Here is a 114,813-nt window from a genome sequence, read left to right as displayed (position 1 = left end):
ACCTGGAACGATAATGCCGCAGCGGCCAGCAACGACAGCAGCAGCGACTGGCTGGTAAGCGACCCTGTGTCCGATAACCTTGTGGATACAGCGGACGGCCTGCAGTTGGGTGGTGAGGAGACGGTAGCCGCTGAACAGAACGACGAGCCCCAGGGCGTCAGCCTGTTCGCACCGGAAAACGAATTTGATCTGCCGCTGAGCCCGGAAGAGCGTCACGCCCCACTGCGCACCCATGCCACTTTTGAGGATCTGTCTGCGCCTCAGGACAGTGGCAGCACCGAGTTGTTTGATAGCGTCAGCGACGATGGTTTGCTGGACACCGGCCTTGATGCGGGCGGTGTTGCAGCTGTGGAGAACGACGACAGCACTGTGCCGGAATTTACGGACGGTTTCCTGGTAGAGGCGGTGGACGCCGCGGGCGACAGCTTTACCGGCAACGACGACACTTCCGGCCAGTCGCTGTATGGCGATGACAATTCCCCGGTTGACGACGTTGTACTGGAGAACGACTTTGCCCCGGTTGATGAACTTGCGTCGGATGACAGTTTCGCCACTTCGGTCTACGGCAGCGACAGCCCTGCGGCCTTTGGCAGCGATGCCGCCCCGCAAGAGGCGTTTGACAGCAGCGATATCGACCCGGAAATTATCGAAATTTTCCTGGAAGAAGCGCAGGAACTGGTGGAGGAAGTGGAGCAGTCGGTACACGACTGGTCCGAGAACTGGGGCCTCACCAGCGCCAGTGAAGAGCTCAAGCGTGCCCTGCACACCCTGAAAGGTGGCGCCCGCCTCGCCGGTATGGTGGGCGTGGGTAATCTCGCCCACGATTTCGAAACCGACGTTATTCGCGGCGCCGACAACAACCAGATCGATCACGCCTTTTTTGCCCGCCTCAACCAGTATCAGGACCACATCCTGCGCGGTGTCGAGGCGGTGAAGTCGGCCATGGCCGGCGACGGTGACCTGGTTGCCGCATTGTTGCTGCAACCAGCTGCTCTCGATGCAGAGTCGCAGCCGGTAACAGACGAGCCGTCTGCCGGAGCGGACGAAGCAATAGTCGTGGCGGAGCCGGAAATGCCGACTCCACCCGCGGACACTGCGGCGGCAGGCGATACCAGTGGCGCCGAGATACTGCCTTTCACCCCGCGGGATAACATCCCCGTAGTCAGCAGCGGCGACGATTTCAGTGTGCCGGCGCGGCGCAGCGGTTCGTCCCCTGCCGGCGGCGGTACCAACGCCGTGGCCTCACCCCTGCAGGCACGCCGCTCGGCACCGCAGGAAGTGGTCAAGGTATCCGCCGAACTGCTGGAGGACCTGGTCAACCTGGCGGGTGAGACCTCCATCAGCCGGGGCCGGATGGAAGAACAGATGAGCGAACTGGGTTTCGCCATCGAAGAAATGGATGCCACCATCGGCCGTTTGCAGGAACAGTTGCGACGCCTGGATATCGAAACCGAAGCACAGATTCTGTTCCGTCAGGAGCAGATGGCAGAGCTGGAGGATTTCGATCCGCTGGAGATGGACCGCTACTCACAACTGCAGCAGCTGTCGCGCTCCCTGATTGAGTCGGCGTCCGACCTTATGGACCTGAAGACGACGCTGTCGGATAAAACCCGCGACACCGAGACCCTGTTGCTGCAGCAGTCGCGCATTAACACCGAACTGCAGGAAGGCCTGATGCGCTCGCGCATGGTGCCTTTCTCGCGCATGGTACCGCGCCTGCGCCGCATCGTGCGGCAGGTAGCCAGCGAACTGAACAAGCGCGTCAACTTCGAGCTCGACAATATCGAAGGCGAAATGGATCGTACCGTACTGGAGCGCATGGTGGCGCCGCTGGAACACATGCTGCGTAACGCGGTCGACCACGGTATTGAAGCCCCGGGCGAGCGTATGGCTGCCGGCAAGGCCGAGACCGGTCGTGTCATCCTGAGCCTTGGTCGTGAGGGCGGCGATGTGGTCTTGCGGCTGATCGATGATGGTCGTGGTATCGACCTCGAGCGGGTGCGGGCCAAGGCCATTGAGCGGGGCCTGATGAGCGCCGAGGCGCGACTCAGTGATAGCGATGTCATGCAGTTTATTCTGCACGCCGGTTTCAGTACTGCCGAAAACGTCACCCAGATTTCAGGCCGCGGGGTCGGCATGGATGTGGTGAACTCGGAAATCAAGCAGCTCGGCGGCTCCATGACCATCAACTCGCGTTTTGGCGAGGGTTCGGAATTCGTTGTACGCCTGCCGTTTACCGTTTCGGTCAACCGCGCCCTGATGGTTCGTATCGGCGAGGACCGCTACGCCGTACCACTCAACACCATTGAAGGTATTGTGCGGGTCAGCCCGTTTGAACTGGAGCACTACTACAACAATCCTGACGCGCGCTTTGAGTATGCCGGCGAACAGTATCAGGTGCGTTACCTGGGGACGTTGCTGAACAGCCACGCGCGGCCCAAGCTGGAAGGCCAGGCGATGCCGCTGCCGGTAGTGCTGGTGCGCACGGCACAAAACGCGGTGGCGTTGCAGGTGGACCTGCTGATGGGCAGCCGCGAAATTGTGGTGAAGAGCCTCGGTAGCCAGTTCGCCACGGTGACTGGTGTTTCCGGTGCTACCGTAATGGGTGATGGTAGCGTGGTGGTGATTCTCGATCCTTACGCCATGATCCGTCAGGTGGCGGCATTGGCACAGATGCCGGAGACCCTGTTGGGTGAAGCGACCGAAGCGAGTGTCGAAACCGTTCGCAAGGTGCTGGTGGTGGATGACTCGGTAACCGTGCGCAAGGTGACGTCGCGCTTCCTGGAACGTGAAGGCTACGAAGTCTTCACCGCCAAGGACGGTGCCGATGCCATGGTGGTACTGCAGGATCTGGTGCCGGACGCGATGTTGCTGGATATCGAAATGCCGCGCATGGACGGCTTCGAAGTGGCGAAAAATGTCCGTTCCAGCAGCCGCCTGAAAGATATTCCGATCATTATGATCACCTCCCGTACCGGTGCCAAACACCGTGACCGGGCGCTGGGCCTGGGGGTAAATATCTACATGGGTAAACCCTACCAGGAAGACAAACTGCTGGAGAACATCCGCAGCGTGCTCGGCGAAACCGTGTCCGGGACGGGCTTGCAGGACTAATACCCCATGCCGGCATTGCGTATCGGCGTACTGGCAGGCAGTGCCCTGCAGGGTGGGCGTCTCAGGCAATTGATTGTCGGGGCCGGCCACTCTGTGACGGCCATGCTGCAGGCGGATGAGGGTGGTGCCGCGGCGCTGTTGGCAGAGGATGGACAGGTGGATGCCTGGCTCGTTTCCCTACCGCAGGAACTGACTCTGGCTAAGGCCCTTACCCACTCCCTGGCGCAACTGCAAAGTCCGCTGATTGTGGATGATGACCCGGGCAGTGCGGACTTGCAGCCACAGTGGTCGCGGCGCATAACGGACAAGCTGAGTGGGCTGTCCGGTGAGCTGGATACGGCGGCGGCCGGCGTAGCAGAGGCGGTTTGGGTGCTGGCGGCCTCCACCGGTGGTCCGGAAGCGGTGCGGGAATTTTTTGCGCGACTGCCGGCCGATCTGCCGGTGGCATTTGTCTATGTGCAGCACATCAACCCGGGCTTTGAAACGTCGCTGGTGGAGATGTTGAATCGCCACAGTGAATATCCGGCACAGCTGGGTGTGCCGGGGAGCCGGCTCCGTCGTGGCACCACGACCGTGGTAACCGCTGACTGCCAGCTGGAATGGCTGGGCAACGGAGTTGCGCAAGGGGGACCCGGTCCCTGGCCTGGCCCCTACCAGCCCTCCGTCAATCAGGTGGTTGCCAATCTGGGCAGCCGGTTTGGTCGCCGTTGCGGGGTGATGGTGTTCTCCGGTATGGGGGATGATGGGGCCCTGGCGGCACGGCTGCTGGCGCAGCGCGGCGGCCATGTGTGGGTGCAACAACCGCAAACCAGTGCCGTGGATGCCATGCCGCAGGCCGCACTGGAGACAGGGGTGGTGACCGAATGCGCGAGTCCCGCCGAACTTGCAATGCTCCTGGCGACTCGCCTGCAACAGCCGCAGGCGAGCGATACAGGGCGTTGATCATTACAGGTATTGTGAATGGATAGTGCAACGCAACTTATTGAAAGGCAGACGATGGAGTCCATCGCCAGCCTGCAGATTCCCATGCAAAACCAGATGCTGCTGGTACCCACCGTAACCGTCGCGGAAATGGTGCCCTACAGCCAGCCGCAAGCGGTGGCGGGTGCGCCTGAGTGGCTGTTGGGATCTTTTACCTGGCGTAACACCGAAGTGCCACTGCTGGCGTTTGAGGTGCTCAACGGTGCGCCGGCACCGGTGCCGGGAGAGACATCGCGAATTGCTGTATTCAATAACACCGGTGTCAGTGACGAGCTGCCGTTTATTGCGCTGCTGACTTCCGGTATTCCCCGCCTGTTGCGTATTGTTGAGGGCGACCTGCAATTGCTGGCAGAGGGTGAGCCGGGTTCCGTCGCCCGCGTGCTGGTGGGCTTTGAGGATAACCCGATGATCATTCCCGATCTCACTGTGCTGGAGCAACGCTACATCGACTGGCGCAACGGCTACTGAGTCAGGGGACACCGGCGAGAAGACGTAACCGCTGGCAGGGGAGTGAGCCAGCGGCCACGTGGACAACAATAAAACGGTAGACAAGGCAGTGACCCGCATCGCTAAGGCTGCAAAGGGGGCAGCATTAAATATCCCTGTAATCCCGCAAGGGGTATTGGACGTTTCCCGCGTTCTCCCTGCAGCTGTCAGCGCGCTGCTGGCACTGTGCCTCTGCTTTTCCCACCGACCCTTGGCCGCCGACCTGTACCTGCACGGGTTTGGCACTCTGGGGATCAGTCATTCCGACAGCGAGCAGTACGGCTGGCGCCCGACCATGGATCTGGACGGCTCTTACGATGGCCAGTGGGAAGTGGCTAATAACTCGATTCTCGGCCTGCAACTGGATGGGGTGTTCAACCCTCGCCTGAAGGGCAGCCTGCAAGTGGTCGCCAGGCAGCGACAGCATAACGGTCTGGAAGATGTGCTGGAGTGGGCCTACCTCGGCTACGACCTGAGCCCGGGTCTTGAGTTGCGGCTGGGTCGTATGGGCCTCTCCAATTACCTGCTCTCCGATTATCGCAACGTGCGTTTTGCCCAGCTCTGGACACACCCCCCGACCGAGTACTATGGCCAGCTGCCCCAGCATCACAGTGACGGCGTGGATATCACCTACAGCCATCACGATGGTGACGGGCTGTGGCGCTGGCGAACTGGCATGGGCACTACCGATCTGGCGTTCTACGTTGGCGATGCTTTCCCGGGCTCCGGGGGCGAGGTCGACAGTGTGGATATGATTCCGGGTTACCTGTCGGCCCTCAGTTACGAGACCCAAAACTGGCGCGCCCAGATATCGGTTACGGCGGCGCGCATGGAAGAGGACTACGCATCCGGGCAGCCGCTGCGGGATGCTTACGCCTATCTGGAGTCATTGGGTTTTGAGGGAGCCGCCGACTACGCCGGTCGCTGGGAGACCCGGGGTAAATGGGTCTATTACGGGGCTGCCGGTGTCGCCTACGACAATGGTCAGTTGTTGGTGCAGGCGGAACTCAACCAGATCGACTCCGAAGCGGAAACCATCAATAGCTCCGTCAACGGCTACCTGTCTGTGGGGCGGCGCATGGCGGCGCTGACCTTGTACGGGGTCTATGGTTACGCCCACTCCAATGGCGATGCTTCCCGTGCGCCCCGCTACCCCGTGCCTGGCGGTGCAGAGCTGGCGGTGGTTTCCGACCTGGTGAGTGTGACAACCCGAGCTAACCAGCAGACGCTGGCACTGGGCCTGCGCTGGGACCTGCACCCGCAACTGGCATTGAAGGGCCAGTGGGACAGAAGCTGGGTGGAGCGGGATGGGATCATGCTGTTCAGCCTTGCTGACCTGCAGCAGCCCCTGACGGATGAGCGGGTGGATACTTTCTCCCTGCAGCTGGATTTTATTTTCTGATGAACCGCTGCCGTCTGCTCCTCATTGCCTTGTTGCTCGGCTCTCCACTGTGCTGGGGAGGAGGGGACATTGTGGTTGTGGTCAATCCGCACAACCCGGTGCCGGCGCTGAGTCGTGGCGAGGTGATTGACCTGTATATGGGACGCCTGCGGCAGTTCCCCGATGGCCAGGGGGTGGCGCCGGTAGACTATGTGGCGGAGCTGCCGATCAAGACCGCGTTTTACTACCAGCTGACCCGCAGAAGTCTGGCGCAGATCAACGCTTACTGGGCCAGACTGTTGTTTAATGGCAGCGCCAGGCCACCGCTGCAAGCGGAGAGTGCCCGCGACGTGATCAAGGCTGTGGCGACCGATCGGGCTGCCATTGGCTACATCTATGCAAACGAGGTTACGGACTCTGTCAAAGTCGTCGCGCGTCTTACAGCGGATCCCTAGATCACTGCCATTACGATTGACGTTGTCGATGTTGGTAACGTCAGCGCTGGTGGCCTGTCTGATTGGTTTTATCACCTTTCAGCGGATCTATCACGATGAAGTGCAGGCCTCCACCCAGGCCGTGCGCCAGCTGGCCGCGACTGTCAAAAATACCGTTTCCATTGCCGCCTACCTGCAGGACCAGCAGCTTGCCCGCGAAGTGGCCGATGGTCTGCTGGGCAACGATATTGTGCAGGGTGTGGCAGTACACAGTGACAACCGCCTGCTGGTTGACGCCGGCGTCACCGAATGGGATGCCGACTATCAGGCTGAATGCCTCTCCCTCTCTTCGCCGTTTGTAGTGGAGGAGCGGGTCGGCAGCCTCTGTCTCTACCCCAGCCGCAGCTATTTTGAGCAGCGAGCGACGCAGCGGGCGCGCAGCCAGATCAGTGTCATGCTGGAATTCGGGGTGGTATTGATGCTGTTGTTGATGACCGTGATGCATAGGCTGTTTTCGCAGCCGATCAAGCTGCTGTCCCGGCATCTCCACAGCTTTACCCTCAACAACCCGCAGCCGTTGGTGGTGCCGAAGTTTCACCAGGGCGATGAGATCGGCGCCCTGTTCGAAGACAGTAACAAACTGCTGGGATCGGTGGCGGAGGCGTTCAAGCGCGAACGTGCCCTGCGTCAGGAGATGGAGCAGCTGGAGAATCAGTTCCGCCACATATTCGAACAGGCCAGCAGTGGCATCGCCATTCTCGATCTGCAGGGGGCGCCCAAGGTGCTCAATCCCTCTTTTGAATCCATGATTGGCGCCGAGGCAGTGGCAGGTATCTGCGCCGGCACCATGGCATTTGAGGAGCTGGCGGTAAATCGTGATGAGCTGGCGCGGGCAGTTGTGCACGCTGCCCACACCCGCGATGTGGTGAATACCGATATTGAGCTGGCGCTGGGACCACGGCAGGGTGCCTGGGTGCACCTGGCCATGTCGCGGGTGGATGAGGCTGATGGCGATTGCTATCTGGAGGTTCTCAGCTATGACGTCTCCGAGCGTCGTGAACGGGAGGCGCAGTTCCGCCTGGAGGCCGAACACGATCCCCTTACCGGTGTGCTTAACCGGCGGGCCGGTGTACGTCGTATTGAAACCCTGCTGCAGGATATTCAGGCGACCGGACGGCAGTGTGCGATCTTTATGCTCGACCTGGACCGCTTTAAACCACTGAATGACGCCTTTGGTCACGATGCCGGTGACCACGCGCTGGTGTGGGTGGTGGAGCGTCTGCGTAAGGTGACCCGCGGCGGCGATATCATTGTGCGCTGGGGCGGTGATGAATTCCTGCTGGCGGTAGAGCTGCCACATGGCATGGAGGATGCGGATCAACTGGCAGGTCGTATCCTGCAATCGTTTGAACAGCCGCTGACGCTGGCGGATGGCCAGCGCGCCAGTCTGGGTGCCAGTATCGGTATTGCCATGTCGCCCCAACATGGCAGCGAATTACCCATGTTGATTCAGTATGCGGATCAGGCCATGTATGCGGCCAAGATTGCCCAGGGTAATCAGCGCTGCTTTTTTCAGTTGGTCGCCGACAACTGAGTTTCCCCTGCAGCACTGCAGTCGGTGAGCTGGTCTGGCAGCACAATCTGTCATAAGCTGGGCAGGTGACAACGCCGCCGGGGGTATAAGCGGGTGCAGGATAGAGAAGCAGCAGGTAAAGCCGGTAGCCGGATCGATCGCTACCGCTCTGTGTTTAACCGTTACCGTAATGTCCTGCTGCCACTGGCCATCACCCTGCTGCTGGATCTGTTGTTACTGGCCACCAACACCGTACTTACCCACCGACTTGAACTCTATGCCTCCGAGATCAATCTTGCCGGACGCCAGCGTATGTTGTCGCAGCGCATCAGCAAGTCCGCAGCACTGATCTATTACCAGCAGGTTGATGGTGCAGATACCGCTGCTCTGCGGCAGGAATTGGAGACTGCGGCGGCGCTGTTTGATCGCACACTGCGGGCGTTTGCCGACGGTGGCGATACCGAAGATGCCAGTGGCAAGCCGTTGCAGGTGCGGCCACTGATGCTGCCCGCTTCCCGTGCGACCCTCGCCGAGGCCCAGGCGGTGTGGCAACCGGTACGCCTCCAGTTGCAGGTAGCGCAGCAGTATGAGTATCGGCGGGAAGCCCTGCGCCATCTTCTGCAGTTTCTGTCACAACGCAACCTGCACCTGCTGACCCTGATGAACGATCTCACCGTGCAGCTGGAACAGGAGGCGGCTCATCAGGCGCAGGTACTGCGCTACTTCCAGACCCTGGTGGTGATTACCATCTTCCTGTTGTTCCTGTGGGTGCTGCGGCGCCTGCAGCGCTCCGACCAGTATTTCACCAACCTGATGGAGGCCGACAGCGATATTGTTCTGAGCCTGGATATTGCCGGCCGTAACATCACCTTTATCAGTCGCAACACCGGCCGCCTGTTGGGGTACCCGGATCATTACTACCTGCAGCGGCCCATGGACCGGTTGTTCACCCGCAAAACGGCCCGCCATATTCACGAGCTCACCCAGGCGCTGCGCCGGGGTGAGCAGATCTCCGAACAGCGCATGGAGGGTGAGGTCATCCAGAGCAGTGGTTCCGTGCTGGAGGTGGACTGCATCATCAAGGTGTCCAGTGACGCCGCCGGCAAGCCACAGGAGTTGCTGATAGATGTGCGGGATATCAGCGAACGTAAAAAATACGAACGTGAACTGGAGACGCTGGCCCACCGGGACGCGCTCACCGGGCTTAAAAACCGCAATCGCTTCTTTGAGTTTGCCAGCCAGGCGCTGCTGCGTGCCCAGCGTCAGCCGGACGGCATCGCCGTGCTGTTTATCGACCTGGATGGTTTTAAAAGCGTCAACGACAGTCACGGGCACGATACTGGTGACCGTTTATTAAAGAGCCTGGCTGGCCGTCTGGTGAGCTGTTTCCGTCGCTCGGACACCGTATGCCGGTTAGGTGGCGATGAGTTCGTGGTGCTGCTGGAGCCGGTCGGTGGCCGGGAATCCGTAGCGGTCCTCTGCGAGAAGGTGATTGCCACTCTGTCGCAGGATGTACAGATTGACGACATCAGCTGCAAGGTGGGCGCCAGTATCGGGGTGGCATTCTACCCGCAGGACGGCAGCTCGATTGACGACCTGGTAACCCGTGCGGACGAGGCCATGTACCGGGCCAAAGCCGGCGGTCGCGGCGGCTTCAGTTTTGCCGCTGAGGTGGAACCCTGCGCTGCCGACTGAACTCAACCTGCCAGGTCACCCCAGAGATATTGCAGCACACTGATGGCGGTCAGCGGAGCGGTCTCGGTGCGCAGTACCCGCGGGCCCAGCGTCAGTGGGGAGAAATGATGTTGCAGGCAGTCGTTAATTTCCGCGTCTGACAAGCCGCCCTCCGGACCAATCACCAGCGCCGCCGATTGCGGTTGTGATCGCTCCTGCAGTCGGCCTTCCGAGCGGTGATGCAACACCAGTCGCAGGTGATCATCACTGGCCTCGGGCAGTGAACCGATCCAGCTGTCCAGTTTCATGGGCTGGTGCAGTTGCGGCAGGCGATTGCGCTGGCACTGCTCACAGGCGGAAGTCAGTATCTGCTGCCAGTGCTGTACTTTCTTCTCCAGTCGCGGCCCGGTCAGCTTCACTTCGCAGCGTTCGGTGAACAGCGGCGTGATGGCACTGACCCCAAGCTCGGTGGCCTTTTGCAGCACCCAGTCCATGCGCTCGCCGCGGGAGACGCCAATGCCGAGGTGAATATGCAGTGGAGACTCGCGCTCGTCGGCAATAAAGCGACCCACATCGACAAGCACTTCGCGCTTGTCGACGTTGCTAATCACTGCTTCAAACTCGCCGCCTTCGCCGTTAAACAGGATTAACGGCCGGCCGCCCTGCATGCGCAATACCCGTCCCACATAGTGGCTGGCCTGCTCGTCCAGCGCGACGCTGGTGTCTGCAGACAGTGGTTGTGGGGTGTAGATTCGCGGGATGCGCATGCACGGTTACCTGTCTGCCAACGCTCAGTCAGTGAGGCCGAGATTCTTGACGATAGTGGCGGTGGGCTCTACCTGGTTCATGGTGTAGAAGTGCAGGCCCGGTGCGCCGTTATCCAGCAGGGTCTCACACAGCTCACTCACCAGGTCCAGACCGAAGGCTTTTACGCTCTCCTGGTCATCGCCAAAGGCTTCCAGGCGCTTGCGGATCCAGCGTGGAATATCGGCACCGCAGTTATCGCTGAAGCGAATCAGGTTCCTGTAGTTGAGGATCGGCATGATACCCGGGTAGATGGGCTTGTCGATACCGGCCTTGTCGCACTGGTCGATAAAATAGAAGTACGCATCGGGGCTGTAGAAGTACTGGGTCAGCGCGCTGTTGGCGCCGGCGTCGAACTTCGCTTTCAGGAAACCCACGTCGCTGTCGTAGCTGGTGGCTTCCGGGTGGATCTCCGGATAGGCCGCCACTTCCAGCTGCAGTTGATCGCCAAAATGTTCACGGATAAACGCCACCAGCTGATTGGCGTACACCATCTGGTAAGCGCCACCCATACCGGAGGGCATGTCACCGCGCAGGGCCACGATGCGGTCTACACCGGCGTCGATGTATTCCTGGATCAGGGCTTTCATGGTGGCTTCGTCATCACCACCAAAGGAGAGGTGGGGGGCGACGGCAATGCCATCCTGTTTGAAGGTTTTGACGATGCCTTTGGTGTTGTCGCGGGTGGAACCGCCGGCACCGTAGGTAACGGAAAAGAATTCCGGTTGCAGTTTTTGCAGTTCATCGCGCACCGCCAGCAATTTGGTTCTGCCTTCATCGCTCTTGGGCGGGAAGAACTCAAAGCTGAGGCGCAGGTTGTCGGTGCTGCTCATGACGTTTCTCTCTGTCTTTCACTCGCTGTCAGTCACACACTGCGGCGCGCGGCTGAGCACCGGCGCCTGCAGTTACTGATTAATACTTGTAGCTCTCGGGCTTGTAAGGACCTTCGGCGTGCACGCCAATGTAATCTGCCTGGGCCGGGGTCATGCGGGTAATCACACCGCCGAAACCTTCCACCATGTCCTTGGCCACTTCCTCATCCAGCTTCTTTGGCAGGACCTTGACGTACACTTCCGCAGACTTTTCCTCTTCCATCAGGTTGGCGAACTTGCGCTCGTACAGATAGATCTGGGCCAGTACCTGGTTGGCAAAGGAGCCGTCCATGATGCGTGACGGGTGACCGGTGGCGTTGCCCAGGTTAACCAGGCGACCTTCGGAGAGCAGGATCAGGTGATCGTTGCTGGCGCGGTCACGGTAGACCTTGTGCACCTGTGGCTTCACTTCATCCCATTCGTAGTTCTTGCGCATGAAGGCGGTGTCGATCTCGTTGTCGAAGTGACCGATGTTGCATACGACGGCGCCGTTCTTCAGCGTCTGCAACATCGCGGAATCACACACGTTGATGTTACCGGTGGTGGTGACTACCAGGTCGGTGGTGCTCAGCACGGCGATGTTAATATCTTCCACCTTGCCGGTGTTGATGCCGTTGTTGTAGGGCGATACCACTTCGAAGCCGTCCATACAGGCCTGCATGGCACAGATGGGATCGATCTCGGTAATCTTCACAATCATGCCTTCCTGGCGCAGGGAAGCGGCAGAGCCTTTACCCACATCGCCGTAACCGATGACCAGTGCTTTTTTACCGGACAGCAGGTGGTCGGTGCCGCGCTTGATGGCGTCGTTGAGTGAGTGACGGCAGCCGTACTTGTTGTCGTTCTTGGACTTGGTGACGGAGTCGTTGACGTTGATCGCCGGTACCTTCAGCTCGCCTTTTTTCAGCATGTCCTGCAGACGGTGCACGCCGGTGGTGGTCTCCTCACTGATGCCGTGGATCTGCTCCAGCAGTTGCGGGTACTTTTCGTGTACCAACTGGGTCAGGTCACCGCCGTCATCCAGAATCATGTTGGCATCCCACGCTTCGCTGCCATCTTTCTGCGCCAGGATAGTCTGTTCGATACACCACCAGAACTCCTCCTCGGTTTCGCCTTTCCAGGCGAAGACCGGAATACCGGCGGCCGCAATGGCTGCAGCGGCGTGATCCTGGGTGGAGAAGATGTTGCACGAAGACCAGCGCACTTCCGCGCCCAGTTCCACCAGGGTTTCGATCAGCACGGCGGTCTGGATGGTCATGTGGATACAGCCCATGATGCGGGCGCCTTCCAGTGGCCTGGAGTCGCTGTACTTGCGACGCAGTGCCATCAGCGCCGGCATTTCACCTTCGGCGATGTCAATTTCCTTGCGCCCCCAGTTGGCGTCGCGCTGGAACTGTTCGAGGGAGGTGGCGGCGACTTTAAAGTCGGAAAAACCGTTGATGTTGTAACTCATAGTCGTGTCTCTTGAAATTCATTGCCAGGCAGGAGCCATAGCGCCTGCCGGTGTGTTGTCTGCTTGGGGGCCGTCTTTTGCAGGCCCGTTACTGGCTTGCTTAAAGGCCCAATACGGCCTTCAGCGCGTCGACCTTGTCGGTCTTCTCCCAGGTAAAGGCGGTGAAGGTTTCGGACTTCTCTTCGCCGTTCTCTTTCCAGCGGTAGGTGGCTTCAAACGGCTCGCGGCCGAAGTGACCGTAGGCCGCGGTGAGCTGGTACATGGGGTGCAGCAGGTCCAGCGCCTTGGTGATGCCGTAGGGACGCAGGTCAAATACTTCACGGATGGCCGCTACCAGTTGCTCGTCGCTCACCTTGCCGGTACCAAAGGTGTTGACGGAGATGGAGGTAGGCTCGGCCACACCGATGGCGTAGGAAACCTGAATCTCGCAGCGGTCGGCGAGACCGGCAGCAACCACGTTCTTGGCCACATAGCGACCGGCGTAAGCGGCAGAGCGATCCACCTTGGAAGGATCCTTGCCGGAGAAAGCGCCGCCACCGTGGCGTGCCATGCCGCCGTAGGTATCGACGATAATCTTGCGACCGGTAACGCCGGCATCACCCACGGGGCCGCCGATAACAAAGTTGCCGGTGGGGTTGATGTGGAAGAGGGTACCCTCGTGCAGCAGCTCGGCGGGCAACACGTGCTGGACAATGTTCTCCATCACCGCAATGCGCAGGTCTTCCTGGCTGATGTCCGGGTTGTGCTGGGTAGAGAGCACAACGGCATCGATGGCCACCGGTTTGCCGTTTTCGTAGCGCATGGTGACCTGGCTCTTGGCGTCCGGACGCAGCCATGGCAGTACGCCCTCTTTGCGCAGCTGGGCCTGACGCTCCACCAGACGGTGGGAGTAGTAGACCGGCGCCGGCATAAGGCTGTCGGTTTCATTGGTGGCGTAACCGAACATCAGGCCTTGGTCGCCGGCACCCTGGTCTTCCGGCCTGGCGCGGTCCACACCCTGGTTGATGTCCACAGACTGTTTGCCGATGGCGTTGAGCACGGCACAGGTGGCACCGTCGTAACCCACATCGGAGCTGTCGTAGCCAATACCGGTGATCACGTCGCGGATAATGTCTTCCAGGTCGACGTAGCAGGAGGTGGTCACCTCACCGGCCACAATCGCCATACCGGTTTTGACCAGTGTCTCGACCGCTACCCGGGCGTGTTTGTCGCGGGCGATAATGGCGTCCAGCACGGCGTCAGAGATCTGATCTGCCATTTTATCGGGGTGACCCTCAGAGACCGACTCGGAGGTAAATACGGAATACTCAGACATGCATGTCTCCTCTTAAACCTGCCGCGTCGGCGACAGAAAAAACTGACGAACCTGAATTTGAAAACCATTACGCAGGGCGATGTACTGGCTCTGCCCCGGAGTGAGCCCGGCCTGGGCCGCCCAGTGGGAGAGATCCTCCGGCTCAAAGCCCAGCCACTGGTCGCCGCAGGCTTCCCGCGCCCACTGTTGCTGGTGGTGGCAGAGCTCCGACACCAGCAGGGCACCGCCGGCGCGCAACAATTGGCGCACATGGTCGAATATGTGTGCCGGTGACGGTACGTGGTGCAGCACCATGTTGATCACCACGCAGTCGGCCTGCAGTCCGCGCTCGACGGCGTCGGCGGTATCACCGTGCACGAATTCGATATTACCCAGCCCCTGGGTCACCGCCATGACACGGGCCTTGTCCAGCATGGAGGCGGCGTTGTCCAGGGCTATCACCTCGCTGAAGGCGCTGCTCAGCACCTGCAGGAACTCCCCCTCGCCGGGCCCGATCTCCAGAGCCGTGCGGCGTGCGGCCAGCGGCGTGTTGGCCAGCAGTTCTGCCACTGCTTCGGCGTAGACCTGATGGCTGGCAATCAGGTCCTGCTGGGCTCGGAACTTGGTGGCGTTATCGCTGAAGAACGCCTGCGACGCCTGGGCTCGTTCCTGCTGTACCCCTTTGAGCTGCTGCTGGTAGCTCTCATCCAGAGGCGCCTGGTCGACCGTGGCAAACAGGCTGGTGAGCAGGGCGCAGGCAGGGGAGTCGGTGGCGGGCAGCGCGCGGCGGTAGAAGATCGAGTTGCCCTCGCGGCGGCTGGCCACCAGCCCCGCATTGGACAGTACCTTCAGGTGGTGGCTCATGCCCGACTGCTTGATGTCAAAAATCCGGCTCAGCTCCATAACGCCAAAGGAATCCCGCGCCAGCAGGCGTAAAATCTCCAGTCGCAAGGGATCGCCAGCGGCCTTTAGCAGGGCCGCCAGGTCGCTGCTGGCAAAGGGTTGCCCGGTCGGGAGCGGGGCAGTTCGGGGCTGTAACATGGATCGCAGTGTAGCAGCGATGCCTATCTATATCAAAATATATTGATATAGATGGAGGGGTTACCCTGGTTCCGGCGTAGGAAGGCGGCGGTGAATGTGACAAAATTGCCCTCTTGTAACGGCCCGGGTGCCAGGTGATGGCGTAGCGATTGCGCTGCATCAACAGCCTCCACGGCGGGCGGGGCTACTCTGGCCCCGTTGGCAGGCTCCACCGGGAGCACCCCTGATGATAAAGAGAGAGATGTCATGTCCGAATTCAAAACCCCCTACCAGCTGCTGGGCGCAGAGGGCATCAAACAGTTGGCCCACGCCTTCTACGATGTGATGGATGAGCTGCCCGAGGCGCGACGGATCCGCGACATGCACGGCAAAGACCTGGGTGATATCAAAGGCAAGCTGACCGACTACCTGACCGGTTGGATGGGCGGCCCCCCCGTCTATCACTCCAAGCACGGTACTGTCTGTCTTACCGACCCCCACGCCGGCTATCCCATCGGTCCGGAAGAGCGCGACCAATGGGTGATGTGCTTCGAAAAGGCGCTGGAGCGCATTGATGCCAGTGATGAGGTGAAAGAGATGCTGCGCGGTCCGATCCGTCAGATCGCCGGCGCGGTGCAGAACCGCGATGAGTCCATCAAGCCCAACGACGACCCCAATATTATTGCCATTGGCTGATATTGGCAGTTACCGGATTCTGAAGAGCCCGCACTCGCGGGCTTTTTTGTGCGACATCATTAATTGCGGGGATCAGTGCCGGGGATCAGAGCAGGAGAGCCGCGGCCGGGCTGTGTCTGCAGCAGGTGCTCCAATCGCCTTTTCAAAAATAGTTTATAAAAGCATTACAAATCCATCGTGGATTTGTCACAGAGCCATACCAGCATTGGGATCACCTTAATTTACGGAAATTTCCCGACAGGAGGTTGGCAAAATGCGTTGCAGTTTATCAGCACGATTTCTGGCCGCGATGGCGTTCGCGGTGACTTTATTGACGGCTGCCTGTGTCCAGGCCGGGCGCGACAACACCCCGGGGCAGGGATCGCAGTGGCATGGTCAGAAGCCCGACGCCAGTGTGCAGTTGGGCCCCCGGCCTTTCTATCTGCTGCACAATATGGACAGCGCACCGTTGCAGGAGAAGCTGGCAGCCTGCGAAAATCGGCATGCCCACACCGGGGCCCCGGGTACAGGTGAATTCCGTAAAACCGACTTCTCCATAGGCCATCGCGGTGCCGCCATGCAGTTCCCGGAGCATACGCGGGAGTCCTATGAAGCGGCGGCGAAAATGGGCGCCGGCATCATTGAGTGTGACGTCACCTTTACCAAAGACCGTGAGCTGGTGTGTCGCCACTCCCAGTGTGACCTGCACACCACCACCAACATCCTGGCCACGCCGCTGGCGGCCAAGTGCTCCCAGGGCTTTACGCCGGCGGTGTATGACGCTGAGGGTAATCTGGTTTACCCGGCGCAGGCTCGCTGCTGTACCAGCGATATCACCCTGGAAGAGTTCAAAACCCTGAAGGGCAAGATGGATGCTTACGATCCGGGCGCCACAACCGTGGAAGCGTTTATGCAGGGTACCCCGGACTGGCGCACCGACCTCTATGCGGATAACGGCACGCTGATGACTCACAGGGAGAGCATTGCCTTGTTCAAACAGCTGGGCGTGAAGATGACGCCGGAGCTGAAGAGCGCCAGCGTCGATATGCCCTATGAGGGTGACTATACCCAGCAGGATTACGCCCGGCAGATGATCGACGAGTACAAGTCGATGGGCGTGCATCCCCGTGATGTCTTCCCGCAATCGTTCAACCTGGACGATGTGCGTTACTGGATCGCGCAGGAGTCGCGCTTTGGCCAGCAGGCAGTCTATCTGGATGGTCGCTACGACGATCCCGGCTTTGATTACAACAACCCCGCCACCTGGTCGCCGTCTATGGCGGAGCTGGTGCAGGAGGGTGTGGAAATCATCGCCCCACCCATCTGGATGTTGCTGGCGGTGAGTCCGCAGGGCGAGATTGTGCCTTCTCTCTACGCCGAAGCGGCGCAGCAGGCGGGGTTAAAAATCATCACCTGGACCCTGGAGCGGGATGGGCCCCTGGCCAATGGGGGTGGCTGGTATCACCAGTCGGTGGCCGAGGTGATCGACAACGACGGCGATACTTTTAAGGTGCTGGATGTGCTGGCGCAGCAGGTGGGTGTGATCGGTGTCTTTTCCGACTGGCCTGCCACCACCAGTTACTACGCCAACTGCATGGGTCTGAAGTGACGGGTTTGGCGCGGATTGCGGGCCGGGAGCGTCAGCGGTGCTGCCGCACGCTGCCGGTAACCACCCCTTCGATACGCAGGTCGGCGCTGTCGTGCAGTGACAGCGGCTCGGCGCTGCTGTCGGCGGCCAGCAGGCGACTGTTGCGCAGGTCCAGCCGGCGGCACAGCAGCTCGCCGTCCAGCGCGGCTACCACGATGTCGCCATGGGCGGGGTAGAGGCTGCGGTCCACAATCAGCAGATCGCCGTCAAACAGGCCGTCATCGCGCATCAGTTCGCCCCGCACCCGCGCGCAAAAGGTGGTGGCGGCGCGGCGCACCAGCAGGTCATTGAGGTCCACCCCCGGCTCATCCTCGTCGGCTGGGCTGTCAAAACCGGCCTGGGCGCTGTGCAGGTAGAGGGGCAGGGTGAGCTGGGTCTGGATGGCGGTCGGCAAGGTTTCGGCGATATTCATATATCCACACCTATACTGTATTTATATCCAGTATAGGTGTGGTGGCCGGCGCCCGTCAACGGGGCTGGCCAGGTCAGGGGGCCGGCGTGAAGCGCTCGAGCAGGGTGAGATGTTGGGGAAACTGTTGCAGCAGCGGTTCACGCTCGCCCAGGGTCATATCGGCAAAGTCAAAACCGGGCGAGACCGCTTCACTGAGTAGGCCGAAGTCTCCTCCGGCCAGTTCCGTTGCCTTCCAGACGCCGCCGGGTACCAGCATCTGCAACTGCTGGCCGGCGCCCAGGTCCGGGCCCAGGTCCACGGTTTGCAGCTGGCCATCCGGGTGCAGCAGGTGGTAGCGCAGCGGTCCGCCGAGGTGCCAGAAGTGCAGGATATCGGAGCGGTTGCAGTGCCAGCGTCCAAGCGGCTGTTCGCGGGTGAGCAGATAATAGATGCTGGTCAGCGCCGGTCTTGGCCCCTGTTCCGTGGACACTGATATCTCTGACTCATAGGTACGGCGGAAGTAGCCGCCCTCCACATGGGGCTGCAGTTGCAGTTGCTCGATAACCTGTTGCCGGGTACTCATAGCCATTGCCTCAATACCAGTCAGTGAGAATGACGCCAATGCCAATACGCTGGGTGCGGTGGTTGTAGTCGATCAGCGTTTCGCCGTAGCCGTTGACGTATTCGAGGTAGCCGTTGAGGCGACCCGGCAGGGGAAAGCTGAGGCCCAGGGTGACGGAGTTGCGGTTCTCCTCACTCTGCATGTTGTTGCGGAAGGTGGCGGAGAGCATCCAGTCGTCATTCCACTTATACGCCGCTTTCAGGTCGGCGTAACCCAGGTAATCCTCGATATCCGGGTTGTCATCGTCGTCGGCATCTTCCGGTATCCGGTACCAGGGTTTGAGGGAGAAGGCCCAGCGGTTGCGGGCCAGCACAAATTCGGCGTAGATACGGTTCCAGCTGCGGGACAGGGGTTCGCCGCGGCCATTGGACTGGTGCACGAAGCCCAGGTTAAACAGCTCCACATCGGCACCCAGAACCGACAGGCCGGTGGGGATGCTCCAGGCCACTTCCGGTGAATAGTTGGTCTCGCGGAACGGGGCGGAAGCGTCGGTATTGTACATCTGCCACAGGGAGAGCTGGGTGTAGCCAAACCAGAGGGTAGAGTCCTGCAGCAGGAAGTCCTCGACCAGCGGTATCTTGAGGCTGATCTGGAACTTCACCTCTTCGTTATCCAGCGGCTCGTCCTGGTCCGGTCCCAGGGCCAATCCCCGGTAGGAGCGCTGGTTGGGACTTTTCATATAGGTGTAGGGCAGGATGTAGGTTTTATCGTGGGGCAGGATGGCAAACTTGTGGCCGAACAGCAGGTCCTCCCTTTGCAGGTGCTTTTTGACTTCGGATTCCTGCTCTGATTCCAGTGCTGCCACCAGCTCCTCCGCTTCTGCCGCCTCTACAGGACTCTCCTCAAGCACCAGTGGCCGGCCGAACAGGGCGTCGTAGCATTCCAGGCGCAGCTGGTCATCGGCGATGGTATTGCAGTCAGCGGCCAGGCCGGACGGGGCGAAGGCCAGCAGTGGCAGGGCCAGCAGCAGTGGCCGGTTAGCGGGCAGGGGCATGGGGTTTCTCTGGTATGGGTAGTGGCGTGTCTGACGTGTTGTCAGGCGGCCACAGTGTACTCATCTGCGTCCGCCGATGCATGGGTAGTGGCCGGGTTTAACGCTTGAGCTGGATCGGGGTTTGCCGCAGACTGCCGCGACAACAACCACAATCAGTCAATCTGACGCGAATTATAAGGATACTGTTATGACAATCACTGTTGGCGATCGCATTCCGGACGTTAGCCTGAAAATCATGGGCGCTGAAGGCCCGCAAGCTGTGTCCACCAGCGAGCTGCTGGCGGGCAAGCGGGTAGTGCTGTTTGCTGTGCCCGGCGCCTTTACCCCCGGCTGTTCCCGCGCCCACCTGCCAGGCTATGTGGTGCATGTGGACGACATCAAGGCCAAGGGTATCGATGAGGTGATCTGTACCTCCGTCAATGACGCCTTTGTGATGAGCGCCTGGGGTACTGCCCAGAACGCCGAACACATCACCATGCTGGCCGACGGTAATGGTGAACTGGCACAGGCGCTGGGGCTGACCATGGACGGCAGCGGTTTCGGCCTGGGCCAGCGCAGCAAGCGCTACGCCATGGTGGTGAACGATGGCGTGGTGGAACTGCTCAATGTGGATGACAGCGGTGCGATAGAGAAGAGCAGCGCCGAGACCATTCTGGCAGCGCTGTAAGCAGCGTTGTCACCAGCGGCGGTCACCGGATCGTCGCTGTGCCAGGCACTCAGAATAGGCCATCAGCCGGCAGCGCCGGATTGGCAATCAGCTCCCGGTCGGTGACCACCGCCTGCAGCGGTACATCCCAGCTCTCCAGGGGCAGCTGCTCCACTCGCTGGCACTCGTGCGCCAGTCCCACCAGCGCCGGCCCCCTGCCGGGTTCGGCAATCCTGAAGGCGAAAGTACGGTCGTAAAAACCGCCCCCCATCCCCAGTCGTCCGCAATTGCTGTCAAACCCCACCAGTGGCATCAGCACCAGTTGCAGCTGCTCGGGCTCGAGGTGTTGATCGTAGTCCGGGTGGGGTTCGTCAATGCCGTAGCGATTGGTGATCATGGGGGTGTCGGGGGTATAGCGCACAAACTTCAGTCGCTGGCCGGGGGTCAGAACCGGCAGGTAGCTGAACTTGCCCCGGTGCCACAGTTCCTGCAGCAGGGGGGTTGGGTCTATCTCACCGTCATTGGGCAGGTAGAGGGCTATGTGGTGGCTGTCGTGCAGTAGAGGCATGGAGAGCAGGTGTTGGCAGACGCGGCGGGAAGCGTGTTGCTGTTGCTCTGCTGACAGGGCGCGGCGACGGCTGCGCAGGGTCTGGCGCAATTGTGTGCGCTTCTCATCCATAAACACTGATTCCATCGCTGGCTGCAGAACGGGTGCGGGGCGAGGGGGGGTAATAGGAGCCCCGAGGGTGCCGCTGTCAACTTGGCCTTGAACCGTAAGGTTCAAGGTGGGGGTCTCTGCAGTACCTAAGGCTTTCCGTAGACCGGACCTGCACACGGGTACTGACTAGCTACCCCCGGGGTATAGATTATCGGCTCGAGGACTTGTTGACTGGCAAACACCTCAGGGTGGGCACCATTATAGCGCAACGGGATGCCGGCCAACACCCGCAGAAGCAAATCGGCGGGCCGGAAAGGGAAATCAGCTGAGTTTGTTGAGGGCCTGTTCCAGCTTTTCGTTCAGCCGGGTCAGCGCACTGTCACTGATGTTGGGGGCGCCACCCCGGCCGCTGGCCAGCAGCAGTTCGTGACTCAGGTTGAGTGCCGCCATGACGGCGATACGCTCCAGGCCAATCACGCTGCCGTGGTTGCGGATTGCGCGCATGCGCTCATCGAGGTTGCGGGCAGCTTCAGTCAGCGCGTATTTCTCACCGGCGGGGCATGCCACCTGATAATCCTTGTCGAGGATTTTCACAAATACTGTTTCGCTGCTCATGGGGAGTTCCTTCAACCGCAAGCGGTTGCATCAATTGTGCTCTTCGAGGCTCTTCAGTCGCGAGATCATCGCCTCGACCCGATTTTTTGCCAGCTCATTCTTTTCAATCAGACGCTTGCGCTCACCGAGCCACTCATCCTCTTTGGCGCGCGCCCGGGCCAGTTGCTGACGCAGTTCGTCATTCTCTCGATTGAGCTGATCACAGGCACCGATCAAGCGATCCAGTTTGCTTTCGAAGGCTGCGAGGAGCTGATCGGTCATGTGACAGGCCTGTGGTCGGGTTTCGGGCTACTATATTGCGCCCTATCAAAGGGGTCAACCAGCCGCCACCCGTTTACAGATGCAGTCTGCAGAATGCCAGTGAGTGACTTCGGCGGGTCCGGAAAAGTTCCCCCCAACCCGGCTTCTGACGACCCGGAAAGCCATTTCTGCTAGCATGTTGGCGTTAAGCGAAGGGAGCCTTATGAGTAACGTTGAACCCCTGATCTCCTTCGAGGAGATGAACCACCTGTTGATTCCACTGGGCGCACTGAACAGCCCCGCCGAACTGCACGGCATGCTGTGCGGCAAACTGAGTGGCGGGCAGCGCCTGCCCGCCGATGAGTGGCTGCAACAGGCCCTGATCTTTATGGACATTATTACCAGTGAAGAGGAGGGTGTCGTCGGCGATGCGGAAGGCCGGGGACAGGCCGCCATGGCGCGTCTCTATCCGGTAACCCTGGCGCAGCTGCAGGATGACCAGCTGGGTTTCCAGCTGCTGCTGCCCGATGACGATGCTGACCTGGAGCGGCGCAGCCAGGCGCTGGGTGAATGGTGCCACGGTTTTCTCACCGGCTTTGGCAGCGCCGGCCTGGCGGAGGGGACCAAATTCTCCGAAGAGTCCGCCGATTGCCTGCGTGACCTGGCGGCCATCGCCCAGATCGGTGACGGTACCGACGAGGATGAGGACGAAGCCGAAGGCCATCTGGTGCAGATTGAAGAGTATGTGCGCATGGCGGTGCTGACACTCTATATGGAGTTTGGCAACAAGCCCGCCGGCGACAGTGAACAACCGCTATTGCATTGACGTTTTGCCGCCCGGGACGGGCGGCTGTTGAGGATCGGCATGACTATCACCAAGCAGGAATTCACCCGTCGTCGCAAACAGCTGATGGCGATGATGGAACCCAACAGTATCGCCATCCTGCCGTCGGCGGCAGAGAAGACCCGCTCCCGGGACACGGAATACAACTTTCGCCAGGATAGCGACTTCCTCTACCTGACCGGATTCAATGAGCCGGAAGCGGTACTGGTGTTGCTGCCCGGTCGCGAACACGGTGAGTACGTGCTTTTTTGCCGCGAGCGCGATCGTGACAAGGAGATCTGGAACGGCTATCGCGCGGGTCCCGAGGGGGCCTGTGACAAGTTCGGTGCCGACGATGCTTTTCCCATCGACGACATCGACGATATTTTGCCGGGCCTGATTGAGGGGCGTGAGCGGGTCTACTACGCCATGGGCAAGGACCAGGACTTTGACCATCAGGTGATGGTATGGATCAACGCCATCCGCGCCAGAGTGCGTACCGGCGCTATTCCCCCCGGCGAGTTTCTTGATCTGGATCACCTGCTGCACGACATGCGCCTGTATAAAAGTGCTGCTGAAATCCGCTTGATGCAACGCGCCGGTGACATCTCGGCCGCGGCCCATGCCCGGGCCATGAAAATCTGTAAGCCGGGCTTGTATGAATATCAGCTGGAAGCGGAGATCCACCATGAGTTCTCTTTTAATGGTGCCCGTTTCCCCGCCTACAACACCATTGTGGGTGGCGGTGCCAATGGCTGCATCCTGCACTATGTGGAGAACAGCGATGCACTGCGTGACGGCGACCTGGTACTGATTGACGCCGGATGCGAACTGGACGGTTACGCGGCAGACATTACCCGTACCTTTCCGATCAACGGTCGTTTCAGCGACGAGCAAAAGGCGCTCTATGAATTGACCCTGCGGGCCCAGGAAGCGGCGCTGGCGGTGATTGCCCCGGGCCGTCACTGGAACGAGCCCCACGAGGCATCGGTGCGTTGCATTACCGAAGGGCTGCTGGAGCTGGGCTTGCTGCGCGGTGAGCTGGAGCAGCTGATTGCCGACGAGGCCTATAAAGAGTTTTACATGCACCGCATCGGCCACTGGCTGGGACTGGATGTGCACGATGTAGGCGACTACCGTGTCGGCGGTGAGTGGCGGGTACTGGAGCCGGGTATGGTGATGACCGTGGAGCCGGGTATCTACGTATCCCCGGATAACGCCTCTGTGGAGGCCAAGTGGCGGGGCATCGGTATTCGCATTGAAGACGATGTGCTGATCACCAAAGAGGGCTATGAAATCCTCACCGGCGCGGTACCCAAGAGTGTGGATGAGATTGAAGCACTGATGGCTGGTGCGGCCTGATGCCGTCAGTCAGGTTATATAAGGCATATAGATAGATATGAGTGAGCGGGATATCGTCATTATTGGCGGCGGTATGGTGGGCGCCTCGCTGGCAGTGTTGCTGGCGGTGGCACTGCCACAGAGGCGCATTGCGCTGGTGGAAAGTTTTCCTATGCCCGCGGCCGGCGAGCCGGTCTACCAACCCAGCTACGACGATCGCTCCACCGCCATCGCCCAGGGCAGTGTCTACCTGCTGCAACAGGCCGGCGTGTGGCCCCAGCTGCAGCGTTACGCCACGGTGATTGAGCAGGTACACGTCTCCGATCGCGGCCATATCGGCGGCACCCTGATTGATCGTCGGGAGGTGGGTGCAGAAGCGCTGGGTTACGTGATCCCCAATGCCTGGATCGGTCGTGTGCTGCTCAGTCACCTGCAACAGTGTGCCAATATCGAATTGATTGCGCCGGCGTCAGTGACCCGGTTGCGGCCGGTAGCCGGTGGTGCCGAACTGCTGGTTGCGCCGCGCGACGGCGAGCCCTACACGCTGACAACGGCGCTGGCGGTGATTGCCGATGGTGCCGACTCGCCATTGCGGCAGGCACTGGGCATCGAGTGCCGGGTGCAGGAGTATGACCAGACCGCCATCATTGCCAACGTCGGCCTGGATCGCTCCCACCACCATGTGGCCTATGAGCGTTTTACCGATGAGGGTCCCATGGCGCTGTTGCCTCTGGCGGGTGACAGTGACTGCCGCAGCGCAGCACTGGTCTGGACCCAGCCGGCGGCGCAGGCCGACGAGATATTGAGCCTGCCTGACGAGCAGTTCCTGGCGCGCCTGCAGGACAGGTTTGGTCATCGGCTGGGGCGGTTTGTCTCCGTCGGCAAGCGCGACGCCTATCCGCTGGCGCTGATGCTGGCGGCGGAGCAGGTGCGCTCTTCCATTGTGGTGTTGGGCAACGCCGCTCACTTTATGCACCCGGTGGCGGGACAGGGCTTTAACCTGGCGCTGCGGGATGCGGCGGTGCTGGTGGAAACCCTGATGCAGGCAGCGGCTGACGAATCGCCCGGCAGCCTGAAGTTGTTGCAGCGTTACCTGCAGAGGCAGCAGCATGACCAGGACACCACCGTGTTTGTCAGTGACCAGCTCAGCAAATGGTTCTCCAGCAATCGCCTGCCGCCGGCGGCACTGCGGGGGCTTGGGTTGCTGGGGCTGGAACTGCTGCCCCCGGCTAAAGACTGGTTTACCCGCCAGACCATGGGCTCGGCGGGTAAATTTGTACAACTGCCTTTACGTTAACCACCACTATTTCCCGCGACCACTATCATGACTACTGAACGCCAGACCCTCACCTATGACATCGTTGTTGTCGGCGCCGGCATGGTGGGCAGCGCCATCGCCTGTGCCCTGGCCGCGGATCCCCGTGGTGCCGATTTGCGCATCGCCGTGGTGGAGGCGGGCGCGGACCCGGCACAGTTCAGTGGTACCGATTTTGATCCAAGGGTTGTGGCCCTGACCCACGCCTCCCGGGACCTGTTGGACAGCGTCGGTGCCTGGTCATTGATTGAGGCCGAGCGTGCCTGTCCCTATCGCCATATGGTGGTGTGGGATGCTGAGGGCACCGGCAGCATCGACTTCCACGCCGCCGAGGTGCAGCAGGCTAACCTCGGCCACATCGTCGAGAACAGCGTGGTCACCCGCGCCCTGCTGGGTTGCCTGCGGGCGCTGCCACAAATTGAGTTGCTGCAACCGGCACGGGTGGAAACCCTGTTGCGGGATGAGGAGAATGGACAGCCGCAGGTGTTGCTGGCGGACGGTCGCGTGCTCACATCGTCGTTGCTGTTGGCCGCGGACGGTGCCAACTCCCGAGTGCGCCAGCTGGCCAATATGGCGACGCGGGAATGGAGCTACGGACAGCAGGCCATTGTCACCACCGTGCGCACAGAGCGCTCCCACGACGACACCGCCTGGCAGCGTTTCCTCGCCAGTGGTCCGCTGGCATTCCTGCCCATGCAGACTGCCACCGCGGAAGGGGTGGACAGCCACCACTGCTCCATCGTCTGGTCCCTCAATGATGACTGTGTGGAGTCGTTAATGGCGCTGGACGACGAGGCGTTTGCGGCGCAGCTGGGAGAGGCATTCGAAATGAAGCTGGGTGCGATCACTCAGGTGGACCGTCGCTTCTGCTTCCCGCTGCGTCAGCGTCACGCGGTTGATTATGTACAGCGTGGCATCGCCTTGATGGGCGACGCAGCCCACACCATTCACCCGTTGGCAGGTCAGGGCGTAAACCTGGGTTTCCTCGATGTCTGTGCCATGCGTGATGAGATATTGCGCGCCTGTGAGCGTGGTGTCCCCCTCAGCGATCCCTCGGTACTCAACCGCTACCAGCGGTCGCGCAAGTCCCACAACCTCAGCATGATGGGGTTGATGGAGGGCTTCCAGCGCCTGTTTGGTGCCGATAACCTCGGAGTGCGCTGGCTGCGCAACGCCGGTATGCGCCAGGTCAATCGTCTCGGGCCACTGAAGAACCGGCTGGTGCGCCAGGCCATGGGGCTCTGAAGCCCAGCCCGTCGGTTCGGGTATTGAAGCTCCCTGCGCAAAAAACTGGCACCGCATTTTTCTTGTCATTGAACCCTCATCCCGTCACCGGCGTACCCTGATGCAGAGCACGAATCGTCGTGACTGAGGAGGGAACACACCTATGGCACTGACGCTGTTTTATGATGGCCGCTGCCCCCTGTGCGTGGCCGAGATGGAGTCCCTCCGTCGCCACGACCACCACCAGCGTTTGCAGCTGGAAGACATATTTCAGCCCGGCTTGCAGCAGCGCTACCCGCAACTGGATCTCTGGCGTGCCCTGCAGGTACTGCATGCGGTCGACGAAAAAGGCCGTTGGTGGTTTGGGCTGGATGTGACGGCGCGGGCCTGGTCACTGGTGGGGGTGAAGCGCTACAACTGGCTGCGCTGGCCCTTCATCCGGCCGCTTGCGGACATCTGCTATAGAGCCTTTGCCCGCCATCGCTATACCCTCTCCCTCTGGCTCACCGGTCGTGCGCGAATCTGCGATAGCAACCGTTGTAACCCGGGTGCCGGTAAACCTGGAGGTGGCTGGTGAACAGCGGCAATAACAACACCGCGTTGGTGGTGGGGGCCGGCGGTGGCATTGGCCGGGCGGTGGCAGAGCGGTTACTGCATGGCGGTTGGCAGGTGCTGGGGGTGAGCCGCCAGCCGCAGTCCATTAACCACCCGCAACTCAGCTGGTATAACGGTGCCAGTGATGAAACCGAAATCGAGCAGCTGGTTGCGCAGCTGGAAGACTTTCGCGGTCGTATCCAGCGGGTGGTGGTTTGCAGCGGTGTCCTGCACAGCGACGCCCAGGCGCTGGCGCCGGAGAAGCGGCTGGAGGAGTTAACCGCTCACGGCCTGATGTCCACAATGGCGGTGAACACCTTGCTGCCCGGGTTGTGGTTGGCGCGACTGCTGCCGCTGCTGAAGGATTCACCCCACTGTGTCTATGCCACCCTCAGCGCCCGCGTTGGCAGTATTGGCGACAATCGCCTCGGCGGCTGGTACAGCTATCGCGCCAGCAAGGCGGCTTTGAATATGTTGCTGCAGACAGCGGCAGTGGAGTACTCCCGGCGCGCGCGAAGGGTGAAGTTACTGGCATTTCATCCCGGCACTACCGATACCCAACTGTCCCGCCCGTTCCAGGGCAACGTACCCCATGGCAAGCTGTTTACGCCGGAATTTGTAGCCACGCAGATGGATCGCATCATGTCCGGTCTGCAGGCGGACGGTGAACTCAGTTATCTCGATTGGCAGGGCAAGGCGATTCCCTGGTAGTCCATTCCCTGATGACCAATTCCCCGATAGTCAGGGGATTCAGTTTGCCGCCCAGTTGCGCATCAGGTTGTGGTAAAGCGCGCTCAGTGATCGTACCTGCTGGTCATCCGCTCCACGCTCAACGGTCAGGGTCTGCACCACCTGGTCCAGGTCAAACAGTTGCTCCCGCTGTTGCGCGCTGCGCACCAGACTCTGTATCCAGAAAAAGGAGCAGACCCGGGCGCCGCGTGTCACCGGTCGCACTTCGTGCAGGCTGCTGGAGGGATAAACGATCATGTCGCCGGCATTAAGCTTGACGCTCTGGGCACCGTATTGGGTTTCGATAACCAGCTCGCCACCGTCGTAGCTGTCGGGCTCGCACAGGAATATGGTCGCCGAGACGTCGGTGCGCAGGCTCTCACCGCCGGCCAGGTACATGATGGCGCTGTCCACATGGAGTCCGTAGCTGCCGCCGTCGGCGTAGCGGTTGAATTTGGGCGGATGGATTTTTTCCGGCAGGGCGGCGCTGACAGACAAGGGGTGACGGGAAATTTTCTGCAGCAGGAATTGTTGCAGCTGCTGAATTTGTGGCTGCTGCTCGTCCGCCTGCTGATTGAATTTCACCGTGCGGGCAATGCCACCTGCAGTGTCACTGCCATCGAGCCAGCCGTGTTGGTCCAGATGCAGGCGCATCTGTTTCACTTCCTCTTTGCTCAGCAGGTTTTCAATCGGTAACAGCATGGATATTCCCCGTGTCAGAAAGTTTTTATCAGTCGTTCCGCGCTGATTTCTTCGAGTGTCGGGCAACCGGCCAGCGCCATGGTCATCTCCAGCTCTTCCAGCAACAGCTTGAGTGTGTGCGCCACACCCAGTGCCCCGGCAATGGCAAGGCCGTACATCAACGGTCGTCCGATAAGCACGCCGTTGGCGCCCAGCGCCAATGCCTTGAAGACATCGGTGCCGCGACGCACACCGCTGTCCACCAGCAGCAACATCTCTTCACCACACTGCTGGCGAATGGCGGCCAGCATCTGCATGGGCGAGGCGACGCCGTCCAGTGAGCGACCGCCGTGGTTGGAGACAATCAAGCCGTCTATGCCGATGTCCCGTGCCCGCGCTGCATCCTGTGGGTTGAGTACACCTTTCAGTAATAGCGGCAGTTTTGTCTGCTGCCGCAACCAGCGAATATCTTCCCAGTCGGGCGCGGCCGGCATAATGCCGTGCAGTATCACACTCTGGCCGGGATCCAGGGCTTGTGCCCCGGGTGTAGCAATAGTATCGAGATTCACGGCGCGCACACCTGCAGGTAACTGAAAGCCGGCGCGTTGTGGTCGTTGGCGCAAACCATTCACCGGCACGTCCACCGTCACCATAATGGCCTGATAGCCGCTGGCCTCGGCGCGGCGCACCAGTTGCAATGACTGTTCACGATTGCCTTGCCAGTAGAGTTGGAACCAACGCTGCTGTACCTGTGGTGCAATCTCTTCCAGCGTTACGGAACTGAGTGTGCTGGTGCAGTAGAGCGCACCCAATGCGTCGGCGGCCTGGGCACTGGCCAGTTCGCCCTGCGGGTGTACCAGTTTCTGATAGGCCACCGGGGCCAGCGCAATGGGATGTGGCAGCGCTTGCCCGAACCAGCGGGTGGCGGTGGTAGCCCGGGAAAAATTCTGCAAGGACTGCGGCAGGATCTGCCAGCGATCGAAGGCGCTGCTGTTGCTGTTGCGTGTCAGGTCGTCACCGCAGCCGCCGTCGATGTATTCGAATATCGGGTGGGGCATAAACTCCGGTGCCCGGCGTTCATAATCCGCCAGCGTGAGCATGTCCGGGGGCAGCTGTGTCAGCTTGGGGCGGTACAGGTTGCTCATGGTTTATGCCTGGTTGGGTCCCATTCGTCAGAGGGAGTGATCATAGCAAAGCCGGGCAGATTTCTCTGCCCGGCTGCGCCCGGGTCGCCAGGGACCCTGTTATGCAAGTTGGCACGTCCCTGTGCCCGGGTTCATCAGAACTCGTAGGAAACGGTCAGCTGTGCGTTACGACGGTCACCGATGTAGGTGAAGGCACCGCTGCGGTAAGCAGTCAGGTAATAGTCCTTGTCGGTGACATTGCCCACGTTCAGACGCACGTTAAGTTGCGGGGAGAACTCATAAGTGGCGAACAGGTCGTAAACAGTGTAGCTGGGTACGCCGAGATCTTCGTTGGCTGCAGTATCCGGCTGGCCGGTGAAGACTTCGCTGGAGTAGGTGGCGTTGGCACCAAAGGAGAAGTCATCGGTCAGCTGGTAGCGAGCCTGTACAAAGGCACTCTTGTCAGCAAAGTTTGCCAGGGTTTTTCCGGCATCGTCGCTGGTGAGCTGCGGGATACCGGCATTGGGGCCGCGAGTTGGTATCGTGGTATTGATGCCGTTATTAAAGGACTCAAGCACTTCGGCGTTCATGATGGCGGCACCGGCCTGTACGCTGAGTTTGTCGGTGATGTTACCGGCGACGGAGAATTCAAAACCTTCGACGCGGTTTTTACCGGTGTTGAGGGTGCCGAGGGTGGCGTAGCTGTCACCCACACTTTCCATGACGTCGTCCTTGGTGATCCGGAATACGGCGGCGGTCAGCAGCAGTTTCTCATTGAGGATGTTCCACTTGGTACCCAGTTCGATGTTCTCGGTCTGTTCCGGTTTGCTGTCGCCCACCTGGGTCGGGTCACCACAGAGACCGCCGTAGCCGCAGCTGCCACCCACATCGGACTCACCACCGTTGATGTTGGAGGAAGTACTGTAGGTCAGGTACACGTTACCGTTCTCGGTAAGGTCGTAGACGGTACCGATATGACCGTTCCAGAGGGTATCGGAGTACTTGTATTCGGTAACGCTGCCAGGGCGGCCCACCTTGTTGTCGTATTCGAAGTAATCGGCACGCACACCGAGGAAGACAGACCAGGCATCGGTCAGGTCAATGGTGTCCATGACGGCCAGTGACCAGGTGTCGATGTTGTAATCGGAATCCTTTACACCCTTGGAGATCTGGCGCTGCATCAGGTCGTTGAGGTCATCGTAATAGTTGCCGGCGCCATCGGAGAAGCAGTAGCTGGTGCCGCAGTTAGGTGTACCTGTGTTGGTTATGTCGTAGACGCCGTTGATAACCTTATGGCTCGAGTACTCAAGAGTCGTCACAAACTGGTTTTTCAGACCGCCGATCTCAGTGTCAAAAAAGAGGTTGGTCATGTTGGCGAAGTACTCTACTTCCTGCCAGCCTTGGTGGGTACTGAGGCTGGTGCTACCGCGGGTACCGGTGGCTACATAGCCGTTGTCGGTGGTGCCGTAACGGGTGGCGTTGATCAGGCGCAGGTTGTCGGTGAAGTCATACTCGGCACGGAAGGTGGCGGTGTTTACTTCCGACTCCAGGAAATCCTCGTCCTGCATATAGACGGGAATATCCTTCACCGGCTTGCCGCTGGTGCGGTCAATGTAGGAACCCAGGTCGGGCTTGTCTTCCGCTTTCAGGTAATAGTAGTCGGCCACCAGTTTCAGTTTGTCGGTAGCCTGCAGGGAGCCGGACACGGCGGCACCGTTACGTTCGCGATCAGCGGGTTCGCGGTCCGGTACTTCCTGATAGGCGTGCAGCAGGTTGACGCGCACGGCGGCGTCATCGGTCACACTGACGTTGCTGTCCAGGGTCAGGCGACGGAAGTCGTCGGTGCCGATGCCGCCCTGTACCTTGTTGAAGTTGTATTCGGTGCTGGCCTGCTTGGTGATGCTGTTAACGGCACCGCCGGTGGAGCCGCGGCCGGCGAAGGTGGAACTTGGACCCTTGGTGATTTCCACCTGTTCAACGGCGAAGCTTTCACGGATGGTCATGCCGGGATCGCGCAGGCCGTCAACGAATACATCGGAGCGGGCTTCGTGACCGCGGATAACGTAGCGGTCGCCGAAGGCGTTGCCGTTTTCACCGGTACCCAGGGTAATACCTGGCTGGTTGGCGAGGATGGCGCGCAGGTCGGTGTCACCGGATTCCTGAATCGCAGTCTGGGTCAGTACGGTGATGGTCTGCGGGGTCTCTGCCAGCGGTTTGACGTGGCGGCTATCACCGGAAATTTTTGCCTTGTAAGGCGCGCCGGGTTCCGCGTAGGGGTTGGTGTCGACCGTGCGCTCTTCAATCTGCATGGTGTCGAGCACAATCGGCTCGTCGTCCTGGGCCAGCAGCGGGGTGGCCATCAGCAGGGAAGGCAGACCGATAGCCAGGGCTGCAGACGGGCTGAATTTCGGTTTACGCAGTGTGAGCAGGGGTTGCATGGTATTGTCCGTTTTCATGGCTAGTCTCTAAACTCTCTATTGGTAATAAGTGAATATTCAATCGGGATGACCAAGGTCACCTTGTCTCGCTTCAGGCTTTCCGGGAACGGTGGCAGCGGTTGCGCCAGTTCCAGCATGTCCAGTGCTGACTGATCCAGAAGTGGATAGCCGCTACTTGTTTTTATGGATTTATTCAGTACCTGGCCGTCGCGGTTCATGGTGAACTGCAGTTGCACGACCCCTTCCTGTTTCTGTTTCTTCGCCTCTTTCGGATAGCTGCGATAGCTGTTGAGCCACGCCATCAGGTGGGCGAAATAATCCTTGGTGCTGCCCTTGCGGCCACCGCGTTGCTGGTCACTGGTGGTGCCGGAGGCGCGTTGCTGGGAGATGCTGGCGGCAGGCCTGGGGGCCGGCGGTGCCGGTGCGGTTTCCGGCTTTGCTGCAGCGGCCGTTGTCTGCTGTTGCAGGACGCCATCGGCGCTGCTGAATTCGCTGGTCACCGCTGTTTTGGCTGGTGCCTCGGCCTGTCTGGGTTCCGGCTTGGGGGCAACGGGCACGGGCTTTGGCTCGGCACGCTTCAGCGGCTCGGGGGCTGGCTCCTTTGGTGCCGGAGCCCTGATAACCGGCTCCGGTTCCCGTGGGGGCGGCGGGGTCTCCTCCGCGGCGGCAGTATCGGTATCGCTCTTGCTGTCGACACTGTCGACGTAGGAGCCCGCCAGTCCCAGTCCCACTTCCAGTCCACCGTCGCCATCTCCATCGGCGCCGGAGGCGATGGTTTGGGGTTGGGCACCCAGAGCCCACAGCAGCAGGCTGTGGCACAGCAGCGAAATCAACAGGGCGATCAGCCAGTAGCGACGTTGCATGATCAACCACCTGACTCGCTGACGAGGGTAACGTTGGTGATCTGCTGGCTGCGCAACAGCGTCAGCAGCGGCTGGATCTGTTGTGCGGTGAGCTGGCGGTGCAGGAATACCCGTACGTCGGCGCTGTCCACATGCTGTGCCAGCGCTTCACTGAGCTGTGCCTCGGTTACCGCGGCACTGTTGAGGAACAGCTGTTGTTGCGCGTTCATCTCCACCCGCAGCTCGGAGGCTTCGCTTTTGATGCCGGCGTCATTGAGGGGCAGCTGCAGGTCCGCGGCCAGTTGCTGGTGCATCTGGCCGGCCACCATAAAAAAGATCAACAGCAGGAAGACAATGTTGATCAGCGGGATCAGGTTGTCGTCGCTGGTGGGTTTCACTTTGCTCCAGAGGTTGTCCATGGCTGTTCGCTGCCTGCAGGTTGGTGTTCTGTGTATCGGAGCTCAGGGCTCCAGCGCGTCGCCGAGATTGACTTTGGCAAAGCCCATCTGTTGCAGTTCATGCATCTGGCTGACGATGGTCTGTACCTGGGTCGCGGCCTGGGGGTAGACGAGTATGGCGCTGTCGCCGGGCTGGCCCTGCAGCCATTGGCTGTCGGCAGTCTCCAGTCCGGGCAGTCGCAGCCACTCGCCGGCCGGACTTAACGCCAGCAGCAATGGTTCAGCTGGCGTGCTGTCACCGGCGGCGGCTGTAGCGGTGTGCAAACGGGTTTCATGACGGGTGGTAAAGCTGGAGGTCAGCATGAAGAACATCAGCAGGATAAACACCACATCAATCAGCGCCGTCAGGCTGATGGGTTTGCGTGGCCGAGCGGCCAGCAGCGCCGTCACAGCGCCTGACCGGCAGCGGCAGCAGGGCTGCCGGCACGTTCGGTTTCCGTGAAAGTGGCCTCCATGTGATCCTGTACCGCCACCACTTCCAGCTCCGCGCGGCGCTCCAGCCAGCTGTGGATCATGGAGGTGGGAATGGCCACCGCCAGACCCACGGCGGTTGTCAGCAAGGCCTGCCAGATGCCGCCGGAGAGCACGGCAGGGTTGACCTGGGTGCCGGCAGCCTCCATCGCCTGAAAGGCCTCGATCATGCCCAGCACGGTGCCGAACAGACCCAGCAGCGGGGCGATAGTGGCAATGACTTCGAGAGGGCGCAGGTGGCTGGTGAGCAGTTGGGCGTGACGCCTCGCCAGACGCAGGGCCTCTTCCCGCTGTTGTGGCTGTGGCAGCGGGGAGGCGGTCAGGCCCAGAACCTGGGCGATGATGGCGGCGCGGGGAGTGGTGCTGCCTTTAGTCAGCAACAGGGCCTGCTTTTGTTGGCCCTGACGCAGGAATTCCAGTGCCTGCTCGCCGTTGCTGCGATGAACTTTCAGCAACAGGTAGAGTTGAATCAGTTTGCCGGCGGCCAGGGTGATGGCCACCATTGAGCAGACCAGAAGAATCCACACCACAGGGCCACCGTTCAGCGTCCACAACACCACTGCGTCCATAGCATTACACCTTGCTTATATAGGGCCCGCTGATGCAGGCCGTCCCCAAAAAGTCGGTTTTCGATAGAAACCGTAACCTATAGTAACATCTTAATAATAATAATTCTCAGAAGCGTTATCAATAGGATTTGTGGAAATTATCGGATCAGCTCGGCAGGGGTGGTGGGAGAGGGGAGGCGAAAGGTAGAGGCAGGACAGGGGGCTGGCGGCGCCCCTGCAGGTGCGGGGGCGCCGGAAGAGTCAGTGTTGCTTGCGGTGCAGGACGTAGTGATTAACCGAATACTTCATGCGGCGGAAGTTGGAGTAGAAGCTGCCATCGCCGGTATTAATGCTGTAGCCCAGATCACGGAACACCTTGCGGCGGTCGCGACCGGCCCAGTGCTTGGAGAGAATTACCCGGGTCAGCAGGCGGTAGCAGGAGTAGAGGTGGAAGCGGATCTGCTGCTTTTCGATGTCGCTGAGCTTATGTGACTGAAACAGACCAGAGCTGCGCATCTGGGTGAACTCCCGGCGCACCAGTGCTTTCTCGTCCCTCAGGCTCATGATGCTCGGCCCGCTGAGACCGGAACGAAACTGCTGTTTCAATAGTTTGTGCAGGTGCTCGATCTCGGACAGTTGATCCCCCTCATGCTCCGCCTGGGACATCAGGGTTTCAATAATGGCGTCCTCCTGATGGGAGGGCAGGGGCGGGAAGAACAGGTGGCGCTGGAACAGGTAGCGTATATAGCTGGCCAGGGTTGCGCTGAGAGGTGCGAACTGGGCAACAATCAGTACCGCCAGTACCAGCCACGCCGCCCACTTGCTGTCCCACACCAGGCGTACCCCGCAGACACAGACGTAGAACAGGCTGAGGGCAAACACCAGATAGAGCCCGCTCATCACGAGCAGCCGCAGCGGCGTGGCAGTGTGATGAATGCTCAGTGGCCATTCCACACCGATGGCTTCGTTCTTCAGCAGTTCCGGCAATTCCTGCCAGTGGAACAGGGTCCACACCGCAAAGACAAGAAAGATGATGGTCGGCAGCAGCATTTCCTGACTCCTTGGTTATCAGTGCACAACTTCCAGCAGTTTTTCAGGGCTCGAATAGGTGAGGAAGTCGGTAATCATCGGCGCCACCTCTTTCATTTTGGTCATCAGCAGCAGGTGCCCGCAGTCGATCTCGATCAACTGGCTGAAGGGGATGCGGCTGTGCAGGATCCGGGCGTTCACGATCGGCACCAGAGGGTCGTCGGTACCGGCGAGAATAAGCGTCTGTTGTTTCAGTTTGTGCAGCCAATGGATGCTGGTCCAGTAAGACGCTGCGTAGAGCTGGTAGAGGTAACCCTGTGGCGACTTGGGTGCGCGTACCCGGTCGGTGTACTCGTTCATCAGCTGGGGGTCGTTGCGCAGTTCACCGCCGTAAATGTGCTGGGCGATATCCTTGAGGTAGTTCTTGTCGAAGTAGCGTTTCGGGTTGGAGAGCTTCATAAACACCGAAGGCTTGCCCGGCACCATGATGGCGCCGGCGGTGGTGGCGGCCAGGATCAGGTTCTGGCAGCGCTTGGGGTAGCGGTGGGCAAATTCCTGGGCCATGGCACCACCCCAGGAGACACCCAGCACGTCCACCTTGCCGTAACCAAAGTGATCCAGAACTTCCGCTGACATCTTGGCCAGGCCCTTGAAGCGCTGGGGCATACGGGGCACTTCCGAAAGCCCGATACCAGGCATATCAAAACTGATGCATTCAATGCCTTCCAGTGCTTCCATCAGGGGGGTCAGGAGCTCCACATTTGCTCCAATGCCGTTGAACAACAGCAGAGGCCTTTCGCTGCGATCCAGTTTGCGAGCCACATGGATCTGCAATCCGGCTGCTTCAACAAAGCACTCTTCAATTTCCAAGATGGGAATTCCCTGATGGTGATTGGGGTGATGACTGGGCTGTCGTTTTCAGTATCCTCAAGTGTGGTTAATAAGCAAGACCCAGTAAATTATTTTTTTGTTATATATCCAGGCCCCTTCCGGATGGCGCATTATTCATTTTTTTCTGCACTATGTTTCAGCATCGTGACGGTCTCATTGCACCCTTGTAATGCAATAATTTCAGGCTAAAAAAATTAATCATTTTTTAAACAAAATGACATTGACACTGCCACCGTGTGTTCTTATTTTGCAAGTGAACCAACACGAGTTGGGACGCAGTCTGGCCAATAATTTCCGCAACGGAAATTGTCGTTTGGTAGTGAATGTTTCCTTGTTCTCAAAGTCAGTCACACACGGGCCCGACGGGTCCGTCCAACGAAACGCACGAGGTTAGATATGTCAGAGTTAGTCGCAGAGGCAGAAGAGATCCTGGAAACTGCCGAAACCAAAGCCAAGATGCTTTCCAAGAAGGTAACCGGTGCCATCACCAAAGTGGGTGGCGCGTACAAGTACGCCTGGTTTACCTGCCTTGGGACTGCCATGACCATGGAAGAGAAGCTGACTGGCCTTGGCAAGGATGTGGAAGGGAAGCTGGTGGATTTCAGCAAGAAGATGGCAGACAAGGGTGCCAAGGCCAAGATGGCTTCGCCCAGTGCCATGCTGGTTAAAAAGCTGGATGCCCCCAAAGCCAAACTGGAAAGCAAGCTGGAGAGTGCCAAGGCTGAAATCAAAACCAAGGCGCAAACCAAAATCACTGATGTGGAAGAAGTATTCGACAAGGGTGTCAATAAATCCCTCCACTTTATCGGCGTTCCCAGTCGCAAGGACATGGATCAGATGACCATGCTGATGAAGGACATGGCCGAGTCGATAGCCGAACTCTCCACCCAGCTGGCGGATCAGAAGCCCGCTAAAAGCACCGCCAAGAAGACGACTGCCAAGTCGGCTGACAGCCAAACCAGCGCTGCCTGACAGGAGTGTCGCAATGACCTCCATTTGGCGCTCCGGTGAAGAAAGTACGGAGCGCCTGTCAAAACAGGCAAGCTTATTGCTTCAGTCGAAGTGTAGTTGAATCGGAAGCAGTGCAAGCGGCCCTGAGTCACAGCGACAAAGGTGCCGGGATCCTGCCAGTAATCATCAACAGAAGGATTTCCTCGTTGCCTGAGTGGGGCCGCCGATGGCTCGACACTCGGCTGACCCGACGGTCAGTCTCCGCAGGCAACCTGGTTACCAGGGATGCAGTAGCCAACCAATGCATCGGAGTGAGTTCAGATTATGAATCATGCCAGCGCAGTACCGGGAAATGACAAGGCGGGGACAAACCTGACCGCCGACTACTTCAGAACACCAGTCTCTGATAAAACTCCGAAAAAACAACCAGTTGAGAAACAGCCTGAAGGCGCCGCCGGTGAGCCCGAGGCCAGCGTTGCCGCCACGGCGACGCCGGAAGCGGCGGCCGAGCAGTTGGCGAGGGAAGCCGACCGCATGGTTGCTGCAGCAGAAGCGATGGTGGAACGGGGCGAGTCCGCTGACGGCATGTTGTCGGCCATCGAAAAGTTGCGCCGAAGTTCAGCAGCGTTGACCCAATTTACTTCTGATCTGCGCCGCCAGTACCACTACGAGGAAGAGGCTGAAGCCTTCGCTTCCGTGATGGCAGATTCTGGTGCTGCCACTGCCGAAAGGCACCAAACTGAGGCCGTGGCAGAACCGGTGGCTCCGGCGAAGCGCCAGCGTGTGGAAGGCAGCTTGCCGGGTAGGGGGTTGCTGGAAACTGCCTCGCTGTTTGTGAAGCAGACCCTGAGGCAGCCGGAAGTCTTTACCCAGCACTACACCAATTTCGCCAAAGAGCTGTTCACCATTCTGCAGGCGCGCTCACAGCTGGAGCCGGAGCGCAGTGATAAACGTTTTCGGGACGCGGTATGGAAAGACAATGTTTTCTACCGGGTCGCCATGCAAACCTACCTTGCCTGGGATAAAGAAGTGTCCGGCTGGGTCGACGACCTCGAGTTGAACGACGCCGACCGCCGCCGCTGCCAGTTTATCCAGGAGCAGTTGAGTGCACTGCTGGCGCCGACCAATTCACCGCTCAACCCGGTGGCGGTCAAACGCGCCTATCAGACCGGCGGCAAGAGTGTGCTGCACGGGGTTACCAATCTGCTGGATGACCTGAGGCACAACCATGGTATGCCGAGCCAGATCCGCTCCGATGCGTTTCAGGTAGGCGTCGACCTGGCCACCAGCGAAGGTGCCGTGGTCTACCGCAGTGAAGTATTGGAGTTGCTGCAGTACCGCATGGATGAGGGGCAGGTGGTGGCCAAGCGTCCGGTATTGATTGTACCGCCACAACTGAACAAATTTTACATTTTTGACCTGTCGCCGAAAAACAGTATCGTCCGTCACCTGAAGAGTTCCGGTGTACAGCCTTTTGTTATCAGCTGGCGTAATCCGTCGCGACATAACGGTGGCTGGAACCTCGATAAATATGTGTCGGAGCTGGAAAACGCCATTGAAGTGATGCGCGAGCTAACGGGCGCTGACAAGATCAACCTCACCAGTGCTTGTGCCGGTGGTCTCACCTCCATGGCATTGTTGGGTTACCTGCAGGCGGCCAACAAACCTCTGGTGCATTCGCACTCATTGTTTGTAACGGCGCTGCAGGCGGACGAAAGTTTCTCCATGGCGTTGTTTGCGACCCGTGAAGTGGCGGAGCTTAGCCGGCGCATGTCGGAAAAGATTGGTTACATGGATGGCAAGGCGCTGTCGCATATCTTTAACTGGCTGCGTCCGACAGACCTGGTGTGGAATTACTGGGTCAACAACTACCTACTGGGCAAGGAGCCACCTTCCATGGATGTGCTCTACTGGGACAATGACTCCACCCGTTTGCCGGCCGGCCTGCACAGTGATTTCCTCGACATCTTTATCCAGGATGCGTTCTCTAAACCCGGCACCCTGACGGTGAAAGGTTATCCCATTGATATTAAGCAGCTGACCATGGATTTCTACTGTGTCGGCGGCGATGAAGACTACCTGATGCCATGGAAAAAATGTTTTGAAGTGCCGGAGCTGGTGCAGTCGAAATGCACTTTCGTGCTCAGTACCAGTGGTCATATCCAGAGTATCCTGCGTCCGCCGGGTATCGGTAACACCTTCTATTACGTCAACGATGCAGACGAGCGCGACCCCGACAAGTGGCTTGCCGGAGCCAGCAAGGAGAGCGGCAGCTGGTGGGAGCATTGGACCGGCTGGTTGGAGGAGCGAGGCGGCCACAAGTGTGTTGCCAGTGGTGGGGTGGGCAGCAAAGCCAATCCTCCACTGTCACCGGCGCCGGGACTCTACGTCAATGAGATTGTTAACTGAATCGATGCCCGCCCCCGTCAGGGGGCCGGGCATGTCGTTGCCCAGCAGGTAGTTCAGTAGCCGGTTGGGAATGGCCGGTGAAATTCCGAATGAGTGTCTTGCCGCCGGTAGCTTTCCGGGTGGCTTTCTGAATCATGCCGCAGTTTTCTGCGGCTTTTTTTTCAGCGGCAACCGGGGTAGCCTGGCGCCGTGCAGTGCAATGGATCAGTGCTGGCGGTATAGTCCCGCCTTTCCGCTGACGGTGTCTTTCCCATGCCCCTGTTTCCCGAAGTCTGGCAGCGATTTCTCAAGCTGCCCGCCGTCACTGCGGTATCGGCATCCACGGATGATGCGGCTCTGCGGCTCTGGCATCGCGGGCGGCAGCGGTATTGGGTGTGGGCGGTGGAAGTGGCGGACCCGCAGTTACTGGCGGTTTGGCAGCAGTGTCGCGAGCAACTGCAGGACTGGCTGTTACCGGGTTACCGGCGTCAACCCCATATCACTTTGGCTGTAGCCGGTTTCCCCTTATGCCCTCTGCCGGGGGTGTACAACGACAGCTTCACCCCGCAACAACTGGCGATCTGCGAGGCGCGCCTGCAGGCAGCGCGGGTGGCACCGTTTGAAGTGCGGGTAGGGGCCATTAACAGCTTTGCCGCCGCACCCTTTCTGGAGGTGGATGACTGGCAGGGTGGCTTACAGCGCCTGCGCCAGCAGGTGGTGGTACACCGGGATGACTTCCGCGAGGAGGCCTGGTGCCCGCACCTGACACTGGGTTACTACCGCCGTGCCTTTACCCCCCGACAACTGCTGCCGGCACTGTTAGGCTGCAGCCCTCCCGAGCCATTCAGCCTGCAGGTCAATGAGCTGTGCCTGATGTCCTATGGTGCCGATGAAGTTGGCGGAGTCCTGTGCCCGGAGCGCCGTTACCGGCTGTCGGACTGATCCCAACGCCCGGTCCGGCTGTTCGTATGGGAGGTCCCGGGGCAGGCTAAATGTGCGGCCTGCACTACCGCTGGCGGTCACTTTTCAGTAATCTGTTGCCTGCTTTGCGGCCTGGACAGGCCGACAGGGCGACCCGCCCCGGCATCTTGGGGGATGCCAGAGGAGAGCACCGGCACAGATCGGCGCTTTCCGGGGAGGCGGACCCCAGGGTCCGAAGGTCGCCAGCTTGCCCCCTGTTTGGGCTTTGTGGTGTATGCATAATAATAAATTTACGAACAATACCCTGATACTGCTGACGCTGTTCTGCTGTCTGTCACTGCCTTTGGCAGGGCGGGCAGCCGTCTATGTGATCCACCACCCGGATCTGGCCAGCGAAGACTTCAGCAGCCGCAATCTGGTGCGCATCTACGCCATGCAAAAGCGTGTCTGGTCGGATGGCACACCGGTAACGGTCTACACCCTTCCCAAAACCAGCCCCACCCACCGGGCTTTCGTCACCGGCTACCTGCGCATGCAGCCCTATCAGCTGGACCGCCTCTGGCACCGTACGGTATTCAGTGGTACCGGTGTGATGCCTGAAGAGGTAAGCAGTGTTGATGAAATGCTGAGACGGGTCGCCGCTACCCCGGGGGCCGTGGGTTACATCAGCCGCAGCGACAGTGGCGAGCTGCCGGAGGGAGTGTCCAGGGTGGTTGCCAATGATTAACCGCAGTGTAAAACCATCTCTGGCAATGTTGGCTGCCGTGCTCTGCTCCGGTGAGGGGTGGGCGGCGGGCCCGCAGTTTCACGGCTATGGCAGCCTGGCGTGGATCGATTCGCCGGATAATGCCTACTTCGATGACACTCCCGGTGACCATTTCAACTACCGTGAGGCGGCTCTGAATGGCTCCTGGCAAATCGCGCCGTCGTGGCGCATCGCCGGCCAGGTGCTTTACCGGGATGCCGGTGCCTTTACGGATGACAAAACCCGCGTCGATTTTCTGCTGCTGGACTACAACTTCCGGCTTACCGAGCACGAGTCGATCGGGGTGCGCCTGGGGCGCGTGAAAAATGAGTACGGTCTCTACAATGTGGTGCGCGACGTTCCCCATGGACACCCCGGCGTGTTTGTACCGCAATCGGTCTACTTTGAAGCCTTCAGGGATGCCCTGCTGGCGGTGGATGGCGGCAGCCTCTACGGCCGTTTTGATACTCCGCTGGGTGGCCTGGGCGTGGATCTCTTTAAAGGCACCGGTCGTATTGAAAATCCCACCGCTGAATACCAGCTGGCCCAGGTGGATGGCCCCGGCGAGTTTGATGAGGTTGATGAGCAGGGGCTGCGGCTGATTCTGGCGCCGGATGCGCTGCCGGGCCTGGCGCTGGCCTACAGCGTGGTGGATGCCTCCATGTCACTGGAAAACGTACCAGACCTGTCCGTACAGCAATTGCAGGCAGGCATGATGACGCTGGCCAACGACCCGCGGGATTACGGCGACTATATTACCAGCGCCCAAATAGATGCGTTGCTGCAATTGTTGTCGGTGCAGTACAGCTGGCATCATTGGATTCTGAGTGCGGAGTATCTGCAGATTCGCAACCGCCTCAGCGATTTTTCGGTTCTGAACAACTATCAGCCGGATACTTCGGTGACGTCCGAGGGCTACTACCTGCAGCTGGAGTGGCTGGCGGGGGAGAGCGTCAGTGTCTATGGACGCTACGAGGAGTTGTACTACAACAGGGATGACAAGGATGGCAGCGGCTTCTATCAGCGCACCGGATGCAATCCCTACACCCAGTATAATCGCGCGCTGACCTTAGGCGGTCGTTGGTTTATGACCTCCGACCTGGCCCTCACCGCGGAGTACAGCCGCAATCAGGGGGCCGCGTTTCTCAACGGTCAGGCGGGGGTGGATTTTGAAGATCTGCAGGAGGATTGGGATGCATTTATTGTGCAACTGTCGTTTCACTTCTAGAGCTGCCACGTGAAGCTGCCACAGTTATATATCAGCCTGAAATGGAAGTCAGTGGTGTTTGTCAGCATCGTGCTGATGGCCGTTACCGTCGTCTGGGTGTGGATGGGGGTTGTCCGTCAAATGGACACCTTCTACAAAACTTTGGAGGACAGTCATCAGGCAGAGACCCGTTTTTTGCAGGAGCTGATTGACGATACCGTGCTTAAACTGACGCAGTTTGCGCAGTTGATCGCCGCCAAGGAGGTGGTGCGGGAGTACCTGGCCGATCCCGACAAGAGCGCCGCTTTCAATACGGTGCTGGAGCAGGAGTGGCTCTCCTACAACATCAATCTTGGACTCGATTTTCTCGCCGTCTATAACGCCGACGCAGCCCTGCTGGGCGAGCTACGCTCCGCGGAACTGAAAAGCGATAATGCTTTCGTGGAGAAATTTCAGCGTGAGTTGCACGACAGTCTGGGCAGCGGCGAACCCCGGGATTTTCTCTACTGCCGGCAATCCTGTTTTATGGTGGTGCTGGAGCCGTTTATCGACAGCTCCGGCAAGATGGGGCTGGTGGCCCTGGCACAGAACCTGTCCGACATGGTGCGTCTCTATTATGAATTTACCGGTTCTGATCTCGGCGTACTGATTTCCGGTGACAGTCCCCATGACCTGACCTTCCACGGCCGTTACCTGAAGAGCTGGGATGTGTACGCCTGGGCGGTGAGTGACTTCAGTCACGTATTTCCCATACTGAAATCCTATTCCGCCAGCTTCCCGGTGGAAGGTGGTGAGCGGGAGATGTTCCAGCACGGGGGGCACACTTTTTATCTGCGCCAGCTGCAGCATCCGCGTTTCGAGTCGCTGGGCAGGGAGGCTTATTTCCTGTCGATTAACGACGTCAGCAGCGCCTACAGAGATTTCAACAGCGGCGTGCGTCAGGGGGTCTGGGCCGGATTGGTGAGCCTGCTTATTGTGGAATTGGTGATGCTGCTGCTGATTCACAAACCCATGAAACGTCTGGTGAGACTGACCAACGCCTTGCACCTGCTGCCGGAACAGAAGTTCGGCGATGTTATGAACCAGGTGCCACTGAATGACCTGCTGGTGGAAGACGAGCTGCGGGAGCTGGAAAAGAGTACGGTCTATGTTGCCCGCGAGCTGGATATGCTGCACAAGGAGCTGGACCTCAAGAGTGATTTCCTCAAGGGACAAATCTATGCACTGACCCGTTCACGTGCGTTCCTGACCCGACTCTTCGACAACGCCCAGATTTTTATCGTCACCCACAGTTTTGACCACAAAATTCGTTCCGGCAATCGCAAGTTTGAATCCCTCTACGATACCCAGCCGGAAAATTTTCGCGACCTGATTGTGCGCGAGAATGAGCGGCTGGAATTTGAGCGTTCGCTGGCGGAGTTGAGCCACCATATCATCGACAGTTTCCAGCAGGAGGTGGCTATCCTCGATCGTCACGGTACCAGCCTGATCATCACCTGGAACCACGCACTGGTGGAAGACGAAGAGGGCGAGGAGATTGTGCTCTCGGTGGGCATGGATCAGACCCAGCAGAAAAAGGCGGAAAATGACCTGCGCTGGATGGCCAACCATGACGGCCTGACCGGTCTCGGCAATCGCCGTTCCTTCAACACGGCTTTTGAAGAGTTGTTACGGGAGGGGCGATCAGGCGCGCTGGTGTTTATCGATGTTAACCGTTTCAAACAGATCAACGATATTTACGGGCACCACGCCGGCGATGAGGTCCTGATCGATATCGCCCAACAGCTGCGTAAGCAGACCCGCCTGTCCGATGTGATCAGTCGTTTTGCCGGCGATGAATTTACGGTGCTGCTGGCCGATGTAGATGCGGAGACCTTGCCGGCCCTGCTGGCGAAACTGTCGGCACAGCTGAGCGGGCAGATTCGCACCAACGTTGGCCAGATGGTGAACTATTCGGTGAGCATCGGCGCGGCGCTGTTTCCCGATCACGGCAGTGATTCACAGTCGCTGGTTATGTGCGCAGATATCGCCATGTACAACGCCAAGAGCAAGGGGCTGGGGTTCTGGCATATGTTCGACGCCGCTGACGAGCGGGTGGTTCAGATACGCCAGGACCACACGCTGCTGCTCACCATTCGCCACGCCCTGAAGAATGAAGCGTTTTCCCTGGTCTATCAGCCGATCACGGAGATCGGCAGCCGCCACGTTACCCACTACGAAGTGCTGCTGCGCATGCAGGACGAAAAAGGCAATACCATTTCCCCCGGGCTGTTTATCCCGCTGGCGGAAAAAACCGGCGAGATCCGGCAGATCGATGAGTGGGTACTGGATCGCGCCTGCCGTGCGCTGAAAGCGGTTGGCAGCAGTGGCCAGGGCGTCGGCTTCTCCATCAATATCTCGGCGCCGACGCTGCAGGCGGATGACTTCTGCGACCTGGTCATGGCCAGTATTCGTCGTCACGGTGTGGATCCGTCGCGCATTATTATCGAACTGACGGAAACCGCCTATATCGAGAACTTCCAGCAGGTACTCAACAACCTGCGCCAGATTGTGAGCCTGGGTGTGCAGGTGGCGCTGGATGACTTTGGCGTGGGCTTCTCATCGTTCAACTACCTGAAGATGCTGCCCCTCAACTACGTCAAACTGGATGGTTCCTACATCCGCGGCCTGGTGAGAAACCGTGACGACCAGGTGTTTGTGCGCAGCATGGCGGCCATGATCGATGCGTTCGGTATGAAAACCATCGCCGAATTTGTGGAGGATCAGGCCACCATGGAACTGCTCTCGACCCTCGGCGTCACCCACGGGCAGGGCAATTATATTGGTCTGCCCATGCCCTTTGACCACTACTTCGGGAGCGCCTGCTGAGCGCCTAGGCCTGCCAGGTCTGCAGCCGTGACAGGGGCAGGTTGAGGGCGGTTTTCTGTAACCACTCCCGCTGCCGGTTTTTCAACTGGTTGTTACTGTCCGCCGGGGCCGAGCGGCGGGCGAATATCACCCAGTTGCCCGCCTGGGTGGTGCACTCGGCCAGAAACCCGAACTGCTGTTGCAGGGCCTCGCGCCACTCCGGCAGGCGGCGATGACTCTGCCAGCAGTTGATCACCAGCCAGCCATCATTGTGCAGATGCTTGAGGCAGAGTTGCAGAAAGTCACCGTTGAGCTGTGCCGGGTCGGCGTCGCTGGCGCCGTAGAGGTCCGACAGTATCAGGTGTGCCTTGCTGGCGGGTTGTTGCTCCAGCCAGTGCAGGGCGTCGTCGGCAAACACCTGCAACTTTTTGCCCTGCGGCAAACCGAAATAGCGGTAAGCCACGTCAATCACCGCCGGTCGCAACTCCACAGCACTGATCTTCATCTCCCGGCAATAACGGTGCAGGCAACTGGCAAGGCTGCCGGCGCCCAGCCCCAGCAACAGTGTACGGCGCGGTGGGGGGGAATAGAGCAGGGGCAGCAACATGGCGCGGGTGTACTCGTACTGCAATTGCGCCGGGTCGTGACGGAGTATGCAGCTCTGCTCGGTGTCGGTGCCAAAGTTGAGCAGGCGTCGTTCGCCGTCATCAATCACCTGCAGCTCGCCCCAGGCATCGCTGTCCCGGTAAACCAGTTTGCCGCTCATTGCAGCTGGGTACTCAAAGGCAGGGCGGTGGTGTTCTTGATGGTGGTGACGGCAACGTTGGAGTGAATCTCCTGGATGCCGGGCATTTGCGAGAGGAAGGTGCGCACAAATTTCTCGTAGTGGCGGATATCGCGGGTGACTATCTTGAGCATGTAGTCCATCACCCCGGTCATGGTGTAGCACTCGATCACCTCCGGCAGTTCCGCTACCGCCGCTTCAAACTCCTCCAGCGAGCGGCGGCCGTGGGCCGAGAGGGTCACCGTGCAGAAGACCACCACATCCATGCCCAGCTTTTCGGCGTTCAGCAGTGCCACCCGGCGGCTGATATAGCCCTCCTGTACCAGCCGGTGGACGCGGCGCCAGCAGGGGCTCTGGGAGAGTCCTACTTTCTCCGCCAGTTCCGCCGCCGTAAGGCTGGCATCCTGCTGCAGCAGCGCCAGCAGCTTGAGGTCGATGGCAGAGAGTGGCTCTTGCATAAAAATTCTCCCGAAATTCAGTTTGGCGAAATATCAATGCGCGTTATCTGCTTATAGTGAAAATATAACAAAAATATGCCGCTCTGCCTGACCTAGAATGGACTCAGGGTCGGGGCACGGTTGCCGCTGCCGACCGCCCTCGACGCAGGAGGTGAGTATGTCTCTGGCCGCTGTGCAACTCGACGACAAATACCGGCTGGAACGTGGCCGGGCCTACATGACCGGCATTGAGGCGCTGGTGCGGCTGCCCATGCTGCAGCATCAGCGTGACCTGGCCCGGGGCCTCAACACCGCCGGTTACATCTCGGGCTACCGCGGCTCACCGCTGGGCGGTCTCGACCAGGCGCTGTGGAAGGCGCAACCTTTCCTGCAACAGCATCACATAGTCTTTAATCCCGGTGTCAATGAAGACCTCGCCATGACCGCGGTGTGGGGTTCGCAACAGGTCAACCTGTTTCCCGGTGCCCGCTACGACGGCGTCTTCTCCATGTGGTACGGCAAGGGGCCGGGACTTGATCGCTCCATGGATGTACTCAAGCACGCCAATGCGTTTGGTACCTCAAAGTACGGTGGGGTGCTGGCAGTGGTGGGGGACGACCACGCCTGCAAATCATCTACCCTGCCGCACCAATCCGAACACTCATTTATGGCCGCGGCGGCGCCGGTGCTGGCGCCGGCCAATGTGCAGGAAATCCTCGACCTCGGTCTGTTCGGCTGGGAGTTGTCCCGCTACAGCGGCTGCTGGGTGGGGTTGAAAGCGATTACGGAAAATATGGATTCCGCTATTTCCGCGGCCATTGATCCCGAGCGGGTGTCGATCGTCATTCCCCATGGCTTTGAGCTGCCGAAAGACGGAGTGCACGGGCGCTGGCCCGACACCCCGCTGGCCCAGGAGGAGCGTTTACAGCGATATAAAATCTATGCTGCGCGGGAGTTCGCCCGTGCTAATGGTCTCAATCGCATCACCCTGGATTCACCACATCCGCGGCTGGGCATCATCACTTCCGGTAAGGCGTACCTCGATGTACTGCAGGCGCTGGATGACCTGGGTATCGACGAGGCGCTGGCAGCACGCATCGGTTTGCGGGTCTTTAAAGTGGCAATGCCCTGGCCACTGGAGCCGGTGGCGACCCATGAATTTGCCCGCGGCCTGCAGGAGATCCTGGTGGTGGAAGAGAAGCGCTCGGTGATCGAGGATCAGCTCACGGGCCAACTCTACAATTGGCCACTGCACGAGCGTCCCCGGGTGGTGGGTGAGTACGACGAGCACGGGCAGGTGTTGCTGACCAATCTGGGAGAGTTGACCCCGGCCATGGTGGCCCGTGCCATTGCGTCACGCTTGCAGCCTTTTTACCAGAGCGAAGAGATTGAACGGCGCCTGCAGTTCCTGGCGCAGAAAGAGCAGGTTTTGTCGCAGCCGCGGCAGGTGATCCAGCGCACGCCCCACTACTGCTCCGGTTGTCCCCACAACACATCCACCAAGGTACCGGAAGGGTCAAGGGCGGTTGCAGGCATCGGTTGCCACTACATGGTGACCTGGATGGACCGTAACACCCACACCTTCACCCAGATGGGGGGGGAGGGCGCCAGCTGGATCGGCCAGGCCCCCTTTACCGATACGCCCCATATTTTTCAGAACCTGGGTGATGGCACCTATTTTCACTCCGGCCTGCTGGCCATTCGCGCCGCCATCGCCGCCGGCGTCAACATCACCTACAAACTGCTCTACAACGATGCGGTGGCCATGACCGGCGGGCAGCCGGTGGACGGTCAGTTGAATGTACCGGAGCTGATTGCGCAGTTGCACGCCGAGGGCGTGCAGCGTATTGCGGTGGTAACCGATGAGCCGCACAAGTACGGTGATCAGTTGCCGCAGCTCCCGGGCCTGAGTGTGGATCACCGTCGCCAGCTGGATGAAATCCAGCGGCAGCTGCGTCAGGTCACCGGTACCAGCGTGCTGATTTACGACCAGACCTGTGCTGCCGAGAAGCGTCGCCGCCGCAAGCGTGGTGATTATCCGGACCCGGCCAAACGGGTAGTGATCAATCCCGAGGTGTGCGAAGGCTGTGGCGATTGCGGGGCGGCTTCCAACTGTTTGTCGGTGTTGCCGCTGGAGACCGAACTGGGCCGCAAGCGCAGTATCGACCAGAGTGCCTGCAACAAGGATTACTCCTGTCTTGAAGGTTTCTGTCCCAGCTTTGTTACGGTGCACGGTGGTCGGTTGCGCCGCGCCACCAGCGCGACGTCTGCAGAAGCCTGGCCTTCAATGTCCGAACCCCAGCCACCCGAACCGCAGCAGCCGGCTCTGGATATCCCCTGGAATATTGTGATTACCGGCATTGGCGGTACCGGAGTGCTCACCATCAGTTCCATTCTCGGTATGGCGGCGCACCTGGAGAGCAAGGGCTGTTCCGTGCTCAACCTCACCGGGCTGGCACAGAAGTTTGGTGCAGTGGTTTCCCATGTGCGGGTGGGTAAGAGCCAGGAAGATATTCATGCAGTACGGGTGCCGGCGGGTGACGCCCACCTGCTGCTGGGCAGTGACCTGGTAGTGTCAGCGGGCGAAGAAGCACTGGCAAAAGTGAATCGTGATCTGTCGGCGGCCGTGATCAACGACTACGAATCCCCGACGGCAGAATTTACCCGCAACCCGGATGCCCGGTTTCCAACGGCAGAGATGAAAGCCGCTATTGCATCGGAAGTGGGTGAGAACAAGACCCACTTTATCAACGCCACCCTGATGGCACTGGGGCTGGTCGGTGACGCCATTGGCAGCAACCTGCTGCTGCTGGGTTACGCCTTCCAGAAGGGTTTGATTCCGCTCTCGGCCGCCGCTATTGAACGAGCCATTGAGTTAAATGGCGTGGAAGTGGATTTTAACCTGCGGGCGTTTAATGGCGGTCGTCTGGCCGCCTGGCAGCCGCAGCTGGCACAGGGCTGGATAACCCCGGCCCGCACCCGGCCAGAGCCCCTGACCAGCCTGCAGGCCGTTGTCGATTACCGCGCGGATTATCTCACCGCTTACCAGAACGCTGCCTACGCTGATCGCTACCGCGCTTTTGTGAGTGACTGCGCAAAAGCCTTGCAACAACTCGATGGTGGTGAAGAGCTGGCGGTCACCATTGCCCGCAGTTACTTCAAGTTGCTGGCTATAAAAGATGAATATGAAGTTGCAAGGCTGTTGAGCAGCGATGCGTTCCGTCAATCACTGCAGCAACAGTTTGAAGGTGATTATCGTATTCACTTTCATCTGGCGCCGCCCCTGATCGGCAAATGGTTGCCAAAGCTGGCACGCCGCAAATGGGAAGTGGGTGGTTGGCTCGGGCACCTGTTGCCATGGCTGGCACGGGCAAAAGTATTGCGTGGTACGCGCCTGGACCCGTTTGCGTCAACTGCGGAGAAGCAGCAACAGTTGTGTCTGCTCCGCGACTTTGAAAAGTTGGTGCGGGATGAAATCCTGCCACACGTTAACGGCGAGACTCTGCCGGTCGCTGTACAACTGGTAGCGGCAGTGGAGAAAGTACGCGGCTACGGACATGTGCGCGAACGAGCCACTGCAAAGTGGCGTCAGCTGTATGCCGAACTGCTGCCGCAGTTACACCCCGGTCCGCCAGAAGGCACGGATGAGGTCGTGCGCTGGGTGGACTTTGGCAAAACAGGATAGGGAGTGTCCCTGTAAACAGTAAATGTAAGGAGTGGGTATGGGCCTGTATGAACATGTCGCTTTCGACCAGCATGAGCGGGTCGTGTTTTTCAGTCACAGGGAGAGTGGATTGCGTGCAATCATCGCCGTGCACAACACGGTGCTGGGTGCGGCCATGGGCGGTTGCCGGATGTATCCCTATCGCAGCAGTGATGAGGCGCTGGTGGATGTGTTGCGGCTCTCCCGTGGCATGACATTCAAGTCGGCGGTTGCGGGATTGCCGCTGGGTGGTGGCAAGTCAGTGATCATCGGCGATCCGCTGCGGGATAAAACCCCGGCTCTGTTGCGGCAGATGGGGCGCTGTATCGACTCGTTGGGCGGTATTTATATCGGTGCCGAGGATTCCGGGATCAATGAGGAGGATATTCGCTTGATGGCGGAGGAGACACCCTGGGTGGCGGGCTTTTCAGCGGTGGCTGGCAGTTGCGGCGATCCATCACCGGCCACGGCTTACGGTGTATTTATGGCCATCAAAACGGCGTTGCAATTTCGTTATCAGAGCGATGACCTGAACGGGGTGCGTGTCGCCGTGCAGGGGCTTGGCAATGTGGGCTATCGGTTGGCGGCGTACCTGTACAAGGCCGGCGCCAGTCTGGTGGTGGCGGATCCCGTAAGCAGTCGGGTGCAGCAGGCGGTCAGGGAGTTTAACGCCACTGCAGTTAGCCCGGAAGAGATTCTGTTGCAGCCGGTGGAGGTGCTGTCGCCCTGCGCCATGGGGGCCATACTCAACGCCCGGACGGTGCCGGCTTTGCGTGCCACCATCATCGCCGGGTCGGCTAACAATCAATTGGAGAGCGATGCTGTTGGCGTACAGTTATTGCAATACAATATTCTCTATGCCCCGGATTATGTCATCAACTCCGGTGGCATTATCGACGTCTGGTACCAGCGCCAGTTACAACCCCCGGAAGTGGCGCGCCGGCACATGGAGCAGGTGATACCGCAGACCTTGTTGCAGATATTCCGCGCGGCAGCTGAGCGGGGTATGGCCACCAACCTGGTTGCCGATGAGGTGGCACTGCAGCGATTGCTGCAGCCCAGAATTATTTATTGCGCCGCCTGACAGGAAAGTGCGGGCAAAAAAAAGCCGCTCAAAAGAGCGGCGAGAGTGATAGCCATAAGTCTATCTGAACGCAACTTTCAGATGTATGGAACAGATGTACGGAAAAACTGTGTGAACGTTTTACGTGTTTAGTGATGACCGTGGTCAATCTTGCGATCAAGCCAGAAGCAGAGCAGTCCGCCAAGGACACCTGCTACCACAATCGCTCCCATGCTCAAGCCCATGCCCAAGGTTCCAACCAGTACTGCATCGTGCATGTTATCGCCCTCCGCGTAACGCTGTAGTTCATGGGTACAGAATAGCGCAGGACAGGGAAAGTTTTTTGACATGCATCAAGCAAAACAGCGGCAGCATAAATCCGGCGCTGAAGGCCGGATTTATGTGAGCTGGTGTTGACTTAAAAGCTGACGCGAACGCCAGCGGTGAAGCTGCGGCCTGGCTCCGGTGCCACTTCCCGCAGCTGTGAGGTGGAGTGACGAATATCCTCATCCAGCAGGTTGCTGCCACGAACAAACAGCAGTGCTTCCTGACCGCCCAGAGGCAGAGGCCAGTTGAGGCTGGCGTCCAGTCGCTGGTAACCGTCGGTGGCTTCCTCGTCGACGCCGGGGTGATCCTGGTCGTCGGCGTGAATAAATTGCAGGTCGCCAAAGAACAGCGCGGTCTCAAAGCGCAGTTGCGCGCCGACGCGATAGGGCGGCAGCCGTGGTACATCACCACCGTCCTGCAGTCTGGCGCGCACGGCGTCGCCAAACAGTCGCAGCTGCCAGCGGTCGCTAAGTTGCAGCAAGGCTTCGGTTTCCAGTCCGCGGAAGTGGGCATCCTCCTGCCGGTACTCATAGATGGTGAAGTCGCTGTCAATATCGGTGACGCCGGTGTTGGCCTGGTAGATAAAGTCGTTGATGCGGTTGTAGAACAGGTTGAGCTTGATGTGCTGCAGCAGGCTGGTATCAATCGGCTGCCACTCATAACCGGCATCGATATTGTGGCTGGTCTCCACCTGCAGCTGGCGGTTGCCCAGGTCGTAGGTCTGGGAGGCGACATGGGCGCCATCGGCAAACAGCTCCTCCAGTCCGGGTGCCCGCTGGGCGCGGCTCAACTGCAGGCTGAAGTTGTGTACGTCGCTGAGACTGAAGTGGTAGCCACCGGACAGGCTGTTGGCACTGTGGTGCTCCGCGCGCTGGTCATCCGGGTCGATGCTCTGCTGCTCGTGACGCACACCCAGTTCAATCCACTGGTGTTGCCAGTGGCGCTCGCCGATCCAGAACAGCCCCTGGGAGCGGATGCGACTGTTGCCAGGGATAAAGGCTTCCTCGCCCCGGGCTCCGTACTCGCGCTCATTGAATTGCAGGCCAATGGCGCCCTGCCACTGCTCTTCGCTGCCGTGCAGGGCTTCGAGGCGGCCCTCCCAGGCATCGTTACTGAACAGGGTGCCGACTTCGGCGCCCTCCATCTCGCGGTGCTCATAGCGGTTGTGTCCCACGCGCAGGCGCCAGAGGTTCAGTAACCGGTCCGGGGTGGCGTACTCACCCTTGAGGTCGTAGCGGGTCTGGTCAACCACGATGCGTACAGGATCCTCGTGATCATCCACTGGCATGACGGCGTTGGGATCGTGGTGTTCGTGAGCGCCGGCGGGAATACCGTAGTCGTTGTCGAGGCGGTTGACGGCCAGGCCGATAAAGCCGCGCTCACCCACCCAGCTGCCGCCAAGGGTATAGGCACTGGCTTCGCTGTTGCTGTTCTCCAGCACACCGTAGCTGCTGTGTTCCTTATCGTGGGGGTTGGCGTAGCCGGGGATCTCGCTGTTGTTGCTGTCGCGCAGCAGGCCATCCGCATGCCAGGCCAGGGTCTGGCCGCCGACATCGCCGCCGCCATCAAGACGTAACACACTGGCGGTGCCGTCGTTGTGGCTGCTGTAACGGCTCTCCACCGCACCGCTGAAGGTCTGCGCCTGCTGGGGGATACGGTTGTCGATGACATTGACCACCCCGCCGATGGCGCCACTGCCAAAGCGCAGGGTGGCCGGGCCGCGCAGTATTTCGATCTGGTCGGCCAGCAGGGGTTCGGTGGTATTGGCGTGGTCGGCACTGGTGCCGGAGGCGTCGAGGGTATCGAGGTTGTCCTGCATCAGTTTGACGCGATTGCCGCTCTGGCCGCGGATCACCGGGTTGCCGACACCGGGGCCAAAGGAGGCGTTGCTGACGCCGGTCTGGCCCTGCAGGGTGTCGGCCAGAGTGGCGCTGGCCTGGTTGCGCAGCTCATCGCCGCTGAGCACGGCAATGGGGCGGGCATTATCGCTGTGGCTTCCGTGGATGGGGGAGGCGCTGACAATCACCTCTTCCAGTTTATGTCCGGGGTTATGGCTGTCGCTGGCGGCAACAGAGAGACCGCTGCCCAGACAGAGGGCGGCGGCCAGAGGGGTTAAACGCAACATGCGTAATCATTCCTGTAGCAAATCGTAAACGATCCGGTGCCCTGGCTGCAGCAGGGGCAGGCAGGGGGCCGGTGATTGGGTCGGCTTCAGGAGTAGGCTGGCGGGGCGCGGCTGCGAACGCTGGTGCGGGGCTGGAGTATGACCTCTGCCGGCAGTTCAACCACCAGCCACTGGTGTGGCAGGGGCTGGGGCAGGAGCAGCAGGGGTGTAGTGTGGGCGTGGCTGTTGCCGTGGCTGAGCACGCAGACGCTGCAGTCCGCTTTGGCGTCATCGTGCAGGTGCCAGTGCACCTCCATCGACATCTGCCCCAGCACCAGCAACAGCGCCAGCAGCGCGAGGCTGTGGCGGAGGCGGTGACTGTGGCGAAAGGCGGACATGGGGGCGGCAACCGGTAGCTCTGGTTTAAAGATGTTATATTGTTGCATTTACTGGCTGGCGGCCACAACCCCGAGATGCCATCCGGGCAGTGGCAGGGTATAATCCGCCGTTTCTGAGCCGTAAACCCAGTTCACCTGCCACAGCAGGTGGCTCGCAGGAGATTACTATGGCGGAACGTACCGCTAGCGTCAGCCGGGATACCCTGGAAACCCAGATCAGTGTCAGCCTCAACCTGGATGGCACCGGCAAGGGTGTGTTCAATACCGGGGTGCCTTTTCTGGAGCATATGATGGACCAGATCGCCCGCCACGGGCTGATTGACCTGGACATTACCTGTAACGGCGATACCCATATTGACGACCACCACACCGTGGAAGATATTGGTATTACCCTGGGGCAGGCCGTGGCCCAGGCCTTGGGAAACAAGAAGGGGATTCGTCGCTATGGCCACGCCTATGTGCCGCTGGACGAGGCCCTGTCGCGGGTGGTGATCGATTTTTCCGGTCGCCCGGAGCTGATTATGGAAGTGCCCTTTACCCAGAAGCGGGTGGGCGCCTTTGATACCGAGCTGTTCTGGGAGTTTTTCCAGGGCTTCGTCAACCACGCCCAGGTCACCCTGCACATCGACAACCTGCGTGGCCACAACGCCCACCACCAGATTGAAACCGTGTTCAAGGCCTTTGGTCGTGCGCTGCGCATGGCACTGGAACTGGATCCCCGTATGGAAGGCATGATGCCCTCCACCAAAGGCACACTTTGATCCGGGGCTGAACGCAAGGCTGTCCCGGACGCACCCTTCCACGATTTCGGGCGCACAGAACGCTGTGCCGCCCGCCCTGAGCAGATAGTTTATGTCCAGCAATCGCATCGCTGTTATTGATTACGGTATGGGTAATCTCCACTCGGTAGCCAGCGCCCTGGAGCATGTGGCGCCTGCCGCCGAGGTGCTGGTGACTTCCGATCCGGCCACCATTGCCAGTGCCGATCGGGTGATTTTCCCCGGTGTGGGTGCCATTCGTGACTGCATGGCGGAGATCCGCCGCCTCAACTTCGACGCCCTGGTGCCGGAGCTGATTGCCAGCGGCAAGCCGTTGCTGGGTATCTGCGTCGGCATGCAGGCGTTGATGGAGAGCAGTGAAGAGAACGGTGGCGTGCCCTGTCTGGGGCAGTTCCGGGGGCAGGTGCGTTTCTTCGGTAATTCACTCTACGAAGACGGCGAGCACCTGAAGGTGCCGCACATGGGCTGGAACCAGGTGCGTCAGACGGCGACTCACCCGCTGTGGCACAACATTGCCGACGACAGTCGTTTCTACTTTGTGCACAGCTATTACATCGCCGCTGACAATCGCGATGAGGTGGTGGGTAACTGCCACTACGGGCTGGATTTTGATGTGGCGCTGAGCCGTGGCAATGTCTTCGCCGTGCAGTTCCACCCGGAGAAAAGCCACACCGCGGGTCTGCAGCTGCTGCAGAATTTCGTCAATTGGGATGGTCGCTGCTGAGCGGTGACCTAACCGGGCCGGCTGGTCTCAGAGCCGCTGGCCGAAGTTGCGCAGGTAGTCCTGCAGGCGGTCTTCGCCGTTCTGGTTGAAGACCACAAACTCTCCCCCCAGCCAGAACTTGTCCCTGGATTCCCGGCGCGCATTGATGATCCGGCACTGAACCTTGATGGCTTCACGGCTGCTGCTGGATGTGGGCACTTCGAAACTGACTTCAACGCTGATGGGGGAGCTGAGGGCGGCGCGCTGTACATTGGGCAGTACCTCCTCGGCCACCTGGCGGCCGCAGTGCAGTTGCAGTCCCGACAGTGACAGGCTGGTGACGGTGCCGTCGGCGGTACCGGCGTCCGTGGTGATCTGCGCCCGGAAACTGGTGCGATAGCGGGGGTGTCTGCGTCGTTCGGAGTCGGAATACTGTTCCACTCTGCTGGCCATGGTCTTTCGTTCGGATCCGTGAGTTGAAGTGGGGCCTGTTGGTCTCAGGCAGCCGCATAGCGCCGGCAGTCACCAAGTGTATGATGATAGCCGTGTCACTGCCATCCTTTGTGACCGCCATTGTTCACAAGTCCCGGCTCTGTGGTATAGCCACTTTTGAGGTACAATCGCGCCTCTCTGTATGTACTCAATGAGGCAACCGCTCATGGCGCTGGCAAAACGAATCATTCCCTGTCTCGATGTGGACAACGGCCGGGTAGTGAAAGGGGTCAATTTCGTCGGCATTCGCGACGCCGGTGATCCGGTGGAAATCGCCAAGCGTTACAACGAGCAGGGTGCTGACGAGATTACCTTTCTCGACATCACTGCCACCCACGAGGGTCGTGACACCACCGTGCACACGGTGGAGCAGATTGCGGCGGAAGTGTTTATTCCCCTTACCGTCGGCGGTGGTATCCGTACCATCGACGATATTCGCACCATGCTGAACGCCGGTGCTGACAAGGTCAGTATCAATTCGGCGGCGGTGAAAAACCCCGATTTTGTGCGTGAGGCCTCCGAACGCTTCGGTGCCCAGTGCATCGTGGTGGCGATTGATGCCAAGCGGGTCAACAGTCCGGGTGAGGCGGACCGTTGGGAGATCTTCACCCATGGTGGCCGCCAGCCTACAGGCATTGATGCGGTGGCCTGGGCGGTAAAAATGGCGGAGTACGGCGCCGGTGAGATCCTGCTTACCAGCATGGACCGGGATGGCACCAAGAACGGTTTTGATCTCGGTGTGACCCGAGCCATCTCCGATGCGGTACCGGTACCGGTGATCGCGTCAGGTGGTGTGGGCAAACTGCAGCACCTGGTGGACGGCATCCGGGAGGGGCGTGCCGACGCGGTGCTGGCGGCCAGCATCTTCCATTTTGGCGAGTATTCGGTGCCCCAGGCCAAGGCGTTTATGCGTGAGCAGGGCGTAGAGGTGCGTCTCTGACCCAGGCCTGAGCAACCTGGGTGGATCGGGGTTTGGCGTAACGCGGTTGCCCGGAGGGGGTGTTGCCAGGGGGTTACTGCCGGGGGCAGTAACCCGTGTCGGTCAATGGCTGCGGTATTGTTGCAGGGTGACGGCAAAAGAAGGGTCACTGTTGCGGATGTAATCCACGAAAAGCGCGCATCCCTCTTCCGCCATGGAGCGGTTGTCATAGGGACCGATCTCTACCCCTTCGCGGGTGGTGTAATACCAGTAGGTCTCTTTCTTGAAAAAGCGTTCGGATCTGTGCGGGGGTTGGCCCTGTTCACCCTGGCGTATGCTGATCATGTTCTGCATCCTCATGATATGGATTGGCTGTCGCCGGAATGTTCATTCATCTCATTCGTCAGCCGGCTGGCTGCCCTGTATCGGTGGGGCAGACCTTTCAATGCTTTAGTGTGTGCCAGCCGGCGCTCCCAAAATCGGAACTGCGTCACAAAATAGTCCCAATGGGTGCAAAATTGGCGGCAAAAATCGTTCTGCTTATAAGGTGTCCGCGGGAGTATTGAGTGCTGCGGTGCGGGATGGCGTGGAAGTCGTCTTTCTGTCGCGCGCCAATGCCTGCTCGGCCAGCAGTTCCGAAACCGGCACCAGCTCCACGCCGAGCGCCTGTAACCGCGGCAGGTAGCGCTTGAGCACGGCGTGGGTTTCCGGGTAGGGGTGGCCAATACCGATGGCGCTGCCCTGCTCCCTGGCCACCTGTATCAGGGTCTCCAGCTGGGTCTCAATCGCCGCTTCATCACGTTCGTTATCCAGGAATACATCACGTTTGCCACTGCGGATCTGCATCGCCTGTGCGGTTTGCAGGGCGAGACTGGCGGCACTGGTGCGACTGTCCACAAAGTAGAGCCCGGTGTCAGCCAGTTCCGTCATCAGCCACTGCATGGGCTGTTGCAGTTGCGTCAACTGGCTGCCCATGTGGTTGTTGATGCCGCTGACATGGGGAATGGCGGCGAGGTTATCCGTTATCGTGCGCTGGAATTTCTCGCGGCTCATCCCTTCGGTGAGGGCGCCTTTATCCAGTACCTTGCCCGCCAGTGTGCTCATGGGGGCGTGCAGCATGATCTCCTTGCCGCGTCGATACCCCAGCTCTGCCAGCAGGGGGCCGCGCCGGGTGTGGGGCAATATGGCGAGGGTAACCGGACCTGGCAGTCGTGCCATGGCGCCACCGCGGCGCAGGCTATAACCGATATCATCGATGATGATGGCGATTTTGACCGGGGAGGCTGGTGACGGGTGTCTGGATGGCGACAGCGCAGGGGTTGCTGCGACGCTGCTGCCGGCGTTGGCCGTGGCGCCGGCTGCAATACCCAGCAGCAGAACCGCGGCCAGTACGGACCAGGTTGGCAGCGTGTAACGGCGTCGGGTCATACGGCGGCTCCCTTCCTGTGTGTATGTCATCCCTGCTGCCGACCGGTTCCGAGCAGCTGTCAGGGTTGCGGCTCTTCCAGTCCGGCTACCCGTTTGGCGTTGAGTGAGGCACGCTGGCTGCCAAAGACGTTGATGCCTTTCAGCAGGTTGAGCGCTTCAAACAGCTGGTTGTCCCGTTCAAACAGATTCTCTTTCTGCTTGTTGGCGTCCTTGCGGCTGCGGCTGTTGGCTTCGTCGCCACCGTTGGCATTGTCCAGGTGGCCGCTGAGGTCCGCTTCGGTGGTCAGCAGTCGCGGTTGCAGGGCGGTGACCTTGGCCCGCTCCACTTCGATATCCGGCACAATGCCCTGGGCCTGGATAGAGCGTCCGTTGGGGGTGAAGTAGAGTGCGGTGGTGAGTTTGATGGCGGCCTCTTCCGACAGCGGGATAACTGTCTGAACGGAGCCCTTGCCGAAACTTTGGGTACCGAGGATCACCGCACGGCGATGATCCTGCAGGGCGCCGGCCACAATCTCCGAGGCCGAGGCGGAGCCGTCGTTGATCAGCACCACGATGGGCATGCCCTGGGTCAGGTCGCCGGGCTTGGCTTCGTAGCGGATATCGGCGTTCTGTACCCGGCCCTCGGTATAGACGATGAGGCCGGATTCGAGGAAGGTGTCGGCCACCTCGACCGACGCCTGCAACACGCCGCCGGGGTTGTTACGCAGGTCTATGATCAGCCCGCGCAGCTTGGGGTTCTCGGTGAGCAGTTTATTGACCGCACGGGCGGTGTCCGCACCGGTGCTGAGCTGGAACTGGGCGATACGCAGGTAACCGTAGTCATCCTCCAGCAGGTTGGCGCGGACGCTCTCCACTTTGATAATGGCGCGGGTGATCACCAGTTCAAAAGGCTGATCCACACCTTCGCGGACGATGGTGAGGGTAATATCGGTGCCCTTGGGGCCCCGCATCAGATCCACGGCATCGCCCAGTCCCATCCCCTTCACCGGCTTGTCATCCAGCTTGATGATCAGGTCGCCGGGTTGCACACCGGCCTTGGCCGCCGGCGTGCCGTCCATGGGTGCCACTACTTTGACAAAACCATTCTCCATGCCCACTTCGATACCCAGGCCACCGAATTCACCGGTGGTGTTCTCCTGCAGATCGCCAAAGGAGTCGGCGTTGAGGTAGGAGGAGTGAGGGTCCAGTTCCGAGAGCATGCCCTTGATGGCGTACTCCAGCAGGGTTTTATCGTCGATCTCTTCCACATAGCCCTTGCGGATGTGCTGGTAGACCTTGGTGAAGTTACGCAGCTCCTCCAGGGGCAGGCGGCCATTATCCTGGGGGGCGTCGGCTTCCGCGCCGGCGCCGCTGTTTGCAGAGGCAAAAGGGCTGCACAGCAGGGCAGTGGTGAGCGCCGCCAGCAGCGGGCGGAAGACAAACGGCAGGGACATAGAGGCTCCGGTTGTTGCGGCAGGCCAGAGCCTGCGAGGTCTGACCGACATTGTAGACCTATCAAATTGGATAGCGAAAGGGCTGCCCGGTTCCGCTCAGCCCCGTCCCCGGGCCAGCAGACGTCCAAACAGAAGGCCGGTTTCAAACAGCAGCCACATGGGCAGCGCCAGCAGGGTCTGGGAAATCACGTCCGGCGGCGTCAACAACATGCCAAGCACAAAGCAGCCAACCACCACGTAGGGCCGTTTACGGGCCAGCGCATCGGGGGAGACCACACCGGCCAGGATCAGCAGGATGGCGGCGATGGGAATCTCAAACGCCAGGCCAAACGCGAAAAACAGCTTGAGGACAAAGTTGAGGTAGCTGTTGATGTCGGTCATCACCGTGACGTTGCTGGGACCAACGCTGGTGAAGAAACCGAAAATAATGGGAAACACCACGTAGTAGGCGAAGGCGATACCGGCGTAAAACAGCAGGATGCTGGAGAACAGCAGCGGCAGGGCCAGGCGACGTTCACGCTGGTAAAGGGCCGGGGCGATAAAGCGCCAGAACTGGAACAGCACGAACGGCATGGAGACGAAAAACGCCAGGATAAAGGTGAGCTTGAAGGGCGTCAGGAAGGGTGATGCCACCTCGGTGGCAATCATGGTGCTGTTTTCCGGCAGGTAGCGCTGCAGCGGTTCCGAGACGTAGGTGTAGATGTCGTTGGCGAAGTAGAAGAGGCCGCAGAACACCAGCAGTACAAACAGCAGGATACGCAGCATGCGGTCGCGCAGCTCGGTGAGATGCTGCACCAGTGGCATTTCCTGATCCTGGATGTTGTCGTCAGTCATTGGCGGAGGATTGCTTGCTTGCCGGTAGCGGATTGTCAGGGGTGTCTGGGGTGTTCTCCGCTGCAGGTGCGGCGGCTTTGAGCTGCTGTTCTATGTCCGCCACATCCTCACGCAGGGTGCGTTCAATGTCCTGCTTGGTAGCTTCGAGGCGTTTCATCACCTCTTCGTTGTGCAGCTGGCGACGGATGTCGTCGGCTCCCAACTGCTGCTCGAGTTCTGTGCGGGTCGCCTGCAGGCCGCGCTTCATCCGCCCCCACCACAGCGCCATGGTGCGCAGGGTGCCGGGCAGTTGCTCGGGGCCGATCACCAGCAGGGCCACCACACCGATGACCAGCAGTTCGAAGAAGCCGATATCAAACACAGGGGTTTACGACTTGTCGCCTCCGGGCTGGGTGCTCTCTTTGTTGTTCTGCAGGTCGGCCTTGGGAGCTTCGGTCTTGTCGCTCTGATCGTCGACTTTATCCGCCGGCTCTTCGTTCATGGCCTTCTTGAAACCCTTGATGGCTCCACCCAGGTCGCCGCCAATATTGCGCAGGCGCTTGGTGCCGAACAACATGACAACGATGGCCAGAATGATCAACAGTTGCCAGATACTGATACCGCCAATACCCATGAAATCTCTCCTGAAACGATTATTTTGCTGTGCGGGAGGCTTTCTCTTCCAGCCCGGACATGTCGAAGCGGCGTGCCAGTTCATTGAGCACGGCGCTGGCGTCTTCACCCAGGTGGGACAGCATCACCAGCGTGTGAAACCACAGGTCGGCGGTTTCGTAAATCAGGTCGCTGGTGTCGCCACTGGCCTGGGCGTCCTTGGCGGCGAGGATGGTTTCCACCGCTTCCTCGCCCACTTTTTCGAGAATCTTGTTGAGGCCTTTCTGGTGCAGGCTGGCGACGTAGGAGCTCTCCCCGTCAGCGCTGTTCTTGCGCGCTTCCAGAACCCGGGTCAGTTCGGCCAGTACATCGCTGCTGTTACTCATGCGTATATCTCTTTCGGGTCTTTCAGGACCGGGTCGACGGTCTGCCACTGGCCATCCCTGAGAACCCGGTAAAAACAGGATTCACGGCCGGTATGGCACGCCATGCCGCCCAGCTGTTCTACCATGAGCACGATGACATCTTCGTCACAATCGAGGCGAATCTCTTTTACCAGCTGCACATGGCCGCTGCTTTCGCCCTTGCGCCACAACTGCTGGCGGGAGCGGGACCAGTACACGGCGCGGCCCTCATCAGCGGTCAGCTGCAGGGATTCGCGGTTCATCCACGCCATCATCAGAATGCGGCCGGTTTTGGCGTCCTGGGCGATGGCGGGTACCAACCCGTCTTCGGTCCAGCGGATTGCCTCCAGAAATTGCCCTGCGGACATGTCTACCTCGGTATTACCTGCTGTTTCAGTGGATTGCGGCGACACAAGCATCGCTTGTGCAGTCGTTAACCCTATCCCGCGAGTGTACCCCATCGCCGGGGGGTTGAGCCATTGCCGGGGGAGTCAGTGGCCGCCAACGGCTACTGCCGAAGCCAGGCCCAGCCGGCGATGGCCAGCAGCAGCCAGCTGGCCTGGGGAATATCCTCCAGGGCGATGCCGGTGGCAGGCAGTGCTACCGCCACCGCGGCGCCGCCGGCGAGCACCGCGACCAGGGCGCGGCGACGCCGCTGGCCAGCGCGGGCGCGCTGCTGGTTAATCTGTTCGGCGGCACGCTGCAGCTGGGGTGTCAGCTCCCCCAGCATCTGCACCTGGTCCAGGGCGGCTGACAGTTTATGGGGCATCTGCGGGGCCTGCTCCATCAATTCAGGTCCGTAGCGTTTCAGCTGCTGCCACAGGCTGCGGGGGTGGAAGCGCTGTTTCAGCCAGCGCTCCAGGAAAGGATGGGCGGTTTGCCACAGGTCCAGGTCCGGGTACAGCTGCCGCCCCAGGCCTTCGATATTGAGCAGGGTCTTCTGCAGCAGTACCAGCTGCGGTTGTACCTGCATGTTGAAGCGGCGGGCGCACTGGAACAGGGTCACCAGGATCTGGCCGAAAGAGATCTCCCGCAGCGGCTTCTCGAAGAAGGGCTCGCACACGGTGCGCATGGCGCCTTCAAAATCGCGGATGGAGGTGTCCTCGTCCACCCAGCCGCTCTGCACATGCAGCTCGGCCACCAGCCGGTAGTCGCGGCGGAACATGGCCAGCAGTATGCGCGCCATGTAGTACTGGTCGGCCTGGCTGAGGGAGCCGACAATAGCCATGTCGACGCACAGGTACTGGGGCTGGCGCGGGTGTTCGCGGGAGACAAAGATGTTGCCCGGGTGCATGTCGGCGTGGAAGAAGTTGTGCTCGAACACCTGGGTAAAGAAGATCTCCACCCCGCGTTCCGCCAGCAGCTTCATGTCGGTGTCCTGGGCTTGTAGCTGTTCGATATCGGTTACCGGAATGCCGTGGATGCGTTCCATCACCATGACATTGATGCGGGTGTAGTCCCAGTGCACTTCGGGCACATAGAGCAGGGGGGAGCCGGCAAAGTTGCGGCGCAGCTGGGAGGCGTTGGCGGCTTCGCGCTGCAGGTTGAGTTCATCGAGGATGGTGTACTCGTACTCTTCCACCACCTCCACCGGCCGCAGGCGCCAGGCTTCGGCGAAGAAGCGCTGTACCAGCCGCGCCACCAGGTACATGAGGGCGATGTCCTTCTCGATGGTGCGCTCGATGCCGGGGCGGATCACCTTCACCACCACTTCCTCTCCGGGCTCGCCATTGGAGTCGAACAGGCGGGCGGCGTGCACCTGGGCCACCGAGGCGGAGGCCATGGGGGTGGTCTCGAATTCGGCAAACAGCTCACTCACCGGTTTGCCCAGCGCCTTCTCGACAATCTGCCGCGACAGTTCGGCGTCAAAAGGCGCGACGTTGTCCTGCAGGTGGTCCAGCTCAGTGGCCACATCCGGCGGGATCAGGTCGGGGCGGGTGGAGAGCACCTGGCCAAACTTGACGAACACCGGACCCAGGTCCTCCAGGCAACGGCGCAGGCGCTCGCCGCGACTGAGCTGGCAGGCCGGCAGCAGGATCGTGAGCTTCAGGAGTTGCCGCAGCCACCAGGGCAGGTGGCGCTGGGGCAACAGTTCGTCGAGGCGGTAGCGCAGGATAGTGACGGCAATACGCAGCAGGCGTAACAGGGCAACCAAGTCAGGATTCCTTATAGGCGGGAGCAGGTGTTACAAAACAGACGGGCTTCACGGGTCAGTACACTTATTCGGTTGCGGATGGGCTACGGCGCTTGTGCAGCAGCCGCTCCACCCGGGCGCCGAGGCGATCAGTGGCCAGGCGCAGCTGATCGACACTGTCGCTGAACTGCTGCAGTTGCGGGGCTGCCGGCACGGCGCGCAGCTCCTCGGTTAGAAACTCCTGCAGCAGGCGCTTGCCGCTGGCACCGCGACTGCGCAGCCAGCCCAGCTGGGCGCGGGCGGAGTTGGCCAGCTGATGGCCAAGGATATCCCCCAGCAGCTCGTTAAGCGCCTCCTCCCAATCCAGATCCAGTTGCCCACCGATGCTCTTCAGGTCTGTGAGCAGGGCCGTGTTGCCCCAGGCTTCGACGCCACTGCCGGTGAGGTTGAGGCGTTCACTGAGGGCCAGGCTGAGCAGCGCGCTGAGCGATCCGCTGAGTCGGGTAGTGGGGTTGTCGATCTGGCCCACAATGCGGACGCTGTCGGTGTCGAAGTGGCAACCAAGGCTGAGATCCGTGCCGCTGATATCGATCACCAGACTTTTGCCGGCGAGCTTTGCCAGCTTCAGGCGCGTGGCCGGGTCGTAGCGCAGGGCCCGGTTGATCACCGTTTCCAGGCTGGCGGTGGCGGCGCTGTGCAGTGTCGGGTCGAGCTTCATGATGGCGGTCGCTCCGGACTCAGGGTTTGACGCCCTTGTGCAGGGCGACAATGCCACCGGTCATGTTGTGGTAGTGGGCGTTGGCAAAGCCGGCCGCGGTCATCATCTCTTTCAGGGTTTCCTGATCCGGGTGCATGCGGATCGACTCCGCCAGGTAGCGGTAGCTCTCCGGGTCGTTGGCCACCAGCTTGCCCATGGCCGGCAGCAGGCGGAAGGAGTAGGTGTCGTAGACCTTGCTCAGCAGCTGACTCTGGGGCTTGGAGAACTCCAGCACCAGCAGCCGGCCACCGGGTTTCAGTACCCGCAGCATGGAGCGCAGCGCCAGGTCCTTGTCGGTGACGTTGCGCAGGCCAAAGGCGATGGTGATGCAGTCAAAGGTGTTGTCGGGGAAGGGCAGGTACTGGGCGTCGGCCTGGGCCACCACCAGGTTGCCGCTGACGCCGCGATCGGTGAGGCGGTCGCGGCCCACCCTCAACATGGACTCGTTGATGTCCGCCAGCACCACCAGACCTTCGGGGCCGACAATGCGGGAGAACTTGTAGCTCAGGTCGCCGGTACCGCCGGCAATATCCAGCACCTTGTCACCGGTGCGCACACCGGAGATCTCGATGGTGAAGCGCTTCCACAGCCGGTGCACGCCACCGGACATGAGGTCGTTCATGATGTCGTATTTGGCGGCAACCGAGTGGAATACATCGGCAACGCGACCGGCTTTTTCCTCGACCGGTACTTCCTGAAAGCCAAAGTGGGTGGTCTTTTTGTCAGTCATTGAGGCGTCATCATCGGTGAAATTGCGGCCATTGTACCCGAAGCCTCGGCGCGGTTCGACGCTCAGGGCCCGTCCGGGTGTATTTGCGTGCGGCAATTGGCGCCGCTAGCGTTTCTGCGGATCGAAATGCTCCCGCAGCCGCTGCACGCTCATGTAGAACATGGGTACCAACAGGGTGGTGAAGACGGTGGCGGCCAGCATGCCTCCGAGCACGGTGACACCAATGGAGAAACGGCTGGCGGCACCGGGGCCGGTGGAGTAGACCAGTGGCAGTACCCCCAGTACAAAGGAGAGGGCGGTCATCAGCACCGCACGGAAGCGCAGGCCGGCGGCACTGAAGGCGGCGTCCACAATGGATTTGCCGGCACGGCGCTCGCTCATGGCAAATTCCACAATGAGAATGGCGGTTTTGGTGGAGATGCCGATCAGCAGGATCAGGCCTACCTGGGCGTAGAGGTCGTTGGCCTGTCCCACCAGGTTCATGGCCGTAAAGGCTCCAAGCAGGGCAAAGGGCACGGCCCCCATTACCGCCAGTGGCAGGCTCCAGCTCTCGTAGAGCGCCACCAGGAACAGGTAGACAAACAGCAGGGCGAGACTGAAGAGAATCGGCACCAGGTTGCCCGCCGCCACCTCCTGTGCCGACTGCCCGGCCCACTCGAACAGATAGCCATCCGGCAGCTGCTGCGCCAGCTCGCCCATGGCCTTGAGGGCATCACCGGAGCTGTAACCCGGGGCCGCCTGGCCGCTGATGCTGGTGGAGCGGTAGAGGTTGAAGTGGTTGAGACTGGTGGCACCGAGCATGGGCTGCAGGCGGCCGAGGGTAGCCAGTGGCAGCATCTCGCCCTGGTTGTTGCGCACGTACAGGTGGCCCAGATCCTCGGGCCGTGAGCGGTACTTGCCTTCTGCCTGCAGGATCACCTGATAGGTGCGGCCAAAGCGGTTGAAGTCGTTGATGTAGAGCGAGCCCAGCTGCGCCTGCAGGGTCAGGAACACCTCCGACAGGGGCACGCCGATGGCCTTGGCCTTGGGGCGGTCGATCTCCAGGTAATACTGCGGCACATTGGCCCGGTAGGTGGAGAAGACCCGCTCCAGGCGCGGATCGCTGTTGGCCTGGTAGATGAGGCCATTGGCTACCTGCGCCAGCTCTTCCGGGCTGCGGCCGCGGGAGTCCTGCAGGCGGAAATCAAAACCACCGGTGGCGCCAAGGCCGGGGATGGAGGGCATGGGGAAGACCATCACCTGGGCGTCCGGCAGTCCCCACACGATCCCCTGCAGTTTGTTGTAGATGGTGCGCAGGCGGGTCTCGGGCGTGGTGCGGTCGTCCCAGTCATCCAGCACCACAATGCCCAGGGCGCGGTTGGAGCCGGCGCCGGCGAGGATGGAGAAGCCGGCTACGGTAATGACATCCGCCACACCCTCCTGCGCCTCCACCAGGTCGCTGACCCTGGCCATCACGCTCTCGGTGCGGTTGAGGGAGGCGGCATCCGGCAGCTGGATATCCATCATCAGGATGCCCTGGTCCTCATTGGGGATGAAGCCGGTGGCTGTGTTGGTGGCCAGCCAGCCGGTGGCGACGATACCGGCGGCAGCGAACAGCAGCGCCAGGCTGGCGCGCTGCAGGATGGTTCGTACCTGGCGTTTGTAGCCGTGGGTCAGGCCCTCAATCGCCCGCTCCGCGGGACGCAGCCAGCCAATGCGTTTGGTCTGGTCGCCGCGCAGCAACGAGGCGCACAGGGCCGGGCTGAGGGTGAGGGCGTTGATGGAGGAGATCACCACCGCCGTGGAGATGGTAACCGCGAACTGTTTGTAGATCTCACCGGTAATACCAGGCATAAAGCCCACCGGCACAAACACCGCCAGCAGTACCAGGGTAGTGGCCACCACCGGGCCGGAGACCTCCTTCATGCTCTGGCGGGTGGCCTCCAGTGGCGACAGGCCGCCTTCGGTCATCAGCCGCTCCACGTTCTCAATCACCACAATGGCATCGTCCACCACAATGCCGATGGCCAGCACCAGACCGAACAGGGTGATGGTGTTGATGGAGAAGCCGAACAGCTGCAGGAAGGCAAAGGTGCCGATCAGCGACACCGGAATGGCCACCGCCGGCACAATAGTGGCGCGCCAGTTCTGCAGGAAGATAAACACCACCAGGATCACCAGCGCCACCGCCTGATAGAGCGTGACTTTCACTTCGTCGATGGAGCGCAGGATAAAGCGGGTGGTGTCGTAGATGATGTGGTACTCCACACCCTCCGGCATAGCGACGGCGAGCTTTTCCATCTCCGCGTAGACCAGCTTGGCCACTTCGGTGGCGTTGGCGTCGGGCAGCTGGTAGATGACGATAAAGGCGGTGTCGTTGTTGTTCAGTTTGGCGGCGGCGGAGTAACTTTGCGATCCCATCTCCAGCCGCGCTACATCGTGCAGGTGGATGAAAGAACCGTCGGCCTTGGCCCGGACAATGGTATTGCCAAACTCCTTCGCGTCGACAAGTCGACCCTTGGTTTGAATGGTGTACTCAAACTGCTGCTGGTCCGGTGTCGGTGGGGCGCCGATCTTGCCGGCGGCGACAATCAGGTTCTGCTCGTTGAGGGTGGACTGAATGTCGGACACGGTGACCCCCAGGGCGGCCATGCGCACCGGGTCCATCCACACCCGCATGGAATAACTCATCTCCCCCATCACTTCCACGCCGCCCACGCCCGGCACCCGCGCCAGCGGCTCGGTGAGGTAATTGGTGGCGTAGTTGGAGAGGTAGAGGCGGTCCACGCCGGGGTCGGAGCTGACCAGGTTAATGCCCAGCAGCATGTTGCTGGAGCGCTTCTCCACCTTCAGTCCCTGTCGGGTCACTTCCGCGGGCAGAGACGGTTCGGCTACGGCGACCCGGTTCTGCACATTCACCTGGGCGGTGTCGTCGTCGGTGCCCTGCTCAAAGGTGACGGTGATCGAGGCGGCGCCATTGTTGGAGGCGGTGGACTCGATGTAGAGCATCCCCTCGATGCCGTTGATCTGTTCTTCAATCGGGCGCAGTACCGCCTCTTCCACCACCTGGGCGCTGGCACCGGGGTAGGTGGCATTGATCTGCACCTGCGGCGGGGTGATCTCGGGGTAGAGGTTGACCGGCAGCAGGAACATGCTGATCAGCCCCGCCAGCGACAGCACAATGGAGATCACGAAGGCAAACTTCGGGCGGGTGATAAAAAACTGACTGAACATAGGCAATCCTTTCCGCTGGCTGCCGCAGCCGCTTAACTGGCCGGCTGGTTGGTGGCGCTGGAGGTCGCCGGTTCGCTGCGCAGTGTGCCTGTCTGCGTATCGAGGAGTTTGAGCAGGGGGTTAACTTCAATCCCGGTGCGCACCTTCTGCAACCCTTCGACGATTATCCGGTCACCCTGCTGCAGTCCGTCAGTCACCGCCCAGAGGGCGCCGAGTGCGCGGCCGACACTGATGTTGCGCTCCCGCACTTTGTTGTCATCGTCGACGATCAGTACAAATTTGCCCTGTTGTCCCTCCTGCACGGCGTATTGGGGGACAACGGGCAGGCTCAGTTTGTCGGTGCTCTCGATCACCAGGGTGGCATAGAGGCCCGGGCGCACGATCCCCCGGGGGTTGGCAAATTCGGCCCGCAGGTTAACGGTGCCGGTGGTGCTGTTGATGCTGATGCCGGCGTAATTGAATCGCCCCGGCTGGTCATGCACGGTGCCATTGGGCAGCACCAGCGACAGCGCCAGTGACCCGTCTGCCGGCGGCACCGGTTCGCCTCCGGTCTGTTTCGAGGAGGCCTGCAGGTAGGTGATGTAGGTACCTTCGTCCATCTGGAAACTGACGTAGATGGGATCGTCCTGTAACAGGGTGGCCAGCGGATTGCTGCCCGGCCCCACCAGGTTGCCAACGTTGTAGTTCACGGTACTGATGCGCCCGGTGAAGGGAGCCTTGATGCGGGTGTAACTGAGATTGACCTCGGCATTTTGCAGCGCTGCCTCGGCAGCTTTCTCTGCCGCCTGCGCCTTGGCAGCGTTGCTGGCGAGGGTGTCCAGGTCCGACTGGCTGATAAAACCATTGGGCCGCAACTCCTGGCCGCGCTTGTAATCCCGTTCGGTACGTTGCTGTTCCACCTGGGCACTGCTGAGGTTGGCCTTGGCCTGCTCAAAGGCGGCGAGATAGTTTTCCCTGTCAATTTCAAACAGCAACTGGCTTTCGCTCACCGTATCACCTTCCCGGAACAGGCGTTGGGTGATGGTGCCCTCCACCCGTGCGCGCAATTCCACTGTCCTGAAGGCCTCGGTACGGGCGACGTACTCGGAGTGGCGGCCGACGTCCTGGGTCCCCACTTCAATGACCGACACGCTGGGTGGGGGTGCCTGCACCTCCGGGGCTTTGTCGGAACAGGCTGTCAGGGCCAGCGCGGCCAACAGGCCGGCACAGGTTGCGGCCAGGCGTGGGAAGGGGGAGATGCGTGGGGGCATTACGGATTCCTTGGGCAATTGCGGCAGGCGCGGGCCGCCGATAGCTACTTGTATAGCATATTGGTATTTACGACAGGGAGTAAGGGTTCTTTGGTCCCATACAGGGAGTGTCGGGGCTTAGCGCGCGGAGACGGCGGACGGAGACGGCGGGCGGGAGGCAGCGGTCGTGCCCGCCATTGGTCAGCGGCGGGCACGGTCCGAAAGGATCAGGTAAGGCGGATCAGAGGTAATGGTCCAGCAGCAGAATCACAAACAGCAGCATGACGTAGGTAATGGAGTAACGGAACAGTGCCAGTGGCGCCTGGCGGTTGTCACCGAACAGCAGTGCCACGCGGCGCAGTTGCTCCATGTTCAACAGGGTCACACCGGCCAGGTAGATCAGGCCGCTACTGCCGTAGAGAAAGGGCAGCAGGGTAGTGAGCACCAGCAGCAGGGTGTAGAGCACAATCTGCAGACGGGTAAACGCATTGCCGTGGGTCACCGGCAACATGGGCACACCGGCGTTGGCGTATTCGTCACGTTTGTGAATGGCCAGGGCCCAGAAGTGTGGTGGCGTCCAGGCAAAGATAATCAACACCAGCAGCAGGCTCTCCGGCGACACCTGGTTGGTCACAGCGGTCCAGCCCAGCAGTGGCGGTGCTGCACCGGCCAGGCCACCGATGGTGATGTTCTGTGGTGTGGCGCGTTTGAGAAAGGCGCTGTAGATAACCGCGTAACCAATGACGGAAGCAAAGGTGAGCCAGGCGGTGAGCGGGTTGACGGCGATGGCCAGCAACGCCAACCCGGCGCTGCCAAGCACGAAGGCAAACGCCAGCGCGTGGGCCGGCGACAGTTCGCCCTGGGGTAACGGGCGGGCGCGGGTGCGGATCATGTGACGGTCGATGCGGTTGTCCACCACATGGTTGACCGCAGCGGCGGCACCGGCGGCCATGCCGATGCCTATGGTTCCCCACAGCAAGGCGTTCCAGGGAATCGCCTGCTCGCTGGCCAGTAGCATGCCCACCACCGCGGTGAGCAGCATGACGGCCACTACCCTTGGTTTGGTCAGGCGGTAGTAGGCGGTAAGGGTGGTGCGCAGCGGTGGCAGCTCCAGCCCACCGCTGAAGTCAGCCCGCAGGGCAGGTTTGGTGGTTTTCATAAGTCAGTTCCTTGTTGCGGGAGCGGGAATGGGAAAGGGAGCGTGCGAGGTAGTGTTGAGTGAGCAGGGCGCAGAGAACCAGTAACAGCAACGCCGCGCCGCTGTTGTGGGCCAGCGCCAGTAGCAACGGGAATTGCCAGAAGACGTTGGCAATACCTATGGCCAGCTGCAGTGCGAGTGCGGCCAAAACTGCTGTTGCTTCGCCCCGCAGCTGCCGCCGCCACAGCGCCACACAGAGCAGGCTGAGCACCAGAGTGACAGTGAGGGCGCCAAGCCGGTGCATCATGTGAATGCCCACCCTGGCCGGCCCTTCGAGTTGGCCGCCGAGGTAGTTGGGGCCCACGTGCTGGGTGATGTTGAGCCCCTTGTCCAAAGCCATTTGCTCCGGCCACCACTCACCGTGGCAGGTTGGGAAATCGGGACAGGCATAGGCGGCGTAGTTGGCACTGGTCCAGCCGCCGAGGGCTATCTGGCCAATGACCAGCATCAGCGCCAGCCACATCAAAAGGCGGGGTGCACCGGCTAGCTGCAGAAGGCTCTCGGGGGCGTCTGCAGGTTGTCGGATAAGGTGGCGCAGGCGCAGGGTGAGTACCAGCAGCAGGCTCAGGGTAGCGAAGCCGCCCAGCAGGTGCAGGGTGACCACCTGGGGCCACAATTTAAGCGTCACCGTCCACATGCCGAAGGCGGCCTGCACCACCACCAGCAGCAAAAGCCCGAGGCTCAACCCCAGTGGATAGCCGGGGGTGCGGCGCTGCCTGATGGCCATGCAGGCCAGTGCGGCTATGAGCACTCCCAGAATGCCGGCTACATAGCGATGGACCATCTCGGCCCAGCCCTTGTGCGCTTCCACCGGGGTTTCCGGAAAGCGGGCTTCGGCGATCACGATATGGACTTCGGATTGGGGCACGGTCAGGAAGCCGTAGCAGCCTGGCCAGTCGGGACAGCCGAGGCCGGCATCGGCCAGTCGGGTGTAGGCACCGAGGGTGACGACAATCGCTGCCAGCAGCACGGCGCAGGCACTGAGGCGGAAGGCGGATTGGATTGAAGACTGGATTGAGGACATAGCCGTTCCCTGTTAGCCGATGCTGGAGGCCTTGAGCAGCTTTTTAAGATCCTTCAGCAGATCACGAAGGTCCTGATCCTGTGTGTAGGTGAGTACCAGATTGCCCAGTGGGTCGACGATAAAACGCTGGCGCTGTTGCGGAACCTGCAGGTCGCTGTGGGGCAGGATTTGCAGGTAGGGATCGTCGGCCTGGGTGGGGGTGGTGGTACCGAACCAGACGCGACGCACCCGCTCCGCCTCCTTGCCCAGTGCCAGGTGCAGCTGCGTCACCTGTTGCAGTTGTTGCACGCAATTCCGGTCACAGTCAGCGGGCAGTACTTCCACAATCAGCCAGTGACCGTGCAGCTGTTCCAGCGAGTCGGTATTGGCTGCCGGCCACCACTGCTCTGCTGTCAGCGCCGGTTGCATCAACGCTCCGCGGGCGGTATTTGTCTGCGGTTGCCACTGCCCCAGGTACAGCGCCCAGGCGCTTAACATCGGCGCGAAGCCGATGAGCAGCAGCATCAGCAGTTTGAATTTCGCGCGCCGGATCGGTGGAGCGCCGGCGGACGACGCAGAGCCTGAAACACTATCCATAATGCATAACCCCATGCTAGCAAGGTGAGAGCGGCCCACTGCCAGGCGTAAGCCCGGTGTTTGGCCGGTGTAATAACCGATAACTGCCAGTGTGGCAGGAACATCTGCGGCTGGTTTGCCGCAACCCGTAACTCGGCGTTGAGCAGTGTGACGCCCAGCGCCTGTTGCAACTTCTCCCTCTCCACCCAGGGCAGGCGCTGCGGTGCTGCCTGAATTTCCGGATAGTCACCCAGGGTGAGCCCGGGACGACTGAAGGGATAGAGCGTACCTTGCAGCGTGATGGTTCCCTCTGGCAGCGAGACCTCCGGCAGCGTGTTGCGATCCGGCCACTCAATCCAGCCGCGATTGACCAGCAGGGTGTCGCCGCTGTTGGTACGCAGCAGTGCCAGCACGTCCAGGCCGGCCTTGCCGTTATGAATCTGATTGTCGAGAAAGGCACTGAAGCCCGGCAGAAAATGACCTGTCACCTGCAGTTGCTGGCCGAGCCACGCTTCCGGTGTCGAGTCGTCGTCTGGCGTGGTGTCAGGTGTGATTTGCTGGCGCCACTGTTGCAATGTCAGCACAGAGGAGCCTTGTGCTTGCCACAACTCCTTGCGCTCGGCCTTGTGCCATTGCCACAGACAGAGTGACGTGCCGACACCGCCGAGAAGAAACAAGCAAAAACACCAAATCCATTGCCGGTACATTTACAACTGCCGCTATACTGAGGACAACTTTGCAGCCGGGCGGGGAGCTCCCATGCTGAAACTCTTTATTCTTTTTCTGTTTTTTCTGATGCTTGTCAGCCTGTCATTTGGCTTCTACTTCCTGATGAAGGATCAGGGGGAAGCTCCACAGCAGCGCCTGCTGACGTCACTTAAATTCCGTATCTCACTGGCGGTTCTGATCCTGCTGTGCCTCATTATCGGTTTTGCCACTGGCACCTTGCACAACCAGGCGCCCTGGTGACAAACCGTTATTGCTTCAGAGTACGTAGACGAAGATAAACAGCCCCAGCCACACTACATCCACAAAGTGCCAGTACCAGGCGCTGGCCTCAAAACCGAAGTGTCGCTGTGGTGAAAAGTGGCCGCGCATCAGACGTCCGGTGATCACAATCAAAATGATCGTACCCAGTGTGACGTGCATACCGTGGAAGCCGGTAAGGATAAAGAACGTGCCTCCATAAATGCCGGCGTGCAGGGTCAGCCCCAAATGGGTGTAGGCTTCGTAGTACTCATAGGCCTGTACAAACAGGAAAGCGATGCCGAGGGCAATGGTGGCCAGCATCCAGTTAATCGCGGTGATGCGCTTTTCGTGCTTGAGGGCGTGGTGGGCAAAGGTGAGGGTGATGCTGGAAGTCACCAGCAGCAGGGTGTTCAGCAGTGGCAGGTGCCAGGGATCAACCGTCGTGGTGGGCCCCTGGAAAAGCTGGGTGTCCGGCGGGTTCATCACCGGCCAGCTGTTGATAAACTCCGGCCACAGCAGCACATTCATGGGCTTGTCGCCTTCGCCTGCCAGCCACGGCACAGCCAGGTGGCGCACATAAAACAGGGCCCCGAACAGGGCTGCAAAAAACATCACTTCGGAAAAGATGAACCAGCTCATGCCGAGGCGGAAGGAGCGGTCTACCTGGGGATCGTTGAGTAATCCCTCCTGGTTCTCTTTCACAACGGTAGAAAACCAGCCGACAAAAAGATAGATCACGCCGACCAGGCCAATCAGCAGCAGCAGGCTCTGACCGTGGATCAGGGCGTGTGCAGTGCCGGCTGCCAAAAGAAACAGGCTGACGGCGGCCACAATCGGCCAGTGGCTTTGTTCCGGTACATAGTAGTGCTGCTGACTCATACACATGCTCTCCTGTGATGGTGCAGATACGGCTGTTGGCACCCTTCTGTTTGGTTAACTTATTGCTCAGTTGTTATTGGCCACCTGGGTAACGTCAAACAAAGTATAGGCCAGTGTGATGGTCCGAATGTGGTCCGGCAGTTCTTTGTCCACCTCGAAGACCACGGGCATATCCAGTGACTCACCGGCCTCAAGGTCCTGCTGGTCAAAGCAGAAGCATTGCACCTTGTGAAAATACTGCGCCGCCTCCGAAGGACTGACGCTGGGTACGGCGCGACCCTGCATAAAACGATCGGTGGTGTTGGTAACGCGGAACATGGCCGTGAAATCCTCGCCGGTCTGTACCTTGACGGCGTCGTGTTCCAGCGGCGCAAATTCCCACGGCATGTCGCCATTGTTCATGGTGACAAACTGCACGCGCACCCCGCGGGACATTGTCTCCTGCTGGTTGTTCCTGTTGCGCTGTTCCGCCTCCGTCAGTGGCGAGGTGTTTACCTTTCCGTTGAGCCCGGTGACCCGGCAGAACACATCGTAAAGGGGGACCAGGGCAAATCCGAAACCGAACATCACAATCGGAATCAGGGTCGCCAATACCAGTGTTTTGCGGGAGTTCGGTTGCATGTTCTGGCGTCTCACTCTGGACGGGCGTTAATCAATTTTTGGTGGTGTGCCGAAGCTGTGGTAGGGCGCAGGCGATGGCAGGGTCCACTCCAGTCCTTCTGCACCTTCCCATGGGTTGGCGGCAGCCTTCTCGCCACTGGTGATGCATCGGATGACGATAAAGAGGAAGAAAACCTGGGCAAAACCAAACACAAAGCCGCCAATGCTCGCCAGCATATTAAAGTCGGCAAACTGCAGGGCGTAATCCGGAATGCGGCGCGGCATGCCGGCGAGGCCGATAAAGTGCATGGGGAAGAAGGTCAGGTTGAGGCCGATAAAGGACCACCAGAAATGAATTTTACCCAGGCGTTCGTCATACATGCGACCACACCATTTAGGCAGCCAGTAGTAGACAGCGGCGATAATTGCAAACACGGCACCGGGTACAAGTACATAGTGGAAGTGTGCCACTACGAAATAGGTGTCGTGGTACTGGAAGTCAGCCGGTGAGATGGCCAGCATCAAGCCGGAGAAGCCACCAATGGTAAACAGTACGATGAAAGCAATGGCAAACAGCATGGGTGTTTCAAACGTCAGGGAGCCACGAAACATGGTGCTGATCCAGTTAAACACTTTCACACCTGTAGGTACGGCAATGAGCATGGTGGCGTACATAAAGAACAGCTCGCCGGCCAGCGGCATGCCGACGGTAAACATGTGGTGGGCCCAGACAATAAAGGAAAGCAGGGCAATGGAGGCGGTGGCGTAGACCATGGAGGCGTAGCCAAACAAGGGTTTGCGGCTGAAGGTGGGGATGATCTGCGAGACGATGCCAAACGCCGGCAGGATCATGATGTACACCTCGGGGTGACCGAAGAACCAGAACAGGTGCTGGAAGAGCACGGGGTCGCCACCGCCGGCAGCATTGAAAAAGCTGGTACCGAAGTTGATGTCGAACAGCATCATGGTGACCACGCAAGCCAGCACCGGCATGGCCGCCAGCAGCAGAAACGCGGTAATCAGCCAGGTCCAGACAAACAGTGGCATCTTCATCAGGGTCATGCCGGGGGCGCGCATATTAAAAATGGTGGCGATGACATTGATGGCGCCCATGATGGATGAGATACCCATCAAATGAACACCAAAGATAAAGTAGTTGACCGTGGGTGGTGCGTATTGAGTGCTCAGCGGTGCATAAAACGTCCAGCCGAAATTGGGTGCGCCGCCATCCATAAACAGGGTCATCAGCAGCATCGTAAAGGCAAACGGCAGGATCCAGAAGCTGAGGTTGTTCATGCGTGGCAGGGCCATGTCAGGCGCGCCCACCATCATCGGGATCAGCCAGTTGGCGAGGCCGACAAAGGCGGGCATCACTGCCCCGAACACCATGATCAGGCCGTGCATGGTGGTCATTTGATTGAAGAAACCGGGATCCACCAGCTGCAGTCCGGGCTGGAAAAGTTCCGCCCGGATCACCAGCGCCATGCTGCCGCCGGTAAGAAACATCAGGAACGAGAACCACATGTACAGTGTGCCGATGTCCTTGTGGTTGGTGGTGAACACCCAGCGACTTAAACCGCTGGCCGGTCCGTGATGATGCTGAGCTTCATGCGCAATGTCGCTGGCCGCGTCCATAGTCCTCTCCGAATGTAAATCGTTATCTGATCGCTGTTCTGATGCGAGATTATTGTGCGTTGTGTTCCTGAACGTCTGTGGGCGTCACTGTATCGCCTGTGTCGTTGCCCCAGGCGTTACGCTCATAGGTAACGACCGCCGCCACTTCGGCCGGGGTCAGCTGGTTGCCAAACGCCTGCATGGCGGTGCCAGGTTTGCCGCGCACGACGATATCTATGTGGGCATTGATATCGCCGGTGGTAATCGGGCTCTTGATCAGTGACGGGAATACCGGTGGCATGCCGGCACCGGAGGGCTGGTGGCAGGCAGCGCAGGCGCGGGCGTAAACTTTTTCCCCTTCCGCCATAAGTTCTTCATGGGTCCAGGTGCGGGCTGTCGCTGCAGCTGCCTGCTGAGCCTGCTGTTCTTTCTCTTCCTGCTTGGCCAGCAGCCACTGTTGGTAGTCTTCCGGTGAGCGGGCATCGACAACGATGGGCATAAAGCCGTGGTCCTTGCCACACAGTTCGGCGCACTGGCCGCGATAGACGCCGGGCTCGTTGACGATGGCCCACGACTCATTGATAAATCCGGGAATGGCATCCTTCTTGACCGCCAGATGGGGTACCCACCAGGAGTGAATGACATCATTGGAGGTAATCAGGAAGCGCACTTTCTTGCCGGTTGGTATCACCAGCGCGTTGTCCACTTCGAGGAGGTAGTGTTCGCTTTTTTCAGCAGTATTCTCTATTTGCTCTCGTGGTGTTGAAAGGTTGGAAAAGAATTCCACGTCCTGATCCAGGTACTTGTAATGCCATTTCCATTGGTAGCCGGTCACCTGGATGTCCACCTCGGCATCGCTGGTGTCGTACATTTTAACCAGCGTTGCGGTGGCGGGAATGGCCATGGCAATAAGGATCGCCATGGGGATCAGCGTCCAGATGATTTCCACCACGGTGTTTTCGTGAAAGTGGGCGGCTTTGGCGCCTTTGGATTTACGGTGATGAATAATGGACCAGAACATGACACCGAACACCACCACCGCAATGGCAACGCAGATCCAGAAAATGGTCATGTGCAGGTCGTAGACCGAACGGCTGATGTCGGTGACACCTACCGGCATGTTGAGCGGTATCTCTGCGGCAGCGTCCTGGGGCAGGAGAGATAAAACAAGGGCAGCTTGCAGCAGCCGGGACAGTGGCGCGTTCAGCCACCGACACACAGAAGTATCCATAATCAACGTGCCTGTCTTTTTGTAATTATTGAAGTGGTCTGTCCGTGTTCTGACGTGCGATCAATGCGAGCCAGAGGTGCGCAGGCGCGACGAATCCTGCGGGTCAAAATTGCAGCCTTTGACAGCCTGAAACTAATTTAACCGCTGATGTTTGTCAAAACTATCCGAACCGCCGCAGCGATGCCGATAACAAGCAAAACTGTCATAAATATGCCGGTGATCACAAAAGGCCAGACACTTTTTTCTTCGGCATCATTGTCCAATTGCTTGCCGCTCTGAACGCCGAGGAAGGCGCCGGTAACACTTTTAAGCAGGCTGAAAAATCGATTCATAATTTGTTTTCTTATATCTGCAGCTATTTATATTTTTAATACTAATAAAAACGGTGTTATTTCGAGGTTCAGGCAATAGCCACTATCGGTGTGTGTGAATCATTTACTCATATTTCTGAATCTGTTACCGAAACTGTTTCCGGATATTTTTTTAACTCCGATTAACTTCAAAGCCAAACGTCGTTAATTTCAGAAGGTTTTTTATTATTTCCTGCTGTGCTTTAAATCAAATGCTTTATGTATAAACGATCCAATAAATCAAAGCATTTTCCATGTTTGTGAAAATCCCTTGTGCAATACTGGTTTTGCACTCCCAGTGAGAATAATAGTCAGGAGTTTCCTATGGCAATCTTGCAACACACATTAGGCATTTTTCTGCACCCGGAATCCGAGTGGCAGTCCATTCGGCAGCAACGCCGCGAAGGCTTTATGGGGGTTTTCGTCAGCCACGTACCATTTCTGGCGTTGATCCCGGTTATCTGCGCCTACATCGGTGTAACAGCGGTGGGGTGGCAGGTAGGCTCGGACGAGGTGGTCCGGTTGACCTCGGTCAGTGCGGCCAGTCTCTGCTTCCTCAGTTATGTGGGTATCAATCTTGGCGTCTACATCTTTGGTGAGTTTATCAACTGGATGGAACGCACCTTCGGGGTAAAGGATTCGGCCGAGGAGAGACATTATGAAGGTACGGCGATGGCCGTCTATGTCACCACGCCGATGATGATCGCCGGACTGGTACTGCTCTATCCATCTCCGTGGCTGGTCACGTCAGTGATGGGTATTGCCGGGGCCTATTCAGTCTACCTGCTGTATCAGGGCATTCCGATTTTGATGAACATTCCCAAGGATCAGGGCTTCATCTTTGCGTCGTCCGCAGTAACCACCGGCCTGGTGCTGATGGTGACGATGATGATTGCATCGGTGATTGTCTGGACTGTAGGCGTAGGACCGGTCTACGTCAGTTGATTCGGGCGTAAGTTGATTCTGGAATGCCGGCTTCCGGCGTGGAAGCGGGAAGGTACCAGTAATAACGGAAGGTACCGTCAATAAAAAAGCAGGCGCAAGCCTGCTTTTTTATTGTGCGTCGGAAACGTCCTGACTGCTGCCCGGTTACGGCTTCAGTTTGGGTCAATCAGGCGAACTACCGCTTCGTAAGGGTCGCGGGACTTGCCAGCGGCATTTAGGCGTTGCAGGTAGTCCTGCCAGAGGGCTTCCTGGTCGTCGGCCAGGTGGCGCAAATAGTTCCAGCTGAAGAGGCCGGTGTTATGGCCGTCGCTGAAGTAGATGCGCAGGCCGTAGTGGCCGGTGGCTTCCAGCTTGTCGATATTCACATCCCGTTTGCCGAACTGCAGAGTCTCCTGCCCGGGGCCGTGGCCCTGAACTTCGGCGGAGGGGGAGTAGACGCGCAGCAGCTCTGCCGGCAGCCGGGCGCTGACATCTTCGTATTGCAGCTCCAGCACGGCGGTGCCTTTGTGCAGGGTGACTTTGCGGGGCGCGTTCATAAGCAGCGGGTGTCCGGGCCGGAGGTTGGTGAGCGGGCCGCCGGCATGCAGCGGCCCGGTACGGATCAGAGAATGTAGCGACTGAGATCTTCGTTCTGCGCCAGGGCGCCGAGGTGAGAGTCAACGTAGTCACGATCAATGACCAGGACGGCGTTGTTATCGCCTGCGTCAAAAGAGATGTCTTCCAGCAGTCGCTCCATAATGGTGTGCAGGCGACGGGCACCGATGTTTTCCGTGCGCTCGTTGACTTCGCAGGCGGTCTCGGCGATGCGGCGGATGCCATCGGCGGTAAACTGCAGTTCCGCTCCTTCGGTTTGCAGCAGGGCGATCTGCTGCTCGGTCAGGGAGGCGTTGGGTTCGGTGAGGATGCGCTCGAAGTCATCTGCCGTCAGTGCGTCCAGTTCCACGCGAATGGGCAGGCGCCCCTGCAGTTCGGGGATCAGGTCCGATGGTTTGGAGAGGTGAAAGGCGCCTGAGGCGATAAAGAGGATGTGATCGGTTTTGATCATGCCGTGTTTGGTGCTGACGGTGCAGCCCTCAATCAGGGGCAGCAGATCCCGCTGCACCCCTTCCCGGGAAACGTCGGTGCCGCTGGTCTCGCCGCGCTTGGCCACCTTGTCGATCTCGTCGATAAAGACAATGCCGTTCTGCTCGGCGGCAGCGATGGCCTTGCTCTTGAGTTCCTCTTCGTTCACCAGCTTGGCGGCTTCTTCATCGCGAATCTGGCGGAAAGCCTGACGCACGGTCAGCTTGGCACTCTTGCTGCGCTTGGAAGAGAGGGAGGAGAACATGTTCTGCAGCTGGCTGGTCATCTCCTCCATGCCGGGAGGTGCCATGATCTCCACGCCTACCGGGGTAGAGGCTACTTCGATGTCGATCTCCTTGTCGTCCAGCTCGCCCTCACGCAGTTTCTTGCGGAACAGCTGGCGGGTGGTGCTCTCCTGGCGTTCGCCGTCGTCGCCCCGTGCCGGTGGCAGGAGAGCGTCGAGAATCCGCTCTTCAGCCGCATCTTCCGCCCGGTGGCTGACCTTGGACATCTCCTGTTCGCGGTAGAGTTTGATGGAGCGGTCCACCAGGTCGCGGACAATGGACTCCACGTCGCGGCCGACATAGCCCACTTCGGTGAATTTTGTTGCTTCCACCTTAATAAAGGGGGCGTTGGCCAGCTTGGCCAGGCGGCGGGCAATTTCGGTTTTACCGACGCCGGTGGGGCCGATCATCAGGATGTTTTTGGGTGTGACTTCGTTGCGCAGGCTCTCGTCCAGTTGCATGCGGCGCCAGCGGTTACGCAGGGCGATGGCCACTGCGCGCTTGGCGGCACCCTGGCCGACGATGTGCTTGTCGAGTTCGTGGACGATTTCACGGGGGGTCATGTCTGACATGATGAATTCGCTTCCGGTATCAGAATAGGGTTGTGGTTACAGGGCCTCGCGGGGGAGACCACCGCTGTCAGGGCTGATAAACCAGCTCTTCGATGGTGTGGTTGTGGTTGGTGTAGACACAGATGTCGCCGGCAATACCCAGCGCTTTCTCCACAATGGTTTTGGCTTCCAGTTCGGTGTTCTCGAACAGCGCCCGGGCCGCGGCCTGGGCGAAGGGGCCGCCGGAACCAATGGCAATGATGTCCTGCTCCGGCTGGATGACGTCACCGTTGCCGGTAATGATCAGGGAGGCGTCCTTGTCGGCCACCGCCAGCAGTGCTTCCAGGCGGCGCAGGGCGCGGTCGGTACGCCAGTCCTTGGCCAGCTCTACAGCGGCGCGCACCAGCTGGCCGCCGTGGGCTTCCAGCTTGGCTTCGAAACGTTCAAACAGGGTAAAGGCGTCGGCGGTGCCACCGGCGAACCCGGCGATAACCTCATTGTTGTAGAGGCGCCGAACCTTGCGGGCGTTGCCTTTCATAACGGTATTGCCGAGGGAGACCTGGCCGTCGCCGCCAATCACAACCTTGCCGTTGCGACGCACGGAAACAATGGTAGTACCACGATATTGTTCCACGGAGGGGATCCTTAAAGTCGGAATGTGTAGTCAGAGCTCAAGCGGGAGATGGGGGCGGAACGGGGAAATTCAAGGGCGCCCGGCGGGCGCCGGAGTGGCGCGCCCGGCTCAGGAGCGATTGCGTTTCAGCAGCAGGGGATTGATGTCGTTGGAAATGAGGGTGCTGCGGGCATTGGCGACCTTGGACTGCGAGGTGTAGGGCCCCACCAGCACGCGGTGCCAGGTCTCGCCATTGCGTACAGTGACGGTTTCCACGCTGGCGTCCAGGTTCATCAGGATCAGTTCTGCCCGCAGACGGTCGGCGTCGGCGACCTTTTTAAAGGAGCCCACCTGCAGGATGTATTCCTGGGGTACGGTTTCCGCTTCCGGGGTGCTGTTCTTGCCTTTGCCGCCCGGGGTCGGCTCCTGTACCACCACTTCGGTCTCTTTCAGCAGCTGGTAAAAATCAAACCGTGGCTTGGGGATGTCGGGTGAGGATTTGCTCGCCACCGGGGCCTCTGGCTGCGCGGGCGCCGGTGTGGAAGAGGGTGTGAGTCCCGACAGGAATGCCAGAAACATAATGAAGGCGCCCAGCACGGACCCGGTGAACAGCCACACCCACGCAGGAACCTGACTGCGCTTGGGGCTGCTCTTCCGGGTGCCTTTCTTGTTGTTGCTTCTGCTGCCGGAGCTGGAGCGGCTTTTTTTCGCGTAGTCGCGGGTCATAGTCAGGTGTCTGGATGGTCTTGTAACTGCAAGGCGGCCATTGTACTCGACCCGGGGTGTTGAACCAATTGCCTGGATCCCATTCCGGGGCGGTAATCAGGTCATATCCTGTGGATCCACGTCCACGGACCAGCGTACCCGCTTGGCCAGCGCCGATTGGTCCATCTGTGGAATCAGCTGCTGCAGGGCCAGATGCAGGTGGGCTCGGTTCGGGCTTTGTAATTGCAGTTGATAGCGGTAGCGGTCATTGCGCTTTTCCATCGGCGCGGGCAGCGGCCCCAGGCATTGCAGCTCCCGGCTGTCCGGCCGTTGCTCCAGCCACTGCCGGGCCTGCAGCAAGGCGCCATGGGCGTTTTCCGGGCGGCTGGATTCGGCCCGCAACAGTGCCATGTAGCGAAACGGTGGCAGGCTGGCGGTCTGACGCTCCTGCAACAGTATGTCGGCGTAGGTGCTGTAGCCCTGGTGCAGCAAGGTCTGCAGCAGGGGGTGATCGGCGAGGTGGGTCTGGATCAGCACGCTGCCGGGCTTGTCCGCGCGCCCGGCGCGCCCGGCCACCTGCAACAACAGCTGGCCCATGCGTTCGGGGCCGCGGAAGTCGGTGCTGAACAGGCCTCCATCCACATCCAGAATGGCCACCAGGGTGACGTCCGGGAAATGGTGACCCTTGGCCAGCATCTGTGTGCCCAGCAGGATGCAGGGTTCCCCCTGGTGGACGCGGGACACAATTTCCTCCATGGCGTTTTTGCGGCGGGTGGTATCGCGGTCCACCCGCACCACCGGAATGTCGGGGAACAGTGCCTGCAGCCGCTGTTCGGCCCGCTCGGTGCCCTGTCCCAGGGGTTGCAGCTGGTAGCTGCGACAATTGGGGCACTGTTGCAGCAGCGGCCGCTGGTAGTCGCAGTGGTGGCAGTGGAGGTGGCTTGGGTGCTGGTGCACGGTCAGGCGGGCATCGCAGGCGGGACATTGAGCCATCCAGCCGCAGTCGTGGCACATCAGGGTGGGGGCGTAGCCGCGCCGGTTGAGGAAGGCCAGTACCTGATTGCCCTGCTGCAAGTGGCTGCGCATGTGCTCCAGCAGGGGTTCACTGAACCCATCCTGCAGGGGCAGGCCGCGGATATCGATGGTCTCCATGGCCGGGGGCTGCGCGCCGCCGGCACGTTGGGTCAGGGGCAGCATCTGATAGCGACCGCTGCGGGCGTTGTGGTAACTCTCCAGTGACGGGGTGGCACTCCCAAGCAGCAGGGGGATGCCCAGCTGCTGGCAGCGTACCGCGGCCAGGTCCCGGGCGGAATAGCGCAGGCCATCCTGCTGCTTGAAGGAGCCGTCGTGTTCCTCATCGACAATGATAATCCCGCCCCTGGGCAAGGGAGTGAAAATAGCCGAGCGCGTACCTATGATGATGTCCGCCAGGCCCTGTGCCGCCAGCAGCCAGGCTTGTTGGCGCTCACTATCGTTCAGGCCCGAGTGCAGTATGGCCATGGGACGCTGGAAGCGCTGCTGAAAGCGGCGCAGGGTCTGTGGGGTGAGGCCGATTTCCGGGATCAGTACCAGTGCCTGTTGACCCGCCGCCAGCACCTTGTCGATGGCCTGCAGGTAGACTTCGGTCTTGCCGCTGCCGGTGGTGCCGTAGAGCAGGTGGCACTGGAAGCGCCCAGGTTCCACCTGCCGCAGGGCCAGTTGCTGTTCGCTGTTGAGTGGCAGGTGCGGCTCCCGCAGCGGTGGCAGGGGAGGCAGGTCAGCGGCCAGCTGCGCCGGAGACAGTTGCAGCTCCTGTAGCAGTCCCTTGTCGGCCAGCGCCTGCAGTTGTGGACGCTTGATACCACTGGCCAGCAGGTCCTTGTGCCAAAGGGGGAGGGCGTCGTGATGGGCTTCGGTCTGCAGGGCCTGCAGTTGGGCCAGCAGTTCCTGCTGCCGTGGCGCCCGTGCCAACTCCGCCGGGGAACAGTGGCGGCCGGCGTCTGTCAGCCGCCAGGCGCTCTCTTCCACCAGCCGGGCAGCGGCGCCCTGCCGCAGCTGTACCGGCAGGGCCGTGGCAAGCACATCACCCAGTGGGTGGTGGTAGTAGTGGGCGGTCCATTGGCACAGTTGCAGCACCTCGGTGGGTACCAATGGTTGCTGGTCCAGCAGCTGCAGGATCGCCTTCAGCTGACTGGCTGGTAGTTCCGAACTCTGCTTGACTGAGGTTATGACACCGGTCAATTGCTGGTTGCCAAAGGATACCTGCACCCGACAGCCGGGAAGGGCAATGGGGCCCGGGAACAGCGGGTCCCAGGCCAGATAGTCAAAGGTTTTGCGCAGGGGAACGGGCAGGGCAACGGCGTAGATCGGGGGCTCGGCCATGGAGCGGGAGGTACCTTGGATGGTGAGGCCCGGTGGTGCTGAAAAAATGCACAGCGAGCTTGCGTCGACGGAAGTTTCTGGTAGTATGCGCCGTCTTGATTTTTAAGCCCGCTAAGGTTAACCGTTGTGCGGTGCCCGGCACAAGACCGGGTGGCGGCACACATTCGATAAGGCGAAACCCATGAAAACTGATATCCATCCAAATTACGGCCTGATGACTGCTACCTGCAGCTGTGGCAACGTTATCACCACCGGCTCCACCAAGGCGACCGAGATGCACCTGGACGTGTGCTCCAACTGCCACCCGTTCTACACCGGCAAGCAGAAGCAAGCCAGCACCGGCGGCCGCGTAGACAAGTTCAAGAAGCGCTTTGGCAGCCGTATCGGCGCCAAGTAATCGCGCCGACGATACGCAGTTTCGAAAAGCGCTCCAGGCCACTGCAGCGCTTTTTTTATGCCGATACGGGAGGGAGCGCCGCCAGCAAGACGGTGTTAAAAAGCCCTGGCTTGTGGCAACTATTCCCCTCCGATTGGCGCAATTACCAAGCGAAAGCGGCGTAATACGCAGGGATATTTGACCGGATAGTCTGCTATTCTCTTCCTCCCTTGGGGTATGCGCCTCTCCAGCCAATGGACAAGACCATGTCAGATGTATTTAAGCAAGCGGCTCTGGATTACCACGCGTTTCCGAGACCCGGCAAATTAGCGATCGAAATTACTACCTCCGCAGAGACTCAGGAAGATCTCTCCCTGGCCTACAGCCCCGGTGTGGCTGAGCCAGTGCGTGAGATCGCCAAGGATCCGGAAAACGCCTACAAATACACGGCCAAGGGTAACATGGTGGCGGTGATCACCGATGGCAGTGCCATTCTCGGCCTGGGTAACCTGGGACCGCTGGCCAGCAAGCCGGTCATGGAAGGCAAGGGGCTGTTGTTCAAGCGTTTCGCCGGTATCGACTCCATCGATATCGAGGTGGAGAGCGAGAGCCCGGAAGCCTTTATTGAGACCGTTGCCAGCATTGCCAACACCTGGGGTGGTATCAACCTTGAGGACATCAAGGCGCCGGAGTGTTTCCAGATTGAAAAAACCCTGATTGAGCGCTGTCAGATCCCGGTTTTCCACGATGACCAGCACGGCACCGCAATTGTTACTGTGGCCGGCATGCTCAATGCTCTGGAGATTCAGGGCAAGTCCATCGCCGACGCCCGTATCGTTTGCCTGGGCGCGGGCGCTGCGGCCCACGCCTGCTGCACCCTGATGATCGCCGCGGGCGCGACCCGTGAAAATATCACTATGCTCGACAGCAAGGGTGTGATCTACAGTGGCCGTGACGGACTCAATGAATACAAAGAGCAGTTTGCCCACGATACCGAGGCGCGCACCCTGGACGATGCTATCGACGGTGCGGATGCCTTCCTCGGCCTCTCCGGCCCGAACCTGTTGGCGCCTGAGCAGCTGGCTAAAATGGCAGCTAATCCGGTGGTGTTTGCCTGCTCCAACCCTGATCCCGAAATCAGCCCCAAGATCGCCAATGAGGTGCGTGAGGATCTGATTATGGCCACTGGCCGCTCCGATTATCCTAACCAGGTCAACAACGTCCTCTGCTTCCCGTTCCTGTTCCGCGGCACCCTCGACGTGCGTGCCCGTGAGATCAATACCGAGATGAAGCTGGCGGCGGTAGAGGCCCTGAAAGAGCTGGCCAAGCTGCCGGTGCCTGCCGAGGTTACCAAGGCCTACGGTGGGGTGGAGCTGAGCTTTGGCCGCAACTACATCCTGCCCAAGCCAACCGATGCCCGCCTGCTGGGTGCGGTAGCGGCGGCAGTGGCAAAAGCGGCAGTGGATACCGGGGTGGCGCGACTGCCTTATCCCGCCCACTACCCGCTGCAGACACTGGCTGACTGCAAGTGGTAAAAGCGGCGTGCCGAAGGCTGGCTCTGCTGCCAGTCTTTGGTTGCCTGATGTGCCGGTAAATCGAAAAGCCGGACAGCCGGACAATAAAAAAGCCCCATTGGGGCTTTTTTATTGTCCGGCTTTTGTTGGGCACTGCCTTCAGAACAGCTCTTCCGGCAGGGTGTCGCCGCCGTTACTGATGCCGTTGCTGCCGGGCTCGGGAGCGTTCTCCTCGGCGTATTCCGGAAGGTTTTCCTGGCGGAAGAGTTCAAAAATGGCATCCTGCTGGCCCGCTCTGGCGCGCTTGCCACTGACAGGATCTATGCGCACCGACGCCAACCCGTCGGGCAGGACGCGGTTCTTGGTGGGCACGCCTTCCAGAGCGGTCTGCATAAACTCGATCCAGATAGGAAGGGCAGAGGTGCCGCCGTACTCGCGCCGGCCAAGTGGCAGGTTCTGGTCGAAGCCCAGCCAGGTGGTGGCAACAATGTGGTGGTTGTAGCCCGAGAACCAGGCGTCACGGGGGCCGTTGGTGGTACCCGTCTTGCCCGCCAGGTCAGTGCGTCCCAGGCTCTGGGCCTTGGTGCCGGTGCCGCGGCGCACCACGTCTCTCAACATGTCGTCAATCAGGTAGGCCACCTGGGGTGACATCACCCGCTCTGCCTTTGGCAGGGGCAGGGGCTGCTCCGCCAGGTTGGCATCTGTTGCCGTCGGCTCTGCTGCATCGTCTGCAGCGACATCAGGCTCGCCATCCATCGCGTCCGCAGCCGGATCGGTGTCGGGCCTGGCCAGCTCCGCTGCCAGCGCGGCTTCCATGGCGGCCACATCGTCGCCCGGAACGGCCGATTCACTGTTGTCGGTGGCGTCCTGCGGCAGGTCGCAGTCCCGGCATACGGTTACGGGCGTGGCCTGATAGACCACTTCGCCGTCCTCATCCAGAATCCGGTCCACCAGGTAGGGGAACACCTGGTAGCCGCCGTTGGCAAAGACGGTGTAGCCGGTGGCCACCTGCAAGGGGGTCAGGGCGGAGCTTCCCAGTGCCAGCGACAGGTCGTGCGGGAGCTTGTCTTCGTCGAAGCCAAAACGGTGCATATCGCGGATGGCGGTCTCTACCCCGATAGCCTGCAGTACGCGGATGGAGACCAGGTTACGGGAGAGGTAGAGCGCCTTGCGCAAGCGGGTGGGGCCATAGAACTTGCCGCTGGCGTTTTCCGGGCGCCAGGTGTTCTCCAGTGAATCGTCATCAAACACGATGGGGGCATCGTTGATCAGGGTCGCCGGTGTCATGCCGCTTTCCAGTGCGGCACTGTAGACGAACGGTTTGAAGTTGGAGCCCGGCTGGCGGGTGGCCTGGGTGGCGCGATTAAAGTGACTCTGGTTGAAGTCCAGTCCGCCTACCAAAGCCTTGAGGCCGCCATTTTCCGGGTTCAGGGCCACCAGGGCTGCCTGTGCTGCCGGGATCTGGGCCAAATGCCAGAGGGCCTCTTTGTCGCGATAGACGCGGATGACGTCGCCCTCGGCGACCACGTCAGCGGCCTTTTCCGGCTCCGCACCGCGGCTGTTTTCGTTGATGTAGGGGCGGGCGGCAGAGAGCCCGTTGTCCCAGTCGATGGAGCCTGCCGTGCCGTCAGCCAGCAGGAAATCGACGCTCTGTTCGCCCACTGCCGTGACCGCAGCGGCCTGCAGGCCGGCGATGGTGGAGAAGTCTTTGAGGGCGGCCTGCCAGCGGATCCTGCGATCATCGCTGGTCTCTGCGTCACTGGCGTCCCGGCTGTCGTTGTCGGCGGTATCGCCGCCTGTGGCCAGAGAGGCTTCCGGACCGCGATAGCCGTGGCGCAGGTCGTAGGTCATCAGTCCGTCGATAACGGCCTGTTGGGCCCGGGCCTGCAGGCGGGCATCCACCGTGGTGATGATGCTGTAGCCATCGGTGTAGGCCGCTGCACCCAGGCGGTCAACCGCTTCCTGTCGTGCCATCTCGGCAATATAGGGGGCGTCCAGGTCGAGCTTGTTGCCGTGATAGGAGGCGGTTACAGGTTCGGCGACGGCACTGTTAAGTGCTGCTGCATCTATATAGCCCAGTGATTGCATACGACCGAGAATCCAGTTGCGTCGCACCAGGGCGCGTTCCGGGTTGGCCAGCGGGTTGTAGGCTGAAGGCGCCTTGGGCAGGCCGGCAATCATGGCCAGCTGTGCCAGGTTCAGCTCCTGGATCGGCTTGCCGTAATAGACCTGGGCAGCGGCCTGAATACCGTAGGCGCGATTTCCCAGGTAAATTTTATTGACGTAGAGCTCGAGAATTTCCTGTTTTGTGAGCTCCTTCTCGATCTGCAGCGCAAGCAATATCTCATTAAACTTGCGGCTGAAGGTCTGCTTGCGCGTCAAAAAGAAATTTCGGGCGACCTGCATGGTGATTGTGCTGCCACCTGTCTGAATCTGGCCCGATTTCAGTAATTGTGAGGCTGCTCTCAAAAGGCCTTTAATGTCGACGCCGGGATGAGAGTAGAATCGATCGTCCTCGGCGGCCAAAATCGCATCGATAAAGGGCTGGGGAACATCGCGGTAAGCGATCGGTGTGCGCCGTTTTTCGCCAAATTCACCCAGCAGCAAACCGTCGCTGGAGTAGACGCGGAGCGGGGTTTGCAGTTTTATCTGACGCAGCGCCTCGACTTCAGGGAGCTTGGGGATCAGGTAAAGGGTAATTCCGGAAAAGAGGGCTAATGTGCCACTGCCGACGGTCAGCAGCAGCCAGAAAGTCCATACCAGATAACGTTTAGTTGAAGTCATTTTTTCTAGAATAATTAAAGGCTTATGAGGCCGGGCTGAAATTGCCAGACATTATAAGCGGTTTTTGGTGCTTTACATACGCCCGGCCTTGTTGCAGGCTTGAGTTAAAGTGCTATAACATCATTTGCGCATAAGTTACGGAAATTGATAGAAAAATGGGGATCTTGGGGTTTTTAGAGCGTAAGGCCAAGCCCGTTCTGGGGCTGGACATAAGCTCGACATCAATCAAGCTGCTGGAGCTGAGCCGTCAGGGTGAGCGTCTTCGCGTCGAAAGTTATGCCGTGAAAGCTCTGCCGCCGAACGCTGTGGTGGAAAAAAACATCAACGACGTCGAAGCGGTGGCTGAGGTGTTGCGGACGCTGATCAAGCAGTCGCGCACCAAGGTCAGGGATGCTGCGGTGGCGGTGTCCGGTTCGGCGGTGATTACCAAGCTGATCGAGATGCCGGCGGGTCTCAGTGACGATGTGCTGGAAACCCAGATTGCCATGGAGGCGGATCAGTACATTCCTTATCCGCTGGACGAGGTGGCGATCGACTTCGAGATCCAGGGGGTGTCTGAAGCTAGCCCGGACCAGATCGAGGTGTTGCTGGCAGCCTGTCGCCGGGAGAATGTCGACCTGCGGGTGGCGTCCCTGGAGTTGGCGGACCTGAAGCCGAAAGTGGTGGATGTGGAAGCCTACACCATGGAGCGCGCTTTCGGCCTGATTTCCGAACAGCTGGAGGAGCAGGGCGACCAGGTGGTGGCCATTGTCGACATCGGTGCAACCATGAGTACCCTGAGCGTGCTGGTAGGCGGCAAAACCGTCTATACCCGCGAGCAGCTGTTTGGTGGCAAGCAGCTCACCGAAGAGATTCAGCGCCGTTACGGTCTCTCCATGGAGGAGGCCGGTCTCGCCAAGAAGCAGGGCGGATTGCCCGACGACTACGCCGAAGAGGTGCTTGAGCCTTTCAAGGACGCGGCGGTTCAGCAAGTTACCCGTTCACTGCAATTCTTCTTTTCTTCCAGTCAGTACAACGACGTGGACCACATTGTTCTCGCCGGCGGCGTTGCGGCTCTCGAGGGCCTGCCGGAACTGATCAGTGAAAAACTGGGCACGGAAGTCACTGTCGCCAATCCCTTTGCCAACATGAGCGTGGCATCCAATGTGAATGCCGTGGCGCTGAAAAATGACGCCCCGGCCATGATGATTGCGGTCGGGCTGGCGCTGAGGAGTTTTGACTGATGGCAAACATTAACCTCCTGCCCTGGCGTGACGAATACCGCGCCGAGAAGCAGAAAGAGTTTTTCACCGTTATCGCCGTGGTCTGTGCGACTGCGGCCTTGGCCGTTTATATCTGGATCAGCATTATCAACGGGGCCATCGACTCGCAGAATGAGCGCAACACCATGCTCAAGAAAGAGATTGCTGTGCTCAACAAGCAGGTGCGCGAGATCCAGAAGCTGAAAAAACGCCGCGCCGAGTTGCTGGCCCGTATGGAGGTGATCCAGGGGCTGCAGGGTGAGCGTCCGGTGATTGTGCGTTACTTCGATGAGTTGGTGCGCGCTGTGCCGGAGGGGGTGTATCTGAAATCCCTCGAGCGCAGTGGCAACCGCATCACCATCACCGGCGTCACAGAGTCCAATGTGCGGGTGTCGGCATTTATGCGTAACCTGGACGATTCGGAGTGGTTCGGCAGTCCCAATCTGCGCTCGGTAAAAGCGGCGCCCAAGTTTGGTAAGTCGGCAAGTGAATTTACCATGCACTTTGCCACCACCAAGCCGAAAAAAGATAAGCAGAAAAAGAAGAGCTAACGAGGTCATTCCATGGCGATACAAGATGTAATTGCCCAGCTCAACGAGTTTAACGTCAATGATATTGACTGGACTCGTATGGGGGTATGGCCGGTAGCGGGGAAGGTGGTTTTCTGCCTCCTGCTGGTGGCCGCTATAGTAGCTGGTGGTTATTTTGTCTTTATTAAAGACCTGAACCTGCAGCTGGAAAAGGTGCAGGGTCAGGAACAGAAGCTGCGTGCGGACTTCAAGAAAAAGGCCCATCAGGCCGCGAACCTTGATGCTTACCGTGAGCAGATGGTTGAGATGGAAGAGTCTTTCGGGGCTCTGGTGGCGCAGCTTCCCAGTGATACCGAAGTGCCGGGCCTGCTGGAAGACATTGACGAGAAGGGTGTGACCAGCGGTTTGCAGATCAAGAGTATTGTGCTGCAGCCGGAGCGCCGTCGTGAGTACTATGTGGAGCTGCCCATCGAAATCAAAGTGCGCGGTCCCTATCACGACCTCGGTGTGTTTGTCAGCGGCGTGGCGGGAATGCCCCGCATCGTGACGCTGCACAACTACGAGATAGGCAAAGGCTCAGGTGCCATGCTGGATATGACCATTGAGGCCCGCACCTACCGCTACCGCGACCAGGAGGGCAAATAATGAGAGCTTTCCTGCAACAGTTTGGCCGCCTGGGCCTGGTCGCCTTGCCGCTGCTGCTGATTGGCTGCGGCGCCGGTTCTGACCACAGCGACCTGCGTAACTTTATCAAGGAGACCAAGAAGCGTCCTGGCGGGCAGATTGAGCCGCTGCCACCGTTCGTCCCCTATAAGAGTTTCTCCTACAGCGCCATGACCCTGCGTGCGCCCTTTGACCGTCCGTCAAAAGAGCTGGAGCGTGTGGTGCTGGGTACCAAGAGTGACGTCAAGCCCGACCTGGGCCGGGAGAAAGAGTATCTGGAGTCGTTCAATATCGAGTCCCTGAAAATGGTGGGCACGATCGAGAAGCAGGGCCAGCTGTGGGCGCTGATCAACGACGGTCGCCAGGGGGTTCACTTTGTCAGTGTCGGCAGTTACATGGGCAAGAACCACGGCCGGATAACCTCCATGGATAATCGCAATATTGAATTGATTGAAATTGTACCTGATGGCGCAGAAGGCTGGGTCGAGCGTCCAAAAGTCATCCGGTTATCAGAGAAGGATTAAAGAACATGTCTACAGTGCAGCGAATGATCAAATCTATTGCCCCGGTTGCCGGTGTGGGGTTGTGGGTGCTGACGGCTTTCTCTGATGCCTTTGCCAGTACGTTGAATGATATCAGCTTTGCCGAATTGCCAGGCGACCGCTTCGAAGTGCGGTTGAAATTTGATGAGCAGCCGGAGACGCCCAGTGGCTACACCATTGAGCAGCCAGCCCGTATCGTGCTGGACTTCCCCGGTGTGGAAAGCTCCCTCAGCCAGAAAAAATACCCGCTCGCTTTCGATGGCGCCTCCTCTGCGGTGGTGCTCACCAGCGGTGGCCGCACACGCCTGATCCTGAATCTGTCGGAGCTGGATACCTATTCCACCCGTCAGGAGAATAACGACCTGATTCTGGAAGTGGGTGGCGCTGCCGCGCACGAATACATCAAGCCGGGCAGCAGCGCGTCCAGTGTGGTGGCGACCAGGGATATGGATCACTCCGGCGCCATTACCGGTATCGATTTCCGTCGTGGCGAGTCCGGTGAAGGCAAGGTCATTATCGATCTCAGCGATCCGTCCGTGAGTGTGGATGTGAGCCAGTCGGCCGGCAATATCGAGGTCTCTTTCCTCAATACCAAGCTGCCGGACCAGCTGCGTCGCAGCCTGGATGTTATGGATTTTGCCACCCCGGTGACCTACGTAAACTCCGATTACAAGTCCGGAAATACCACCATTACTGTCAAGGCCAGTGGTGACTACGACTACCTGGCCTATCAGGCTGACCAGATGTATGTGGTCAGCATCAAGCCCCTGACCAAAGCCGAGCTGGAAGAGAAGAAGGCGCGCTTTGATTTTGTGGGCGAGAAGCTCTCCCTCAACTTCCAGGACATTGAAGTGCGCTCCGTGCTGCAGCTGATTGCAGACTTCACCGAGCTCAACCTGGTGGCGAGTGATACGGTGAAAGGCCGCATTACCCTGCGCCTGGAAAATGTGCCATGGGATCAGGCGCTGGAGCTGGTGCTGAAGGCCAAGGGTCTGGACAAGCGTGTTGTGGGTAACGTCATGATGGTGGCGCCTGCAGCGGAAATCGCAGCCCGCGAGCGTCAGGAGCTGGAGACCCAGAAGCAGTTGCAAGAGTTGGCGCCACTCTATACCGAGTATGTCCGTGTGCGTTATGCCAGTGCCGATGAATTGTTCAAACTGTTTGGTGGCAAGAGCAAGGGTGGCAGTGGTCGTAATTCCACAGAATCCATTCTCTCGGCCCGTGGCTCTGCCATCGTGGATGAGCGCACCAACTCGATCATTCTTACCGACACCGCCGACAAGATCGCCGAGTTCAAGAAACTGGTAGAGCAGCTGGATATCCCCATTCGTCAGGTGATGATCGAAGCGCGGATTGTGATTGCCAATACCGACTTCCAGAAAGAGCTGGGCTTCAAGTGGGGCGTCATCGGAGTTGATACTCCCGGCAATTCCCTGGTGGAATTCGGCGGTTCCTTCGACTCCCTGGACAGCGATCCGGGCTCCCCGGGCGAGTTCTTCCTCGGCGGCGGCACCACCGACATTGGTGAAAACCTGGCCGTTGACCTGGGTGTGGCCAGCCCCACCGGCAGCTTTGCCATGGGCTACCTGAACGACAATATTCTGCTCAACTGGGAGATCTCCGCGCTGGAGGATGCCGGTCACGCCGAGATTATGTCCCAGCCCAAGGTGATCACCGGCGACAAGCAGATGGCCCACATCCAGTCCGGTACCCAGATTCCCTATCAGGAAGCGTCAGCCAGCGGTGCCACTTCCACCTCCTTCAAAGAGGCGGTGCTGAAGCTGGAAGTTACTCCGCAGATCACCCCGGATGATCACATCATCATGGATCTCAAGGTCAACCAGGACTCCGTTGGTGACCTGGCTCCGAACGGCGTGCCGACGATCGATGTCACCGAGCTGGAGACCCAGGTGCTGGTGGCCAATGGCCAGACCGTAGTGCTGGGCGGTATCTTCCAGACCGAGCAGATCGAGGGTGAAACCAAGGTGCCGGTGTTGGGTGATATTCCCTACCTGGGTCGCCTGTTCCGCAAGGATGTCAAAAGTGAAAGCAAGCGTGAGCTGCTGATCTTTATCACCCCGAAAATCCTGTCAGACACTCTGGTCAAATAACAGATGTCACCAAGCCTTATACTTGTCGGTCCCATGGGGGCCGGCAAGTCCACCATCGGCAGGCTGGTTGCCGGGCAGCTTAATCTCCCTTTTTACGACAGTGACCGCGTGATTGAAGAGCGCACCGGCGCCGATATCCCGTGGATTTTTGACGTTGAGGGCGAGGCCGGCTTTCGCCAGCGTGAAACCGCCGTGCTGGCTGATATGCTGCAGGGTGAAACCATGGTGCTGGCCACCGGTGGCGGTATCGTGATTCGGGATGAGAATCGCCAGATGTTGAAGGACCAGGGTTTTGTGGTGTATCTCACCGCTTCCCTGTCACAGCTGGTGGAGCGTACCTACAAGGACAAGAAGCGGCCCTTGCTGCAGGTGGATGACCCGGAAGCCAAGATTCGTGAGCTGATCGCCCAGCGTGATCCGCTCTACCGGGAGGTGGCTCACCTGAGTGTGAAAACCGATCGTCGCAGTCCCCGGGCGGTAGCCCAGGAGGTGGCACAGGCGTACCGCAAGCTGGACTCCTCCCCCCAATAGGGCCGCAGCATTCTCTGCTGATGTGATAATATCAGCGGCCTCAATTTTCAGGCTGCAGGTAAACAGAGCATGCATACGGTTACGGTCGATCTCGGCGAGCGCAGTTACCCGATTCATATCGGCGCAGGGTTGTTGGCGCAACCCGAGTTAATCCGGCCCCACATAGCGGGCTCGCAGGTCTGCATCGTCACCAATGAAACCATTGCCCCGCTCTATCTGCAGCGGGTGGTGCAGTTGCTCGATGGTCTTCAGGTCAGCACAGTGGTGCTGCCGGATGGCGAAGCCCACAAAACCCTGACCGTGCTCAACCGCATCTATGACCAGTTGCTGCAGGACCGGCACAATCGCACCACCACACTGATTGCCCTTGGTGGAGGGGTGGTGGGTGATATGACCGGCTATGCCGCTGCCAGTTATCAGCGCGGTGTGGACTTTATCCAGATACCGACCACGCTGCTTTCGCAGGTAGACTCGTCGGTGGGCGGCAAGACCGGCGTCAATCACCCGCTGGGTAAAAATATGATTGGTGCTTTTCATCAGCCCAATGCGGTGTTGATTGATACGGAAGTGCTCAATACCTTGCCGCCGCGGGAATTGTCGGCGGGTTTGGCCGAGGTCATCAAGTATGGCCTGATCGTTGATGAAGACTTTTACGCCTGGCTGGAAGCCAACCTGGAGGCGCTGCTTGGGCTGGAGCCGGAGGCAATCGCCATGGCCATTCGGCGCTCCTGTGAGTGCAAGGCTGAAGTGGTGGCGGCAGATGAGCGTGAAGGCGGGCTGCGAGCCATACTGAACCTGGGGCACACCTTTGGTCATGCCATTGAGACTGCCCAGGGCTATGGCAACTGGTTACACGGCGAGGCAGTGGCAACCGGGATGTTGATGGCGATGGATCTGTCGGTGCGGGAGGGGTTTGTGCCTGCGCCGGAACTGGAGCGGCTGCGACATCTGCTGGAGCGGGCCGGGTTGCCGGTGACCTCCCCGGCCGACATGACGGTGGATCAGTTTTTGTCGCTGATGGCCGTGGATAAAAAAGTACTGGATGGTCAGCTGCGGCTGGTACTGCTGGAGTCAGTCGGCAAGGCCATTGTCACCAAAAGGTTTTCGTTGGAGCACCTGCGCCAGACGATAGCCGCTATCTGAGCAGGGCCGGGGCCCGAATCCGGAGATTGGCCGGGGAGTGTCAATGATGGAGCAAGCATCAGCAACGCATTTCACCCATCCGGCGGAGGGGCCGGATGTCTGGGTGCAGCATTTTGGGCTGCGCTACAACCCTTTCTACAACCCGTTTGCCGTCACCGGTGACGGTTCCGAGTTACTGGAGGATGCCTTCTATCCCGGGGCCGGACGTGAAGCCTTGCTGGAGCAGGCCGATCAGGCCTGTCTCAGCGGCAGTGGGGTAACCATCATCGCAGGTGCCGATGGCAGTGGTCGCAGTCTGCTGTGCCGGCAGTTGCATCTGATACTGCAGGGCGAGGCCCGGGTGGCGTTCCTGCAGGCACAGCTGTTAACCAGTACGGAGCAGGTGCTGCAGGCCATTGCCGGAGATCTGCAGTGTGCAGCCTCACCCGAGGCCTCGGCCGGAGAGATCATGGCCGCCTTGCGCCATGAGCTGCAGCAGCCGGGCGCTCCCCTTGTTATCCTGATCGATGATGCCCACCTGCTGGACGACAGTTTGCTGGGAGGGCTCATGAGCTTGTTGGTGGATACCAATGAGGGCGAGCGTTGCCTGCATTTGCTGCTGTTTGGCGATGAGGACCTGGCGGCCCGACTCGACAGCTACGCGCCGGTAGAGGTGTTTCTGCAGGACTTGCTGCTGTCCCCACTGTCGATCAAGGAATCGGCAGACTATTTGCAGCACAAATGGGACCAGGCGGGCGCCAGCCAGAGTCTGCCACTGTCACCCCTGCAGCTGCAGCGGCTGTGGCAGCGCAGTGGCGGTATTCCCGGGGCGCTGGATCGACTGGCGGAATCCGCGCTGACGCAACTGGCGTCCGAGGCGGACAGTCGTACGACGCTTCCCATCGCCCACCTGTTCGCGCTGGTCGCTCTGGTGAGTATTTTGCTAGTAGCTTTTTTCTACTGGGATAAATGGTTTGAATCCCGGGAGGGGATGGAAACCTCCGCAGCGGCTGGCCCGACGGTATCCCCGGACGAGGGCGCTCGCCGCCTGGTGGCGCCGGTGCACGTGCCGGTGCCTGCGGGCAATGCCGATGGCGTGAAGCCTGTTCCCGCTGCGGAACCCCGGGTAGCGGTTGCACCGTATCAAGGCGCAGCGGCCGATGGGGACGTTCAGGTGCCCGATTCTGGTTCGGCGCCAGCTCCGTTGAGCGCTACAGATGGCGAGACCGCAGCCGCAGTGCCGGCAGTGGTGGAGCCGGAGGTCAAGGCGGAGGCCGCGCCCAAGGCTGTTCCGGTCTATACCGCGGCCGAACAGAAATTGCTGGCAATGCCGGCGGAGCATCTGCTGTTGCAAGTGGTGGCGGCGGGAGCGAAGGACTCCCTGCAGGCGTTTATCAGCCGCCAGAGCAATCGCGAGGAGCTGCTGATGTACGAGGTCATCCGTAACGGCAAGCCCTGGTATGTGGTGGTGATTGGCAGCTTTGCCGACCGCAACAGGGCTGACTGGCACCGGGCCGGGCTCCCGGAGGAGCAGCGCAAGGCAGGGCCCTGGATCAGGAGCGTTGCTGATGTTCAGGCGGAGATCAGCCAATATCGAGGCAGATAGCCCCAATTACGAGTGTGTTTCCCGGACCGGCCCCTGCACCTCCGGGGGGGTCAGCTTGCCAACCCACGGTCGAGCGGGTAATATTCTGCGCCCGTTTGCCAAGGAGCCCCTCATTCAGTCAGGGGCTTTTTTGTCTCAGCCCCGGCGTTTTTCCGGGGTTGGGCTGCTGACACAGATTTTCGGAATATTGAGAGACCGCCTATGAGCACTGGCCTCTACCAGATCGACGAGTTTAAAGATAACTGTGGCTTTGGTCTTATCGCCCATCTTAAGGGTGAGACCAGCCATCGCCTGTTGCAGACCGCTATTGAGTCACTGACGTGCATGACGCACCGCGGTGGGATCGCGGCTGACGGCAAAACCGGCGATGGTTGTGGCCTGCTGATGCAGAAGCCGGACGGCTTCCTGCGTCGTGTCGCTCAGGAAGAGCTCAGCGTCACCCTGCCCGAGAGCTACGGTATCGGCGCCATTATGCTGTCCCGTGACGAGACCCGTGCCGATGCCGCCAAAGAGGTGGTAGAGGCCGAGTTGCTGGCGGCCGGCCTGGGCTGTCTCGGCTGGCGCGTCATGCCCACCGATTCCGGTTGCCTGGGGCCCATTGCCCTGGAATCCCTGCCCCAGTTTGTGCATCTGTTTGTGGCACCGGGCAGTGATATGGACCAGCAGGCCTTTGCCGCTGCGCTGTTTATGGCCCGCCGTCGTGCGGAGCAGCGCCTGCAGTCTGACAAGAGCTTCTATGTCGCCAGCCTCAGTCACAGCGTCGTCTCCTTTAAAGGCCTGATGATGCCGGTTGACCTGCCCAAGTTCTTCCTCGACCTGGCGGACCCGGGCTTGGAAACCGCCATCTGCGTGTTCCACCAGCGTTTCTCCACCAACACCATGCCCCAGTGGCCGCTGGCGCAGCCATTCCGCATGCTGGCCCATAACGGTGAGATCAACACCGTGATGGGTAACCGTAACTGGTCCGTAGCCCGTACCTCCAAGTTCAAGACTGACCTGCTGCCGGAACTGGCTGCCGTGACGCCGCTGGTCAATCGCACCGGTTCCGACTCCTCCAGTCTGGATAACATGCTGGAGATCCTGCTCACCGGTGGTATGGAGCCGCATCGCGCTATCCGTATGCTGGTGCCGCCGGCCTGGCAGAATGTGGAGCACATGGATCCGGACCTGCGTGCCTTCTACGAATACAACTCCATGCACGTGGAGCCCTGGGATGGCCCCGCCGGCCTGGTGATTACTGACGGTCGTTACGCCGTCTGTACCCTCGACCGTAACGGTCTGCGTCCATCCCGTTGGGTGATCACCAAAGACGGTTTCATCACCGTTGCGTCGGAAGTGGGTACTTACAAATACGAGCCCGAGGACGTGGTCTCCAAGGGCCGTCTGGGCCCGGGCCAGATCCTGTCGGTGGATACTGCCACCGGCAAGCTCTACCACACCAAAGACATTGACGAGATGCTCAAGGCCAGCAAGCCCTACAAGAAGTGGCTCAGCGACAAGGCCATGCGTATTGAGGAGACTCTCGAGTCGGCCGTTGCTGACGAGATCATGCCGCGCGAGACCCTGAAGAGCTTCATGAAGATGTTCCAGGTCTCCTTTGAAGAGCGCGACCAGGTGCTGCGCCCGCTGGCCGAAGGTGGCCAGGAAGCGGTGGGCTCCATGGGTGATGACACCCCGATGGCCGTGCTGTCCGAGAAGCAGCGCAGCGTCTATGACTACTTCCGCCAGCAGTTCGCCCAGGTGACCAACCCGCCGATCGACCCGCTGCGGGAAGCGATCGTTATGTCCCTGGAGACCTGCATCGGTCGAGAGCTGTGTGTCTACGAAGAGACTGCCGCCCATGCTGACCGCGTAATCCTGACCTCGCCGGTGCTGTCACCGGTGAAGTTTGACGCCCTGCTGTCACTGGATCGCCCCAACTACAGCCACCAGATTTTTGATCTCTGCTACGACCCGGCACAGCAGACGCTGGAGCAGGCGATTCGCGCCCTCACCGACGCCACCGTGGCCGCGGTAAAGAGTGGCAAGGTGCTGATGGTGCTCTCCGACAAGAACATTACCGAGGGCAAGCTGCCGATTCACGGCCTGCTGGCCACCGGTGCCGTGCACCATCGCCTGACCCAGGAAGGTCTGCGCTGTGACGCCAATATCATCGTCGAGACCGCTACCGCCCGCGATCCGCACCATGTGGCGGCGCTGATCGGCTATGGAGCCACGGCTGTCTATCCGTACCTCTCCTATCAGGTGATCAGCGAGTTGATTACCACCGGCGAAGTACTGCTGGACGCGTCCTCGGCCTATACCAACTACCGCAAGGGCATCAACAAGGGCCTGCTGAAGATCCTGTCGAAGATGGGTATCTCCACCGTGGCTTCCTATCGGGGTGCCCAGCTGTTTGAGACCATCGGTCTCAACGAATCCGTAATTGACCTCTGTTTCGAGGGCACTCCCAGTCGCATTCAGGGCGCGGGCTTTGACGATATTGAAGCCGACCAGAAGGTGCTGGCAGCCGATGCCTGGAAAGCGCGCAAGCCCATCAACCAGGGTGGCCTGCTGAAGTACGTGCACGGCGAGGAGTACCACGCCTTTAACCCGGACGTGGTGCAGGCACTGCAGAAGGCCGTGACCAGTGGTGACTACTCCGCCTGGCGTGACTACGCCGAGCTGGTGAACGAGCGCCCCACGGCAACCCTGCGCGACCTGCTGAAAGTGAAAGATGGCCTCACCCCGGTACCACTGGACGAAGTGGAGCCGGTGGAAGCTATTGTGCGTCGTTTTGACTCCGCGGCCATGTCCCTCGGTGCCCTGTCGCCGGAAGCCCACGAGGCACTGGCCCAGGCCATGAACACCCTCGGCGGCCGCTCCAACAGCGGTGAGGGCGGTGAAGACCCGGCCCGCTTCGGCACCAACAAGGTTTCCAAGATCAAGCAGATCGCCTCCGGTCGCTTTGGTGTGACGCCGCACTACCTGGTAAACGCCGAGGTGCTGCAGATTAAAGTGGCTCAGGGTGCCAAGCCCGGTGAGGGCGGCCAGTTGCCCGGTGGCAAGGTCAATGACCTCATTGCTCGCCTGCGTTACTCCGTGCCCGGCGTGACCCTGATTTCACCTCCGCCACACCACGATATCTATTCGATCGAGGATCTGGCGCAGCTGATCTACGACCTCAAGCAGGTCAACCCGGACGCACTGGTGTCCGTGAAACTGGTATCCCGTCCCGGCGTCGGCACCATTGCTGCCGGTGTGGCCAAGGCTTACGCCGACCTGATCACCATCTCCGGTTACGACGGCGGTACCGCGGCCAGCCCGCTGACCTCCATCCGCTACGCCGGCTCGCCGTGGGAGCTGGGTCTCTCCGAGACACACCAGACCCTGCGCGCCAACGACCTGCGTGACAAGGTGCGGGTACAGACCGACGGCGGTCTGAAGACCGGCCTGGATGTGGTGAAAGCCGCCATGCTGGGTGCCGAGAGCTTCGGTTTCGGTACCGCGCCCATGGTGGCGTTGGGCTGTAAGTACCTGAAGATCTGCCACCTGAACAACTGTGCGACCGGTGTGGCGACGCAGAACCAGAAGCTGCGTGACGACCATTACATCGGTACCGTAGAGATGGCCATGAACTTCTTTAAGTTCATGGCTGAAGAGACCCGTGAGTGGATGGCCCGCCTCGGTGTGCGCAGCCTGAATGAGCTGGTGGGTCGCGTAGACCTGCTTGAAGCCGTTGCCGGCAAGACGCAGAAGCAGTCCAAACTGGACCTGAGCCCCATCATCTACAGCGATGACCTGCTGGCCAGCAAGCCACAGATCTGCAACGTGGATCGCAACCACCCCTATGACAAGGGTGAGTGCGCCGAGCGTATGGTGGCGGAAGTGCTGCCGGCGATTGAGGCAAAAAGCGGCGGTGAATTCAGTTTCCATATCACCAACTGTGACCGCTCCATCGGTGCGCGCATCAGTGGTGAGATCGCCAAGCGTCATGGCAACCATGGGATGAACGATGCGCCGATCAAGCTCAACCTGACCGGCGTGGCCGGCCAGAGCTTCGGTGTCTGGAACGCCGGTGGCCTGGAACTGTATTTGCAGGGTGATGCCAACGACTACGTCGGTAAAGGCATGGCCGGTGGCAAGATCGTGCTGCGTCCACCCGTGGGCTCCGGCTTCAAGTCGCAGGACACCAGCATTATGGGTAACACCTGCCTCTACGGTGCCACCGGCGGCAAACTGTTCGCCGCCGGTACCGCTGGCGAGCGCTGCGGCGTGCGTAACTCCGGCGCCCATGTGGTGGTGGAAGGTGCCGGCGATCACTGCTGTGAGTACATGACCGGTGGTGTGGTGACTGTGCTGGGCGATACCGGTGTTAACTTCGGTGCGGGTATGACCGGCGGCTTTGCTTACGTGCTGGATCAGAAGAACACCTTTGTGGACAAGTACAACCACGAGCTGATCGAGATCCATCGCATCAACCGCGAAGAGCTGGAAGCCCACCGCAACCACCTGCGTGGCATCATTGAAGAGTTTGTCGCAGAGACTGACAGCGCCTGGGGTAAAACCCTGCTCAGCAACTTCGACGACTACATTGGCAAGTTCTGGCTGGTGAAACCCAAAGCCGCCAGCCTGGGCCAGATGCTGGAAAACGTGACTCAGCGCGGCGAATAAACGCGCTGATCTGCAACCGTCACGGCGACAAACGACTTTAGAGAACGAATTATGGCTGACCGTCTGAAAAACAACTTTCAGTTTCTGGATGTGGGCCGTCAGGATCCCGATAAAAAGGCGATCAAAACCCGCAAGACACAGTTTGTGGAGATCTACCAGCCCTTCAAGGAGGAGCAGGTAAAGCATCAGTCACACCGCTGCCTGGAGTGTGGCAACCCCTACTGTGAGTGGAAGTGCCCGGTACACAACTTTATCCCGAACTGGCTGAAGCTGGTGTCGGAAGGCAATATTTTTGAGGCCGCTACCCTCAGCCACCAGACCAACACCCTGCCGGAAGTGTGCGGCCGCGTGTGCCCGCAGGATCGCCTGTGTGAAGGTGCCTGTACACTTAACGACGGTTTTGGTGCAGTGACCATTGGCAACGTCGAGAAGTACATCACCGATACTGCTCTGGCCATGGGCTGGAAGCCGGACATGTCGCAGGTGGTATGGACCGACAAGAAGGTGGCGGTAATCGGTGCCGGCCCTGCCGGTCTCGGTTGTGCCGACGTACTGGTGCGCAACGGTGTCAAGCCGGTGGTGTTCGACAAGTACCCCGAGATCGGTGGCCTGCTGACCTTCGGTATTCCGGAGTTCAAGTTGGAAAAATCGGTGATGTCCCGTCGCCGCGAGCTGTTCACTGAAATGGGCATTGAGTTCCGTCTCAATACCGAAGTGGGCAAGGACATTACCATGGCCGAGTTGCTCAGCGAGTACGACGCCGTGTTTATGGGTATGGGTACCTATAACTACATGAAGGGCGGCTTCCCCGGTGAAGAGCTGCCAGGTGTCTACGACGCGCTGCCGTTCCTGATCTCCAACGTCAACCGCAACCTCGGATTCGAAAAGGATCCCGAAGAGTTCATCAGCGTTGCCGGCAAGAAGGTGGTGGTACTGGGTGGTGGTGATACCGCCATGGACTGTAACCGCACTTCAGTGCGTCAGCAGGCAGCCCGGGTAACCTGTGCCTATCGCCGTGACGAGGCCAACATGCCCGGTTCCAAGCGCGAAGTGGCCAACGCCCGTGAAGAGGGTGTGAAGTTCCTCTTTAACCGCCAGCCCATCGCCATCGTCGGTGAAGACAAGGTTGAGGGCGTGAAGGTAGTAACCACCCAGCTGGGTGAACCGGATGAGAACGGTCGTCGTCGCCCTGAGCCGATCCCCGGCAGCGAAGAGATCCTGCCTGCCGATGTGGTGCTGATTGCCTTTGGCTTCCGTCCGAGCCCGGCCGACTGGTTTGCCGATCACGACATCAGCGTTAACGACTGGGGTGGTGTGGATGCCGCGGAAGAGCAGCAGTTCAAGTTCCAGACCTCCAACCCGAAAGTCTTCGCCGGTGGTGATATGGTGCGCGGTTCCGACCTGGTGGTGACTGCCATCTGGGAAGGCCGCCAGGCCGCCGAGGGTATTCTCGACTACCTGGATGTGTAAGCCTCTCCATTTGCAGTAGCTGAAAACGGCCGCACCTATGCGGCCGTTTTTATTTGTGCTGTCGTCCCCGGGCCAAGGTCGCAGCTATCCCCGCCTAGCCCCTGGCTCCCAACCCCAGTAGAATGCCCCCTCTGCGAATGAGTGAGCGAAGTGTAGCCCCATGTCTGAATTGAAAAACGATCGTTTTCTGCGTGCCCTGATGAAGCAGCCGGTGGATGTTACCCCGGTATGGATGATGCGCCAGGCCGGTCGTTACCTGCCGGAATATCGCGCTACCCGCGCCCGCGCCGGCGACTTTATGAGCCTGTGCATGAATCCGGAGATGGCCTGTGAGGTCACCCTGCAGCCGCTGGACCGCTATCCACAGCTGGATGCCGCCATTCTCTTCTCCGATATTCTCACTATCCCGGACGCCATGGGTCTGGGTCTCTACTTTGAGACCGGCGAGGGCCCGCGCTTCCGCAAGTCAGTGCACACCGAGGCCGACATCGATGCCCTGCCTGTGGTGGACATGAGCAAGGACCTCTCCTACGTGGTGGATGCCGTGAGCCTGATTCGCCGTGAACTCAATGGCCGTGTGCCGCTGATCGGCTTTACCGGCAGTCCCTGGACCCTGGCCACCTATATGGTGGAAGGCGGCTCGTCGAAAGACTATCGCCGCACCAAGGCCATGCTCTACGATCAGCCGCAGCTGCTGCACAAGTTGCTGGACAAGCTGGTGCTCTCCATCACCGATTATCTCAATGCCCAGATCCGGGCGGGCGCCCAGGCGGTGCAGATTTTTGATTCCTGGGGCGGGGCGCTCAGCTACAACGCCTATCAGGAGTTCTCCCTGCAGCCGATGCAGCGCATCATTGACGGCCTTATCCGTGAACACGATGGCCGTCAGGTGCCGGTGATCCTGTTTACCAAAGGCGGTGGCCAGTGGCTGGAAAGCATGGCGGATTCCGGGGCGACGGCGCTGGGGCTGGACTGGACCACGCACATTGGCCAGGCCCGCCAGCGGGTTGGCGGCAAGGTAGCGTTGCAGGGCAATATGGACCCAGCGGTACTCTACTCGAGGCCGGATGCCATTCGCCGCGAAGTGGCCACGATCCTGGAGGCCTACGGCCCAGGTTCCGGCCACGTCTTCAACCTCGGCCATGGGGTAACGCCGGAAGTGGATCCGGCCAATGCGGGTGCGTTCTTTGAAGCGGTACACGAACTGTCGGCGCAATTTCATGTAGGCTAATAGTTGACCAGAATTCAGTCGAAAGGGAAAATAGACGCCACCTGCACGTCTTGCAGGTCGTAGGGATGGATAGCCCGCTCCGCAGAGCAGGTTGCGAATATGGGGACTTCTACCGGGTCCCGCATTCAGTGAATCAGACTGCGCGGCACAAGTAAGGTGGTTGTGTGGGAATCAAGCAGATCAAAATCGATGTCAGCGAACTGAGCGTGGGGATGTTTGTCTCCGGGCTGGATCGCCCGTGGACGCAGACACCGTTTCCCCTGCAGGGTTTCTACATCCGCGACCTCGACGAGATCCGCGACCTCAAGACCCACTGCCGCCACGTCTATATCGATATCGCCAAGGGCAAGGGGCCGGTGGCGACCAAACTCAAGACACTGGATCTCGATGCAGCCAGGAGAGAGGCGCGGGTTTCCCGTGCTACCAGGGTCAAGATTGATGTCGCCCCCCTTAAGATTCGCCGCAATCTCTATGAGCAGCAGACCTCACTGGAGAAAGAGATCTCCAGTGCCCGCCAGTTGCACCAGCGGGTTTTCAAAACCATTGGCGATATGGTGGCGGAGCTGGAGTCCGGCAACGATCTGCCGATTCAGGAGACCCGCCGGGTTGCCAGTGAGATGGTGGACAGTATCCTGCGTAACCCCGACGCTTTCAGCTGGTTGATCCGGGTCCGCGAAGTGGATGAGTACACCTATGCCCACTCCCTGCGTTCCGCGGTGTGGGCGATTATTTTTGGTCGCCACATCGGCATTCCCAGAAAAGACCTGGATAGCCTGGCGATGGGTGTGTTGCTCAAGGACGTTGGTAAGGCCAGGATTGATACCTCGATCATTGAAAAGGTCGAGCGCAGCGTCGCCGAGGAGCGGGAGTTCGAACGCTTTGTGGAATTGGGTGTGGAGCTGTTGCGACAGACGCCGGACATCGACCCCAAGGTGGTGTCGGTGGTGAAGACCCACTGTGAGCGGGTTAACGGCAGTGGTTTCCCCCAGCACCTTCGTGGCGACAAAATCCCCTTGCTGGGCAAGATTGCCGGTATCGTCTCCTTCTACGACGAGACCACCAACCCCCGCGGCCAGAAGTACCCGCTCTCGCCCTCCCGGGCAGTAGCGCAGCTCTATGAGGCCCGTGACAAGGAGTTCCAGGAGGAGCTGGTGGTGGAGTTTATCCGCGCCATTGGCCTCTATCCCACCGGTACCCTGGTGGAATTGACCACCGGCGAAGTGGCGGTGGTGCTGGAGCAGAATTTCGAGCGTCGCCTGAAGCCAAAAGTGATGGTGGTGCTGGATGCCTGCAAGAATCCCCTGACCAAGCCCTTTATGCTGGACCTGGCACTGGACGACCGCCAGAAGCAGGCGCTGGTGGATGCGGGCAAGAAGACCCTCGATGAGGTGGAGAAGATCGAGATCGCCCAGGACCTGGAGCCGGGTCGCTTCGATATCGATATCGCCGGAATCCGCGATGACTACCTGATCAAATCGGAAGAGAAGAAGGGGTTGTTCGCCTTCCTGAAAGGCCGCCGGGCCTGAGGCCCGGCACTCTCACGGCGCTTTCAGTGCGTCGTAACCCGTCCCATGAGCTCACCCATGCGCGTCGCCGAGCCGGCGGTCAGCGCTTCGTCCCACGCCACCGCATCGTCACCAAACAATACGATGGCGGTTGAACCCAGTTTAAAGCGACCGATCTCGTCACCCTTGGCAAAAGCCTCAGGCCCCTGATCGGGGTAGTGGGTGGTGGCAATCTGCCGCTTGTACGGAGTCACCTGGCCCGCCCACACCGTTTCAATACTGGCGACGATCATGGCGCCCACCAGGATTACGGCCATGGGGCCGGCGGCGGTATCAAAGATACACACTACCCGCTCGTTGCGGGCGAACAGTCTCGGTACATTGGCGGCGGTGGTGTCGTTCACCGAGAACAGGTCGCCAGGCACATGCACCATGGTGCGCAGGGTGCCGTCCAGGGGGATGTGCACCCGGTGGTAATCCCGTGGGGACAGGTAGACCACGGCAAACTTGCCGCCCTCGAAGGGTTCGGCCAGCAGCGGGTCGCCGCCCACCAGCTCCAGCAGGCTGTAGTCCTGTCCCTTGGCCTGGAAGATACGGCCGTGACGAATATCACCCAGCTGGCTGATGGCGCCATCGGCGGGGAAGACCACGCCATCGTCGTCGCTGCAGATGGGGCGGGCGCCGTCCCGCAGGGCGCGGGTAAAAAAGTCGTTGAAGCTGGCGTAGGCCAGCGGATCACTTTCGGCCGCTTCGCTCATGTCGATGCCGTAGCGCTGCACAAACCAGCGGGTAAACGGATCCTTGATCCAGCTAATGGAGGTATTGGCGAGCCAGCCCGCCAGCCGTGACAGCAGGTGCTGCGGTACCAGGTGCTGGAAGGCGATAAACAGGGAATCTTTCATAGAATTGCTTAATCGTGCTTGTGGGAAAGTGGTTCGGGGACAGACGGTATGGGAGTTAGCCCTGTCCCCGCTATCAGGGGTTCAGACTTCCACCGGGGTATCCGGCAGGTTGCCCCACTCGGACCAGGAGCCGTGGTAGCCCTTGACGTTATAGCCGAGGATCTTCCCCAGCAGGTAGGTAAATCCGGAGCGGTGATGGCTCTGGCAGTGGGTGACGATGGTCTGCTCCCGGCTGAAGCCCAGCTGTTGCAGGGCCGCGTCGGCGTCCTCGCGGATACGCAGGTCGTGGGCGGGATCCATCATGGAGGTCCATTCGCAGTGGATGGCGCCGGGGATGTGACCGCCTTTCTGCGCCAGCACTTTCTCGCCCCGGTATTCGCCGGCGCTGCGCGCGTCCCAGACGCGGAAATCCGGTTCGCCCAGATGCTGCAGAATAAAGTCCGCTTCAATTACCACCTCCGGATCCAGTGACAACGACTGTGGCACCGGTGTACGTGGCGCACTCTCCTGTGTCTGTGGCAAGCCGGCAGAGCGCCAGCCCTGAATGCCACCGTTGAGGTAGGAGTAGTGTTGGTGGCCGATGGCATCCAGGGTCCAGATCAGGCGCCCGGCCCAGCCGCCGCCCTCATCGTCGTAGGCCACCACATGGGTGTCCGGGGTCAGGCCGAGGCCGCTGAACAGCTGCTCCAGCAGGTGCAGGGCGGGAATCTTGCCGGCGGCCGGGGGCTCACCGCACACCAGTCGCTTGGGAGAGACGTACTGGGCGCCGGGGATATGACCTTCGTGGTAGCTGGCCTCACTGCAGAGGTCGATGATCAGCAGGTTGCTGTCCTCAAGGTGTGCTTGCAGCTGGGCGGGTTCAATCAGCAGGGGCATGCTGGAACTCATGGGGTTCTCCTATGCGTGGCCTTCACGGCACTTGCCGGGCCGTATTTCAACGGGGCTTATTGTACGGGAAAGTTGTACGGGAAAGTTGTAATGGAAGTTGTAAAGGAGAGCTGTGATGGAGCTTGTCCCCGCAAGACCCACCTGGATTTGGCTCTTTATTGCCACTCCGGTGCGCCAAAGCGGGCGGCCAGCTGGCGCAGATCCTCCTCGCGGCCGATCCCCAGGCTATTACTGACCATGCACAGCATGCTGTAGGTACCGACAGTGAACAGCAGGTCCATAACCTGTTGCTGCGACAGGAACCCTGTCAGCGCCTGCCAGTGATCATCGTCAAGGCGCGCCTGCGCCAGCAATTGCTCGACGGCCCGTAGCACAGCCCGTTCCTCCGCATTAAAGTAAGCAGAGCCTGAGCCCTCCTGTACCGGCGCAAAGTCGCTCTCCTGCAGGCCGTTGCGCAGGGAGGTGCGCAAGTGGCTGGACCAGGGGTAGACGCCCCGTTGCAGCCAGGTGGTGCGCAGGATGGCCAGCTGCCGCAGGCGCACTGGCAGGGTGGAGTCGGTGAGCAGGTAGTTGTTGAAGCGCAGGAAGGGGGCCGCCACCGGCGGGTGTTGCGCCAGGGTAGCCAGCACCGGGTTGAGGTTGACCGGCAGGCGCCCGGGGGCGGAGAAGATATCCACCACCTGCTGCTGCGCCTCGTTGCGCTCCTCCGGTGCCAGCGGCGGTATGCGTGCCGGCGGGTCGGGGGGCAGGCTGGTGTCCTGCGGGTTCTCCGGGTCGCTCATGGCTGATCCTCCTCAGGGATCCTGCAGCGTCGACAGGATATGACGGAAGCTCGCCATACGCTGCTGACTGATGTGACCGTCTTCCAGCGCCTGGCGGATGGCGCAGCCGGGCTCGGTCTGGTGGGCGCAGTCGCGGAACTTGCATTCGCCGAGGAAGGGGCGGAACTCCACAAAGCCCTCCAGCAGCGACTGCTCGTCCATGTGCCAGAGGCCGAACTCGCGAATACCGGGGGAGTCGATCAGGTGGCCACCGGCGGGAAAATGGTAGAGCTGGGCGGTGGTAGTGGTGTGGGTGCCTTGCTGGCTCACCGCCGACAGGGCGCCCACCTTCAGGTCTTCATCGGGCAGCAGGGTGTTGATCAGGGAGGACTTGCCCACCCCGGACTGGCCCACAAACACACTGGTGTAGTGGGTCAGGTACTCGGTGAGGTTTTCCATACCATCGCCGGTTTTGCTGGAGACGTTGAGCCACTCGTACCCCAGTGTCCGGTAGCGGGCTTCCATCTCTTCGAGTCGTTGGCGGCTTTTGTCGTCGATCAGGTCGGTCTTGTTGAGCAGGATAATGGGCTGGATCTGCAGGGTCTCGGCCGCCACCAGGTAACGGTCAATGAGGTTGCCGTGGGGCTCCGGGTAGGGGGCGATAACGATAACGATGCGGTCGATGTTGGCGGCCACAGTCTTGAGGTCGCCGTAGGGATCCGGCCGGCTCAGCTCCGAGTGGCGCGGCAGCACCGCCACCACCACACCCATGGTGGCGCCCATGCGCCAGATTACCCGGTCGCCGGTGACCAGTGAGCCGAGGTTGGCGCGCAGGTGGCAGCGGCAGACTTCGCCGGCGTTGTCGCCGTCGGTGGCCTCAATGGACACCTGGGTGCCGTAGTGGGCAATCACCAGCCCGTGCTGTTCCGGCCCCAGGTCGCTCTCCTGCAGGGCCTCCTCGGCGCGGGCCTCCCGTTTGGCGGCGCGCTCGGTGCGCTCCTGCTGGATCTTCTCGATGCGCCAGCGCTGACGCCGGGACAGTTTGCGTTTACTCATGGACGAAAATTCGCTGGCAAATGGGCGGAAGGGCGCAAAAGCAGTTACCATTATTGCCCATCGAAACCCCGGCATTGTAAGGGATTTAGCAATTATGAGTAGTGTCAGCGCCACCAACCCCCACAATCTGATCTGGATCGACCTGGAAATGACCGGCCTGATCCCGGAACAGGATGTGATTATCGAGATCGCCACCATCGTCACCGACGCCCATCTCAATGTGCTGGCTGAGGGGCCGGTGTTTGCCATTCACCAGCCGGCAGAGGTGATGGCGGCCATGGACGAGTGGAATACCCGCCAGCATGGCCAGTCCGGTCTCACCCAAAGGGTGCTGGAGAGTCAGGTCACTGCAGCCCAGGCGGAGCAGGCGACTATTGAGTTCCTGGCGCAGTGGGTGCCGGCCGGTGCCTCACCCATCTGTGGTAATTCCATCTGCCAGGACCGTCGTTTCCTGGCCCGCTACATGCCGCAACTGGAGGCCTTTTTCCACTACCGTAACCTGGACGTGAGTACGCTGAAGGAGCTGGCGCGGCGCTGGAAACCGGAAGTGCTGGCCGGTGTAAAAAAATCCGCCGCGCACCTGGCGCTGGAAGATATTCGTGACTCCATTGAGGAGCTGAAGCACTACCGGGCGGAGTTTATCCGTCTGTAAGTTGTGGTGTGTTGTGGATCCCCGCCCACCCCAGAGTGCCCTCTCTTGCAGCTAAGCTGCAATTCACCTTGTGCGCGGGGATGACTGTCAACGGTTGGGAGTCTCGTATCGAGCATCCAGTGGATCCCCTCCCACCTCAGAGTGCCCTCTCTTGCAGCTAAGCTGAATTCACCTTGTGCGCGGGGATGAAAATTTTCGAACCGGGAGTCTTTACCCGTCATTCCCGCGCAGGCGGGAATCCACTTGTGCCAGAGGTGTGTCGGATCAGTAATTGACTAGCCGCTCGCCGCTCGCCGCTCGCCGCTCGCCGCTCGCCGCTCGCCACTCGCCACTCGCCACTCGCCACTCGCCACTCGCCACTAGTCCTTGGTGTTGTAGACATCCAGCACCAGCCCCCAGACGTTGTACGGGGCAGGCACATCCCAATCACTGTAGACCGCATCCCACTCTTCGTAGAAATACTCACCCATCTCGCGGAAGGTGGGACGGCCGGGGTCGGTAATCACCGCCCGCTGCAGGCCCGCTTCCATACCGCGCTCGATCACCCCGGTCAGGGTGGGCACCAGTGAATCCCAGAAACAGATATCGGCACCGATGATCATGTCGAAGTCGAGCAGGAAGTCGGTGGTGATGTCTTCAAACAGCATCTGTACTGTCTGCGGTTTCTTGACGCCGTTGATTTTGGCGTGGTGCTTCAGGTACGGAAACACAGCATCGTCGGCATCCAGGCAGGTGATGTCGACGTCAAAATTCTTGGCGCAATAGAGGCTGCCCAGACCCCAGCCGCAGCCCAGCTCCAGAATCCGCATACCGGGATCCGGTGGGCACTCGGAGAGGTAGTCCATCAGCACATAGGTGGACTTCCAGAATTTGTTGCCGTGCAGCGAGGTGTAGTTGCCCTTGTCGCGGATGCGGCGGATGTCGGGGTGGCTGTTTTTCAGGACTTGCAGGCCAAAGGCTTCGCGGCTGTCGGTTTCAGACATGTTGTTCCTTGGGTGGCAGGTGCGTGGTGGCGCGGTGTCAGTCGCGGCGCAATTTGCGCCGCCGCCGGCGCGCCGGGTTGGCGTGTTGCTGCAGGGCCCATGATACATGCTCCTGCACCAGCGCCGAAGGATAGTCCTGCTTTTGTTGCAGCGCTGTGACAACCGCGTCGCTGGTGGGAGCATTGCCCAGCCCCACCGCCAGGTTGCGCAGCCAGCCCTCGTAGCCGACGCGACGAATGGCGGAGCCTTCGGTGTTGCGCAGGAACTCTGCCTCGCTCCAGTTAAACAGGGTAATCAGGTCGGCGCGGTCCAGTTGGTGCCGCGGGGTAAAATCCACTTCCCGGGTAAATTGCGCGTACTTGTTCCAGGGACAGATGGCCTGGCAGTCGTCGCAACCGAACACCCGGTTGCCCATGGGCTCGCGAAAGATCTCCGGAATGGACCCCTTGTTCTCGATGGTGAGGTAGGAGATGCAGCGCCGTGCATCCAGCTCATAGGGGCGCGGAAAGGCGTCGGTGGGGCAGACCTTGAGGCAGGCCTGGCAGTCGCCGCAGCGATCGGTTTGCAGGGAGTCGTCCACTGGCAGCGGCAGGCTGGTGTAGAGCTCGCCGAGGAAAAACCAGCTGCCCGCCTGCTCATTAATGATCAGGGTGTGTTTCCCCACCCAGCCCAGCCCGGCCTTGGCGGCCAGCGGTCGTTCCAGCACCGGCGCGCTGTCGACAAACGCGCGCTGGATCAGTTCACTCCCGCCCGCGCCCTGGGTAATCAGCTCCTGCTGCACCGCGGCATCAATCTGCTGGCCCAGTTGGCTCAGGCGCTTGCGAATCAGTTTGTGGTAATCGCGGCCGAGGGTGTAGCGGGACAGGTAGGCCTTGTGCGGGTCTTTCAATGTTTCGATCTGCCGGGTGTCCGCCGGCAGGTAATCCATGCGTGCGCAGATTACCCGCTGCGTGCCCGGCAGCAACTCCTGCGGGCGGCTGCGCATATGGCCGTGTTCACCCAGCCACTGCATATCACCCTGGTAGCCCTTGGCCAGCCACGCCTGCAGCCGTTCTTCGTCCAGCGCTAGGTCGGTGTCGCAAATACCCAGCTGCTGGAACCCCAGCTCCCGTCCCCAGACCCAGATCCGCTCGCGCAGGGCCAGCAGAAACTCTTGGCTCAACAGGGGGTTAGGCTGTGACGTTGATGCAGTCATGGGGGCAGGTCTGGCAGGGGGATCTGTGTATAATTGTCCCACAGAACGACAACACTCGGGAAACCCTCATGTCCAACATCTTGCCCGCGGATCACTCCCTGCCCTACAGCGATTGCCTGCCCGCTGACCTGTTCCTGGCCGAACAGGTACGCGCCATGGATCGCTGTGCCATCGACGAGCATGGCATTGCCGGTATTCACCTGATGAAGCGGGCAGGTCGGGCGGCCTTTGATGCGCTTCTGACCCACTGGCCTGACCCGGATGAGATTACTGTTCTCTGCGGTGCCGGCAATAACGCCGGCGATGGCTATGTGGTGGCGGCGCTGGCGTCGCAACGGCGCATCCCGGTAACCGTGGCCTGGGTGTCGGATCCGGAGAAGCTGACCGGCGACGCCAAACTGGCCTACGAGTATGCGCGCCGCGAGGGCGTCATCATGCTGCCGCTGGAGGAGATGGTGTGTCCCCACGGGGTGGTAGTGGATGCGTTGCTGGGCACGGGCTCCCGTGGTGATATGCGACCGGAGTACGTCACCGCCATTGAGCGGGTGACAACCTGTGGCCTGCCGGTGCTGTCGCTGGACCTGCCGTCCGGCCTCTGTCCCGACAGTGGCCGCCAGTTGGGGGCGGCGGTGCATGCGCAGGTGACCGTCACCTTTATCGGTGTTAAGCGTGGCCTGCTCACCGGTCGTGGACCGGCGCTTACCGGCAAACTCTATTACGCCGACCTGGGTGTGCCGGCGGCGGTGCTGGAGAGCCAGAGCGCCAGCGCCGAGCGACTGTCACTGCCGCAGTTGTTGCAGTGTCTGCCGCAGCGTGACGGCGATGCCCACAAGGGTAACTTTGGTCACGTCATGGTGGTGGGCGGCGATACCGGTTTTGGCGGTGCGGCGGCCATGGCCGGCGAGGCGGCGGCGCGCATGGGCGCGGGGCTCACCAGTGTGGCTACCCGTCCCGAGTATGTGCCGGCCATTGTGGCGCGGCGTCCGGAATTAATGGTGCTGGGGGTGAGCTCCGGCCAGGAACTGGCGGCGCAATTGGCGCGCGCGACCGTGTTGGTGCTGGGGCCGGGACTGGGTCAGTCCAGCTGGTCCGAGCAGATGCTGCAGCAGGCGGCGGCCAGCGGCCTGCCGGTGGTGCTGGATGCCGATGGCCTCAACCTGCTGGCCGAGGGGCGGGTGCTGCCGCAACAGCGTCGCGACAACTGGATTCTCACACCGCACCCCGGTGAAGCCGCACGTCTGTTGCACACCACTACGGAAGCGGTGCAACAGGATCGCTTTGCCGCTGCCCGCCAGTTGCAGGAGACTTTCGGCGGTACGGTTTTGCTGAAAGGCGCCGGTACTATCATCTGCGCGCCGGACGGCAGTCTCAGCGTCGCCAATGTGGGTAACCCGGGTATGGCATCCGGTGGTATGGGCGATGTGCTCAGTGGTGTCATCGGCGGTTTGCTGGCGCAGGGGCTGGAGCCCTGCACCGCCACCAAGCTGGCGGTGTGCCTGCACGGCACGGCGGCGGACCTGGCCGTGGCGGAAGAGGGCCAGCGAGGCCTGTTGGCGGCGGACCTGATGCCCTACCTGCGCCACCTGCTCAACAGCGAGATGCTTTGATGAGCGACGGGCCGGATTGTCTGGAGCTGTATCTGGCGGACGAGGCGGCGACCGTGGCTGCCGGTCGCCAGCTGGGGGAGTGCCTGCGGGGTGGCATGGTGATCTATCTGCAGGGTGACCTCGGCGCCGGCAAGACCACCACCAGCCGCGGTATCCTCTCCGCCTTTGGTCATTCAGGCGCAGTTAAGTCCCCCACCTATACCCTGGTGGAGCCTTATGAGCTGACGGGCTTGACCCTCTACCACTTCGACCTCTATCGTCTGGGAGATGCGGAAGAGCTGGAGTACATGGGCATTCGCGACTACTTCACCCCTGATTCGGTCTGCCTGGTGGAGTGGCCGTCGC

At 60.1% G+C, this 114,813-nt stretch carries 106 protein-coding genes and 1 other RNA gene (2 of these 107 running past the window's edge); 46 read left to right on the top strand and 61 right to left on the bottom strand.

All coding sequences use genetic code 11. The features are described 5' to 3' along the window. From GSF27_RS09825 to GSF27_RS09795, 7 genes are all read left to right on the top strand, one after another. On the top strand, positions 1–3,114 hold the 3' end of the coding sequence (locus tag GSF27_RS09825; protein ID WP_160968426.1) for an Hpt domain-containing protein. It extends 3,744 nt beyond the left edge of the window; the window shows 3,114 of its 6,858 coding nt (coding positions 3,745–6,858); its start codon lies off the left edge, out of view; the stop codon is at positions 3,112–3,114. Positions 3,115–3,120: 6 nt separating this feature from the next. Next, positions 3,121–4,056 (top strand): chemotaxis protein CheB, encoded by a 936-nt coding sequence (locus tag GSF27_RS09820; protein WP_160968424.1) that lies wholly within the window; start codon positions 3,121–3,123, stop codon positions 4,054–4,056. Positions 4,057–4,074: 18 nt separating this feature from the next. Next, positions 4,075–4,563 carry a chemotaxis protein CheW gene (locus GSF27_RS09815; RefSeq protein WP_160968422.1) on the top strand — a complete coding sequence of 163 codons (489 nt, stop codon included), beginning with the start codon at positions 4,075–4,077 and terminating at the stop codon, positions 4,561–4,563. Positions 4,564–4,621: 58 nt separating this feature from the next. Next, the gene (locus GSF27_RS09810; protein WP_160968420.1) at positions 4,622–5,983 is read left to right on the top strand and encodes a hypothetical protein; all 1,362 of its coding nucleotides are present in this window, start codon (positions 4,622–4,624) and stop codon (positions 5,981–5,983) included. 71 nt (positions 5,984–6,054) lie between these two features. Beyond that, complete coding sequence (locus GSF27_RS09805; protein ID WP_160968418.1) at positions 6,055–6,417, top strand: hypothetical protein; 363 nt, start codon at positions 6,055–6,057, stop codon at positions 6,415–6,417. A 28-nt stretch (positions 6,418–6,445) separates the two neighbouring features. Beyond that, the gene (locus tag GSF27_RS09800; protein WP_160968416.1) at positions 6,446–7,990 is read left to right on the top strand and encodes a diguanylate cyclase domain-containing protein; all 1,545 of its coding nucleotides are present in this window, start codon (positions 6,446–6,448) and stop codon (positions 7,988–7,990) included. 93 nt (positions 7,991–8,083) lie between these two features. Next, positions 8,084–9,664, top strand: coding sequence for a diguanylate cyclase domain-containing protein (locus tag GSF27_RS09795; protein WP_160968406.1), 1,581 nt, complete (start codon positions 8,084–8,086; stop codon positions 9,662–9,664). A gap of 2 nt (positions 9,665–9,666) precedes the next feature. On the opposite strand, the gene GSF27_RS09790 is transcribed toward GSF27_RS09795, so the two are convergent. From GSF27_RS09790 to GSF27_RS09770, 5 genes are all read right to left on the bottom strand, one after another. After that, a complete protein-coding gene (locus tag GSF27_RS09790; protein ID WP_160968394.1) occupies positions 9,667–10,410 on the bottom strand; it encodes a 16S rRNA (uracil(1498)-N(3))-methyltransferase in 744 nt (247 codons plus the stop codon). Between the two features lie 24 nt (positions 10,411–10,434). Continuing rightward, a complete protein-coding gene (gene metF / locus GSF27_RS09785) occupies positions 10,435–11,280 on the bottom strand; it encodes a methylenetetrahydrofolate reductase [NAD(P)H] (protein WP_160968392.1) in 846 nt (281 codons plus the stop codon). Between the two features lie 79 nt (positions 11,281–11,359). Beyond that, a complete protein-coding gene (gene ahcY, locus GSF27_RS09780; RefSeq protein WP_160968390.1) occupies positions 11,360–12,772 on the bottom strand; it encodes an adenosylhomocysteinase in 1,413 nt (470 codons plus the stop codon). 100 nt (positions 12,773–12,872) lie between these two features. After that, positions 12,873–14,087, bottom strand: coding sequence for a methionine adenosyltransferase (gene metK / locus GSF27_RS09775; protein WP_160968388.1), 1,215 nt, complete (start codon positions 14,085–14,087; stop codon positions 12,873–12,875). Between the two features lie 12 nt (positions 14,088–14,099). Further along, positions 14,100–15,107, bottom strand: a complete 1,008-nt coding sequence (locus tag GSF27_RS09770) for a metalloregulator ArsR/SmtB family transcription factor (RefSeq protein ID WP_160968386.1) — start codon at positions 15,105–15,107, stop codon at positions 14,100–14,102. Positions 15,108–15,353: 246 nt separating this feature from the next. On the opposite strand from GSF27_RS09770, the gene GSF27_RS09765 reads away from it, so the two are divergent. Together GSF27_RS09765 and GSF27_RS09760 are read left to right on the top strand one after the other, a co-directional pair. Next, complete coding sequence (locus GSF27_RS09765) at positions 15,354–15,782, top strand: group II truncated hemoglobin (protein WP_160968384.1); 429 nt, start codon at positions 15,354–15,356, stop codon at positions 15,780–15,782. Between the two features lie 253 nt (positions 15,783–16,035). Next, positions 16,036–17,370, top strand: coding sequence for a glycerophosphodiester phosphodiesterase family protein (locus tag GSF27_RS09760; protein WP_160968382.1), 1,335 nt, complete (start codon positions 16,036–16,038; stop codon positions 17,368–17,370). Between the two features lie 31 nt (positions 17,371–17,401). Here GSF27_RS09760 and GSF27_RS09755 read toward each other — a convergent pair whose 3' ends face one another. The 3 genes from GSF27_RS09755 to GSF27_RS09745 form a co-directional block, all read right to left on the bottom strand. After that, positions 17,402–17,821: a LexA family transcriptional regulator gene (locus GSF27_RS09755; protein ID WP_160968379.1), complete on the bottom strand. Its 420-nt coding sequence runs from the start codon at positions 17,819–17,821 to the stop codon at positions 17,402–17,404. Between the two features lie 73 nt (positions 17,822–17,894). Then, the gene (locus GSF27_RS09750; protein ID WP_160968376.1) at positions 17,895–18,383 is read right to left on the bottom strand and encodes a cupin domain-containing protein; all 489 of its coding nucleotides are present in this window, start codon (positions 18,381–18,383) and stop codon (positions 17,895–17,897) included. Between the two features lie 10 nt (positions 18,384–18,393). Continuing rightward, positions 18,394–19,416: a phospholipase A gene (locus tag GSF27_RS09745; RefSeq protein WP_160968374.1), complete on the bottom strand. Its 1,023-nt coding sequence runs from the start codon at positions 19,414–19,416 to the stop codon at positions 18,394–18,396. 187 nt (positions 19,417–19,603) lie between these two features. Here GSF27_RS09745 and GSF27_RS09740 point away from each other — a divergent pair, with 187 nt between their 5' ends. Next, on the top strand, positions 19,604–20,083 hold the full coding sequence (locus tag GSF27_RS09740) for a peroxiredoxin (RefSeq protein WP_160968372.1): 480 nt from the start codon (positions 19,604–19,606) through the stop codon (positions 20,081–20,083). Between the two features lie 49 nt (positions 20,084–20,132). On the opposite strand, the gene GSF27_RS09735 is transcribed toward GSF27_RS09740, so the two are convergent. The 4 genes from GSF27_RS09735 to GSF27_RS09720 all read right to left on the bottom strand — a co-directional run bounded on the left by GSF27_RS09735 (position 20,133) and on the right by GSF27_RS09720 (position 21,596). Beyond that, a complete protein-coding gene (locus tag GSF27_RS09735) occupies positions 20,133–20,756 on the bottom strand; it encodes a 5-formyltetrahydrofolate cyclo-ligase (RefSeq protein WP_202410373.1) in 624 nt (207 codons plus the stop codon). A gap of 39 nt (positions 20,757–20,795) precedes the next feature. Continuing rightward, positions 20,796–20,973, bottom strand: a non-coding RNA gene (gene ssrS, locus GSF27_RS09730) — 6S RNA. 68 nt (positions 20,974–21,041) lie between these two features. Then, positions 21,042–21,335: a cell division protein ZapA gene (locus GSF27_RS09725; protein WP_160968370.1), complete on the bottom strand. Its 294-nt coding sequence runs from the start codon at positions 21,333–21,335 to the stop codon at positions 21,042–21,044. Between the two features lie 30 nt (positions 21,336–21,365). Next, the gene (locus GSF27_RS09720) at positions 21,366–21,596 is read right to left on the bottom strand and encodes a TIGR02449 family protein (protein WP_160968368.1); all 231 of its coding nucleotides are present in this window, start codon (positions 21,594–21,596) and stop codon (positions 21,366–21,368) included. Between the two features lie 202 nt (positions 21,597–21,798). Here GSF27_RS09720 and GSF27_RS09715 point away from each other — a divergent pair, with 202 nt between their 5' ends. From GSF27_RS09715 to GSF27_RS09695, 6 genes are all read left to right on the top strand, one after another. Beyond that, entirely contained in the window at positions 21,799–22,401 is a 603-nt protein-coding gene (locus GSF27_RS09715) for a UPF0149 family protein (RefSeq protein ID WP_160968366.1), read from the top strand. Positions 22,402–22,440: 39 nt separating this feature from the next. After that, positions 22,441–23,760, top strand: a complete 1,320-nt coding sequence (pepP, locus tag GSF27_RS09710; RefSeq protein ID WP_160968364.1) for a Xaa-Pro aminopeptidase — start codon at positions 22,441–22,443, stop codon at positions 23,758–23,760. Positions 23,761–23,797: 37 nt separating this feature from the next. Continuing rightward, entirely contained in the window at positions 23,798–25,036 is a 1,239-nt protein-coding gene (gene ubiH / locus GSF27_RS17885; protein WP_237457472.1) for a 2-octaprenyl-6-methoxyphenyl hydroxylase, read from the top strand. 27 nt (positions 25,037–25,063) lie between these two features. Next, positions 25,064–26,299: a UbiH/UbiF/VisC/COQ6 family ubiquinone biosynthesis hydroxylase gene (locus GSF27_RS17880; RefSeq protein WP_237457471.1), complete on the top strand. Its 1,236-nt coding sequence runs from the start codon at positions 25,064–25,066 to the stop codon at positions 26,297–26,299. 142 nt (positions 26,300–26,441) lie between these two features. Beyond that, positions 26,442–26,855: a thiol-disulfide oxidoreductase DCC family protein gene (locus tag GSF27_RS09700; RefSeq protein ID WP_160968362.1), complete on the top strand. Its 414-nt coding sequence runs from the start codon at positions 26,442–26,444 to the stop codon at positions 26,853–26,855. Then, positions 26,852–27,583, top strand: a complete 732-nt coding sequence (locus GSF27_RS09695) for an SDR family NAD(P)-dependent oxidoreductase (protein ID WP_160968360.1) — start codon at positions 26,852–26,854, stop codon at positions 27,581–27,583. Before GSF27_RS09700 ends, GSF27_RS09695 begins: the two co-directional genes overlap by 4 nt. A gap of 39 nt (positions 27,584–27,622) precedes the next feature. Here the strand turns inward: GSF27_RS09695 and GSF27_RS09690 are convergent, their stop codons facing one another. The 9 genes from GSF27_RS09690 to phaZ all read right to left on the bottom strand — a co-directional run bounded on the left by GSF27_RS09690 (position 27,623) and on the right by phaZ (position 36,062). Continuing rightward, a complete protein-coding gene (locus GSF27_RS09690) occupies positions 27,623–28,303 on the bottom strand; it encodes a Fe2+-dependent dioxygenase (protein WP_160968358.1) in 681 nt (226 codons plus the stop codon). A gap of 14 nt (positions 28,304–28,317) precedes the next feature. Continuing rightward, positions 28,318–29,427, bottom strand: coding sequence for an alpha-hydroxy acid oxidase (locus GSF27_RS09685; protein WP_160968356.1), 1,110 nt, complete (start codon positions 29,425–29,427; stop codon positions 28,318–28,320). Between the two features lie 134 nt (positions 29,428–29,561). Next, the gene (locus GSF27_RS09680; RefSeq protein ID WP_160968354.1) at positions 29,562–31,862 is read right to left on the bottom strand and encodes a TonB-dependent siderophore receptor; all 2,301 of its coding nucleotides are present in this window, start codon (positions 31,860–31,862) and stop codon (positions 29,562–29,564) included. Between the two features lie 2 nt (positions 31,863–31,864). Next, complete coding sequence (locus tag GSF27_RS09675; protein WP_160968352.1) at positions 31,865–32,707, bottom strand: energy transducer TonB; 843 nt, start codon at positions 32,705–32,707, stop codon at positions 31,865–31,867. Between the two features lie 2 nt (positions 32,708–32,709). Then, entirely contained in the window at positions 32,710–33,105 is a 396-nt protein-coding gene (locus tag GSF27_RS09670; protein WP_160968350.1) for a biopolymer transporter ExbD, read from the bottom strand. Positions 33,106–33,147: 42 nt separating this feature from the next. Beyond that, positions 33,148–33,534 carry a biopolymer transporter ExbD gene (locus GSF27_RS09665; protein WP_160968348.1) on the bottom strand — a complete coding sequence of 129 codons (387 nt, stop codon included), beginning with the start codon at positions 33,532–33,534 and terminating at the stop codon, positions 33,148–33,150. Then, complete coding sequence (locus GSF27_RS09660) at positions 33,531–34,184, bottom strand: MotA/TolQ/ExbB proton channel family protein (protein WP_160968346.1); 654 nt, start codon at positions 34,182–34,184, stop codon at positions 33,531–33,533. The genes GSF27_RS09665 and GSF27_RS09660 overlap by 4 nt, the downstream gene beginning before the upstream one ends. Positions 34,185–34,424: 240 nt before the next feature. Beyond that, positions 34,425–35,213 (bottom strand): hypothetical protein, encoded by a 789-nt coding sequence (locus tag GSF27_RS09655; protein ID WP_160968344.1) that lies wholly within the window; start codon positions 35,211–35,213, stop codon positions 34,425–34,427. Between the two features lie 18 nt (positions 35,214–35,231). Next, positions 35,232–36,062, bottom strand: a complete 831-nt coding sequence (gene phaZ, locus GSF27_RS09650; protein WP_160968342.1) for a poly(3-hydroxyalkanoate) depolymerase — start codon at positions 36,060–36,062, stop codon at positions 35,232–35,234. 417 nt (positions 36,063–36,479) lie between these two features. On the opposite strand from phaZ, the gene GSF27_RS09645 reads away from it, so the two are divergent. From GSF27_RS09645 to GSF27_RS09620, 6 genes are all read left to right on the top strand, one after another. Next, the gene (locus GSF27_RS09645; protein ID WP_160968340.1) at positions 36,480–37,055 is read left to right on the top strand and encodes a phasin family protein; all 576 of its coding nucleotides are present in this window, start codon (positions 36,480–36,482) and stop codon (positions 37,053–37,055) included. A gap of 303 nt (positions 37,056–37,358) precedes the next feature. Further along, entirely contained in the window at positions 37,359–39,443 is a 2,085-nt protein-coding gene (locus tag GSF27_RS09640) for an alpha/beta hydrolase (RefSeq protein WP_160968338.1), read from the top strand. 252 nt (positions 39,444–39,695) lie between these two features. Beyond that, positions 39,696–40,364 carry a 2'-5' RNA ligase family protein gene (locus GSF27_RS09635; protein ID WP_160968335.1) on the top strand — a complete coding sequence of 223 codons (669 nt, stop codon included), beginning with the start codon at positions 39,696–39,698 and terminating at the stop codon, positions 40,362–40,364. 253 nt (positions 40,365–40,617) lie between these two features. Beyond that, entirely contained in the window at positions 40,618–41,070 is a 453-nt protein-coding gene (locus GSF27_RS09630; RefSeq protein ID WP_160968333.1) for a hypothetical protein, read from the top strand. Beyond that, positions 41,063–42,316, top strand: coding sequence for a hypothetical protein (locus tag GSF27_RS09625; protein ID WP_160968331.1), 1,254 nt, complete (start codon positions 41,063–41,065; stop codon positions 42,314–42,316). Before GSF27_RS09630 ends, GSF27_RS09625 begins: the two co-directional genes overlap by 8 nt. A gap of 9 nt (positions 42,317–42,325) precedes the next feature. Then, positions 42,326–45,163, top strand: a complete 2,838-nt coding sequence (locus GSF27_RS09620) for an EAL domain-containing protein (protein ID WP_160968329.1) — start codon at positions 42,326–42,328, stop codon at positions 45,161–45,163. Between the two features lie 4 nt (positions 45,164–45,167). Here the strand turns inward: GSF27_RS09620 and GSF27_RS09615 are convergent, their stop codons facing one another. Further along, complete coding sequence (locus GSF27_RS09615) at positions 45,168–45,908, bottom strand: spermidine synthase (protein ID WP_160968327.1); 741 nt, start codon at positions 45,906–45,908, stop codon at positions 45,168–45,170. Then, complete coding sequence (locus GSF27_RS09610; RefSeq protein WP_160968325.1) at positions 45,905–46,384, bottom strand: Lrp/AsnC family transcriptional regulator; 480 nt, start codon at positions 46,382–46,384, stop codon at positions 45,905–45,907. Before GSF27_RS09610 ends, GSF27_RS09615 begins: the two co-directional genes overlap by 4 nt. A gap of 97 nt (positions 46,385–46,481) precedes the next feature. On the opposite strand from GSF27_RS09610, the gene GSF27_RS09605 reads away from it, so the two are divergent. Both GSF27_RS09605 and GSF27_RS09600 read left to right on the top strand, forming a co-directional pair. Next, the gene (locus tag GSF27_RS09605) at positions 46,482–50,048 is read left to right on the top strand and encodes an indolepyruvate ferredoxin oxidoreductase family protein (protein ID WP_160968323.1); all 3,567 of its coding nucleotides are present in this window, start codon (positions 46,482–46,484) and stop codon (positions 50,046–50,048) included. Positions 50,049–50,085: 37 nt separating this feature from the next. Then, complete coding sequence (locus GSF27_RS09600; protein ID WP_160968321.1) at positions 50,086–51,150, top strand: Glu/Leu/Phe/Val dehydrogenase; 1,065 nt, start codon at positions 50,086–50,088, stop codon at positions 51,148–51,150. Between the two features lie 128 nt (positions 51,151–51,278). Here the strand turns inward: GSF27_RS09600 and GSF27_RS17985 are convergent, their stop codons facing one another. The 3 genes from GSF27_RS17985 to GSF27_RS09590 form a co-directional block, all read right to left on the bottom strand. Further along, on the bottom strand, positions 51,279–51,407 hold the full coding sequence (locus GSF27_RS17985; protein ID WP_255493798.1) for a hypothetical protein: 129 nt from the start codon (positions 51,405–51,407) through the stop codon (positions 51,279–51,281). Positions 51,408–51,547: 140 nt separating this feature from the next. Beyond that, a complete protein-coding gene (locus tag GSF27_RS09595) occupies positions 51,548–53,581 on the bottom strand; it encodes a TonB-dependent receptor (protein WP_160968319.1) in 2,034 nt (677 codons plus the stop codon). Between the two features lie 86 nt (positions 53,582–53,667). Then, positions 53,668–53,958, bottom strand: a complete 291-nt coding sequence (locus GSF27_RS09590; RefSeq protein WP_160968317.1) for a hypothetical protein — start codon at positions 53,956–53,958, stop codon at positions 53,668–53,670. A gap of 167 nt (positions 53,959–54,125) precedes the next feature. Between GSF27_RS09590 and hisB the strand changes: the two genes are divergently transcribed. Then, positions 54,126–54,719 (top strand): imidazoleglycerol-phosphate dehydratase HisB, encoded by a 594-nt coding sequence (gene hisB / locus GSF27_RS09585; RefSeq protein WP_160968315.1) that lies wholly within the window; start codon positions 54,126–54,128, stop codon positions 54,717–54,719. Positions 54,720–54,810: 91 nt separating this feature from the next. Beyond that, positions 54,811–55,461 carry an imidazole glycerol phosphate synthase subunit HisH gene (hisH, locus tag GSF27_RS09580; RefSeq protein WP_160968313.1) on the top strand — a complete coding sequence of 217 codons (651 nt, stop codon included), beginning with the start codon at positions 54,811–54,813 and terminating at the stop codon, positions 55,459–55,461. A 27-nt stretch (positions 55,462–55,488) separates the two neighbouring features. Here hisH and GSF27_RS09575 read toward each other — a convergent pair whose 3' ends face one another. Beyond that, complete coding sequence (locus tag GSF27_RS09575) at positions 55,489–55,893, bottom strand: PilZ domain-containing protein (protein ID WP_160968311.1); 405 nt, start codon at positions 55,891–55,893, stop codon at positions 55,489–55,491. Positions 55,894–56,098: 205 nt separating this feature from the next. On the opposite strand from GSF27_RS09575, the gene hisF reads away from it, so the two are divergent. Then, positions 56,099–56,872, top strand: a complete 774-nt coding sequence (gene hisF / locus GSF27_RS09570; protein WP_160968309.1) for an imidazole glycerol phosphate synthase subunit HisF — start codon at positions 56,099–56,101, stop codon at positions 56,870–56,872. A gap of 102 nt (positions 56,873–56,974) precedes the next feature. Here the strand turns inward: hisF and GSF27_RS09565 are convergent, their stop codons facing one another. The 17 genes from GSF27_RS09565 to GSF27_RS09485 all read right to left on the bottom strand — a co-directional run bounded on the left by GSF27_RS09565 (position 56,975) and on the right by GSF27_RS09485 (position 73,058). Then, positions 56,975–57,196, bottom strand: coding sequence for a DUF6316 family protein (locus GSF27_RS09565; protein WP_160968307.1), 222 nt, complete (start codon positions 57,194–57,196; stop codon positions 56,975–56,977). A gap of 195 nt (positions 57,197–57,391) precedes the next feature. Further along, complete coding sequence (locus tag GSF27_RS09560) at positions 57,392–58,279, bottom strand: divergent polysaccharide deacetylase family protein (protein WP_160968305.1); 888 nt, start codon at positions 58,277–58,279, stop codon at positions 57,392–57,394. A gap of 59 nt (positions 58,280–58,338) precedes the next feature. After that, positions 58,339–59,712, bottom strand: a complete 1,374-nt coding sequence (locus tag GSF27_RS09555) for a S41 family peptidase (RefSeq protein ID WP_160968303.1) — start codon at positions 59,710–59,712, stop codon at positions 58,339–58,341. Between the two features lie 96 nt (positions 59,713–59,808). After that, entirely contained in the window at positions 59,809–60,546 is a 738-nt protein-coding gene (gene tatC, locus GSF27_RS09550; RefSeq protein WP_160968301.1) for a twin-arginine translocase subunit TatC, read from the bottom strand. After that, positions 60,539–60,907 carry a Sec-independent protein translocase protein TatB gene (gene tatB / locus GSF27_RS09545; protein WP_160968299.1) on the bottom strand — a complete coding sequence of 123 codons (369 nt, stop codon included), beginning with the start codon at positions 60,905–60,907 and terminating at the stop codon, positions 60,539–60,541. The genes tatC and tatB overlap by 8 nt, the downstream gene beginning before the upstream one ends. 6 nt (positions 60,908–60,913) lie before the next feature. Next, a complete protein-coding gene (gene tatA / locus GSF27_RS09540) occupies positions 60,914–61,159 on the bottom strand; it encodes a Sec-independent protein translocase subunit TatA (RefSeq protein ID WP_160968297.1) in 246 nt (81 codons plus the stop codon). A gap of 19 nt (positions 61,160–61,178) precedes the next feature. Continuing rightward, positions 61,179–61,523, bottom strand: a complete 345-nt coding sequence (locus GSF27_RS09535) for a phosphoribosyl-ATP diphosphatase (protein WP_160968295.1) — start codon at positions 61,521–61,523, stop codon at positions 61,179–61,181. Next, a complete protein-coding gene (gene hisI / locus GSF27_RS09530; protein WP_160968293.1) occupies positions 61,520–61,909 on the bottom strand; it encodes a phosphoribosyl-AMP cyclohydrolase in 390 nt (129 codons plus the stop codon). The genes GSF27_RS09535 and hisI overlap by 4 nt, the downstream gene beginning before the upstream one ends. A gap of 140 nt (positions 61,910–62,049) precedes the next feature. Continuing rightward, positions 62,050–63,696: a ubiquinone biosynthesis regulatory protein kinase UbiB gene (gene ubiB / locus GSF27_RS09525; protein WP_160968291.1), complete on the bottom strand. Its 1,647-nt coding sequence runs from the start codon at positions 63,694–63,696 to the stop codon at positions 62,050–62,052. Positions 63,697–63,760: 64 nt separating this feature from the next. Further along, complete coding sequence (locus GSF27_RS09520; RefSeq protein ID WP_160968289.1) at positions 63,761–64,393, bottom strand: SCP2 domain-containing protein; 633 nt, start codon at positions 64,391–64,393, stop codon at positions 63,761–63,763. Between the two features lie 19 nt (positions 64,394–64,412). After that, positions 64,413–65,162, bottom strand: coding sequence for a bifunctional demethylmenaquinone methyltransferase/2-methoxy-6-polyprenyl-1,4-benzoquinol methylase UbiE (gene ubiE, locus GSF27_RS09515; RefSeq protein ID WP_160968287.1), 750 nt, complete (start codon positions 65,160–65,162; stop codon positions 64,413–64,415). 105 nt (positions 65,163–65,267) lie between these two features. After that, positions 65,268–68,375, bottom strand: a complete 3,108-nt coding sequence (locus GSF27_RS09510; RefSeq protein ID WP_160968285.1) for an efflux RND transporter permease subunit — start codon at positions 68,373–68,375, stop codon at positions 65,268–65,270. 32 nt (positions 68,376–68,407) lie between these two features. Continuing rightward, positions 68,408–69,625: an efflux RND transporter periplasmic adaptor subunit gene (locus tag GSF27_RS09505; RefSeq protein ID WP_160968283.1), complete on the bottom strand. Its 1,218-nt coding sequence runs from the start codon at positions 69,623–69,625 to the stop codon at positions 68,408–68,410. A 220-nt stretch (positions 69,626–69,845) separates the two neighbouring features. Next, a complete protein-coding gene (gene cyoE / locus GSF27_RS09500) occupies positions 69,846–70,763 on the bottom strand; it encodes a heme o synthase (RefSeq protein WP_160968281.1) in 918 nt (305 codons plus the stop codon). Then, positions 70,732–71,826: a heme A synthase gene (locus GSF27_RS09495; protein WP_160968279.1), complete on the bottom strand. Its 1,095-nt coding sequence runs from the start codon at positions 71,824–71,826 to the stop codon at positions 70,732–70,734. Before GSF27_RS09495 ends, cyoE begins: the two co-directional genes overlap by 32 nt. 12 nt (positions 71,827–71,838) lie before the next feature. Further along, entirely contained in the window at positions 71,839–72,330 is a 492-nt protein-coding gene (locus GSF27_RS09490) for a hypothetical protein (RefSeq protein ID WP_160968277.1), read from the bottom strand. After that, positions 72,330–73,058: an SURF1 family protein gene (locus GSF27_RS09485; protein WP_160968275.1), complete on the bottom strand. Its 729-nt coding sequence runs from the start codon at positions 73,056–73,058 to the stop codon at positions 72,330–72,332. The genes GSF27_RS09490 and GSF27_RS09485 overlap by 1 nt, the downstream gene beginning before the upstream one ends. 82 nt (positions 73,059–73,140) lie before the next feature. Here GSF27_RS09485 and GSF27_RS09480 point away from each other — a divergent pair, with 82 nt between their 5' ends. Further along, positions 73,141–73,350 carry a DUF2909 family protein gene (locus GSF27_RS09480; protein WP_160968273.1) on the top strand — a complete coding sequence of 70 codons (210 nt, stop codon included), beginning with the start codon at positions 73,141–73,143 and terminating at the stop codon, positions 73,348–73,350. Positions 73,351–73,365: 15 nt separating this feature from the next. Here GSF27_RS09480 and GSF27_RS09475 read toward each other — a convergent pair whose 3' ends face one another. From GSF27_RS09475 to GSF27_RS09455, 5 genes are all read right to left on the bottom strand, one after another. Further along, the gene (locus GSF27_RS09475; protein WP_202410372.1) at positions 73,366–74,235 is read right to left on the bottom strand and encodes a cytochrome c oxidase subunit 3; all 870 of its coding nucleotides are present in this window, start codon (positions 74,233–74,235) and stop codon (positions 73,366–73,368) included. A gap of 60 nt (positions 74,236–74,295) precedes the next feature. After that, positions 74,296–74,850, bottom strand: coding sequence for a cytochrome c oxidase assembly protein (locus tag GSF27_RS09470; RefSeq protein ID WP_160968269.1), 555 nt, complete (start codon positions 74,848–74,850; stop codon positions 74,296–74,298). A gap of 27 nt (positions 74,851–74,877) precedes the next feature. After that, positions 74,878–76,464, bottom strand: coding sequence for a cytochrome c oxidase subunit I (gene ctaD, locus GSF27_RS09465; protein ID WP_160968267.1), 1,587 nt, complete (start codon positions 76,462–76,464; stop codon positions 74,878–74,880). Between the two features lie 49 nt (positions 76,465–76,513). Beyond that, on the bottom strand, positions 76,514–77,674 hold the full coding sequence (coxB, locus tag GSF27_RS09460) for a cytochrome c oxidase subunit II (protein ID WP_160968265.1): 1,161 nt from the start codon (positions 77,672–77,674) through the stop codon (positions 76,514–76,516). Between the two features lie 137 nt (positions 77,675–77,811). Next, a complete protein-coding gene (locus GSF27_RS09455; RefSeq protein ID WP_160968263.1) occupies positions 77,812–78,006 on the bottom strand; it encodes a DUF2970 domain-containing protein in 195 nt (64 codons plus the stop codon). A gap of 342 nt (positions 78,007–78,348) precedes the next feature. Here GSF27_RS09455 and GSF27_RS09450 point away from each other — a divergent pair, with 342 nt between their 5' ends. After that, positions 78,349–78,969, top strand: a complete 621-nt coding sequence (locus GSF27_RS09450; protein ID WP_160968261.1) for a Yip1 family protein — start codon at positions 78,349–78,351, stop codon at positions 78,967–78,969. Positions 78,970–79,121: 152 nt separating this feature from the next. Here the strand turns inward: GSF27_RS09450 and GSF27_RS09445 are convergent, their stop codons facing one another. The 5 genes from GSF27_RS09445 to GSF27_RS09425 all read right to left on the bottom strand — a co-directional run bounded on the left by GSF27_RS09445 (position 79,122) and on the right by GSF27_RS09425 (position 84,545). Further along, entirely contained in the window at positions 79,122–79,505 is a 384-nt protein-coding gene (locus tag GSF27_RS09445) for a gamma-butyrobetaine hydroxylase-like domain-containing protein (protein ID WP_160968259.1), read from the bottom strand. A 65-nt stretch (positions 79,506–79,570) separates the two neighbouring features. Further along, positions 79,571–80,887 (bottom strand): ATP-dependent protease ATPase subunit HslU, encoded by a 1,317-nt coding sequence (gene hslU, locus GSF27_RS09440; RefSeq protein ID WP_160968257.1) that lies wholly within the window; start codon positions 80,885–80,887, stop codon positions 79,571–79,573. A 67-nt stretch (positions 80,888–80,954) separates the two neighbouring features. After that, on the bottom strand, positions 80,955–81,500 hold the full coding sequence (gene hslV, locus GSF27_RS09435) for an ATP-dependent protease subunit HslV (RefSeq protein WP_160968255.1): 546 nt from the start codon (positions 81,498–81,500) through the stop codon (positions 80,955–80,957). Between the two features lie 108 nt (positions 81,501–81,608). Further along, a complete protein-coding gene (locus GSF27_RS09430) occupies positions 81,609–82,205 on the bottom strand; it encodes an SPOR domain-containing protein (protein WP_160968253.1) in 597 nt (198 codons plus the stop codon). A gap of 96 nt (positions 82,206–82,301) precedes the next feature. Next, entirely contained in the window at positions 82,302–84,545 is a 2,244-nt protein-coding gene (locus GSF27_RS09425) for a primosomal protein N' (protein ID WP_160968251.1), read from the bottom strand. A 181-nt stretch (positions 84,546–84,726) separates the two neighbouring features. Here GSF27_RS09425 and rpmE point away from each other — a divergent pair, with 181 nt between their 5' ends. Next, complete coding sequence (gene rpmE / locus GSF27_RS09420) at positions 84,727–84,942, top strand: 50S ribosomal protein L31 (protein WP_160968249.1); 216 nt, start codon at positions 84,727–84,729, stop codon at positions 84,940–84,942. 245 nt (positions 84,943–85,187) lie between these two features. Continuing rightward, positions 85,188–86,456: a malic enzyme-like NAD(P)-binding protein gene (locus GSF27_RS09415; RefSeq protein WP_160968247.1), complete on the top strand. Its 1,269-nt coding sequence runs from the start codon at positions 85,188–85,190 to the stop codon at positions 86,454–86,456. A gap of 138 nt (positions 86,457–86,594) precedes the next feature. Here GSF27_RS09415 and GSF27_RS09410 read toward each other — a convergent pair whose 3' ends face one another. After that, the gene (locus tag GSF27_RS09410; RefSeq protein ID WP_160968245.1) at positions 86,595–89,219 is read right to left on the bottom strand and encodes a penicillin-binding protein 1A; all 2,625 of its coding nucleotides are present in this window, start codon (positions 89,217–89,219) and stop codon (positions 86,595–86,597) included. Positions 89,220–89,374: 155 nt separating this feature from the next. Here GSF27_RS09410 and GSF27_RS09405 point away from each other — a divergent pair, with 155 nt between their 5' ends. The 12 genes from GSF27_RS09405 to GSF27_RS09350 all read left to right on the top strand — a co-directional run bounded on the left by GSF27_RS09405 (position 89,375) and on the right by GSF27_RS09350 (position 106,445). Continuing rightward, positions 89,375–90,442, top strand: coding sequence for a pilus assembly protein PilM (locus tag GSF27_RS09405; protein ID WP_160968243.1), 1,068 nt, complete (start codon positions 89,375–89,377; stop codon positions 90,440–90,442). After that, positions 90,442–91,011, top strand: a complete 570-nt coding sequence (locus GSF27_RS09400; RefSeq protein WP_160968241.1) for a PilN domain-containing protein — start codon at positions 90,442–90,444, stop codon at positions 91,009–91,011. Before GSF27_RS09405 ends, GSF27_RS09400 begins: the two co-directional genes overlap by 1 nt. Positions 91,012–91,023: 12 nt before the next feature. Beyond that, positions 91,024–91,635: a type 4a pilus biogenesis protein PilO gene (locus GSF27_RS09395; RefSeq protein WP_160968239.1), complete on the top strand. Its 612-nt coding sequence runs from the start codon at positions 91,024–91,026 to the stop codon at positions 91,633–91,635. Further along, positions 91,635–92,177 carry a pilus assembly protein PilP gene (locus GSF27_RS09390; protein WP_160968237.1) on the top strand — a complete coding sequence of 181 codons (543 nt, stop codon included), beginning with the start codon at positions 91,635–91,637 and terminating at the stop codon, positions 92,175–92,177. The genes GSF27_RS09395 and GSF27_RS09390 overlap by 1 nt, the downstream gene beginning before the upstream one ends. 5 nt (positions 92,178–92,182) lie before the next feature. Continuing rightward, positions 92,183–94,306 (top strand): type IV pilus secretin PilQ, encoded by a 2,124-nt coding sequence (pilQ, locus tag GSF27_RS09385; RefSeq protein WP_160968235.1) that lies wholly within the window; start codon positions 92,183–92,185, stop codon positions 94,304–94,306. A 3-nt stretch (positions 94,307–94,309) separates the two neighbouring features. Next, on the top strand, positions 94,310–94,837 hold the full coding sequence (gene aroK, locus GSF27_RS09380; RefSeq protein WP_160968233.1) for a shikimate kinase AroK: 528 nt from the start codon (positions 94,310–94,312) through the stop codon (positions 94,835–94,837). Between the two features lie 69 nt (positions 94,838–94,906). Beyond that, the gene (gene aroB, locus GSF27_RS09375; protein ID WP_160968231.1) at positions 94,907–95,980 is read left to right on the top strand and encodes a 3-dehydroquinate synthase; all 1,074 of its coding nucleotides are present in this window, start codon (positions 94,907–94,909) and stop codon (positions 95,978–95,980) included. 43 nt (positions 95,981–96,023) lie between these two features. Further along, positions 96,024–97,565 carry an SPOR domain-containing protein gene (locus GSF27_RS09370; protein WP_160968229.1) on the top strand — a complete coding sequence of 514 codons (1,542 nt, stop codon included), beginning with the start codon at positions 96,024–96,026 and terminating at the stop codon, positions 97,563–97,565. Positions 97,566–97,766: 201 nt separating this feature from the next. Then, positions 97,767–102,218, top strand: coding sequence for a glutamate synthase large subunit (gene gltB / locus GSF27_RS09365; protein ID WP_160968227.1), 4,452 nt, complete (start codon positions 97,767–97,769; stop codon positions 102,216–102,218). 51 nt (positions 102,219–102,269) lie between these two features. Next, the gene (locus GSF27_RS09360) at positions 102,270–103,688 is read left to right on the top strand and encodes an FAD-dependent oxidoreductase (RefSeq protein WP_160968225.1); all 1,419 of its coding nucleotides are present in this window, start codon (positions 102,270–102,272) and stop codon (positions 103,686–103,688) included. A 160-nt stretch (positions 103,689–103,848) separates the two neighbouring features. Continuing rightward, positions 103,849–104,919 carry a uroporphyrinogen decarboxylase gene (gene hemE, locus GSF27_RS09355; protein WP_160968223.1) on the top strand — a complete coding sequence of 357 codons (1,071 nt, stop codon included), beginning with the start codon at positions 103,849–103,851 and terminating at the stop codon, positions 104,917–104,919. A 164-nt stretch (positions 104,920–105,083) separates the two neighbouring features. Next, positions 105,084–106,445 carry an HD-GYP domain-containing protein gene (locus GSF27_RS09350; RefSeq protein ID WP_160968221.1) on the top strand — a complete coding sequence of 454 codons (1,362 nt, stop codon included), beginning with the start codon at positions 105,084–105,086 and terminating at the stop codon, positions 106,443–106,445. 23 nt (positions 106,446–106,468) lie between these two features. Here the strand turns inward: GSF27_RS09350 and asd are convergent, their stop codons facing one another. The 4 genes from asd to rsgA all read right to left on the bottom strand — a co-directional run bounded on the left by asd (position 106,469) and on the right by rsgA (position 110,031). Next, positions 106,469–107,326: an archaetidylserine decarboxylase gene (gene asd, locus GSF27_RS09345; RefSeq protein WP_160968219.1), complete on the bottom strand. Its 858-nt coding sequence runs from the start codon at positions 107,324–107,326 to the stop codon at positions 106,469–106,471. Between the two features lie 81 nt (positions 107,327–107,407). Continuing rightward, on the bottom strand, positions 107,408–108,214 hold the full coding sequence (locus GSF27_RS09340) for a rhodanese-like domain-containing protein (protein ID WP_160968217.1): 807 nt from the start codon (positions 108,212–108,214) through the stop codon (positions 107,408–107,410). A gap of 155 nt (positions 108,215–108,369) precedes the next feature. After that, positions 108,370–108,996, bottom strand: a complete 627-nt coding sequence (locus tag GSF27_RS09335; RefSeq protein WP_160968215.1) for a carboxymuconolactone decarboxylase family protein — start codon at positions 108,994–108,996, stop codon at positions 108,370–108,372. A 12-nt stretch (positions 108,997–109,008) separates the two neighbouring features. Further along, complete coding sequence (gene rsgA, locus GSF27_RS09330) at positions 109,009–110,031, bottom strand: small ribosomal subunit biogenesis GTPase RsgA (RefSeq protein ID WP_160968213.1); 1,023 nt, start codon at positions 110,029–110,031, stop codon at positions 109,009–109,011. Positions 110,032–110,125: 94 nt separating this feature from the next. Here rsgA and orn point away from each other — a divergent pair, with 94 nt between their 5' ends. Further along, positions 110,126–110,683 (top strand): oligoribonuclease, encoded by a 558-nt coding sequence (gene orn / locus GSF27_RS09325; protein ID WP_160968211.1) that lies wholly within the window; start codon positions 110,126–110,128, stop codon positions 110,681–110,683. Between the two features lie 359 nt (positions 110,684–111,042). Here the strand turns inward: orn and GSF27_RS09320 are convergent, their stop codons facing one another. Then, entirely contained in the window at positions 111,043–111,666 is a 624-nt protein-coding gene (locus GSF27_RS09320; protein WP_160968209.1) for a methyltransferase, read from the bottom strand. Positions 111,667–111,703: 37 nt separating this feature from the next. Continuing rightward, entirely contained in the window at positions 111,704–112,861 is a 1,158-nt protein-coding gene (gene queG, locus GSF27_RS09315) for a tRNA epoxyqueuosine(34) reductase QueG (protein ID WP_160968207.1), read from the bottom strand. Between the two features lie 68 nt (positions 112,862–112,929). Between queG and GSF27_RS09310 the strand changes: the two genes are divergently transcribed. Next, positions 112,930–114,468 carry an NAD(P)H-hydrate dehydratase gene (locus GSF27_RS09310; protein ID WP_160968205.1) on the top strand — a complete coding sequence of 513 codons (1,539 nt, stop codon included), beginning with the start codon at positions 112,930–112,932 and terminating at the stop codon, positions 114,466–114,468. Next, a protein-coding gene (tsaE, locus tag GSF27_RS09305; protein WP_160968203.1) for a tRNA (adenosine(37)-N6)-threonylcarbamoyltransferase complex ATPase subunit type 1 TsaE crosses the window boundary here: on the top strand, positions 114,468–114,813 show its 5' portion. Its footprint extends 158 nt past the window's final position; only the first 346 of its 504 coding nucleotides appear in the window; it begins with the start codon at positions 114,468–114,470; its stop codon lies beyond the right edge, outside the window. The genes GSF27_RS09310 and tsaE overlap by 1 nt, the downstream gene beginning before the upstream one ends.

This window comes from Pseudomaricurvus sp. HS19, from assembly GCF_009857815.1.
In the GTDB taxonomy this organism is placed as follows: domain Bacteria; phylum Pseudomonadota; class Gammaproteobacteria; order Pseudomonadales; family Cellvibrionaceae; genus Pseudomaricurvus.
This window is presented reverse-complemented; position numbering and strand designations above follow the sequence as displayed.

Bases quoted from the DNA above. Each gene is read 5' to 3' on its own strand.
- GSF27_RS09520 (WP_160968289.1), bottom strand. From the start codon at position 64,393: ATGAAGCTCGACCCGACACTGCACAGCGCCGCCACCGCCAGCCTGGAA.
- GSF27_RS09605 (WP_160968323.1), top strand. From the start codon at position 46,482: ATGGACTCAGGGTCGGGGCACGGTTGCCGCTGCCGACCGCCCTCGACG.
- ubiH (WP_237457472.1), top strand. From the start codon at position 23,798: ATGAGTGAGCGGGATATCGTCATTATTGGCGGCGGTATGGTGGGCGCC.
- GSF27_RS09820 (WP_160968424.1), top strand. From the start codon at position 3,121: ATGCCGGCATTGCGTATCGGCGTACTGGCAGGCAGTGCCCTGCAGGGT.
- aroK (WP_160968233.1), top strand. From the start codon at position 94,310: ATGTCACCAAGCCTTATACTTGTCGGTCCCATGGGGGCCGGCAAGTCC.
- GSF27_RS09400 (WP_160968241.1), top strand. From the start codon at position 90,442: ATGGCAAACATTAACCTCCTGCCCTGGCGTGACGAATACCGCGCCGAG.
- GSF27_RS09675 (WP_160968352.1), bottom strand. From the start codon at position 32,707: ATGCAACGTCGCTACTGGCTGATCGCCCTGTTGATTTCGCTGCTGTGC.
- hisB (WP_160968315.1), top strand. From the start codon at position 54,126: ATGGCGGAACGTACCGCTAGCGTCAGCCGGGATACCCTGGAAACCCAG.
- GSF27_RS09320 (WP_160968209.1), bottom strand. From the start codon at position 111,666: ATGTCTGAAACCGACAGCCGCGAAGCCTTTGGCCTGCAAGTCCTGAAA.
- GSF27_RS09490 (WP_160968277.1), bottom strand. From the start codon at position 72,330: ATGCTGCTGCTCATCGGCTTCGCGCCGATGTTAAGCGCCTGGGCGCTG.
- GSF27_RS09535 (WP_160968295.1), bottom strand. From the start codon at position 61,523: ATGAGTAACAGCAGCGATGTACTGGCCGAACTGACCCGGGTTCTGGAA.
- hslU (WP_160968257.1), bottom strand. From the start codon at position 80,887: ATGTCAGACATGACCCCCCGTGAAATCGTCCACGAACTCGACAAGCAC.
- metF (WP_160968392.1), bottom strand. From the start codon at position 11,280: ATGAGCAGCACCGACAACCTGCGCCTCAGCTTTGAGTTCTTCCCGCCC.
- GSF27_RS09445 (WP_160968259.1), bottom strand. From the start codon at position 79,505: ATGAACGCGCCCCGCAAAGTCACCCTGCACAAAGGCACCGCCGTGCTG.
- GSF27_RS09390 (WP_160968237.1), top strand. From the start codon at position 91,635: ATGAGAGCTTTCCTGCAACAGTTTGGCCGCCTGGGCCTGGTCGCCTTG.
- tatA (WP_160968297.1), bottom strand. From the start codon at position 61,159: ATGGGTATTGGCGGTATCAGTATCTGGCAACTGTTGATCATTCTGGCC.
- rsgA (WP_160968213.1), bottom strand. From the start codon at position 110,031: ATGAGTAAACGCAAACTGTCCCGGCGTCAGCGCTGGCGCATCGAGAAG.
- GSF27_RS09340 (WP_160968217.1), bottom strand. From the start codon at position 108,214: ATGAGTTCCAGCATGCCCCTGCTGATTGAACCCGCCCAGCTGCAAGCA.
- aroB (WP_160968231.1), top strand. From the start codon at position 94,907: ATGCATACGGTTACGGTCGATCTCGGCGAGCGCAGTTACCCGATTCAT.
- GSF27_RS17985 (WP_255493798.1), bottom strand. From the start codon at position 51,407: ATGCACGATGCAGTACTGGTTGGAACCTTGGGCATGGGCTTGAGCATG.
- GSF27_RS09760 (WP_160968382.1), top strand. From the start codon at position 16,036: ATGCGTTGCAGTTTATCAGCACGATTTCTGGCCGCGATGGCGTTCGCG.
- GSF27_RS09690 (WP_160968358.1), bottom strand. From the start codon at position 28,303: ATGCTGTTACCGATTGAAAACCTGCTGAGCAAAGAGGAAGTGAAACAG.
- GSF27_RS09470 (WP_160968269.1), bottom strand. From the start codon at position 74,850: ATGCAACCGAACTCCCGCAAAACACTGGTATTGGCGACCCTGATTCCG.
- GSF27_RS09790 (WP_160968394.1), bottom strand. From the start codon at position 10,410: ATGCGCATCCCGCGAATCTACACCCCACAACCACTGTCTGCAGACACC.
- GSF27_RS09610 (WP_160968325.1), bottom strand. From the start codon at position 46,384: ATGCAAGAGCCACTCTCTGCCATCGACCTCAAGCTGCTGGCGCTGCTG.
- GSF27_RS09425 (WP_160968251.1), bottom strand. From the start codon at position 84,545: ATGGCCGAGCCCCCGATCTACGCCGTTGCCCTGCCCGTTCCCCTGCGC.
- GSF27_RS09335 (WP_160968215.1), bottom strand. From the start codon at position 108,996: ATGAGCGACCCGGAGAACCCGCAGGACACCAGCCTGCCCCCCGACCCG.
- GSF27_RS09505 (WP_160968283.1), bottom strand. From the start codon at position 69,625: ATGCCCCCACGCATCTCCCCCTTCCCACGCCTGGCCGCAACCTGTGCC.
- GSF27_RS09725 (WP_160968370.1), bottom strand. From the start codon at position 21,335: ATGAGCAGCGAAACAGTATTTGTGAAAATCCTCGACAAGGATTATCAG.
- GSF27_RS09450 (WP_160968261.1), top strand. From the start codon at position 78,349: ATGGCAATCTTGCAACACACATTAGGCATTTTTCTGCACCCGGAATCC.
- GSF27_RS09510 (WP_160968285.1), bottom strand. From the start codon at position 68,375: ATGTTCAGTCAGTTTTTTATCACCCGCCCGAAGTTTGCCTTCGTGATC.
- GSF27_RS09455 (WP_160968263.1), bottom strand. From the start codon at position 78,006: ATGAATCGATTTTTCAGCCTGCTTAAAAGTGTTACCGGCGCCTTCCTC.
- GSF27_RS09735 (WP_202410373.1), bottom strand. From the start codon at position 20,756: ATGGAATCAGTGTTTATGGATGAGAAGCGCACACAATTGCGCCAGACC.
- GSF27_RS09600 (WP_160968321.1), top strand. From the start codon at position 50,086: ATGGGCCTGTATGAACATGTCGCTTTCGACCAGCATGAGCGGGTCGTG.
- GSF27_RS09640 (WP_160968338.1), top strand. From the start codon at position 37,359: ATGAATCATGCCAGCGCAGTACCGGGAAATGACAAGGCGGGGACAAAC.
- gltB (WP_160968227.1), top strand. From the start codon at position 97,767: ATGAGCACTGGCCTCTACCAGATCGACGAGTTTAAAGATAACTGTGGC.
- GSF27_RS09800 (WP_160968416.1), top strand. From the start codon at position 6,446: ATGTTGGTAACGTCAGCGCTGGTGGCCTGTCTGATTGGTTTTATCACC.
- GSF27_RS09395 (WP_160968239.1), top strand. From the start codon at position 91,024: ATGGCGATACAAGATGTAATTGCCCAGCTCAACGAGTTTAACGTCAAT.
- GSF27_RS09575 (WP_160968311.1), bottom strand. From the start codon at position 55,893: ATGGCCAGCAGAGTGGAACAGTATTCCGACTCCGAACGACGCAGACAC.
- GSF27_RS09625 (WP_160968331.1), top strand. From the start codon at position 41,063: ATGATTAACCGCAGTGTAAAACCATCTCTGGCAATGTTGGCTGCCGTG.
- GSF27_RS09410 (WP_160968245.1), bottom strand. From the start codon at position 89,219: ATGACTTCAACTAAACGTTATCTGGTATGGACTTTCTGGCTGCTGCTG.
- GSF27_RS09815 (WP_160968422.1), top strand. From the start codon at position 4,075: ATGGATAGTGCAACGCAACTTATTGAAAGGCAGACGATGGAGTCCATC.
- GSF27_RS09630 (WP_160968333.1), top strand. From the start codon at position 40,618: ATGCATAATAATAAATTTACGAACAATACCCTGATACTGCTGACGCTG.
- GSF27_RS09495 (WP_160968279.1), bottom strand. From the start codon at position 71,826: ATGTCCTCAATCCAGTCTTCAATCCAATCCGCCTTCCGCCTCAGTGCC.
- GSF27_RS09560 (WP_160968305.1), bottom strand. From the start codon at position 58,279: ATGACCCGACGCCGTTACACGCTGCCAACCTGGTCCGTACTGGCCGCG.
- GSF27_RS09430 (WP_160968253.1), bottom strand. From the start codon at position 82,205: ATGACCCGCGACTACGCGAAAAAAAGCCGCTCCAGCTCCGGCAGCAGA.
- GSF27_RS17880 (WP_237457471.1), top strand. From the start codon at position 25,064: ATGACTACTGAACGCCAGACCCTCACCTATGACATCGTTGTTGTCGGC.
- pilQ (WP_160968235.1), top strand. From the start codon at position 92,183: ATGTCTACAGTGCAGCGAATGATCAAATCTATTGCCCCGGTTGCCGGT.
- asd (WP_160968219.1), bottom strand. From the start codon at position 107,326: ATGAAAGATTCCCTGTTTATCGCCTTCCAGCACCTGGTACCGCAGCAC.
- GSF27_RS09555 (WP_160968303.1), bottom strand. From the start codon at position 59,712: ATGTCCCTGCCGTTTGTCTTCCGCCCGCTGCTGGCGGCGCTCACCACT.
- hemE (WP_160968223.1), top strand. From the start codon at position 103,849: ATGTCTGAATTGAAAAACGATCGTTTTCTGCGTGCCCTGATGAAGCAG.
- GSF27_RS09660 (WP_160968346.1), bottom strand. From the start codon at position 34,184: ATGGACGCAGTGGTGTTGTGGACGCTGAACGGTGGCCCTGTGGTGTGG.
- GSF27_RS09370 (WP_160968229.1), top strand. From the start codon at position 96,024: ATGATGGAGCAAGCATCAGCAACGCATTTCACCCATCCGGCGGAGGGG.
- GSF27_RS09310 (WP_160968205.1), top strand. From the start codon at position 112,930: ATGTCCAACATCTTGCCCGCGGATCACTCCCTGCCCTACAGCGATTGC.
- GSF27_RS09475 (WP_202410372.1), bottom strand. From the start codon at position 74,235: ATGTGTATGAGTCAGCAGCACTACTATGTACCGGAACAAAGCCACTGG.
- GSF27_RS09750 (WP_160968376.1), bottom strand. From the start codon at position 18,383: ATGAGTACCCGGCAACAGGTTATCGAGCAACTGCAACTGCAGCCCCAT.
- GSF27_RS09415 (WP_160968247.1), top strand. From the start codon at position 85,188: ATGTCAGATGTATTTAAGCAAGCGGCTCTGGATTACCACGCGTTTCCG.
- hisF (WP_160968309.1), top strand. From the start codon at position 56,099: ATGGCGCTGGCAAAACGAATCATTCCCTGTCTCGATGTGGACAACGGC.
- GSF27_RS09700 (WP_160968362.1), top strand. From the start codon at position 26,442: ATGGCACTGACGCTGTTTTATGATGGCCGCTGCCCCCTGTGCGTGGCC.
- GSF27_RS09405 (WP_160968243.1), top strand. From the start codon at position 89,375: ATGGGGATCTTGGGGTTTTTAGAGCGTAAGGCCAAGCCCGTTCTGGGG.
- GSF27_RS09360 (WP_160968225.1), top strand. From the start codon at position 102,270: ATGGCTGACCGTCTGAAAAACAACTTTCAGTTTCTGGATGTGGGCCGT.
- ubiE (WP_160968287.1), bottom strand. From the start codon at position 65,162: ATGACTGACAAAAAGACCACCCACTTTGGCTTTCAGGAAGTACCGGTC.
- GSF27_RS09770 (WP_160968386.1), bottom strand. From the start codon at position 15,107: ATGTTACAGCCCCGAACTGCCCCGCTCCCGACCGGGCAACCCTTTGCC.
- GSF27_RS09635 (WP_160968335.1), top strand. From the start codon at position 39,696: ATGCCCCTGTTTCCCGAAGTCTGGCAGCGATTTCTCAAGCTGCCCGCC.
- hisH (WP_160968313.1), top strand. From the start codon at position 54,811: ATGTCCAGCAATCGCATCGCTGTTATTGATTACGGTATGGGTAATCTC.
- GSF27_RS09740 (WP_160968372.1), top strand. From the start codon at position 19,604: ATGACAATCACTGTTGGCGATCGCATTCCGGACGTTAGCCTGAAAATC.
- GSF27_RS09480 (WP_160968273.1), top strand. From the start codon at position 73,141: ATGCTGAAACTCTTTATTCTTTTTCTGTTTTTTCTGATGCTTGTCAGC.
- GSF27_RS09615 (WP_160968327.1), bottom strand. From the start codon at position 45,908: ATGAGCGGCAAACTGGTTTACCGGGACAGCGATGCCTGGGGCGAGCTG.
- GSF27_RS09755 (WP_160968379.1), bottom strand. From the start codon at position 17,821: ATGAATATCGCCGAAACCTTGCCGACCGCCATCCAGACCCAGCTCACC.
- GSF27_RS09655 (WP_160968344.1), bottom strand. From the start codon at position 35,213: ATGCTGCTGCCGACCATCATCTTTCTTGTCTTTGCGGTGTGGACCCTG.
- GSF27_RS09745 (WP_160968374.1), bottom strand. From the start codon at position 19,416: ATGCCCCTGCCCGCTAACCGGCCACTGCTGCTGGCCCTGCCACTGCTG.
- metK (WP_160968388.1), bottom strand. From the start codon at position 14,087: ATGTCTGAGTATTCCGTATTTACCTCCGAGTCGGTCTCTGAGGGTCAC.
- coxB (WP_160968265.1), bottom strand. From the start codon at position 77,674: ATGGATACTTCTGTGTGTCGGTGGCTGAACGCGCCACTGTCCCGGCTG.
- GSF27_RS09765 (WP_160968384.1), top strand. From the start codon at position 15,354: ATGTCCGAATTCAAAACCCCCTACCAGCTGCTGGGCGCAGAGGGCATC.
- cyoE (WP_160968281.1), bottom strand. From the start codon at position 70,763: ATGAAAACCACCAAACCTGCCCTGCGGGCTGACTTCAGCGGTGGGCTG.
- GSF27_RS09645 (WP_160968340.1), top strand. From the start codon at position 36,480: ATGTCAGAGTTAGTCGCAGAGGCAGAAGAGATCCTGGAAACTGCCGAA.
- GSF27_RS09670 (WP_160968350.1), bottom strand. From the start codon at position 33,105: ATGGACAACCTCTGGAGCAAAGTGAAACCCACCAGCGACGACAACCTG.
- GSF27_RS09590 (WP_160968317.1), bottom strand. From the start codon at position 53,958: ATGTCCGCCTTTCGCCACAGTCACCGCCTCCGCCACAGCCTCGCGCTG.
- pepP (WP_160968364.1), top strand. From the start codon at position 22,441: ATGACTATCACCAAGCAGGAATTCACCCGTCGTCGCAAACAGCTGATG.
- hisI (WP_160968293.1), bottom strand. From the start codon at position 61,909: ATGTCCGCAGGGCAATTTCTGGAGGCAATCCGCTGGACCGAAGACGGG.
- tatC (WP_160968301.1), bottom strand. From the start codon at position 60,546: ATGACTGACGACAACATCCAGGATCAGGAAATGCCACTGGTGCAGCAT.
- rpmE (WP_160968249.1), top strand. From the start codon at position 84,727: ATGAAAACTGATATCCATCCAAATTACGGCCTGATGACTGCTACCTGC.
- GSF27_RS09720 (WP_160968368.1), bottom strand. From the start codon at position 21,596: ATGACCGATCAGCTCCTCGCAGCCTTCGAAAGCAAACTGGATCGCTTG.
- ahcY (WP_160968390.1), bottom strand. From the start codon at position 12,772: ATGAGTTACAACATCAACGGTTTTTCCGACTTTAAAGTCGCCGCCACC.
- GSF27_RS09680 (WP_160968354.1), bottom strand. From the start codon at position 31,862: ATGAAAACGGACAATACCATGCAACCCCTGCTCACACTGCGTAAACCG.
- GSF27_RS09685 (WP_160968356.1), bottom strand. From the start codon at position 29,427: ATGAGCAACCTGTACCGCCCCAAGCTGACACAGCTGCCCCCGGACATG.
- GSF27_RS09715 (WP_160968366.1), top strand. From the start codon at position 21,799: ATGAGTAACGTTGAACCCCTGATCTCCTTCGAGGAGATGAACCACCTG.
- GSF27_RS09565 (WP_160968307.1), bottom strand. From the start codon at position 57,196: ATGATCAGCATACGCCAGGGTGAACAGGGCCAACCCCCGCACAGATCC.
- queG (WP_160968207.1), bottom strand. From the start codon at position 112,861: ATGACTGCATCAACGTCACAGCCTAACCCCCTGTTGAGCCAAGAGTTT.
- ctaD (WP_160968267.1), bottom strand. From the start codon at position 76,464: ATGGACGCGGCCAGCGACATTGCGCATGAAGCTCAGCATCATCACGGA.
- orn (WP_160968211.1), top strand. From the start codon at position 110,126: ATGAGTAGTGTCAGCGCCACCAACCCCCACAATCTGATCTGGATCGAC.
- GSF27_RS09595 (WP_160968319.1), bottom strand. From the start codon at position 53,581: ATGTTGCGTTTAACCCCTCTGGCCGCCGCCCTCTGTCTGGGCAGCGGT.